Origin of the sequence: Piscinibacter gummiphilus (assembly GCF_002116905.1) — a bacterium.
Classification (GTDB): domain Bacteria; phylum Pseudomonadota; class Gammaproteobacteria; order Burkholderiales; family Burkholderiaceae_C; genus Rhizobacter; species Rhizobacter gummiphilus.
In genome coordinates, this window is record NZ_CP015118.1 from 2,534,166 (window position 1) to 2,649,508 (window position 115,343).

The 115,343-nt window shown below is 69.4% G+C and carries 91 protein-coding genes and 5 tRNA genes (2 of these 96 cut by a window edge); 66 read left to right on the forward strand and 30 right to left on the reverse strand.

Going from position 1 to position 115,343, the window contains the following annotated elements:
• Positions 1-2,593 carry the 3' portion of a YncE family protein gene (locus A4W93_RS11310; protein WP_218919193.1) on the forward strand. Its footprint begins 530 nt before the window's first position, so the window shows 2,593 of its 3,123 coding nt (coding positions 531-3,123); its start codon lies off the left edge, out of view; its stop codon occupies positions 2,591-2,593.
• A gap of 61 nt (positions 2,594-2,654) precedes the next feature.
• Here the strand turns inward: A4W93_RS11310 and A4W93_RS11315 are convergent, their stop codons facing one another.
• Positions 2,655-4,199, reverse strand: a complete 1,545-nt coding sequence (locus A4W93_RS11315; RefSeq protein WP_085750701.1) for a helicase HerA-like domain-containing protein — start codon at positions 4,197-4,199, stop codon at positions 2,655-2,657.
• A gap of 134 nt (positions 4,200-4,333) precedes the next feature.
• Here A4W93_RS11315 and A4W93_RS11320 point away from each other — a divergent pair, with 134 nt between their 5' ends.
• From A4W93_RS11320 to A4W93_RS11360, 9 genes are read left to right on the forward strand one after another with little or no spacing between them, the layout of a single operon-like run.
• Positions 4,334-5,056 carry a YebC/PmpR family DNA-binding transcriptional regulator gene (locus A4W93_RS11320; protein WP_085750702.1) on the forward strand — a complete coding sequence of 241 codons (723 nt, stop codon included), beginning with the start codon at positions 4,334-4,336 and terminating at the stop codon, positions 5,054-5,056.
• 29 nt (positions 5,057-5,085) lie between these two features.
• Complete coding sequence (purD, locus tag A4W93_RS11325) at positions 5,086-6,375, forward strand: phosphoribosylamine--glycine ligase (RefSeq protein ID WP_085750703.1); 1,290 nt, start codon at positions 5,086-5,088, stop codon at positions 6,373-6,375.
• Positions 6,376-6,383: 8 nt separating this feature from the next.
• Positions 6,384-7,307: an oxygen-dependent coproporphyrinogen oxidase gene (hemF, locus tag A4W93_RS11330; protein WP_085750704.1), complete on the forward strand. Its 924-nt coding sequence runs from the start codon at positions 6,384-6,386 to the stop codon at positions 7,305-7,307.
• Positions 7,304-7,897, forward strand: a complete 594-nt coding sequence (gene nadD, locus A4W93_RS11335) for a nicotinate-nucleotide adenylyltransferase (protein ID WP_085750705.1) — start codon at positions 7,304-7,306, stop codon at positions 7,895-7,897. Before hemF ends, nadD begins: the two co-directional genes overlap by 4 nt.
• Positions 7,898-8,641, forward strand: coding sequence for a ribosome silencing factor (rsfS, locus tag A4W93_RS11340; RefSeq protein WP_085750706.1), 744 nt, complete (start codon positions 7,898-7,900; stop codon positions 8,639-8,641).
• The gene (rlmH, locus tag A4W93_RS11345; protein WP_085750707.1) at positions 8,638-9,105 is read left to right on the forward strand and encodes a 23S rRNA (pseudouridine(1915)-N(3))-methyltransferase RlmH; all 468 of its coding nucleotides are present in this window, start codon (positions 8,638-8,640) and stop codon (positions 9,103-9,105) included. The genes rsfS and rlmH overlap by 4 nt, the downstream gene beginning before the upstream one ends.
• A gap of 22 nt (positions 9,106-9,127) precedes the next feature.
• The gene (locus A4W93_RS11350; protein ID WP_085750708.1) at positions 9,128-9,733 is read left to right on the forward strand and encodes a Maf family protein; all 606 of its coding nucleotides are present in this window, start codon (positions 9,128-9,130) and stop codon (positions 9,731-9,733) included.
• Positions 9,734-9,773: 40 nt separating this feature from the next.
• Entirely contained in the window at positions 9,774-11,270 is a 1,497-nt protein-coding gene (gene rng, locus A4W93_RS11355) for a ribonuclease G (protein WP_085750709.1), read from the forward strand.
• A gap of 7 nt (positions 11,271-11,277) precedes the next feature.
• Positions 11,278-12,276: a glycosyltransferase family 8 protein gene (locus A4W93_RS11360; RefSeq protein ID WP_085750710.1), complete on the forward strand. Its 999-nt coding sequence runs from the start codon at positions 11,278-11,280 to the stop codon at positions 12,274-12,276.
• A 12-nt stretch (positions 12,277-12,288) separates the two neighbouring features.
• Here the strand turns inward: A4W93_RS11360 and A4W93_RS11365 are convergent, their stop codons facing one another.
• The 7 genes from A4W93_RS11365 to A4W93_RS11395 form a co-directional block, all read right to left on the reverse strand.
• Positions 12,289-13,197, reverse strand: coding sequence for a hypothetical protein (locus A4W93_RS11365; protein WP_085750711.1), 909 nt, complete (start codon positions 13,195-13,197; stop codon positions 12,289-12,291).
• A gap of 1 nt (position 13,198) precedes the next feature.
• Entirely contained in the window at positions 13,199-14,404 is a 1,206-nt protein-coding gene (locus tag A4W93_RS11370) for an aminotransferase class I/II-fold pyridoxal phosphate-dependent enzyme (protein WP_085750712.1), read from the reverse strand.
• Positions 14,401-15,039 (reverse strand): acetyltransferase, encoded by a 639-nt coding sequence (locus A4W93_RS11375; protein ID WP_085750713.1) that lies wholly within the window; start codon positions 15,037-15,039, stop codon positions 14,401-14,403. The genes A4W93_RS11370 and A4W93_RS11375 overlap by 4 nt, the downstream gene beginning before the upstream one ends.
• Positions 15,040-15,041: 2 nt before the next feature.
• Positions 15,042-15,926, reverse strand: coding sequence for a rhamnan synthesis F family protein (locus tag A4W93_RS11380; protein ID WP_085750714.1), 885 nt, complete (start codon positions 15,924-15,926; stop codon positions 15,042-15,044).
• A gap of 3 nt (positions 15,927-15,929) precedes the next feature.
• Positions 15,930-16,739: a glycosyltransferase family 2 protein gene (locus tag A4W93_RS11385; protein WP_085750715.1), complete on the reverse strand. Its 810-nt coding sequence runs from the start codon at positions 16,737-16,739 to the stop codon at positions 15,930-15,932.
• 7 nt (positions 16,740-16,746) lie between these two features.
• Positions 16,747-17,622 (reverse strand): glycosyltransferase family protein, encoded by an 876-nt coding sequence (locus A4W93_RS11390; protein WP_085750716.1) that lies wholly within the window; start codon positions 17,620-17,622, stop codon positions 16,747-16,749.
• A gap of 223 nt (positions 17,623-17,845) precedes the next feature.
• Entirely contained in the window at positions 17,846-18,622 is a 777-nt protein-coding gene (locus A4W93_RS11395; RefSeq protein ID WP_085750717.1) for a glycosyltransferase family 2 protein, read from the reverse strand.
• 78 nt (positions 18,623-18,700) lie between these two features.
• Between A4W93_RS11395 and tolB the strand changes: the two genes are divergently transcribed.
• The 9 genes from tolB to A4W93_RS11440 all read left to right on the forward strand — a co-directional run bounded on the left by tolB (position 18,701) and on the right by A4W93_RS11440 (position 27,236).
• Complete coding sequence (gene tolB / locus A4W93_RS11400; protein WP_085750718.1) at positions 18,701-19,990, forward strand: Tol-Pal system beta propeller repeat protein TolB; 1,290 nt, start codon at positions 18,701-18,703, stop codon at positions 19,988-19,990.
• Positions 19,991-20,031: 41 nt separating this feature from the next.
• Positions 20,032-20,562, forward strand: coding sequence for a peptidoglycan-associated lipoprotein Pal (gene pal, locus A4W93_RS11405; RefSeq protein WP_085750719.1), 531 nt, complete (start codon positions 20,032-20,034; stop codon positions 20,560-20,562).
• Positions 20,563-20,590: 28 nt separating this feature from the next.
• On the forward strand, positions 20,591-21,367 hold the full coding sequence (gene ybgF / locus A4W93_RS11410) for a tol-pal system protein YbgF (RefSeq protein ID WP_085754133.1): 777 nt from the start codon (positions 20,591-20,593) through the stop codon (positions 21,365-21,367).
• The gene (locus A4W93_RS11415) at positions 21,364-22,140 is read left to right on the forward strand and encodes a tRNA threonylcarbamoyladenosine dehydratase (protein ID WP_085750720.1); all 777 of its coding nucleotides are present in this window, start codon (positions 21,364-21,366) and stop codon (positions 22,138-22,140) included. Before ybgF ends, A4W93_RS11415 begins: the two co-directional genes overlap by 4 nt.
• A gap of 37 nt (positions 22,141-22,177) precedes the next feature.
• Positions 22,178-22,253, forward strand: a tRNA-Lys gene (locus tag A4W93_RS11420).
• 43 nt (positions 22,254-22,296) lie between these two features.
• A tRNA-Lys gene (locus A4W93_RS11425) sits at positions 22,297-22,372 on the forward strand.
• A gap of 126 nt (positions 22,373-22,498) precedes the next feature.
• Positions 22,499-23,911, forward strand: coding sequence for an MFS transporter (locus A4W93_RS11430; RefSeq protein WP_085750721.1), 1,413 nt, complete (start codon positions 22,499-22,501; stop codon positions 23,909-23,911).
• 60 nt (positions 23,912-23,971) lie between these two features.
• Positions 23,972-25,684, forward strand: a complete 1,713-nt coding sequence (aspT, locus tag A4W93_RS11435; RefSeq protein WP_174694886.1) for an aspartate-alanine antiporter — start codon at positions 23,972-23,974, stop codon at positions 25,682-25,684.
• A gap of 13 nt (positions 25,685-25,697) precedes the next feature.
• Positions 25,698-27,236: an aspartate-alanine antiporter-like transporter gene (locus A4W93_RS11440; RefSeq protein WP_085750722.1), complete on the forward strand. Its 1,539-nt coding sequence runs from the start codon at positions 25,698-25,700 to the stop codon at positions 27,234-27,236.
• 10 nt (positions 27,237-27,246) lie between these two features.
• Here the strand turns inward: A4W93_RS11440 and A4W93_RS11445 are convergent, their stop codons facing one another.
• From A4W93_RS11445 to A4W93_RS11480, 8 genes are all read right to left on the reverse strand, one after another.
• Entirely contained in the window at positions 27,247-27,510 is a 264-nt protein-coding gene (locus A4W93_RS11445) for a DUF2164 domain-containing protein (RefSeq protein ID WP_085750723.1), read from the reverse strand.
• 38 nt (positions 27,511-27,548) lie between these two features.
• Positions 27,549-28,370, reverse strand: a complete 822-nt coding sequence (locus tag A4W93_RS11450) for a type 2 periplasmic-binding domain-containing protein (protein WP_085750724.1) — start codon at positions 28,368-28,370, stop codon at positions 27,549-27,551.
• Positions 28,363-29,151, reverse strand: a complete 789-nt coding sequence (locus A4W93_RS11455) for an ABC transporter permease (protein WP_085750725.1) — start codon at positions 29,149-29,151, stop codon at positions 28,363-28,365. Before A4W93_RS11455 ends, A4W93_RS11450 begins: the two co-directional genes overlap by 8 nt.
• Positions 29,148-30,023 (reverse strand): ABC transporter ATP-binding protein, encoded by an 876-nt coding sequence (locus A4W93_RS11460; protein ID WP_085750726.1) that lies wholly within the window; start codon positions 30,021-30,023, stop codon positions 29,148-29,150. Before A4W93_RS11460 ends, A4W93_RS11455 begins: the two co-directional genes overlap by 4 nt.
• Positions 30,024-30,028: 5 nt before the next feature.
• On the reverse strand, positions 30,029-31,051 hold the full coding sequence (locus A4W93_RS11465; protein WP_085750727.1) for an ABC transporter substrate-binding protein: 1,023 nt from the start codon (positions 31,049-31,051) through the stop codon (positions 30,029-30,031).
• Between the two features lie 105 nt (positions 31,052-31,156).
• Complete coding sequence (locus A4W93_RS11470; RefSeq protein WP_085750728.1) at positions 31,157-31,951, reverse strand: putative signal transducing protein; 795 nt, start codon at positions 31,949-31,951, stop codon at positions 31,157-31,159.
• Between the two features lie 31 nt (positions 31,952-31,982).
• On the reverse strand, positions 31,983-32,360 hold the full coding sequence (locus A4W93_RS11475; protein ID WP_218919194.1) for a DUF4406 domain-containing protein: 378 nt from the start codon (positions 32,358-32,360) through the stop codon (positions 31,983-31,985).
• Positions 32,357-32,950 carry an NUDIX domain-containing protein gene (locus A4W93_RS11480; protein WP_085750729.1) on the reverse strand — a complete coding sequence of 198 codons (594 nt, stop codon included), beginning with the start codon at positions 32,948-32,950 and terminating at the stop codon, positions 32,357-32,359. The genes A4W93_RS11475 and A4W93_RS11480 overlap by 4 nt, the downstream gene beginning before the upstream one ends.
• An 81-nt stretch (positions 32,951-33,031) precedes the next feature.
• Between A4W93_RS11480 and A4W93_RS11485 the strand changes: the two genes are divergently transcribed.
• The 3 genes from A4W93_RS11485 (at position 33,032) to A4W93_RS11495 (ending at position 37,248) form a co-directional block, all read left to right on the forward strand.
• Positions 33,032-33,793 (forward strand): DeoR/GlpR family DNA-binding transcription regulator, encoded by a 762-nt coding sequence (locus A4W93_RS11485; protein WP_085750730.1) that lies wholly within the window; start codon positions 33,032-33,034, stop codon positions 33,791-33,793.
• Positions 33,790-35,709: a TIGR03790 family protein gene (locus A4W93_RS11490; protein WP_157782146.1), complete on the forward strand. Its 1,920-nt coding sequence runs from the start codon at positions 33,790-33,792 to the stop codon at positions 35,707-35,709. Before A4W93_RS11485 ends, A4W93_RS11490 begins: the two co-directional genes overlap by 4 nt.
• Before the next feature lie 120 nt (positions 35,710-35,829).
• Positions 35,830-37,248 (forward strand): serine/threonine protein kinase, encoded by a 1,419-nt coding sequence (locus tag A4W93_RS11495; protein ID WP_085750732.1) that lies wholly within the window; start codon positions 35,830-35,832, stop codon positions 37,246-37,248.
• Positions 37,249-37,261: 13 nt separating this feature from the next.
• Here A4W93_RS11495 and A4W93_RS11500 read toward each other — a convergent pair whose 3' ends face one another.
• Complete coding sequence (locus A4W93_RS11500) at positions 37,262-37,495, reverse strand: hypothetical protein (RefSeq protein ID WP_085750733.1); 234 nt, start codon at positions 37,493-37,495, stop codon at positions 37,262-37,264.
• A 559-nt stretch (positions 37,496-38,054) separates the two neighbouring features.
• Positions 38,055-38,765 (reverse strand): PEP-CTERM sorting domain-containing protein, encoded by a 711-nt coding sequence (locus tag A4W93_RS11505; protein ID WP_085750734.1) that lies wholly within the window; start codon positions 38,763-38,765, stop codon positions 38,055-38,057.
• Positions 38,766-39,026: 261 nt separating this feature from the next.
• Here A4W93_RS11505 and A4W93_RS11510 point away from each other — a divergent pair, with 261 nt between their 5' ends.
• Both A4W93_RS11510 and A4W93_RS11515 read left to right on the forward strand, forming a co-directional pair.
• On the forward strand, positions 39,027-42,023 hold the full coding sequence (locus tag A4W93_RS11510) for an ExeM/NucH family extracellular endonuclease (RefSeq protein WP_085750735.1): 2,997 nt from the start codon (positions 39,027-39,029) through the stop codon (positions 42,021-42,023).
• Between the two features lie 12 nt (positions 42,024-42,035).
• Positions 42,036-42,764 carry a PEP-CTERM sorting domain-containing protein gene (locus A4W93_RS11515; RefSeq protein ID WP_157131636.1) on the forward strand — a complete coding sequence of 243 codons (729 nt, stop codon included), beginning with the start codon at positions 42,036-42,038 and terminating at the stop codon, positions 42,762-42,764.
• Between the two features lie 811 nt (positions 42,765-43,575).
• Here the strand turns inward: A4W93_RS11515 and A4W93_RS11520 are convergent.
• Positions 43,576-44,238, reverse strand: coding sequence for a PEP-CTERM sorting domain-containing protein (locus A4W93_RS11520; RefSeq protein WP_085750737.1), 663 nt, complete (start codon positions 44,236-44,238; stop codon positions 43,576-43,578).
• A gap of 56 nt (positions 44,239-44,294) precedes the next feature.
• Positions 44,295-46,484, reverse strand: a complete 2,190-nt coding sequence (locus A4W93_RS11525) for a PhoX family protein (RefSeq protein ID WP_085750738.1) — start codon at positions 46,482-46,484, stop codon at positions 44,295-44,297.
• Positions 46,485-46,735: 251 nt separating this feature from the next.
• On the opposite strand from A4W93_RS11525, the gene A4W93_RS30690 reads away from it, so the two are divergent.
• The 4 genes from A4W93_RS30690 to A4W93_RS11545 are packed head-to-tail and all read left to right on the forward strand — an operon-like array spanning position 46,736 to position 50,308.
• Complete coding sequence (locus tag A4W93_RS30690; protein WP_085750739.1) at positions 46,736-48,349, forward strand: methyl-accepting chemotaxis protein; 1,614 nt, start codon at positions 46,736-46,738, stop codon at positions 48,347-48,349.
• 33 nt (positions 48,350-48,382) lie between these two features.
• Entirely contained in the window at positions 48,383-48,745 is a 363-nt protein-coding gene (locus tag A4W93_RS11535) for an ArsC family reductase (protein WP_085750740.1), read from the forward strand.
• A 4-nt stretch (positions 48,746-48,749) separates the two neighbouring features.
• Positions 48,750-49,601, forward strand: a complete 852-nt coding sequence (locus tag A4W93_RS11540) for an alpha/beta hydrolase (protein WP_085750741.1) — start codon at positions 48,750-48,752, stop codon at positions 49,599-49,601.
• Positions 49,602-49,627: 26 nt separating this feature from the next.
• The gene (locus tag A4W93_RS11545; RefSeq protein ID WP_085750742.1) at positions 49,628-50,308 is read left to right on the forward strand and encodes a DUF502 domain-containing protein; all 681 of its coding nucleotides are present in this window, start codon (positions 49,628-49,630) and stop codon (positions 50,306-50,308) included.
• Between the two features lie 53 nt (positions 50,309-50,361).
• On the opposite strand, the gene acnA is transcribed toward A4W93_RS11545, so the two are convergent.
• On the reverse strand, positions 50,362-53,082 hold the full coding sequence (gene acnA / locus A4W93_RS11550; RefSeq protein WP_085750743.1) for an aconitate hydratase AcnA: 2,721 nt from the start codon (positions 53,080-53,082) through the stop codon (positions 50,362-50,364).
• Between the two features lie 287 nt (positions 53,083-53,369).
• Here acnA and A4W93_RS11555 point away from each other — a divergent pair, with 287 nt between their 5' ends.
• The 8 genes from A4W93_RS11555 (at position 53,370) to A4W93_RS11590 (ending at position 67,140) form a co-directional block, all read left to right on the forward strand.
• Complete coding sequence (locus A4W93_RS11555; protein WP_085750744.1) at positions 53,370-55,232, forward strand: O-linked N-acetylglucosamine transferase, SPINDLY family protein; 1,863 nt, start codon at positions 53,370-53,372, stop codon at positions 55,230-55,232.
• 24 nt (positions 55,233-55,256) lie between these two features.
• On the forward strand, positions 55,257-57,533 hold the full coding sequence (locus tag A4W93_RS11560) for a type I secretion system permease/ATPase (RefSeq protein ID WP_085750745.1): 2,277 nt from the start codon (positions 55,257-55,259) through the stop codon (positions 57,531-57,533).
• Entirely contained in the window at positions 57,533-58,768 is a 1,236-nt protein-coding gene (locus A4W93_RS11565; protein WP_085750746.1) for an HlyD family type I secretion periplasmic adaptor subunit, read from the forward strand. The genes A4W93_RS11560 and A4W93_RS11565 overlap by 1 nt, the downstream gene beginning before the upstream one ends.
• Positions 58,769-58,889: 121 nt before the next feature.
• Positions 58,890-60,236, forward strand: coding sequence for a TolC family protein (locus tag A4W93_RS11570; RefSeq protein WP_085750747.1), 1,347 nt, complete (start codon positions 58,890-58,892; stop codon positions 60,234-60,236).
• Between the two features lie 14 nt (positions 60,237-60,250).
• Positions 60,251-61,078 carry a glycosyltransferase family 92 protein gene (locus A4W93_RS11575; RefSeq protein ID WP_085750748.1) on the forward strand — a complete coding sequence of 276 codons (828 nt, stop codon included), beginning with the start codon at positions 60,251-60,253 and terminating at the stop codon, positions 61,076-61,078.
• 2 nt (positions 61,079-61,080) lie between these two features.
• On the forward strand, positions 61,081-61,902 hold the full coding sequence (locus A4W93_RS11580) for a hypothetical protein (RefSeq protein WP_085750749.1): 822 nt from the start codon (positions 61,081-61,083) through the stop codon (positions 61,900-61,902).
• 46 nt (positions 61,903-61,948) lie between these two features.
• Entirely contained in the window at positions 61,949-63,067 is a 1,119-nt protein-coding gene (locus tag A4W93_RS11585) for a glycosyltransferase family protein (protein WP_085750750.1), read from the forward strand.
• A gap of 152 nt (positions 63,068-63,219) precedes the next feature.
• Positions 63,220-67,140, forward strand: a complete 3,921-nt coding sequence (locus tag A4W93_RS11590) for an nSTAND1 domain-containing NTPase (RefSeq protein WP_169726531.1) — start codon at positions 63,220-63,222, stop codon at positions 67,138-67,140.
• Positions 67,141-67,215: 75 nt separating this feature from the next.
• Here the strand turns inward: A4W93_RS11590 and A4W93_RS11595 are convergent, their stop codons facing one another.
• Positions 67,216-77,985: an SPM autocatalytic domain-containing protein gene (locus A4W93_RS11595; protein WP_085750752.1), complete on the reverse strand. Its 10,770-nt coding sequence runs from the start codon at positions 77,983-77,985 to the stop codon at positions 67,216-67,218.
• Positions 77,986-78,271: 286 nt separating this feature from the next.
• Here A4W93_RS11595 and A4W93_RS11600 point away from each other — a divergent pair, with 286 nt between their 5' ends.
• Together A4W93_RS11600 and sbcB are read left to right on the forward strand one after the other, a co-directional pair.
• Positions 78,272-78,940 (forward strand): alpha/beta hydrolase, encoded by a 669-nt coding sequence (locus A4W93_RS11600; protein WP_085750753.1) that lies wholly within the window; start codon positions 78,272-78,274, stop codon positions 78,938-78,940.
• 10 nt (positions 78,941-78,950) lie between these two features.
• Positions 78,951-80,384 (forward strand): exodeoxyribonuclease I, encoded by a 1,434-nt coding sequence (gene sbcB, locus A4W93_RS11605; protein ID WP_085750754.1) that lies wholly within the window; start codon positions 78,951-78,953, stop codon positions 80,382-80,384.
• Here sbcB and A4W93_RS11610 read toward each other — a convergent pair.
• The 8 genes from A4W93_RS11610 to A4W93_RS11645 form a co-directional block, all read right to left on the reverse strand.
• Entirely contained in the window at positions 80,354-81,199 is an 846-nt protein-coding gene (locus A4W93_RS11610) for a helix-turn-helix transcriptional regulator (RefSeq protein WP_085750755.1), read from the reverse strand. The two genes, sbcB and A4W93_RS11610, sit on opposite strands and share 31 nt — an antisense overlap.
• 151 nt (positions 81,200-81,350) lie before the next feature.
• The gene (locus A4W93_RS11615) at positions 81,351-82,226 is read right to left on the reverse strand and encodes a hypothetical protein (protein ID WP_085750756.1); all 876 of its coding nucleotides are present in this window, start codon (positions 82,224-82,226) and stop codon (positions 81,351-81,353) included.
• 229 nt (positions 82,227-82,455) lie between these two features.
• On the reverse strand, positions 82,456-85,047 hold the full coding sequence (acnB, locus tag A4W93_RS11620; RefSeq protein WP_085750757.1) for a bifunctional aconitate hydratase 2/2-methylisocitrate dehydratase: 2,592 nt from the start codon (positions 85,045-85,047) through the stop codon (positions 82,456-82,458).
• 47 nt (positions 85,048-85,094) lie between these two features.
• On the reverse strand, positions 85,095-85,502 hold the full coding sequence (locus A4W93_RS11625; RefSeq protein ID WP_085750758.1) for a type II toxin-antitoxin system VapC family toxin: 408 nt from the start codon (positions 85,500-85,502) through the stop codon (positions 85,095-85,097).
• Positions 85,499-85,747, reverse strand: a complete 249-nt coding sequence (locus A4W93_RS11630; protein ID WP_085750759.1) for an AbrB/MazE/SpoVT family DNA-binding domain-containing protein — start codon at positions 85,745-85,747, stop codon at positions 85,499-85,501. Before A4W93_RS11630 ends, A4W93_RS11625 begins: the two co-directional genes overlap by 4 nt.
• A 113-nt stretch (positions 85,748-85,860) precedes the next feature.
• A complete protein-coding gene (locus A4W93_RS11635) occupies positions 85,861-86,355 on the reverse strand; it encodes a hypothetical protein (protein WP_157131637.1) in 495 nt (164 codons plus the stop codon).
• Positions 86,356-86,668: 313 nt separating this feature from the next.
• Positions 86,669-87,676 (reverse strand): HpcH/HpaI aldolase/citrate lyase family protein, encoded by a 1,008-nt coding sequence (locus A4W93_RS11640; RefSeq protein ID WP_085750761.1) that lies wholly within the window; start codon positions 87,674-87,676, stop codon positions 86,669-86,671.
• A gap of 72 nt (positions 87,677-87,748) precedes the next feature.
• Positions 87,749-88,735, reverse strand: a complete 987-nt coding sequence (locus A4W93_RS11645; protein WP_085750762.1) for a malate dehydrogenase — start codon at positions 88,733-88,735, stop codon at positions 87,749-87,751.
• Between the two features lie 218 nt (positions 88,736-88,953).
• On the opposite strand from A4W93_RS11645, the gene A4W93_RS11650 reads away from it, so the two are divergent.
• The 28 genes from A4W93_RS11650 to A4W93_RS11785 form a co-directional block, all read left to right on the forward strand.
• Positions 88,954-89,715: a GntR family transcriptional regulator gene (locus A4W93_RS11650; RefSeq protein ID WP_085750763.1), complete on the forward strand. Its 762-nt coding sequence runs from the start codon at positions 88,954-88,956 to the stop codon at positions 89,713-89,715.
• A 159-nt stretch (positions 89,716-89,874) separates the two neighbouring features.
• Positions 89,875-90,291, forward strand: coding sequence for a succinate dehydrogenase, cytochrome b556 subunit (gene sdhC, locus A4W93_RS11655; protein ID WP_085750764.1), 417 nt, complete (start codon positions 89,875-89,877; stop codon positions 90,289-90,291).
• Positions 90,292-90,307: 16 nt separating this feature from the next.
• Positions 90,308-90,673 (forward strand): succinate dehydrogenase, hydrophobic membrane anchor protein, encoded by a 366-nt coding sequence (gene sdhD, locus A4W93_RS11660; protein WP_085750765.1) that lies wholly within the window; start codon positions 90,308-90,310, stop codon positions 90,671-90,673.
• Positions 90,674-90,744: 71 nt separating this feature from the next.
• On the forward strand, positions 90,745-92,469 hold the full coding sequence (gene sdhA, locus A4W93_RS11665) for a succinate dehydrogenase flavoprotein subunit (protein WP_407081714.1): 1,725 nt from the start codon (positions 90,745-90,747) through the stop codon (positions 92,467-92,469).
• 37 nt (positions 92,470-92,506) lie between these two features.
• Positions 92,507-93,211, forward strand: coding sequence for a succinate dehydrogenase iron-sulfur subunit (locus A4W93_RS11670; protein ID WP_085750767.1), 705 nt, complete (start codon positions 92,507-92,509; stop codon positions 93,209-93,211).
• Positions 93,212-93,215: 4 nt separating this feature from the next.
• Positions 93,216-93,494 (forward strand): FAD assembly factor SdhE, encoded by a 279-nt coding sequence (locus A4W93_RS11675; protein WP_085750768.1) that lies wholly within the window; start codon positions 93,216-93,218, stop codon positions 93,492-93,494.
• A gap of 63 nt (positions 93,495-93,557) precedes the next feature.
• Positions 93,558-94,868 (forward strand): citrate synthase, encoded by a 1,311-nt coding sequence (locus A4W93_RS11680; RefSeq protein WP_085750769.1) that lies wholly within the window; start codon positions 93,558-93,560, stop codon positions 94,866-94,868.
• A gap of 136 nt (positions 94,869-95,004) precedes the next feature.
• The gene (leuC, locus tag A4W93_RS11685; protein WP_085750770.1) at positions 95,005-96,414 is read left to right on the forward strand and encodes a 3-isopropylmalate dehydratase large subunit; all 1,410 of its coding nucleotides are present in this window, start codon (positions 95,005-95,007) and stop codon (positions 96,412-96,414) included.
• A gap of 40 nt (positions 96,415-96,454) precedes the next feature.
• Positions 96,455-96,589, forward strand: a complete 135-nt coding sequence (locus A4W93_RS11690; RefSeq protein ID WP_085750771.1) for an entericidin A/B family lipoprotein — start codon at positions 96,455-96,457, stop codon at positions 96,587-96,589.
• A gap of 17 nt (positions 96,590-96,606) precedes the next feature.
• Positions 96,607-97,251 carry a 3-isopropylmalate dehydratase small subunit gene (leuD, locus tag A4W93_RS11695; RefSeq protein ID WP_085750772.1) on the forward strand — a complete coding sequence of 215 codons (645 nt, stop codon included), beginning with the start codon at positions 96,607-96,609 and terminating at the stop codon, positions 97,249-97,251.
• Between the two features lie 61 nt (positions 97,252-97,312).
• Positions 97,313-98,392, forward strand: a complete 1,080-nt coding sequence (gene leuB, locus A4W93_RS11700; RefSeq protein ID WP_085750773.1) for a 3-isopropylmalate dehydrogenase — start codon at positions 97,313-97,315, stop codon at positions 98,390-98,392.
• 65 nt (positions 98,393-98,457) lie between these two features.
• Positions 98,458-99,591: an aspartate-semialdehyde dehydrogenase gene (gene asd / locus A4W93_RS11705; RefSeq protein WP_085750774.1), complete on the forward strand. Its 1,134-nt coding sequence runs from the start codon at positions 98,458-98,460 to the stop codon at positions 99,589-99,591.
• A gap of 257 nt (positions 99,592-99,848) precedes the next feature.
• Positions 99,849-102,536 carry a motility hub landmark protein FimV gene (locus tag A4W93_RS11710; RefSeq protein ID WP_237357763.1) on the forward strand — a complete coding sequence of 896 codons (2,688 nt, stop codon included), beginning with the start codon at positions 99,849-99,851 and terminating at the stop codon, positions 102,534-102,536.
• An 89-nt stretch (positions 102,537-102,625) separates the two neighbouring features.
• Positions 102,626-103,432, forward strand: a complete 807-nt coding sequence (gene truA, locus A4W93_RS11715) for a tRNA pseudouridine(38-40) synthase TruA (RefSeq protein WP_237357764.1) — start codon at positions 102,626-102,628, stop codon at positions 103,430-103,432.
• A gap of 62 nt (positions 103,433-103,494) precedes the next feature.
• A complete protein-coding gene (locus A4W93_RS11720) occupies positions 103,495-104,142 on the forward strand; it encodes a phosphoribosylanthranilate isomerase (RefSeq protein WP_085750775.1) in 648 nt (215 codons plus the stop codon).
• A gap of 17 nt (positions 104,143-104,159) precedes the next feature.
• Positions 104,160-105,428, forward strand: coding sequence for a tryptophan synthase subunit beta (gene trpB, locus A4W93_RS11725; protein ID WP_085750776.1), 1,269 nt, complete (start codon positions 104,160-104,162; stop codon positions 105,426-105,428).
• On the forward strand, positions 105,425-106,252 hold the full coding sequence (gene trpA, locus A4W93_RS11730; protein ID WP_085750777.1) for a tryptophan synthase subunit alpha: 828 nt from the start codon (positions 105,425-105,427) through the stop codon (positions 106,250-106,252). Before trpB ends, trpA begins: the two co-directional genes overlap by 4 nt.
• The gene (gene accD, locus A4W93_RS11735) at positions 106,249-107,121 is read left to right on the forward strand and encodes an acetyl-CoA carboxylase, carboxyltransferase subunit beta (RefSeq protein WP_085750778.1); all 873 of its coding nucleotides are present in this window, start codon (positions 106,249-106,251) and stop codon (positions 107,119-107,121) included. The genes trpA and accD overlap by 4 nt, the downstream gene beginning before the upstream one ends.
• Before the next feature lie 65 nt (positions 107,122-107,186).
• Positions 107,187-108,488, forward strand: coding sequence for a bifunctional tetrahydrofolate synthase/dihydrofolate synthase (gene folC / locus A4W93_RS11740; RefSeq protein WP_085750779.1), 1,302 nt, complete (start codon positions 107,187-107,189; stop codon positions 108,486-108,488).
• Positions 108,489-108,597: 109 nt separating this feature from the next.
• A complete protein-coding gene (locus A4W93_RS11745; protein WP_237357765.1) occupies positions 108,598-109,434 on the forward strand; it encodes an SPOR domain-containing protein in 837 nt (278 codons plus the stop codon).
• A 9-nt stretch (positions 109,435-109,443) separates the two neighbouring features.
• Entirely contained in the window at positions 109,444-109,932 is a 489-nt protein-coding gene (locus tag A4W93_RS11750; protein ID WP_085750781.1) for a CvpA family protein, read from the forward strand.
• 36 nt (positions 109,933-109,968) lie between these two features.
• Positions 109,969-111,495 carry an amidophosphoribosyltransferase gene (gene purF / locus A4W93_RS11755; protein ID WP_085750782.1) on the forward strand — a complete coding sequence of 509 codons (1,527 nt, stop codon included), beginning with the start codon at positions 109,969-109,971 and terminating at the stop codon, positions 111,493-111,495.
• A 2-nt stretch (positions 111,496-111,497) separates the two neighbouring features.
• Positions 111,498-112,733: an O-succinylhomoserine sulfhydrylase gene (locus A4W93_RS11760; protein WP_085750783.1), complete on the forward strand. Its 1,236-nt coding sequence runs from the start codon at positions 111,498-111,500 to the stop codon at positions 112,731-112,733.
• Entirely contained in the window at positions 112,730-114,142 is a 1,413-nt protein-coding gene (gene gltX, locus A4W93_RS11765) for a glutamate--tRNA ligase (RefSeq protein ID WP_085750784.1), read from the forward strand. The genes A4W93_RS11760 and gltX overlap by 4 nt, the downstream gene beginning before the upstream one ends.
• A 77-nt stretch (positions 114,143-114,219) precedes the next feature.
• A tRNA-Ala gene (locus A4W93_RS11770) sits at positions 114,220-114,295 on the forward strand.
• A 45-nt stretch (positions 114,296-114,340) separates the two neighbouring features.
• Positions 114,341-114,416: transfer RNA gene (locus A4W93_RS11775), tRNA-Glu, on the forward strand.
• 39 nt (positions 114,417-114,455) lie between these two features.
• A tRNA-Asp gene (locus A4W93_RS11780) sits at positions 114,456-114,532 on the forward strand.
• 199 nt (positions 114,533-114,731) lie between these two features.
• Positions 114,732-115,343: the 5' portion of a PEP-CTERM sorting domain-containing protein gene (locus A4W93_RS11785; RefSeq protein ID WP_099959894.1), read on the forward strand. The gene runs 33 nt beyond the window's last position; 612 of the gene's 645 nt are visible here — the first part of the coding sequence; the start codon lies at positions 114,732-114,734; its stop codon lies beyond the right edge, outside the window.

Consider the following 115,343-nt stretch of genomic DNA (forward strand, 5'->3'; position numbering starts at 1 on the left):
GGGCACCCCCGGCACGCCGCCCGCGATCGGCGAGTTCGTCACCTTCGAGAGCGGGCACGTGCGGCCCATGGCGCTCTCCAGCAACGGGCTGCGCCTGTTCGTCGTCAACACGCCGGACAACCGCGTCGAGGTCTACAACACCGCGTCGGGCACGCCGGTGCTGACCGAGTCCATCCCGGTGGGCCTGGAGCCGGTGGCCGTCGCGCTCGCGAACGACAACCAGCTGTGGGTCGTCAACCACCTGTCCGACAGCGTCAGCGTCGTCGACGTCTCCACCACCCCGGCGCGTGTGGTCAACACGCTGCTGGTCGGCGACGAGCCGCGCGACATCGTGTTCGCAGGCACGGGCAACAAGTGGGCGTTCATCACGGCCGCGCACCGTGGCCAGAACGTCAAGTTCGACCCGCAGCTGACCACCGCGGGCGTGGGCCGTGCCGACGTGTGGGTGTACAACACCGCGTCGCAGGGCACCGCACTCGGCGGCACGCCGGTCACCGTGCTGAACATGTTCGGCGACACGCTGCGGGCGCTGGCGAAGAACGCCGCGGGCACGCGCGTCTATGCCGCCGTGTTCAACTCGGGCAACAAGACCACGGGCCTCACCGACGACATCGGCGAGGGCGGCATCACGAAACCGCCGCCGACGACCGCCGCCGACGGCACCACGCAGCCCCAGACCGGCCTCATCGTCCAGAAGAACGCCGCGGGCAACTGGATGGACAGCGGCGATCCCCGGACCAACACCGCGCCGCGGAACTGGAACAGCCGGGTCAAGCTGAACCTGCCCGACTACGACGTGTTCACGATCGACACGAGCGGCAGCACCCCCACCGTCACGTCCACACGCGTGACGGGGGTGGGCACCACGCTGTTCAACATCGCCGTGAACCCCTCGTCCGGCAAGCTGTACGTGAGCAACCAGGAAGCGCTGAACCTCACCCGGTTCGAAGGCCCCGGCACACGCTCCACCACCGTCCGTGGGCACTTCGTCGAAAGCCGCATCACGGTGATCGACGGCACCACCGCGTCGCCTCGCCACCTGAACAAGCACATCACGAGCTACGCGGCCGCGACCGGCACCTCCGCCGAGAAGGCTGCCTCGCTCGCCACGCCGCTCGAGATGGCCGTGTCGCCCGACGGTGCCACGCTGTACGTGGCCGCGATGGGCTCCAACAAGCTGGGCCGCTTCAGCACGTCGGCGCTCGAGGGCAACACCTTCACGCCTTCGGCCAGCAGTCACGTGACGCTCACCGGTGGCCTGCCCACCGGCGTGATCCTGGACCCGGCGCGCAACCTGGCGTTCGTGACCACCCGCGGCGACAACGGCGTGTCCGTCGTCAACACGTCGACGTTCACCGAGCAGGCCCACGTGAAGATGAACAACCCGGAACCGGCCTCCGTGGTCGCGGGCCGCAAGTTCCTCTTCGACGCGTCGCTCACCTCGAGCCGCGGCGACTCGTCGTGCTCGGGCTGCCACGTCTTCGGCGACCTCGACCAGCTGGCGTGGGACCTCGGCAACCCCGACGAACGCCGCGTGCAGAACCCGGGCGCCTACAACGTGAACATCCCGCGCCTTGGCCGCAACACCAACCTGCACCCGATGAAGGGCCCGATGACCACGCAGAGCCTGCGCGGCCTGAAGGGCAACGGCCCGATGCACTGGCGCGGCGACCGCACCGGGCAGAGCCGCAGTTCCGGCGAGACCCTCGAACAGCAGGCGTTCCAGGACTTCAACGTCGCCTTCACCGGCCTGCTGGGCAACGCCACGCAACTGTCGGACGCCGACATGGCCACGTTCACCAACTACGCGCTGCAGCTGACCTACCCGCCGAGCCCGATCCTGGCCCTCGACCTGTCGCTCACCACGGCGCAGGCCCAGGGGCAGAACATCTACAACACCATCACGTCCGACACGCTGACCACCTGCAACGGGTGCCACGTGGTCAACGCCGTGCAGAACCGCTTCGGCACCGACGGCACGCTCGCCATCGAAGGCGGCGGCGTGGACGAGGACATGAAGATCCCGCACCTGCGGAACATGTACCAGAAGGTGGGCATGTTCGCCGACAACACGCAGATCCCCGGCGCGCCGAACTTCGGCGACCAGATCCGCGGGTTCGGCTTCGACAATGCGGGGGCTTCCGGCACGGTGGCCGACTTCCTGAGCGCCCCGGTGTTCACGCTGAACGCCACCCAGCGCGGCCAGGTCGAGCAGTTCGTGCTGGCGATGAACTCCGAGATGAACCCGATCGTGGGCCAGCAGGTCACCGTGACGCCGGCGAACGCCTCCCAGGCCGACGTCAGCGCGCGGCTGAACCTGATCGTGTCCCGCGGCAAGGTCACGAGCCCGCGCGTCGAGTGCGAGGTGGTGGTCAAGGGGGTCATCGCCGGCGTGCCGAAGGGCTGGGTGCACAACCGCAGCACCGACCGCTTCGTGCCGAACAAGTCGTCGGAAGGCGTGTCCACGCTGTCGGAACTGCTGGCCGCCGCGGCCGGCGACAACGCCGCGCTGACCTTCACCTGCGCGCCGCCGGGCAACGGCACGCGCTTCGGCGTGGCCCGCTCGGGCACCTCCAAGCGGGACCGCGACTGACGTCGTGACGCGCTGAACGAAAACGCCCCGGCTTCCACCGGGGCGTTTTCCTTTGGAGGACTCAGCGCTTGCGCTTCGTCGTGCCTCCACCGAACAGGCTGCCCAGCACGCCGCGCACGATCTCGCGGCCCACGCTGGTGCCCATCGTGCGGATGGCCGACTTGGCCATGGTCTGCGCCAGGCCATCGTGTTTCGCGCCGCGCGGGCCGGTGTGGCCGAACAGCAGGTCGTTGAGGCCGCCCATCAGGCCGCCGCCGTCCGCCTCGGCCGGCGCCGGCTTGCTGCCGATGCTCCCCTGCTTGACGGCCTGGTCGGCCGCCTCACCGCCTTCGTCCGCGCGGCCCTTGAGCTTCTCGTAGGCCGACTCGCGGTCCACCGACTTCTCGTAGACCCCGGCCACCAGCGACCGTGCCAGCAGCGCCTTGCGCTGCTCGGGCGTGATGGGGCCGATCTGGCTGCCCGGCGGCAGCACGAACACCCGTTCGGTGATGCTCGGGCGGCCCTTCTCGTCGAGGAAGCTGACCAGGGCCTCGCCCACGGCCAGCTCGGTGATGGCCGCCTCGATGTCGAGGCCGGGTTTGGCGCGCATGGTGCTGGCGGCCGACTTCACGGCCTTCTGGTCGCGCGGGGTGAAGGCGCGCAGCGCGTGCTGCACTCGGTTGCCGAGCTGGGCCAGCACGGTGTCGGGGATGTCGAGCGGGTTCTGCGTCACGAAGTAGACGCCCACGCCCTTGCTGCGCACGAGGCGCACGACGAGTTCGATGCGTTCGACGAGCGCGGCCGGCGCGTCCTTGAACAGCAGGTGGGCCTCGTCGAAGAAGAACACGAGCTTCGGCTGGTCGAGGTCGCCCACCTCGGGCAGCTGCTCGAACAGCTCGGACAGCATCCAGAGCAGGAAGGTGGCGTACAGGCGTGGCGCGTTCATCAGCTTGTCGGCGGCGAGCACGTTGACCACGCCTTTGCCATCCACCGTCTGCATGAAGTCGGCGATGTTGAGCATGGGCTCGCCGAAGAACTTGTCGCCCCCCTGTTCCTCGATCTGGAGCAGGCCGCGCTGGATGGCGCCCACGCTCGCGGCGCTGACGTTGCCGTACTCGGTGGTGAAGGCGCTGGCGTTTTCGCCCACGTGCTGCAGCATCGCGCGCAGGTCCTTCAGGTCGAGCAGCAGCAGGCCGTTGTCGTCGGCGATCTTGAACACGAGGTTCAGCACGCCGGCCTGGGTCTCGTTCAGGGCCAGCATGCGGGCGAGCAGCAGCGGGCCCATGTCGCTGACGGTGGCGCGCACCGGGTGGCCCTGCTCGCCGAACACGTCCCACAGCGTGGTGGGGCAGGCGAGGGGCGCGGGGGCGTCGATGCCGCGTTCCTTCAGCACGGCGGCGAGCTTGTCGCTCACCTTGCCCGTCTGGCTGATGCCGGTCAGGTCGCCCTTGATGTCGGCCATGAAGACCGGCACGCCGATGCCGCTCAGCTGCTCGGCGAGTGTCTGCAGGGTGATGGTCTTGCCCGTGCCGGTGGCCCCGGTGATCAGCCCGTGGCGGTTGGCCAGCGGGGGCAGCAGGTGGCACTCGGTGGTGCCGTGTTTCGCGATCAGGAGGGGGTCGGCCATGGGGTGCTCCGGAGAAGTGGGGCGGCGGCAAGTAAAATCGCAGTCTATTCGCAAGACCCCCCTTTTTTTCCAGAACACCTGAGCGGCCGCCGGCGGGAGATCCCCGCCGCCCGGCCGCCGCACGAGGAGCCTTCATGGCCGGACATTCCAAATGGGCCAACATCCAGCACCGCAAGGGGCGGCAGGATGAAAAACGCGGCAAGCTGTGGACGCGCGTGATCCGCGAGATCATCGTGGCGGCCCGCCATGGCGGTGGCGACCCCAAGGAGAACCCGCGCCTGCGCCTGGCGATCGAAAAGGCCAAGGCGGTGAACCTGCCGCTCGAAACGGTCAAGAAGAACATCGACAAGGCCACCGGCAACCTGGAGGGCTCGTCCTACGAGGAAGTGCGCTACGAGGGCTACGGCATCGGCGGCGCGGCCATCATCATCGACTGCATGACGGACAATCGGGTCCGCACGGTCGCCGAGGTGCGCCACGTGTTCAGCAAGTACGGCGGCAACATGGGCACCGAAGGGTCGGTGGCGTTCCAGTTCAAGCACGTGGGCCAGCTGGTGTTCGCCCCGGGCACGGATGAAGACAAGGTCATGGAAGTGGCGCTGGAAGCCGGTGCCGACGACGTCGTCACCGACGACGACGGCGCCATCGAGGTGCTGACGCCGCCGGCCGGGTTCGAGGCGGTGAAGGCGGCACTCGAGGCCGCCGGCCTGGTGCCCGGCGTGGCCGAAGTGACCATGCGTGCCGAGAACACCATCACGCTCGAAGGCGACGACGCCGCCCGCATGCAGAAGCTGCTCGACATGATCGAGGACCTCGACGACACGCAGGACGTGTTCCACAACGCCGTGCTCCCCTGAGCCCGGCCGCTCCACCAACTGGTAACCCCATGAAAATTCTCGTGATCGGCTCGGGAGGCCGCGAACATGCGCTGGCCTGGAAGCTCGCGCAGTCCCCGCGCGTGCAGGCGGTCCACGTCGCCCCCGGCAACGGCGGCACGGCGCTCGACCCCAACCTCAAGAACATCGCCATCACCGACGTGAAGGCCCTGGCCGACTACGCCGAAGCCGAGAAGATCGGCCTGACGGTGGTGGGCCCCGAGGCGCCGCTGGCGGCCGGGGTGGTGGACGAGTTCCGCGCCCGCGGCCTGCGCATCTTCGGCCCGACACGTGCCGCCGCGCAGCTCGAGAGCTCGAAGGCGTTCGCGAAGGACTTCATGAAGCGCCACGCGATCCCCACCGCGGCCTACGACACGTTCACCGACGCCACGGCCGCGCACGCGTACGTGGACCGCATCGGCGCCCCCATCGTCATCAAGGCCGATGGCCTGGCGGCGGGCAAGGGCGTGGTGGTCGCGATGACGCTGGCCGAGGCCCACGAGGCGGTCGACTGGATGCTCTCGGGCGACGACAACAAGCTCGGCGTGCAGCACAACGCGGGCGGCGCCCGGGTCGTGATCGAGGAGTTCCTGCGCGGCGAGGAAGCGAGCTTCATCGTGCTGTGCGACGGCAAGAACGTGCTGCCGCTCGCCACCAGCCAGGACCACAAGCGCCTGCTCGACGGCGACGAAGGCCCGAACACCGGCGGCATGGGCGCGTACTCGCCCGCCCCGGTGGTCACGCCCAACGTGCACGCCCGCGCGATGCAGGACATCATCCTGCCCACCATCGCCGGCATGGCCCGCGACGGCATCCCGTTCACCGGTTTCCTGTACGCCGGCCTGATGATCGACGACGAGGGCGTGCCCAAGACGCTCGAGTTCAACACCCGCATGGGCGACCCCGAGACGCAGCCGATCATGATGCGCCTCAAGAGCGACCTGGTGGACGTGTTCATGCACGCCACCGAGGGCACGCTCGACCAGGTCGAACTGCAGTGGGACCGCCGCGTCGCTCTCGGCGTCGTGATGGCCGCCCACGGCTACCCGCTCACGCCCCGCAAGGGCGACGCCATCACCGGCCTGCCGCCCGAGGCGCCGGACGCGATGGTGTTCCACGCGGGCACCACGCCGTCGGGCAAGGACACCGTGTCCTCCGGCGGCCGCGTGCTGTGCGTGACGGCGCTGGGCGACTCGGTCAAGATGGCCCAGCAGCGCGCCTACGAGGTGCTCAACGGCATCCGCTTCGACGGCGCGCAGTACCGCCGCGACATCGGCCACCGCGCCATCAAGCCGCGCTGATCCAACGCATGGACTTCACCCCCGTCCGGCAGTACCTGCTCGGCCTCCAGGACCGCATCGTGTCGGCCCTCGAGGCCGAAGGTGGCGACACGTTCCTCACCGACGCCTGGTCCCGCGACCCGGGCGGCCCGCTGGAAGGCGACGGCCGTTCGCGGCTCGTGGAGGGCGGGGCGCTGCTGGAACGGGGCGGCTGCAATTTCTCGCACGTGCGCGGCCGCACGATGCCCCCGTCCGCCACGGCGCACCGCCCCGAGCTGTCGGGCGCGCCGTTCGAGGCGATGGGGGTCTCGCTGGTGTTCCACCCGCGCAACCCGTACGTGCCCACCGTGCACATGAACGTGCGCATGTTCGCGGCGCTGCCGGCCGGGCGCGACCCGGTCGTGTGGTTCGGCGGCGGCATGGACCTCACGCCGTACTACGGCTTCGAGGAGGACGCCGCGCACTTCCATCGCGTGAACCGCGATGCGCTCGCGCCGTTCGGCCCCGCGCTGTACCCGCGCTTCAAGGCCTGGTGCGACGAGTACTTCTTCCTGAAGCACCGCAACGAGCCGCGCGGCATCGGCGGCGTCTTCTACGACGACTTCACCGAAGGCGGCTTCGACCACGGCTTCGGCCTGACCCGCGCCGTGGGCGACGCCTTCCTGGGCGCCTACCTGCCCATCCTGCAGCGCCGCAAGGCCCTGCCGCACGGCGAGCGCGAGCGCGATTTCCAGACCTACCGTCGCGGGCGCTACGTCGAGTTCAACCTCGTGTTCGACCGCGGCACGCTGTTCGGCCTGCAGTCGGGCGGGCGCACCGAATCCATCCTCATGTCGATGCCGCCGGTCGTCACCTGGCGCTACGACTGGGCGCCCGAGGCGGGCACGCCCGAGGCGCGGCTCTACTCCGACTTCCTGCGCCCCCGCGACTGGGCAGGCGAAAGCGCGGCTTGAAGCGCATCGGCATCTTCGGCGGTTCGTTCGACCCGGTGCACCTCGCCCACGTGGCGCTGGCCCGCACCGCGCTCGAGCAGCTGCACCTCGACGAGGTGCGCTGGATCCCGGCCGGCCGGCAGTGGCAGAAGACCCGTCCGCTCACCGCGGCCGCGCACCGTGCCGCGATGGTCGAACTGGCGGTCGCGGACGAACCCCGGTTCGTCGTCGACCGCTGCGAACTCGACCGCAGCGGCGCCAGCTACACGTACGACACCGTCCGCGAACTGCAGGCGGCCGAGCCCGGGGCACAATGGACCCTGATCATCGGGCAGGACCAGTACACCGGCCTGCACACCTGGCTCGGCTGGCAGAAGCTGCTGGAGCGGGTGACCCTCGCCGTGGCCAACCGCCCGGGGGTCTCCCTGGAAGCCAGCCCCGAGGTCGCCCAGGTGGACCACGAGGCCGTGGCCCTGCCCATGATGGACATCTCGTCCACCGACATCCGCGCCCGCGTGGCGGCGCGCCTGCGCATCGATGCGCTGGTGCCTGCCGCCGTGGCGCGCTATATTGACCAACACCACCTCTATCGAGGAACCCACGGGAGCTGAATGGACATCCGAAAACTGCAGCGCGCCATCGTCGATGGCCTTGAAGACGTCAAGGCCCAGGACATCGCCGTCTTTGACACCGAACACCTCTCGCCGCTCTTCGAGCGTGTGATCGTCGCTTCGGGCACCTCGAACCGGCAGACCAAGGCGCTCGCCGCCAGCGTGCGTGATGCGGTCAAGGCCGAAGGCTTCCCGGTGCCCCGCACCGAAGGCGAGGTCAATGGCGAATGGATCATCGTCGACTGCGGCTCCGCCGTCGTCCACGTGATGCAGCCCACCATCCGCGAGTACTACCACCTCGAGGAAATCTGGGGCGACAAGCCGGTCAAGCTCAAGTCCGAACGCAGCACGAAGCTCGTGAAGGCGGAGGAGCCCGCGCCGGTCGCCAAGAAGGCCCCGGCCAAGAAGGCGGCCGCGAAGAAGACGGCGGCCAAGGCCGAGCCCGCGGCGAAGAAGGTGGCGGCCAAGAAGGCGCCGGCCGAGAAGGCCGCGCCCGCCAGGAAGGTCGCCGCCAAGAAGGTCGCTGCGAAGAAGACCGCGGCCGCCGCACCGGTGCGCACGCTGAAGGTCAACGAGCCGGTCAAGAAGACGGCTGCGAAGAAAGTGGCCGCCAAGAAGGCGCCGGCGAAGAAGGCCGCCGCGCCGAAGGCCGGTGTCACCCGCACGGTGGGCGTGAAGTCCGCCGCTGCGAAGAAGGCGCCCGCCAAGAAAGCGCCCGCCAAGAAGACCGCCGGCCGCGCGTGAAGCTGCTGCTCGCCGCGGTCGGGCAGCGTCAGCCGTCGTGGGCGGAGACCGCCTACGACGACTTCGCCAAGCGCTTCCCGCCCGAGATGCGCCTGGAGCTCAAGGCCGTCAAGGCCGAGACCCGGGGCTCGAAAACCGCCGAGCAGTTGATGGCCGCCGAGGCCACCCGGCTGGAGGCGGCACTCCCGAAGGGCGTTCGCCGGGTCATCCTCGACGAACGCGGCACGCGCCTCACCACCGTCCAGCTGGCCGCCCGCATGGAGGCCTGGCAGCACGACGGCCGCGACGTGGCGTTGCTGATCGGCGGCCCCGACGGCCTCGACCCCGCGCTCAAGGCCACCGCCGACGAAACCCTGAGGCTGTCCGACCTGACGCTGCCGCACGCGTTCGTGCGCGTGCTGCTCGCCGAGGCGCTGTACCGCGCCTGGACGGTGCTCGTGAACCATCCCTACCACCGAGAGTGACCGGCGCGAAGGGCGCCCTGCGATGACCGACTTCATCTACCTCGCGTCCCAGAGCCCCCGCCGCCGGCAGCTGCTCGAGCAGATCGGCGTGCGGCACGAGCTGCTGCTGGCCGGCCCCGAGGAGGACGCGGAGGCGCTGGAGGCCGAGCAGCCGGGCGAACTCCCCATCCACTACGTCGAGCGGGTCACGCGCGCGAAGCTCGCCGCCGCCCGCGCGCGCTGGCAGGCGAGGGGGCTGCCGCCCGCGCCCATCCTGTGTTCCGACACCACGGTGGCGCTCGGCCGGCGCATCCTCGGCAAACCGGCCGACGCGGCCGATGCCACGCGCACCCTGACGATGCTGGCGGGCCGCACGCACCGCGTGCTCACCGCGGTGGCGGTGGGGCACGGCGACTTCGAGGCCGTCGCGGTGAACGTGTCGAAGGTGCGCATGGAAGCGGTGGACGCCACGCGCATCGCGGCGTACGTCGACAGCGGCGAGCCGTTCGGCAAGGCCGGCGCCTACGCGATCCAGAGCGCCGCGGCCACCTGGATCTCGCGCATCGAGGGCAGCTACTCCGCTATCATGGGTTTGCCTTTGTACGAGACGGCCGAACTGCTTCGACAGGCAGGCTACCGCTTCCCCTGACGCGGTCCCAGAACCTCCGAAAGAGAGAGATCCGTCCTCCATGCAAGACATCCTGATCAACTGGTCCCCCCAGGAAACGCGGGTCGGCATCGTCGAGAACGGCGCCGTCCAGGAACTGCACGTCGAACGCACGCTGGAGCGCGGCCTCGTCGGCAACATCTACGCGGGCCGCGTGGCACGTGTGCTGCCCGGCATGCAGTCGGCCTTCATCGACATCGGCCTCGAACGCGCGGCCTTCCTCCACGTGGCCGACGTGCACGTGACGGGTTCGCCCCGCGCCGAACACGGCCCGGGCGCGGCCCCGCCGCCGCCCATCGAACGCCTCGTGTTCGAGGGCCAGACGCTCACGGTGCAGGTCATCAAGGACCCCATCGGCACGAAGGGCGCGCGGCTGTCCACGCAGATCAGCATCGCGGGCCGGCTGCTCGTGTTCCTGCCCCAGGACGACCACATCGGCATCTCGCAGAAGATCGGCTCGCACGAGTTGCGCGAGCAGTTGCGCACGCGCATGAACACCCTGGCGGGCAAGCCGCCCGAGGGCGACCCGGCGCCGTACAACGGCGGCGGCTTCATCCTGCGCACGAACGCCGAGGACGCCACCGACGAGGAACTCGCCGACGACATCGCCTACCTGCGAAAGACCTGGGGCCTGATCCGCGAGAAGAGCTTCAAGACGCCGCCGGGCGAACTGCTGCACCAGGACCTGAGCCTCGTGCAGCGTGTGCTGCGCGACCTGGCGAGCGACAACACGCAGAGCATCCGCATCGACTCGCGCATGCAGTACGACCAGCTCGTGGCCTTCGGCACGGCGTTCACGCCCACGTCGGTCAGCAAGCTGGCCCACTACAAGGGCGAGCGGCCCATCTTCGACCTCTACAACATCGACGACGAGGTCGCCCGCGCGCTCGCGCGGCGCGTGGACCTGAAGTCGGGCGGCTACCTGATCATCGACCAGACCGAGGCGCTGACGACGGTGGACGTCAACACGGGCGGCTACGTGGGCGCCCGCAACTTCGACGACACCATCTTCAAGACCAACCTCGAGGCCACGCAGGCCATCGCGAGGCAGCTGCGCCTGCGCAACCTGGGCGGCATCATCATCATCGACTTCATCGACATGGCCCGGGAGGAGCACCAGAACGCGGTGCTCTCCGAGCTGCGCAAGCAGCTGGCCCGCGATCGCACGAAGATCACGGTGAGCGGGTTCACGCAGCTGGGCCTGGTGGAGATGACCCGCAAGCGCACGCGCGAATCGCTGGCCCACATGCTGTGCGAGCCGTGCCCGGTGTGCGCCGGCAAGGGCCAGGTGAAGACCGCGCGCAGTGTCTGCTACGACATCCTCCGCGAGATCCTGCGCGAGGCGCGGCAGTTCAACCCGAAGGAGTTCCGGGTGATCGCATCGGCCACCGTCGTCGAGATGCTGCTCGACGAGGAGAGCCAGCACCTGGCGGGCCTGAGCGACTTCATCGGCAAGCCCATCTCGCTGCAGGCGGAGGCCACGGGTTCGCCCGAGGCCTACGACATCGTGCTGCTCTGATCCACCGATGGACCGTCGCACGATCCCCATCCTGACGTGCTTCGATGACAACTACGTCATCCCGGCCGCGGTGGCGTTTCGCACGCTCGCGGAACAGGCCGACCCGGCGTTGCACTACCTGATCTACGTCGCCCAGTCCGGCATCGGCGCGGACCACCAGGCCCGGCTGAAGGCCGAGGTGGCGAACCATCCGGCCCGGGTCGAACTGGTGTTCGTCGACATGGCGCATCAGCTGAGCGACCTTTTCGCGCGCACCGACTGCAAGGGGCACTACAGCAAGGAGATGTTCTACAAGCTCCTGGCCCCGTCGCTGTTCCCGCAGCACGACGCGATGCTCGTCACCGACGTCGACGTGCTGTTCCAGGGCGACGTGTCGCGCGACTTCCTCGCGTTCGATCCGGCGGGGGAGGACTACCTGGCGGCGTCGCCCAGCCTGGTGCGGCGCGGGTCGTGGGTGCACCGCGTGGCCGAGATGTACGAGAAGGACTTCACCGCCGAGGAACGCACCCACCTGCGGTACGGTGCCGGGTACTGCGTGGTCAACCTCGCGCGGATGCGGACCGATGGCCTGGAGGCGCGCATGCTGCGGTACGCCGAGGAACATGCCAGGCGCCTGCTGCAACCCGAGCAGGACGTGCTGAACCTCGTGTGCCACCCGCACATCCGCACCTTGCCCGCGGACAGCATGGTGTGCACGTATGCCTACGACTGCTACCGCTCCGAAGCCGACCTGGCCGAGGACGTGAACTACACGGCGGACGAGGTGCGGCACGCGCTGGCCCATCCCGTGCAGCTGCACTTCGCGGGCCGCGAAAAGCCCTGGAACAGCCCCGCCTGCACGCGCAGCGAGGTGTGGTTCGAGGCCCTGGCGCGCACGGGGTTCCTGCGCGATCACCTGCAGCAGTTGGGCCGTGCGCTCGATGCACAGCGGCAGCACAAGGTGATGGCGTCGGTGAAGCTGCCGTTCTCGCCGCGACGCTTCGTGCTCAGCAAGACGAAGTGCTGAGGGGCGGGGAGGTCAGGGGAAGTAACCCTGGCACTTCTCGGCGAACACCCGCACGCTGTCGTTGGCTTCGCGTTCCTGCGCCTTGAGGTGCGGCAGCAGCAGCGGGGCCGTGCGGCGCGCCCACTCGACGTCGTCGAAGCCCCAGGCCTGGCCGTAGCGGTCCCGTTCGTCGGGGTACCACTCCTCCTTCGTCCTGCCCTCCTCGGGCACCACGACCGACACGCAGCCGCACAGTGCGGCGAAGGCCGAGTACAGCGTGTAGGTGTCGTAGGAGATGCAGGTCTCCACGCGGTTGAACACCTCGGCCAGCTCGCGGTGGGACAGGTCGTCGACCAGCACCGAGTTCTCGAGCGGATGGACGATCGGCCGGTCCTTGCCCTTGCGCAGGATGTAGCAGGTGCCCGAGCGCGGACCGAAGTTGGTCTGCTTGTAGATGTCGTCGCGGATGAAGACGGTCTTGAGCAGGTTGTCCGGGTGCGGGTTGATCGCCGGGTCGTTGAAGGCGTTCTGGAAGAAGAAGAACTTGTCGTTCGGGCCGTACACCGCACGGCCCGTGTGGAAGCCCGGCTTGTGCAGCAGCCAGCGCACCACGCGCTCGGCCCGCAGCGGGTTGCCGTCGACGATCTCGGGGTACACGACGATGCCGCGGGCGATGTGTTCTTCCTTCGCGATGGGCGTGATGAAGCCCGGCGCGCGCCGCAGCCGGCGGTCCTTGCCCCGCAGCCAGTAGCTCAGGCGCTGCAGCGAGCTGCGCACCGGCCGGGCCGGGTCGTGCCGCGGCTTCTTCGGCGGCCAGACGTAGGCTTCGTGGCCGCCTTCGTTGAGCAGGTGGCACAGCCGGTGCAGCGCGATGACGCCGCCCATCTCGTCGTTGAAGTGGCCGACCTGGATGACGAACGGACGCCGCGCGGCCTCGGCCATGTCAGAGCGCTCCCAGGCGGGCCGACAGGGCCGGGCCCTGGGCGACGGCCAGCTCGAGCAGGTCGCACAGCGCGTGGATGGATGCAGTGTTCATTCCCGTGCCGGTGGGCAGGATCATCAGGCGGTCGGCGATGGCCTCCGTCTGCGGCAGGCGTTCGCCCACGGTCGGGAACAGCGTGCGGTAGGGTTCCATGCGGTGGCAGCCCGGCCAGAAGTATTTGCGCGCCATCACGTTCTCTGCCCACAGCAGGCGGATGAGGTCGTCACGGCTCGGTCCGCCCGGCTGTGGCATGTACTCCACCACCACGTACTGGAAGTTGTTGCGCTCGGTCGTGTCGTAGCGGCAGAGCTTCATGCCGGGGATGCGGGCGAGGCGCTCGGCATACGTGTCGGCGTTGGTGCGGTTGGTGGCGATGAAGCCGTCGAGCGCCTGCAGCGACGTGAGGCCCATCGCGGCACACACCTCGTTCATCTTGCCGTTCGTGCCGACGTGCACGACGTTGTCGTAGCCCGCGAACCCGAAGTTGGTCATCAGCCGGATCTTCGCGGCGAGGGCGTCGTCGTTGGTGGTGATGGCACCGCCTTCGAACGTGTTGAAGAACTTGGTGGCGTGGAAGCTGAACACTTCCGCGCGGCCGAAGTTGCCTACCATGCGGCCTTGGTGCGAGCACCCGAAGGCATGGGCCGCGTCGAACAGCAGGTGCAGCCGATGCTCGTCGGCGATGGCCTGCAGGGCGTCCACGTCGCAGGGGCGGCCCCACAGGTGCACGCCGAGGATGCCGGTGGTGCGCGGGGTGATGAGGCGGCGCACCTGCTCGGGATCGAGGTTGTGCGTGACGGGGTCGACGTCGCAGAAGACGGGGGTGATCTGCTGCCACTGCAGCGCGTGGGCGGTGGCGACGAAGGTGAGCGACGGCACGATCACCTCGCCCTCCATCGGCATGGCACGGATCGCGATCTCGAGGCCCACCGTGGCGTTGCACACGGCGATCACGTGCTTGACGCCCAGGTGCTCGCCCAGCCGGCGTTCCAGTTCCTGCACGGCCTCGCCGTTGTTCGTGAGCCAGCGGGAGTCGAAGATGCGGTTGACCCGGTCGAGGAAATGCGCGCGGTCGCCGATGTTGGGCTGGCCCACGTGCAGCTTGTGCCCGAAGGCTGGTTCGCCGCCGAACAGCGCGAACTCGTCGAGGGTGGACTTTGGGGTCATGGGGTTTCCTTGATGGCCGCGGGGCAGCCGTAGGCGCGCACGCCGTCCGGCAAGTCCCGCACGACGACGCTGCCGAGGCCCACGAGGCAGTCGCGTCCGATGTGGATCTCGTCGCGCACGACGGTGCCGGCGCCGACGAAGGTGCGGTCGCCGACCGTCACGTGGCCGGCCAGGCACACGCGGGGGGCGAGGTGGACGGCGTCGCCGACGAGGCCGTCGTGTTCGACCACGGTGCCGGTGTTGAGGATGGTGTGGCGGCCGATGCGGGCATCGGCGTTCAGCACGGCGCCCGGGCCCACATAGCAGCCGTCGCCGAGCGAAACCCCCTCGGCGACCAGCGCCGTGGGGTCCACGAGCACGGGGAAGGCGACGCCCCGGGCCGCGAGTTCGGCGCCCAGGCGGTACCGGGCACCGCAATGCCCGAAGGCGAGGTGCAGGGCCACCGGCTGGCGGGCGTGCAGCGCGTCGAAGGCGGCGCGGTCACCGAGCACGGTGGCGCCGCAGAAGGGTTCGCCTGCCCGGCCCGGGTTCACGTCGTCGATGAACCCGGCGACGCGGAAACGGCCGGCGCGGCGGATGGACGCGGCGACGACCTTCGCGTGCCCGCCGGCGCCCCAGATGACGATGTCCTCCATGCTCAGTCGGCGAGCAGGTGAGGGGGGACGAGGCGCGCGACGGCGGGATGCCGGCGGTGCTCCGCGAGGGCGCGTCCCTTCACGTAGGGGAAGCCGTCGGCGACGAGCTGTTCCCAGCCGGCGTACGGGTCGGCGGTGGGGAACACCGCTTCGCACGCGAAACCCGCATGGCGCAGGCGCTGCGTGAGGTGCGTCTCGTAGACGTCCACCACGGTGCCCTTGTCGGCGAAACACAGCACCTCGCGGAAGAACGGCACGAGGCCGCCGGCGAGGGCGCGTGCGTTGAAGGCGAGGAAGAAGCTCTGCAGGTGCGGGCGGGGCGTGGGGGCCTCGATCAGGCCGACCACGTCGGCCCGGCTGGAGCGCACGCGGGCCAGCAGCCGGTCGAAGGCCGCACCGTCGAGCGGGCCCACGATGCTGTCGTTGACGAGGTAGAGCCGCTGCGCGCGCAGGTGGGGCGACACCACGGCATGGGCGTGGGCCCAGCCGGCGAAGTCGTAGCCGAGGTTCTGGCGGACCAGCAGGCCGTCGAGGCGGTCGGCGAAGGCCGGGTCGATGCGCAGCGTGTCCGCGGGGAGGTCGGTGTTGAGCACCAGCACGACGCGCACGCCCCGGTCGAGCAGCGCGGTGACGTGGGCGACCACGTGCGGCTTCAGTGCGGGCGCCGCCTGGTGGCTCAGGAACAGGCACAGCTCGTCCGCGTCGCCGGGGCGGACGGGCCGCGCCACGGTCAGGGTGACGTCGGCGGCCCGGGGCACGCCCATGCCCAGCGCGTCGGTGAGGAGGGCGTAGCGCCGTTCGAGGCTGGCGTGGACCCGACGGCGCACGTAGGGCAGGCGGTCCTTCAGCGACCGGCGCCAGTCACGGAGCGTGTTGGAGCGTGTCATGGGTCAGACGAAGCGCCAGCCGCCGTTCTCGCGCAGCATGTGCAGGGTTATGCCGTGTGCGGCCGACTCGTCGCGCGACCAGTCCTCGGTCTGCTTGCGCTGCTGGGCCTTGAAGCGCTTTCGCGCCCACCAGCCCATGCCCATGCGCTGGTACGCATGGTGGCGGTCCCCGAGCGACTTGACGCCGCTTTCCTTCTTCATCGCCTTCTGCGTGATGGAGCCGAAGTGGTGCAGCACCGTGGCGCCCACGGTGCCCACGCGGACGCCGTGCCGCAGGCAGCGCACGAGGTACTCCTTGTCCTCGTGGCCGCCGAGCAGGCGGTCGGTGTCGGGGTAGCCGACGGTCTCGAACACGGAGCGCTTGATGGCGAAGCAGACGCCGTGGAACCAGCCGGTGCGCGTGACGCCTTTCATCTCGTTCACGTAGGTGGGCGCGTAAGTGGTGAAGTCGTAGTCGAGCGCGCCTTCGAGCAGGGCGGGGCTGACGACGTCGAAGCCCTCGCGTTCGGCGGCGGCCAGCAGGTCGGCCATCCCGTTCGGCGGCACGATCACGTCGTTGTTCAGCAGCACGACCCAGTCGGCCTGGCTGTGGAACGAACCCTGCGCCCAGGCGCCGCCGCAGCCGAGGTTGACCCGGTTGGTGATGGACGGGACGCCGGCCTCGTTCGCGAGCCAGGCCGGGGTGTCGTCGGTGCTGGCGTTGTCGATCACCAGCACGCTGGCGGCGGGGGTGCCTCCGGCCAGCAGGCTCTCCACGCACAGGCGCGTGAACTTCAGCTGGTTGAGGACGGGGATGACGACGGTGTAGGTCATGGCGGTCTCAGTCGGGGCGGACCAGTCGGTAGTGCTTGTGGCTCAGGTCGAGGCCGAGGGCGCGTTCGAGCTTCATCGACCACCGGTGCTTGCGCTCGCGGCGGGTGAGCACGTGCGCGGGGTCGGGTGCGAAGTGCTGTTCGGCCTCGCTGTCGAGCCAGGCCTGCATGAGGGCGGGGTGGGTGCCTTCGAACGGTTTCAGGGCCTGCGCGTCGATGTTGCCGTAGTGGACCTTCGGCGCGCCGGTCGTCCAGTACTTGCTGACCTGGTCGAGCTTGGCCTGCATGTACTCGGTGCGGCGGACGTGGCCGTAGTGGTAGATGTGGGCGCGGGCGAGCGCGGCCTTCGGGTGGCGGCCCTGGCGGTGGCGGTCCATCACCACCCAGAACTGCCCGTCGGGCGCGTAGCTGCGGATGGTGTTGCGGATCAGCCGGCACTCGCGCCGGTACCAGGCCGGACTCACGGCGAGCCAGTGTGGCGAGCCGTAGAAATGGAGGTAGTCGAACACGAGCGCCTCGACCTCGGGGTCCCCGTGATGGCGGTCGACCGAGGCACGGATGGCCGGCAGCTCGTTCTCGTGCAGCACCTCGTCCCCTTCGAGGTAGAACGCCCAGTCGCCCGTGCAGGCGTACTGCGCGATCATCTTCTGCTGTGCATAGACGAACCCGCGCTCGGCCATGCGTTCGTTCCAGATCGTGTCGATGATCCGGATCTTCGGATCCCCGATGGCCAGCAGCCGCTCGCGGGTCGCGTCCTCACCGGCGCCCACCGCGATGACGAATTCGTCGACGAGGGGCAGCAGGGAACGGACGGACGCCTCGAACGGGAACCCGAGTTTGACGCCGTTGCGGAGGAAGGTGAAGCCGCTGATGCTGGCGGTCATGGGGTTGTCTCGGTGAGGTGGGCAGGCCGCGTGGGCGCTTCGACCGTTGGCCTACCAGGCAGCTGGACGAATGCGCGCTGGCAGGTCCGGAGGTCGGAGTGCCGGTGCTTGAGCCGCGTTGCCAGGGAAAGGGCGGACGTGTGTGTCATGCGACGTTCATTGTTCGATGAGCATCCCGGGTCTCGGCGGACCTCCGAAGGGGCAGTCGCCCGGGGGATCAGGGCTACGGGATGGCCGGTCGTACCGGCGGTGAGCTGAGCATCATCAGCTTGAGGTACTTGTAGTAGGTGTATTCGGCGTTGTAGATCGCGAGCATCATGCCGCGCTGCCCGTCAAGGAAACCCAGGCGCAGGAAGTACGTGCGCGCGAAAGCGAATGCTGCATGGACAATCGCCTTTTTCAGGTTGGCCGTCTTGCCACGTGCGTGCATGTCCTTCGCGTGGCCCGTGGAGTAGCGGTCGAGCTTTTCCAGGACGTCGTGCAGATCTGGGTAGCTGAAGTGGATCAGCGGGGTCTTTAGGTCGCCGATCGCGCCCTCCACGGTCATGTGAGCATGGAGGAAGTGATCGGTGAACCCTGAGACCGACCGCACACCGAGCCGCAATGTGTAGTCGGGGCGCCAGCCGGAGTGATGGATGAACTGGCCGACGAACTCCGACAGGCGGGGGATGCGATAGCCCTGTCGAGCGCCCGATGTGATGGCTACGGTGATCTCACGCGCCAAGTCCGGCGTGATGCGCTCGTCCGCGTCCAGGGAGAGCACCCAGTCGCAGGTGGCCATCGAAAAGCCCCGAGCCACTTGCGGGCCATAGCCGGGCCAGTCCGTGGCAACGACGCGGGCCCCCGCTTGGCGGGCCAGTTCGGCGGTGGCGTCGGCGCTGCCGGAGTCGAGCACGATCACTTCGTTCGCGAATGACGCGCTGGCCACGCATTCCGAAATATTGCGGGCTTCGTTCTTCGCAACGATTACGACCGTCAAAGTCGGCGGGTTTTGCATCATGAAAGTTCGGCTCAATCTATCATTGGGGATTGTGCATGATTGCCTCGGGCTGATGCCGAGGCCCCAGTCCAGCCGTCTATGATCCTCCTACACCGACGCTCTCTGCTGCTGTCTGCCGTGGCGGCCTCAGCAGGAGCTGCTCTTCCTTCTGCCCACGCCCAATTCCGCGTCGAAATCTCCGGCGTCGGCGCCACCCAGATTCCCATCGCGATTCCCAAGTTCCGGGACGAGGGCAAGGTGCCTCATCCGGTGTCGGAGATCATCCGGGCCGATCTCGAGCGGATCGGGGTGTTCCGGGGGATCGACACGGTGGCGATCCTCGACGAGACCGCGCGGCCGGACATGGCCGAGTGGAAGTCGAAGACGGCCGACCTGCTGCTCGGGGGCTCGGTGATGCGGCTCGCCGACGGGCGGTTCGACGTGCGGGCGAAGCTCTGGGACGTCGTCCGGAACAAGGACCTCGGCGGGCAGTCGTTCGTCGTGGCCCCGGGGGACCTGCGCCAGGGCGCGCACCGGGTCGCCGACTTCGTCTACGAGACCATCACCGGGGAGAAGGGCATCTTCGCCACCCGGATCGCCTACGTGACCAAGTCGGGCAAGAGCCATTCTCTGCGGGTCGCCGACTCCGACGGCGAGAACGGCCAGGTCGTGATCACGAGCATGGACCCGATCATCTCGCCGGCGTGGTCCCCGAACGGGCAGGAGATCGCCTACGTGTCGTTCCACGAACGGCAGAAGGCGGTGGTCTGGGCGCAGACGATCGCGACCGGCGCCCGGCGCGAGATCGCGGCGTTCCGCGGGTCCAACAGCGCGCCGGCCTGGGCGCCGGACGGTCAGTCGCTCGCCGTGACCCTCACGCGTGACGGCGCGTCCCAGGTCTACATCGTGGGCCGCAACGGCGAGAATCCGCGCCGTGTCACCAACAGCGCGTCCATCGACACCGAGGCCGTGTTCACCCCCGACGGCAAGAGCCTGCTGTTCGTCAGCGACCGCGGAGGCGGCCCGCAGATCTACCGCACGTCCGTGTCGGGTGGCGGCGCCGAGCGGGTGAGCTTCACCGGTGGCTACAACATCAGTCCGGCCATCAGCCCCGATGGCCGCTACCTTGCCTACATCTCGAGGCAAGGCGGCGCGTTCCGCGTGTACCTCGCCGACCTCACCGGCGGCACACCGGCTCGCGCGCTCACCGATTCGAGCGACGACGAAAGTCCGAGCTTCGCACCGAACGGGCGGTTGATCATGTATGCGAGCCGCGCCCAAGGGCGCGACGTGCTGATGACCACCACCCTGGACGGCAAGGTCAAGTCCAAGCTGGTCTCCACCACCGCCGACGTGCGCGAGCCGGTGTGGGGCCCGTTCGGTCGCTGACCCTGCCTCCTTCTTTCCCTGTCCCTGGAGATACCTACATCATGATGAATTCGAAACTTGCCGCCCTCGTCGCCATTGCCTCCATCTTCGCCGCCGGCTGCGCGTCGGACGTCAAGCTCGATGACAAGGCCGCCACCGTCGAGACGCGCAGCCCCGTCACGGCCGGCAGCGGCAACGCCGGCAAGGGCGTGACCGACTCGCCCGTCGCCAGCGTCGACCTGACGAAGGATGGCGCCAACAACGCCGCCGGCCGCGTCGTGTACTTCGACTACGACAGCTACGTCGTGAAGGACGAGTACCGCGGCGTGCTCGAGTCGCAGGCCAAGGCCCTGACTGCCAACAAGGCGAAGAAGCTCGTGATCGAAGGCCACACCGACGAACGCGGCGGCAGCGAGTACAACCTCGCCCTCGGCCAGAAGCGCGCCCAGGCCGTGCTGAAGTCGCTGACGCTGCTCGGCGCCGCCGATGCCCAGCTCGAAGCCGTCAGCTTCGGCAAGGAGCGCCCGGCCGACACCGGCCACGACGAAGCCGCGTACGCGAAGAACCGCCGCGCCGAGCTGGTGAGCCGCTGATCCACGGAACCGGATGAAAGACTGGGCCATGTCCTCTCTGATCCAACGCGGGGCCGTGGCCGCGGCCCTTTCCTTCGGGGTGCTGCTCGCGGGTCCGGCCCGCGCGGCATTGTTCGACGACACCGAGGCCCGCAAGGCCATCATCGACCTGCGCACGCAGGTCACGCAGCTGAAGGATCAGTTGCAGGGTGAGATCAAGGCGTCGAACGAACGCATCGAGCAGCTGCAGCGCAGCCTGCTCGACCTCAACCGCCAGCTCGACGAGGCCCGCGCCGAGACCGCGCGCCTGCGCGGCCAGGAAGAACAGCTGGCGCGCGACGTCGCTGACCTGCAGCGTGCGCAGAAGGACATCCGCCAGGGTGTCGACGAGCGCATCCGCAAGCTCGAGCCCCAGACGGTGTCCCTCGACGGCCGGGAGTTCAAGGCCGACCCCGACGAGACCCGTCTCTTCGAGGACGCCATGGGCGTGCTGCGCAAGGGCGACTTCGCCGAGGCCGCGAACCAGCTGTCGGCTTTCCAGCGCCGCTACCCGGCGAGCGGTTACGCGCCGTCGGCGCTGTTCTGGCTGGGCAACGCCCAGTACGGCAAGCGCGACTACAAGGAAGCCATCGCCTCGTTCCGCTCGCTCGTCTCGAAGGCGCCGGACCATCCGCGCGCACCCGAGGCGCTGCTGTCGGTGGCGAGCTCGCAGGCCGACCTGAAGGACGTGAAGGGCGCGCGCGCGACCCTCAACGAACTGATGAAGACCTACCCGAAGTCCGAAGCCGCGGTCGCGGCCAAGGAACGCCTGGCGACGCTGCGTTGAACGACACCGCGCTCGATGCCGACCTCGAGCGCCGCTTCGGCGGCCTGCGGCGACTCTACGGTGACGCCGGCTACACGCGGCTTCGCCGGCTGCGTGTCGCCGTGGCGGGACTCGGCGGCGTGGGGTCGTGGGCGGCCGAGGCGCTCGCGCGCAGCGGCGTCGCCGAACTCACGCTGATCGACATGGACCACGTGGCGGAGTCCAACATCAACCGGCAGGTGCAGGCGACCGGCGCCACCGTGGGGCAGGCCAAGGGCCTCGCGCTGCAGGAGCGCTTCAAGGACATCCACCCCGGCTGCCACATCCACCTCGTCGACGACTTCGTTTCGCCGGACAACTGGCCCGCGCTGCTGACGCACGACATCGACGTGCTCATCGACGCCTGCGACCAGGTCCACGCGAAGGTGGCGATGGCCGGCTGGGCGCTGGCGACGCGCACGCCGTTCGTGACGGTGGGCGCGGCAGGCGGCAAGCGCAAGCCGCAGTCGGTCGAGGTGGAGGACCTGTCCGCCACCACGCACGACCCGCTGCTCGCCTCGATGCGCCAGCGCCTGCGCAAGCAGCATGGCGCGGCGCGCACGGGAAAGATCGGCGTGCGCTGCGTGTTCTCGCGCGAGCCGGTGACCCTGCCCGAGGCCTGCGTGATCGAAGGGCAGGACGTCGACGCGAACCTCAATTGCCATGGGTATGGTTCGGTCGTGACAGTTACCGCAACATTCGGCTTGGTTTCTGCCGCAGAAGCGCTACAATGCGGGCTTGCCGACAAGGCTTGATCAACGCGAAGATTCCAGCTTATAATCGTGGGCTTGCGGGTTGTTAGCTCAGTTGGTAGAGCAGCGGACTTTTAATCCGTAGGTCGTGGGTTCGAGCCCCGCACAACCCACCACCTTCACCGGTGGTGCCGGAGAGAAAGTCAGGCAAGAAATTTCGGGCTCTTAGCTCAGTTGGTAGAGCAGCGGACTCTTAATCCGTAGGTCGAGTGTTCGAGTCACTCAGGGCCCACCAAAATTAAGAAGCGAAGCCTCCGTCGGAAACGACGGAGGCTTTTTGCTTTGTGGCGAGGCCGAGTGTGCACACGAACGCGTGCGTTCTGGTACGGTGCCCGGTCCAACGATCCAAGATCCTTCGCCGATGGACACCGCCGCCACCAAGCGCTACCTGCCCTGGGTCGTCGCCACCGCGCTCTTCATGGAGCAGCTCGACTCGACGATCGTCAACACCGGCATCCCGGCCATGGCCGCGAGCCTGCAGGTCTCGCCGCTGAGCCTGAAGGCGGTCGTCACCAGCTACATCCTGAGCCTGGCCGTCTGCATCCCGGTCAGCGGCTGGCTCGCCGAACGCTACGGCACACGCCGCATCTTCATGTTCGCGGTGGGCCTGTTCACCGTGTCGTCGGTGCTGTGCGGCCTGGCCGTCGATTCGACGATGCTGATCGCCGCGCGCGTGCCGCAGGGCATCGCGGCCGCCATGATGATGCCGGTGGGCCGCATCGCCATCGTGCGCACGTTCCCGAAAGGCGAACTGCTGCGCGCGATGAACTTCGTGATCATCCCCGCGCTGCTCGGGCCGCTGCTCGGCCCCACGGTGGGCGGGCTGATCGTGCACTGGCTGTCGTGGCGCGACATCTTCTTCGTCAACGTGCCCGTGGGCATGGTGGCGATGTGGTTCGCGCACCGGCACATGCCCGACTACCGCAGCGCGGCCCCGCAGCCGCTCGACGTGCGCGGCTTCCTGCTGTTCGGCAGCGGCGCCGCGCTGCTGTCGTGGCTGCTCGAGGTGTTCGGTGAACACAGCCTGGGGCTGGGCGCGGGCGGCGCGTTGCTCGCGACGTCGCTGCTGCTGCTCGCGGGTTACGCCTGGCACGCGCGGCAGGTGCCGTTCCCGCTGCTGCGCCTGACGCTGCTGAAGGTGCGCACGTTCCGCGTGTCGGTGCTGGGCGGCTTCGTCACGCGACTGGGCATCGGCGGCATGCCGTTCCTGCTGCCGCTGCTGTACCAGCTGGGCCTGGGGCTGCCCGCGTGGCAGTCGGGCCTGCTGATGATGCCGGCGGCCGCCGCGGCGATGGGCATGAAGGTCATCTCGGCGCCGCTGCTGCGCCGCTACGGCTACCGCCGCGTGCTCGTGGTCAACACCGTGCTGATCGCGTGCACCATCGGCGGCTACGCGCTCGTGGGGCCGGGCACGCCCATCGCTGGCATCGTGGGCCTGGGCCTCGCGATGGGCCTGTTCAACTCGCTGCAGTTCTCGAGCATGAACTCGATGGCCTACGCCGACATCGAGGAGAAGGACACCGCGATGGCCAGCACCTTCGCCAGCACCCTGCAGCAGATGTCGATGAGCTTCGGCCTCGCCTGCGGCTCGCTGGTGGCCGCGTGGTACCTGGCGGGCCTGCCGCAGACCGACCCGGCGGCCGTGATGAACGCGCTGCACCATGCGTTCCTGACCCTCGCCGGCGTGACGCTCGTCTCCTCGCTGTCGTTCTGGGCGCTGCGTCCGGACGACGGCGACAGCGTCAGCCGGGGCACCTTGCCCGTTGGTGCATGACCCCTGGACGGTCGCCTGCCGGCGGCCGCAGAATCCGCCCATCCGACAGGAGGACCGTCGATGGGGAGTGTGCTGCACACGCTGCTCGGGAGCCACCCGGAGATTGCGCTGTTCCTCGCGCTCTGCATCGGCCATGCGATCGGGCAGGTGCGCTTCGGCCCGGTCCAGCTCGGTGGCATCTGCGGCACGCTGATCGCGGCGCTGGTGATCGGACAGGTGGGCGTCGAGGTCGACGCCGGCGTGAAGAACCTGTTCTTCATGCTCTTCATCTTCGCGCTCGGGTACGCCGGCGGGCCGCAGTTCTTCGCGAACCTCAACGCGAAGGGCCTGCGCATCGGCCTGCTGTGCGGCATCGAGGTGGTGACCGTGCTCGTGCTGGTGCTGCTCGCCACCCGGCTGATGCACCTCGACCAGGGCACGGCCGCCGGCATGATGGCCGGCGCGGCCACCGAGTCGGCGGTCGTGGGCACGGCCAGCGACGCCATCTCCAAGCTGGCGCTGCCGGCCGACGAAGTGAAGCGGCTGCAGGCCAACGTCGTGACCGCGTACTCCATCACCTACATCTTCGGCCTGATCGCGATCGTGGTGGCCACGAGCCAGGTGTTCCCGCTGCTGCTGCGCGTCGACCTGCGCGCGGAGGCCGCACGGCTGTGGAAGGAGATGGGCGGGCGCGAGGACGATGCCGGCGTGCAGGAGGCGGCCCCGGAGATGGTGGGCCGGGTCTTCGAGGTCACGGCCGGCGCCGGCCATTCGGTCGCGACGGTGCTGGCGCTGCTGGGTGGCGAGGCGAACGTGGAGGGCGTGCGGCGCGGGGGCGCCGACGTACCGGTGGTGCCGGCATTGGTGCTCGAGGCCGGGGACCAGCTGCTGGTGACCGGCCGCCGGGCCGCCGTCGTGCGGCTGGCGCAGGCGGGGGCGGAACTCGGCCGGGAGATCGCCGACACCCAGTCCTTCGGCGTCGTGATGGAAACGCTCGAGGTGGCCATCGCCACGCGCGCCTTCGACGGCCGAACGCTCGCCAGCCTGCGCGCCACCGGTGGCGACGGCCCGGTGCTTCCGCCCGGCGTGCAGGTCGCGGGCGTGGCCCGCGGTGGCCATCCGCTGCCTGTGTTGCCGGACCTGGCGCTGCGAAAGGGGGACACGGTCTCGCTGTACGGTCGCCCCGACCTGCTGGCGGTGGTGGGCGACCGGTTCGGCGAACCCGTGTTGAAGTCGGATCGAACCCACCTCGGCTACGCGAGCTTCGGGATCGTCCTCGGCGTCTGGGTCGGCCTCTACAGCGTGCGCGCGGCCGGCGTGCCGTTTTCGCTCGGCACCGGCGGCGGCGCACTGCTGAGCGGCCTCGTCTTCGGCTGGTACCAGGCCCGCCATCCGGGCCGGCTGAGCCTGCCGCCGGACGCCGCCGGCCTGCTGAAGGATGTCGGGCTCGCCACCTTCATCGCCTGCGTGGGCCTGGCCTCCGGCCCGCAGGCCCTCACGCTGATCCGGCAGTACGGCGTCGCGCTACCGCTGATGGGCGTCGCGATCGCGCTGATCCCCGCGCTGATCTCGCTGTTCGTCGGCCACAAGCTGCTGAAGTTCGAGGCCCCCGTGCTGCTCGGTGCCATCGCCGGGCAGCAGTGCAGCACCCCCGCGCTCAGCGCCGTGCAGAATGCCGCGGGCAACACCACGCCGCTGCTCGGCTACACCATCACCTACGCCATCTCGAACGTGGTGCTGCCGCTGATGGGGCCGCTGGTGGTTGCGCTCGCCGGCTGGGCCGCGCCCCGCTGACAGAGGAGCCCCCATGGACTGGCTGCACGCCATCTTCAAGCGGTCCCCCGAGATCGCGCTGTTCCTGTCGATCGCCCTCGGCTGGTTCGCCGGGCGCCTGCAGTGGGGCACGTTCCGCGTCGGCACCGCCACCGGCACCTTCCTCGCGGCACTGGTGGTGTCCCAGGCCGGCGTGCACGTCGATCCGGGTGTCCACACCGTGCTGCTCGCGTTGTTCCTCTACGCGGCCGGGTTCGAGGCCGGCCCGCAGTTCCTCCCGGTGATGCGGGGGGAGGGCGCACGGGCTGCCGGGGTGGGGGCGGCGTTCGCCGTGACCGCGTTCCTGCTGGCGTCGCCGGCACGCGCGGGGGGCGACGGGGCGCAGGCGCTCGTGACCGTGCTGGGTCTCCTCGCGGCCTTGCTGGTGTGCGGTCACGCGGTGCCCTGGCTGATTCGCCGTCCGCTGCTCGACGATGCGCTGCAGGCGGATGCGGCCCTGAGCCAGGGCGTGCCGGTGCTCGCCCCGGGTCTGCAGTCGGCGGCGCCCGAACTCGTCGGGCGCCTGTACCGCGTCGCGGCGGGGCCGTCGCGCACCGTGTCCGACGTGTCGGGCCAGGAGGCCCACGACCCCGACCTGCCACCGGTCAGCATCAGCCGCATCAAGCGGGGCCTCCGCTTCGTCGAGCCGGCGCCGCAGGTGCGCCTCCTTCCCGCCGACGTCGTGCTGGTGGTCGGCCGGCGCGAGGCCGTGGTGGCACGCGCCCGTGGCCTGGGCGAGGAGGTCCACGGCATCGACGGCATGGCGCTCGCGATGCAGCGCCGCGACGTGGTGCTGACCCGGGCCTCGTTCGACCAGCGGTCGATCGGCGAGATCCGGGCCACATCGTCCGGCAACCTGCGGCACGGCGTGGTCGTCGTGCAGCTCAGCCGCATGGGGCGCGTGCTGCCCCTGGCGGCGGACACGGTGGTCCGCCTGCACGACACCGTCTCCCTCCACGGCACGGAGGCGGACGTGGCCCGTTTCGCGGCGGTGATCGGCGACCCCGTGCTGCCCACCGCCCGCACCGACGTCATGTACCTCGCCGGCGGCCTCGTGGCCGGCCTGCTGCTGGGCCTGCCCTCGGTGCACGCCGGCTCGGCCGTGCTGACGCTCGGGGCCGGCGGTGCGCTGGTCTCCGGCGTGGCCTTCGGCTGGTTCCGCGCGAAGCGGCAGACCTTCGGGGCCGTGCCACCGGGCGCCCTGCGGGTGCTGAAGGACCTGGGCACGGCCGCGCTCGTGGCCGTGGTGGTGCTCGGAGCCGGGGAACCCGCCGTCGCGGCGGCGCGCGAACTCGGCGCGCCGCTGCTGGCCGCGGTGGCGGCGATGGCGTTCGTGCCGCTGGTGGTCGCCCTCTGCGCGGGCCGCTACCTGCTCGGCGGCCGCCACGGCGCGCTGCTGGCCGGGGCGCTGTCGGGCGCCGCGCTGAGCGCGCCCGCGCTGGGCGACACACTGGACCGCACCGACAGCGCCGTCCCCGTGGCCCCGTTCGCCGTCGCGGCGGCGGTGTCGGGCCTGCTGCACGCCTGGTTCTGACCCCGCCGCGTCAGCGGCGCTTCGCCTGCTTCTGCCAGTAGGTGAACTCGTCCTCGTGCACCTCGATGTCGATCTCGGAGACCCGCTGCTGCAGACGCTCCTGCACCTCGGCCACCGCGCGGTTGTAGATGGCCGGCCCGATCTCCTCGACGAAGAAGTTCAGCAGGGCGCCCGCGGCGATGTTGCCGATGCGCTCCTCCATGTGTTCGGCGAAGTAGCGTTCGATCGAGGCGATGGCCTCCTTGCGCGTTTCCTTCGGGAGCTCGATGGCCATGGGCAGTCCTTCCGTCGTGCGGGTGCAGGCTGCGCCCGTCAATGGCAGATGTTGCCATCCTCCAGCAGGGCCACCTCGAAATTGATGCCGCCGGTGCGGCGCAGGCGCGCCTGCGCTTCGCCCCCGGAGGCCCGCCACCAGCGGCGCGTGGCCTCGACGAAGCGCGACGACGGGGCATCGCCGGTCGCGAGCGGCAGGGGCACGGCGGATGCGGCCGGCAGCGTGCCCGCCAGGGGCGAATAGAAGCGCCACGCCTCCTGGCCGAGCAACCGTTCGATCACCTCACCGTCCTCGACGAGCGCGGCGCACTCGCCGGCCATGAACCCGTAGGCCGCGTGCACCGCCGACGGATAGGTGCGGGGCGACACACCGAACCGGCCCGACAGCACCTCCGCATACGGGCTGCCGTCGGCGACACAGGCGACACGGCCGCGAAGGTCCTCCCACCGCGACACCGGGCCGCCTCGCATCACCGCGGCACGGGCCGGAGCTTCGGTGGACGCGCCGGCCGCGAGCAGGTCCACCCGACCGTCACGCAGCGCGGTCTCCCGGACATCCGGCGCGAGGCCGACGAGTTCCACGCGCAGCCCCAGCCGTTCGCCCAGCATCGTGGCGAGGTCGGCATCGAAGGAATCGGGCTCGGGCGGGAGCGGATGTCCCGGCGGAGAAGGGCGGGGATAGGCCCGCACCCCCACCCGCAGCACCCCTCGTGTGCGCGCGGCGTCGAGCACCGGCCCCACGCCATCGCCGGCCACCGGCGGGACCGGCGAAAGCGAGGCCACCGCCATCGCCGCCGCGGCCAGTCCCGTGGCGACGCCGGCCACGGCGAAGGCGTTCCGACGCCGCAGCAGTTCACGCATCGTGCTGCAGCCCCTTGCGCCAGCCCGTGAGCCGCGCCTCGAGCCGCGCGAGCAGCGTGTTGAGCGCGAGCCCCAGCACGGCCAGCAGCAGGATGCCCGCGTACATGCTCGGGATCTGGAAGGTCTCCTGCGAGTTCAGCGTCAGGAACCCGAGCCCCGCGTGGGCGCCGATCATCTCCGCGGCCACGAGCGCCGTGATCGAGTAGGCCCCGGCCAGCCGCACGCCCGTGAAGATCGCCGGCAGTGCCGCGGGCAGCACCACCTTCGTGAAGATGAAGGTCTGCGATGCGCCCATCGAGCGCGCCGACAGGATCAGCAGCCGGTCCACCTGCTTCACGCCGCTGATCGTGTTGAGCAGCACCGGCCAGAACGAGGCCCAGAAGATGATCGCGATCTTCGATGCCTCGCCGATGCCGAGGAACAGCAGGAACACCGGGAACAGCGCGAACGCCGAGGTCTGGCGCATCAGCTGCAGCACCGGGTCGACGAAAGCCTCGAAGCGGGAGAACCAGCCCATCAGCAGTCCGGTGGTCACGCCCGCCGCCACCGCGATCAGCAGCCCGGTGAACGACCGCTGCAGGCTCGCGGCGAGGTGTTTCCACACCGTGCCGTCGGCGAACCACGACACGATGGTGGCGGCCACCGCCGACGGCGGACTGAGGAAGGCCGGGTTGACGATGCCCAGGCGCGGCAGGGCTTCCCACACGGCGAACAGCAGCACGATGCACGCACTGCGCTGCACGACGTGCCGGACGCGCCGGCGAAGCGTCGGCGTCGTCATACCGCGAAGCCCGAGAGGGCGGGGCGCGCGAGCGGGCTCGCCGCCTGCACCGCCGGCGCCACCGCCACATGGCCGTGCGACGAGGCGAACTGCACCTCCTCGCGCAACACCTCCCACGCCCGCTGGCGCAGCCGAACGAACGCGTCCGAGTGGCGCACCTCCGGCGCGCGCGGGCGTGGCAGCGGCACGTCGAGGATCTCCTTCACGCGCCCGGGCCGGTGCGTCATCACCGCGATGCGGTCGGAGAGGTAGATGGCTTCGTCGAGGCTGTGCGTGATGAACACGATGGTCTTCTTGTGCGTGTCCCAGATGCGGAGCAGCTCGCCCTGGAGGATCTCGCGCGTCTGCGCGTCGAGCGCCGCGAAGGGTTCGTCCATCAGTAGCAGGTCGGGGCTGTACGCGAGCGACCGCGCGATCGCGACGCGCTGGCGCATGCCCCCCGACAGCTCGTGCGGGTACCGCGAGGCGAACCCCTGCAGTCCCACGAGCTCGATGTACTCGGCCGCGACACGCCGGCGTTCGGCCTTCGGCACGCCGCGGATCTCGAGGCCCACCTCGATGTTCTGCGACACCGTGCGCCACGGGAACAGCGCATAGCCCTGGAACACCACGCCCTGGTGGCGGTTGATGCCCTCGGCCGGCGCGCCGTCGATCGACACCGACCCGCCGGTGCGGCGGGCCAGGCCCGCGAGGAGGTTCAGGAACGTCGACTTGCCGCAGCCCGAGGGCCCAAGGATCGAGAGGAACTCGCCCTCGCGGACGTCGAGATCGAAGTCCTTCAGCACCCCCACCGACTCGGCGCGCCCGTCCTCGTCGCGCGTGTCGAAGTCCATGCGCACGCCACGCGCCTCGATCTTCACCGGGAAACCCATCGCGCTCAGGCCTTCGCGTGCGGGTTGAACGCGTTCGTGTAGACCTGCGACACCGACACCTTGCCCTTGGTGATCTTCCCCTCGGCCTCGAGGATGTCGATGTAGTACTGGATGGGCGGCTCGGTGACGAGCTGGTCGTCGACGTAGGCGTAGCGCTCGACGTGCTCGAGCTTCATGCCGATGCGCTCGGCCGTGTAGCGCCGCGACTCCTCGGGGTTCGCGTTGACCCAGTGGGCCGCCTTCGCGAGGGCCGCCACCACGTCGCGCACCGCCTGCGGGTTTTCGCGGGCGAACTTGCCGTTCACGCTGTACGGCGCCATGCCGCCGAGCCCCTGGTCGAGGTCGTAGTCGCTCCACAGCCGCAGCAGGTCACCGTTGGCCTCCGCGCCGCCGGAGTGGGGCGGGTGGATGATCGCGAGGTCGACGTTTTTCGTGGCCACCGCCTGCTCGTTCTGGTTGTCGGGCACCACGAGGAAGTTGATCTTCGCGACGTCGACCCCCTGCTGGCGCAGGTACTTCTTCGTGACGAACTCGGCGCATGCGCCGAAGCTGTTGATGCCGATGGTCCTGCCCTCGAGGTCCTTCGGCGTGCGGATGCCGGAGTCCTTGCGCACGAAGTACTTCATGTGCGGTGCTTCCTGCAGCGTCTTGCCGCCGGAGGCGATGACCTGGATGTCCGCACCGCTCGCGATGGCCGAGATCACGAGGGGCACCATGCGTGCACCGAAGTGGATCTCGCCGGTGCCCACGAGCGGGATGATCTGCGGCGCCGCGACCTTGCCGATGTACTTCGGCCGGGTGGACGTGCCCTCGAAGTAGCCGAGCTTCTCGGCAAGGTAGATCAGGTCGAACGACGGGTTGTCGGGGTAGAGGAACTCGACGATGCCGCCGGCCTTGGCCGTGGTGCCGGCACCGGCGGCGGGGGGCACGGGATCGGCCGGCTTCGAGCAGGCGGACACGCCGAGGCCCAGGGCGGCGAACGAGGCGATCTGCTTCAGCGCCGTGCGGCGCGGGGTGCGGGAGGTCATGGCCGGAAGTCTTCGAGTGAAGGAATCCGGCGATGTTGGCGGGTCCCGCCGCGGCGGGGAAGAAAGCAATCCGTCGTTGCTTAGTCGATTCGCATCAATGCGCGGTCAAGGCGCTGGCAGCCGCCGCGTGGCACGCACGTCGCCCAGCGAACCGTACTCCTGCTCCTGGTCGAGCCGGCCGTCGCGGTCGGTGTCGACCTCGGCGCGCACGACCTTGCCGTTGCGGTAGTGCTCGATGCGCAACGGTTGCCCGGTGGTGGGGTCGAGGTATTCGCCGGACACCGCCACGCCCTGCGCCGACCGGATGCGCAGGTCGAAGTAGCCGTCGCCGTCGCTGTCCATCTCGGTGGTCTCGACGAAGCCGTTCCGGTAGAACGAGCGCCCCTCGAAGACCCCGTCGAAGTTGTCGTCGGACTCGGCGACGTCGGGCACGCCGTGGCCGTCGAAGTGGGTGACGTGGTCGGCCTTGCCGTCGCCGTTGCGGTCGAATTCGCTGCGCAGCGGCGCGCCGCTCGCGCTGTAGAACCAGCGGGTCTCCATCACGCCGTCGCGGTCGGCGTCGATGCCTTCGGCGGACACGGCCGAGCGGAAGAAGGTCCACATGACCGCCGCTCCCACCGCCACGCCGGCGAGGAACCCGAGCAGCACGCGCGGGCGCGACGCCGCGGGACGGGGCGCGATGTCCTTCGGCTGCGCGGCCTCCCATGCGTCGATCACGGCGCGGCCGCGCGGGTAGTCGGCCTCGTCGACCACGAGCCGCACGAGGCCGGCGGCCGGCAGTTCGCCCATGGCCCCCTGCAGGTGTTCCCCGTGGATGTGCGCGGCGATGCCTTCCTGGCGCAGCAGGTCGCGCACCATGTGGGCTTCGACGGCGCTGGCGGCTTCGAACAGGGTCTTCATGGGCGCCGAGTGTGGCACGGCGCCGGCGGGGTCAACAGCCCGCGATCCCGGGGACCTCCTCGAGTGCACCGTAGACGGGCAGCCGGAGTTCGCGCGCGCGGCGCACGTCCTCGTCCGCGCCCTTGGAAGCGCCGGGCAGGCGCAGCACCGCGTCGCAGCGTGCCAGCAGCCGGTGGGCCACCGGGTAGCTGATCTCCTCATAGGCCGCGTCGCCAGGACGCCGGGACCCGGCCTGCCGCAGCAGGGGCAGGGCGAGCCACTCGCCGATCACGGGCAGGTGACCCGCGCGGAACAGCGCGAGCGTCACCGATTCCAGCCGCGCGAGGTTGCGGGCCATCAGCTCGGGGTCGTCGCCGGTGCCCCCACGGTACGGGCCGGCCACCAGGATCATCAGCGGGGACGTGCTCATCGGGGTTCCTTGTCGAACAAGTGGAGCGCCGCGTGCTGCAGCAGCATGATGGTCTTGCCGTCGCGGATGCGGCCGTCGGCCACCTGCGCCAGGGCGTCGTCGATCGTCAGCTCGAGCACCTCGATGTCCTCGCCTTCGCCCGCCACGCCACCGCCGTCGCCCACGCGCATGTGCGCCTCGTACTCGCCGACGAAGAAGTGCAGCTTCTCGGTGACCGAGCCCGGGCTCATGAAGGCCTCGAACACGGGGCGCACGTCGTGCAGCCGGTACCCCGTCTCCTCCTCGACCTCGGCGCGCACCCGGTCCTCGGGCGACTGCGTGTCGAGCAGGCCGGCCGGGGCCTCGATCAGAAGGTCGTGGTGGCCGTTGACGTACGCGGGGTAGCGGAACTGCCGCGTGAGGATCACGGTGCGGCGCGCGCGGTGATACGGCAGCAGCACGGCGCCGTTGCCGCGGTCGTAGGTCTCGCGGTTCATCGTCTGCCAGGTGCCGTCGCGGCGCTGCCAGTCGAAGCGGGTCTTCTTCAGCACGTACCAGTCGTCGGAGAGGACGCGCACGTCGTGGATGCGGAGGCGTTGGTGGATGTCCATGGTCGGCAGTATGCGTGCAGGTTCGTGCAAAAACAAGATGAAACGTGCAATCGCTGCAGCCGGCCTGATAAGCTCGCGCCCATGCTGACCCGCCAACGCAAGGACCACCTGCTGACCGTGCTCGCCCGCGACGGCCGCATCGTCGCGAAGGACCAGAGCGACCTGCTGGGCCTGTCCGAGGACACCATCCGGCGCGACCTGCGCGAGCTCGCGGCCGACGGCCTGCTGCAGCGCGTGCACGGCGGCGCGCTGCCGGTGTCGGCCGCGCTCGCCGACTTCGCGGGGCGGCAGTCGGTGGCCACCGACGAGAAGGCCGCCATCGGGCGGGCCGCGGCGAAGCTCGTGCTGCCGGGGCAGGTCGTGCTGATCGACGGCGGCACCACCGCCGTGCAGATGGCGCGGGCGCTGTCGCCCACGCTGCGGGCCACGGTCGTCACGCACAGCCCGTCGGTGGCGGTGGAGCTGGTCGCGTTCCCGGGCATCGAGGTCGTGATGATCGGCGGCCGGCTGTTCCGCCATTCCGTCGTCAACGTGGGCGCCATCGCGATGGAAGGCATCGCGCGGGTGCATGCCGACACGTACTTTCTCGGGGTCACCGGCGTGCACGAGAAGGCGGGGTTGTCCACCGGCGATGCGGAGGAGGCCGCCATCAAGCGGGCGCTGATGGGCGCGGCCGCGGAGACGGTGGTGCTCGCGTCGTCCGAGAAGATCGGCGTGGCCTCGCCGCACGTCGTCGCGCCACTGGCCGAAGCCTCCACGGTGGTCGTCTCCACCGCGGCACCGAAGGCGGTGCTGGCGGGCTGGCGCCGCCGCGGCCTCGAGGTGGTGGTGGCCGAACCGTGAGACGCCTCGTCGCGGTCGTCATCGGGCTGGCCGCGGCGGGCCTGGCGTGGGGCGGTCCCGTGCTGCAGGTCCCGCGGTCGTCGATCCAGCCCGACGAACTGGGCATCGTCGTGCGCGAGGGCGACCCGGTCTCCGAGGCCATCGCCCGCCACTACCGCGAGGCCCGCGGCATTCCCGAGGCCAACGTCGTGCGACTGCCGGTGCCGAAGTCGGGCACCACGGTTCCCGCGGCCGACTTCGCCGCGCTGAAGGCCCGCCTCGACGCGGAGTTGCCCGCGCGCGTGCAGGCCACGCTGCTGACGTGGGTGCATCCGTCGCGCGTGGCCGGTGCGTGCGCGATGTCGATCACGAGCGCGTTCGCGTTCGGCTACGACGACCGGCGCTGCGCCGTGGGCGACCGCGCGGGGCCGCTGGTGTCCCCGTACTTCGACAGCGATTCCACACGCCCGTGGGACGACCTGCAGATCCGCCCGTCGATGATGCTCGGCGCGGAGACCCTGGCCGAGGCCCGCGTGCTGATCGACCGCGGGGTGCGCGCCGACGGCACGCGGCCCCCCGGCGACGGCTACCTGGTGCACACGTCCGACCGCGTGCGCAGCCTGCGCTGGCCCGACTTCCTGAAGGCGGCCGGCACCCCCGGCGTGCACTTCGAACTGGTGGACCACCGCAAGGGCGGTGGTGACGCGCTGACGAACCGCTCCGGCGTGCTCTTCTACTTCACGGGCCTGCCGCGCACGCCCGACCTCGCGACGAACACCTACCGTCCCGGCGCGGCGGGCGACAGCCTCACGTCGTCGGGCGGCGTGCTCGGCAGCGCCACGCAGCAGACCACCGCGCTCGAATGGCTGAGGGCCGGGCTCACCGGCAGCTACGGCACGGTCGAGGAACCCTTCGCCATCGCCGAGAAGTTCCCGAAGGTCTCGGTGCTGGCCGACCACTACGTGCGGGGCGCGACGCTGATCGAGGCGTACTGGAAATCGGTGCAGCACCCGGGGCAGGGCCTGTTCGTGGGCGAGCCGCTCGCGCGCCCGTTCGCCGACCGTCCGAAATGGACGACGGAGGGCGACACTGCCGTGCTGTCCACGCGGTCGTTGCGGCCGGGGCGGCGCTACCCCGTCCTGCACCGGGACTCGGCAGCCGCGCCGTGGACCCCGGCGTCCACGCTCACCGGCACCGCGGGCGAGGTGTCCTACCGCGTGCCGCTGGCCGCCCTCGGCGGCGGCGAGGTGCGGCTGTCGCCGGTGGCCTGCCCCGACGGCCCGCGCGTGGCGGCGCTGCTGCGCAGCGATCCCGCGCCTGTGGCTGCGGGCCGCGCACGGCGCCTGGTGGCCCAGGTCGAGCTGATGCTGCACGCGGCACCCACCGGGTGTGGCGAGGCCGGCCCCGCGCGCTACGACCTCGTGACGGGCCCGGCAGGTGATGCGGTGCGAACGCGGGGGGCCGAGGGACTGTTGCTCGTGCCGGGCGTGCCGGTGCTGGCCCGGGTGGAGGTGAACCTGTCCGCCGACGCCACCCACACGGTGACGGTGCCGCTCGAATGGACCCGCCCGGACACGAAGGAGCGAGGGGTGATGGGCGGCTGGCGCATCACGATGGCGCCCGCCACCACGGCGCAGCCGCTGCGCATCGTGGAACCCGGCCCGTCGTGGAACCTCGCGGAGGCCCGCCGCGGCCGGGGGCTGCGCCTGCCGGCGGTGGCCGACGTCGATCCGGACAGCCCGATCCAGCGCGTGCGGTTCCTGCTTCGTGGGGCCCTCGGTGGCCGTTCCGTGGAGGGGATCGCGGCAGCGCCCGGGTTCACCACCGAACTCGTGGCGCCGGCCGTGCCGCCCGGCCTCTACCGCCTGGTGGCCCAGGGCGAGGACCGGGCGGGCGCCGTGGTCGCGTCGTCGTCGGTGCTGGTGTCGGTGCCCTGACCCCCGGACGGTGCGCAGCAAGTCACGCCCACGCCTGACGGCAGTGGGGGTGTCGGCGGGAAGCGGGGCGTTCGGCCCGATACTGGCAGGCCCGCCCCCGGCGGGCCGCTTTGGTTTCCCATGTCCCGTTCCGACGCGCCCGGTGCGCCTTCCCCCTCCCCCGACAGCCTCGACGCGCTGAAACCCGGCGCGCGCGTCGGTGAGTTCATCGTCGAGCGGGTGCTGGGGGTCGGCGGGTTCGGCATCGTCTACCTCGCGGTGGACCAGGTGCTGCTGCGCCAGGTCGCGGTGAAGGAATACCTGCCCACCGTGCTCGCGGGCCGGGGGGCCGACGGCCGGATCACGCTGCGCTCGCCGTCGCACCGCGACACCTTCGAGGCCGGCCTGCGGTCCTTCGTCAACGAGGCCCAGTTGCTCGCGCGGTTCGACCATCCGTCGCTCGTGAAGGTGCACCGGTTCTGGGAAACGAACGGCACGGCCTACATGGCGATGCCGTACTACGACGGCCACGTGGCCAGCCACAAGCGTTTCGTGTCGCAGGGGCCGCTCGACACCGCCCGCCTGCGCGCGTTCCTCGACCCGCTGCTCGACGCGCTCGACCTGCTGCACCGGGCCGACGTGTACCACCGCGACATCTCGCCCGACAACATCCTCCTGCTTCCCGGCGGCCGCCCGGTGCTGCTCGACTTCGGCGCCGCGCGCCGCGTGATCGGCGACCGCACGCAGACCCTCACCGCGGTGCTCAAGCCGAGCTTCGCACCGGTCGAGCAGTACGGCGACGTGCCAGGCATGCGCCAGGGCCCGTGGACCGACCTCTACGCGCTGGGCGCCGTGGCGCACCACCTCGTGACCGGGCAGATGCCGCCGCCGGCCGCCGTGCGGGCGGTGCGCGACGCGATGCCGGTGCTGGCCCGGGCGCCCGCGGGCGACTGGCCGCTGCTGGACCGTGCGGTGCTGGCCGCCATCGACTGGATGCTGGCCGTGGTGCCCGACGAACGCCCGCAGAGCGTGAAGGAACTGCGCGACGCGCTCGACGGCATCGTCGTGCCGCCGCCCTCGACGCCGCGGGTGCTCGCGGTCGATCCCCCGTCCGCGCCGAGCCCCGGCGCCTGGCAGCCCACGGTGCAGGTGCCCACGCCCCAGCCGGTCCGCCGGTCGCGCGTGCGCCGTGCCGGCCCCTGGGCCGCGGCCGCGCTGGCGCTGGCCCTCATCGCCGGCGGCACCTGGCACACGGCACGGACACCTGCCGACACCGCCGCCGCGGCGGTGACTCCGGCGCTGCCCGAGGTGAAGCTCCTGCCCCCCGGCCCGCCGGTGGAAACGCCGCTCGGCCGGGAGCCGCGCCTGCAGGCCGCGGAAACCGCGCCGCCCGTGGCGCCGCACCGCGAACGTGTGGTGGAGGAGACACCGTCGTCGCTGTGCGCCGGCCGCCGCGTGGTGGGCAAGGCCCTGTGCGAGGCCCGGGTCTGCCTGCAGTCGCGCTTCCGCGACCACCCCGAGTGCAACCGGCCGCAGCCGGCCCGCTCCGACCCTTCTTAGGTCCGGCGCCGTCTCAGCGCCGGCGCAGGTGCCTGACGCACAGCAGGCCCAGCAGCCCCAGCAGCGCGAGCAGGTCCGGGAGTTCCGCCGCACCGCCACCGCTGCCGCCGGTGTCCACCGTCGTGGGCGTCGATGCGGGCGGATCGCTCGGCACCGGCTTGCCCATCGCCACCGCGCACTGCTCGATGGCCGTCGACCGCAGCGTCGGTGCGGTGCGTGCGGGCGCGGCGTAGCCCGCGGGGTTCACCGCCTGGCGCCGCCGCTTCGACGCGGGCGAGGCGCCCGACGCGACCCCGTACGGCTACCACTTCGCCGAAGACGATGGCGTGGCCGTCGAGTTCTCGCGCGCCACGCCCACCGCGACCGGCCCGGCCAAGCTGCTGGACGCCGGCGCACGCCGCGTGCTGGGCCTCGACCTGCAACACGCGTGGCGCAACCGCGAGGCGCTGACCTCCCACTTGTTTGAGCCCGTCAGGGCGAGTTGTGGGCGAAGCCCCAAGCCGCGAGCACCGCAGAGCAGTCCTGACCGGCGCAGCCGGGCAGGACCGCCGGATCGGGGGCGCTCTTTGCCCACTGTCTCGCGTGAGAAAGTGGGTCGGCTGCCGGGCCGAGACCCGGCGCGGCCTCTCCCGAAGAGAAAACTCCACGCCAGATCACTCGATGCCACGCACGCTCAACGCCCCCAGTGGGTCCCGGCCTTCGCCGGGATGACGAGTGTTTTGAGGTCGTCTCGCTTTTCCCCGGACAGCAATGGGCGCAGGCCGGGATGACGCCTTGTTTGGGAGAGCGCGGAGGCTCTCCGTTCTTCATCCGCGGCGGCGGCGCCCCACCAGCCCGGCCACGGCCGCGCCCGCCAGCATCAGCATCGGCGCTGCGGGTTCCGGCACCGGCGACACCGCGAAGTCGATCATCGCGAAGCCCGTGTCGATGTACGCGCGGCGCGGGCCCGTGGCCGACGACTCCGTGTACGACTCCAGCAGGTTGCCGAACGACACGTGGTAGCCGAGGCTGCCGTCGAGCGGCGTGCCGCCGAAGGCGAGGGCGGCCGTGGCGGTCCAGGCCTGGGCCACGCCGTTGGCGAGGCCGAACGGCGCGGTGGCCTGCAGCGCGGCGACCTGTTCCGACGACGGGTCGGCCACGCCGAACACCCGCAGCAGCCCCGAAGCCGAGACGAAGCTGTCGGCGCCGCGCAGCAGGTAGCTGCCGCGCTCGAGCACGCTCACGCCGTCGAGCGTCCAGTCCGCATGCGGCAGCACCCGGAAGTTCAGGCTGGCGCTGGCCTCGCCGAGTCCGGCGCCGTTGAGCGTCTGCGTCACGAACGCGGCCGGCGTGAAGAACAGGCTGGTGCCCGACAGCGTGGGCGTGCCGAACAGCCCGACGAGCGTGTCGTCGTAGACGAGGTCGAAATGTTCGCCGGCGAGGGTGACGGTGGCCGCCTGGGCGGCGGGCAGGGCGGCGACGGCGGCCGTGACGATGGCCGTGCGGGCCAGCCAGCGGGTGTGAAACGCGAGGGTCATGGGATCTGCTCCTGTGGTGGCATGGTTCGCTTGTCATTTGCCCGACGCAAACAAGGCGATCCATGACGGGAACGGACAAGACTAGGTGGCGCACGTGACGCGCCGTCATGGGAGGGCATCCGTTTCGTAGTCCGAACGAAGCCGACCCTCCCCTTCGGACGGGGGGATCCGGTCGGCTCATGGGGGTGCCATGTCGAGACATGGCCGGGTCACCGCCCGTCGGCATCCTGCTGCGGCCTTCCTCCATCCCCCGGAACCACAATGAAGCTCAAACCCCTTGCCGCGCTGGTCGCCGGCACCCTGTTCGGCCCGTGTGTGCTCGCCTCGACGCAAGGCGTGGTCCTCAGCCAGATCTATGGCGGCGGCGGCAACAGCGGCGCCACGCTGCGCTCCGACTTCATCGAACTCTTCAACGCCGGCACCGCGCCCGTCAGCCTCGCCGGCTGGTCGGTGCAGTACGCCAGTTCCGCCGGCACGTCGTGGATCGTCACGCCGCTGTCGGCCGTGACGCTCGCCCCGGGCCAGTACCACCTCGTGAAGCAGGCCGACGGCACCGGCGGCACCGTGTCGCTGCCCACGCCCGACACCACCGGCACCACCCTGATGAGCGGCACCGCCGCGAAGGTGGCGCTCGTGTCGTCCACCAACGCCCTGAGCGGCTCCAATCCCACGGGTTCCACCGTGGTCGATGTCGTGGGCTACGGCACCGCCAACTTCTTCGAGGGCGCCGCGGCCGCCCCGGGCACCACGAACAGCACCGCGGTGCTGCGCAAGGCGGCCGGTTGCACCGACACCGACCAGAACGGCAACGACTTCGCCTCCGGCACGCCGACCCCACGCAACGCGGCCACGGCGCTCAACACCTGCGGCGGCACGCCGCCGCTGAACGCCCCGATCGTGCCGGTGTGTTCGGCGGTCACGCTGAGCGCCGGCACCGCCGGCTCGGCGCAGGCCCGCGCCAGCGACACCGACAGCGTCGTCACGTCGGTCGTGGCCACCGCCTCGCTGCCGGCCGGCATCACGCTGACGGGGGTGGTGCCCGCCTCCGCCGACGGCGGCACCGCCACGGCCACCTTCAACGTGGCCGCGAGCGTCGCACCGGGCTCGTACCTCGTGCCGCTGCTGTGGAGCAACAACGAGGCCCAGACGGCCTCGTGCACGCTGTCGATCGACGTCGGCGGCATCACGTCGATCCCGGCGATCCAGGGCCCGGGCGCCACCAGCCCGCGCGTGGGCACGACCGTGACGACCCAGGGGGTCGTGACGAAGGTGCTCAACAACGGCTTCTTCCTGCAGGACCCGGTGGGTGACAACGACCCGCTGACCTCCGACGGCATCCTGGTCTTCACCAGCACCACGCCCACCGTCCAGGCCGGCCAGAGCGTGCGCCTCACCGGCACGGTGACCGAGTACAACACCGGCGCCGCCAGCAACGCCGACACCGCGTCGCACACGGTCACCGAACTGACCAACGTCTCCGGCCTCACCGTGTTGGGCACGGCCGCCATTCCCGCCCCGGTGCTGGTCACGCTGCCCGAGGTGCAGAACGACGACCTCGAGCGCCACGAAGGCATGCTGGTCACGATCCCCGGCCCGCTCACCGTCTCGCAGAACTACTTCCTCGGCCGCTACGGCCAGCTGACGCTGTCGGCCGGCGGCCGCCTGCCGACGCCCACGAACGTGGCCCGGCCCGGCGCCGCGGCCCAGGCGGTGGACGCCGACAACAAGCGCCGCCGCATCCTGCTCGACGACGGCAGCTCGCTGCAGAACCCGAACCCGATCCCCTACATCGGCGTGGACGGCACCGTGCGCGCGGGCGACACCGTGGGCGACATCACCGGCGTGATCGACTACGGCCTGGCGACCAACAACAACACGGGCTTCGGCGACTACAAGATCCACCCGACGGTGGCCCCGGAGATCACGCGCACGGCCCCGCGCCCGCTCGTGGCCCCGGTGGTGGGGGGCAACGTGAAGGTGGCCGGCGCGAACGTGCTGAACTATTTCACCACGCTGAACGACGGCAGCAACGTCTGCCCGCCGAGCAACTCGGCCGACGACTGCCGCGGCGCCAACAGCACCGCCGAGTTCACGCGCCAGCGCACGAAGATCGTCGAGAGCCTCGCCGCCATCGACGCCGACGTGGTTGGCCTGATGGAGATCCAGAACAACGGCGCCACCGCGGTGAACAACCTCGTGGCCGCGCTGAACGCGCGCCTCGGCTCGGTCCAGTACGCCGCCGTGCCGGACCCGTCCACGGGCACCGGCACCGATGCGATCAAGGTCGCGATGATCTACAAGCCCGCGCGCCTGTCGCGTCCGGTCGCGTCGATCAGCGACCCGTCGGCCATCCACAACCGTCCGCCGTTCGCGCAGGTGTTCGAGGCCGCCAACGGCGAGCGTTTCGCGGTGGTCGTGAACCACTTCAAGTCGAAGGGCTGCACGGGCGCCTCCGGCGCGGACGCCGACCAGGGCGACCTGCAGGGCTGCTTCAACGCCCGCCGCGTGTCTCAGGCGCAGGCGCTGCGCAGCTTCGCCGCCGGCCTGCCCACGCCGAACGTGCTGCTGGTCGGTGACTTCAACGCGTATGCGCAGGAAGACCCGATCCACGACCTCGTGACCCAGGGCGGCTACGTCGACGTGGTGGGCCGCTTCGACCCGCAGGCCTACTCGTACGTGTTCGACGGCGCCGCCGGCCGCCTCGACAACGCGCTGGCCACCCCGTCGCTGAACGCGAAGGTGGTGGGGGCGGCCGAGTGGCACGTCAACGCCGACGAGCCGTTCGTCATCGACTACAACCTCGAGTTCAAGCCGCAGGACCTGTACCAGCCGAACGCCTTCCGCTCGTCGGACCACGACCCGGTCGTGATCGGCCTCGACCTGGTCAAGGCGATCGAGGGCACGTCGGGCCGCGACACGATCACCGGCACCCCGGGTGACGACGTGATCGCCGGTGGCGAAGGCGCCGACACGCTGACCGGTGGCGCCGGCCGCGACGTGTTCGTGTACCGCTCGATGCGCGATGCGGGCGACACCATCACCGACTTCGTGCCGGGCACCGACCGCCTCGACCTGTCGGGCGTGCTCGCTTCGGTGGGTTACTCGGGCAGCGACGCGCTGGCCGACGGCGTGATCCGCCTCGTCGCCACGTCCGCCGGCACCGCCGTGCAGGTGGGCGCCAGCGGCACCGCGCCCCGCACCCTCGTCACGCTGCGCCAGGTGGCCCCGGCCCAGCTGCTCGGCGGCCGTGATTTCTAAGCAGGAACTTCCATGAAAACTCTGTTCTCCGTTCTTTCCGTGCTGGCCGCCGCGATGCCGGTGGCCGCGCAGGCCCAGGTCACCAACGGCGGCTTCGAGTCCGGCCTGTCGGGCTGGTCCGTGCTGGGCGACGCCTCCGTGCTCGCCGGCGGCACCCAGGGCCTGTCGCAGCTGTGGCTGACCACCGCGTCGGTCGACTTCGACGACGACTTCCCGCTCGCCGCGGGCGCGCTCAACCGGTCCGGCTCCGCCGCGGCGGAAGTGGGTGTGCCGGGCGGGGTCGAGGCCTTCGCGGGCCTCGCGCTCGGCGCGCTGGACCCGAACCCGGCCGAGGCCATCCAGGCCTTCGAGGGCTCGGCCGCCCGCCAGTCGTTCACCGCGAATGCCGGTGACGTGCTGACCTTCCAGTGGGACTTCGGCACGCGCGACAGCGGCGCCGACTTCGCGTTCGTCGCGATCGACGGCGTGCTGTTCAAGCTGGCCTCGTCGCCCGACGCGGGCCTGCCGGGCACGTACGGCAACGACTTCCGCACGGGCTGGGCGAACTTCACGCACACGTTCTCGGGCAGCGGCGTGCACGACGTGGTGTTCGGCGTCGTCGACGTCAACGACTACAGCGTGACCTCGACGCTCGCGGTCGATGCGGTGTCGGTGTCGGCCGTGCCGGAGCCGGGCGCGCTGGCGCTGCTGGTGCCGGGGCTGATGGTGTTGGGGTTGCGGGCTCGTCGCCGCCGGGGCTGAATCACCTCGCCCCAAGGACAAACGCCACCCGCGAAAGCGGGTGGCGTTTTGCCTTGTCCGTCACCCCGGCGAACGCCGGGGCCGCCTCGCCGCAGTGGATCCCGGCGTTCGCCCACTGCTGTCCGGGGAAAATCGAAGCGCCAGGGGACTGACCCGATCGGAAGCTGCATGCAGCGGACTTGCCGATCTGCCGACTCGATCGCGTTGCAAAGGCAAGTTGTCGTCCCGGCGCAGGCCGGGACCCTGGGCCTGGCCCGAAGCGAGGACGGCCATGCTCCATCAGCCGTGCCGGCTGCGCGCGCCACCGTCCCCCTCGTGAGTGAGACCGCGCCGGGAGTTCGCCCCGGCGGGCGAGTCACTTATTTGCTGGTGCAAATAAGTAACCAACAAAGCACCTGAACACCAGCTTCGGCTTATGCGGCTCTGCTGCTCCTGCTCCGCGGGACTCGCGCGTCGAACGCCGAGAACTCGATGACGCCAGGACTTCTCGCCAGGCTCTGACTGGCGGGGTCTGCCTTCGCGAGCGCTCGGTTCAATCGAGCCACTCGCGTCGTTCCGCGCAGGGCGGAACATCCTGCTGAGCGCAGGCGCTGGCGCCTGCGCGCGGTGGCATCGGGTTCTGCGATGACGCTGTGTTCGCGCGCCAGGTCCAGGGTCCCGGCCTGCGCCGGGACGACAGTTTTGTTCTTTGCGGCGCGATCGAGTCGGGAGACCGGCAGCTTCGTTGCAGTCCGCTTCAGAGCGGGTCAATCAGTCGATGCCTCGATTTTCCCCGGACAGCAATGGGCGTTCGCCGGGATGACGAACCTCTTCAGCCCTCGCGGCGGCCGGCGCGGCGCGCCGCCGCGCCGATGATGCCCAGCCCGGCGAACAGCAGCGCGATCGACTCCGGCTCAGGCACCGCGGCCACGGCATACGTCAGGTTGTCCAGCACGAACGTGCCGTCGGCGATGCCGAAGCCGTAGATGTCGGCCGTGGCGCGCGAGAAGCCGAGGAACTGGCCTTCGTTGTAGCCGAAGGCGTCGGTGTCGATCGAGTAGGTGAACGACTCGAGGTCGTTGCCCCACTGGTCGTACGCGATCAGGCGGATGGTGTTGCCGACCGCGGCCTGCTGCAGCTGGTTGAAGAACGCGCCGACGGCGGCCACCGGGTTCGCGAAGCTGAAGCCCAGCTCGCCGCGGGCCGTGACGAAGTCGCTCGCGACGAACTTCTCGCCCACGCCCCACAGGCCGTTGGTGCCCAGGTCGCGTTCGTAGGCGCCCAGTTCGGCGAACGGCGTGGACGTGAAGAGCACGGTGTCGCCCGTTTCGGCGCCCACGTTTTCCGGGCCGACGGTGATGAAGCCGTCGTAGCCGTCGAAGGTGATGACCTTCGACGGCGTCGCGATGCCGGTGGTGCTGGTGATGGAGGCCGCGTTCGCGGCACCGGCGGCCATCAGGGCCGCCGCGAGGGTCAGGTTCAGGAAGTGCTTCATGGAGGGCTTTCTGGAAGGGGCGGCCGCTGTCGCGGCCGCGGGAGTCGTGCCGGAGCTCAGGTGCCGATGATTCCGCCGTCGTCCTTGGTGATGACCACCACCGACGAGCGCGGACGGCCGAAGGGCAGGGGCGTCACACCGTCCGCGCGCAGCGGCCACTGGCTGGCGGGCCAGGACGAGGTCTGCTGCGGGTTGCTGGCGGGGGCGTCTTCGCCGGGGTGCTGGATGCCGACGAAGAGCGCGCGGCCGTCGGCCGACATCGCGATGCCGGTGACCTCGGCGTTCGGCGGGGCGGTGAGGAAGCGGCGGGCCTCGCCCGTGTTCGGGTCGGCGCAGACCATGCAGTTGGCACCGATGTTGACCCAGTCGCCCTGGGCGTTGCCGGCCTGGTCCGTCTGCACCCACAGGCGGCCGAACGGATCGAACCACAGGCCGTCCGGGGCGCCGAAGTCGGCGCTGCCGGCCGGCGTGTCGACGATGTTGCCTTCGTACTGGGACTTCGGCGTCTTCGTCGTGGCGCTGTCGCCGGCCTGCACGAAGATGTCCCACGTGAACGTGGTGGCCAGCACGCTGGCGCCGTTCTCGCGCCAGCGGATGACGTGGCCGTACAGGTTGTTCGCGCGCGGGTTCGCGGCGTCGACCGCCGGGCGGGCGCTGCCGGCGGTGGTGCTGCCGTCGGCCGCGTTCGCGGCGGGCGTGGTCGCGGTGACCGGCGTCGAGCCGCGGCGGTTGTTGTTGGTCAGCGTGCAGTACAGCTCGACCTGCTGGTAGCCGCCGATGCGCGGGCGGGCGCCCGTCCACTCGGGGCGGTCCATCATCGTGGCGCCCACGGCGTCGCCGGCCATGCGGGCCTTGATCAGGATCTTCGCGAGCACCTCGGCGTCGTCGGCGCCGGCGAAGTTGGGGTTGTGGCGCAGCGCGACGCCGTCGGTGCCGAGGGTCTCCGGCAGCAGCGGGATCCAGCGGCCGGTGAGGTCGGCGTCGAAGCGGGCCACGTACAGCACGCCGGTGTCGAGCAGGTCGCGGTTGGCGGCGCGGTTCAGCGGGTCGAAGGCGCCCGCGGCCACGAACTTGTAGATGTACTCGTTGCGCTCGTCGTCGCCCATGTAGACGCCCAGGCGGTTCGCGGCGTCCACCACGTACTGCGCGCTCTCGTGCTTGAAGCGGCCGAGGGCGGTGCGCTTGACGGGCTTGCTCTTCGGGTCGTACGGGTCGATCTCGACGATCCAGCCGAAGAGGTTGGTCTCGTTCGGGTTGGTGGACAGGTCGAAGCGCGGGTCGGTGGTGTGCCAGCGGTAGCCGTTGCCGGAGGCGGTCACGCCGTAGCGGTTGTAGAGCTTGCCCGTGTCGCCGGACGTGGCCGACGGCAGCGCGGCGGTGCTGCCGAAGTTGCCGTTCCAGTTTTCCTCGCAGGTGAGGAAGGTGCCCCACGGCGTGACGCCGTTGCCGCAGTTGTTGATGGTGCCCTGGGCCACGCGGCCGTCGGTGGTGAGGCCGGTGGCCGACGAGCCGGCGTCGGTGATGGCGTACTCGACCGTCTGCAGCAGGGCGTGGCCGGCGGCCGGGCCCGCGATGCGCATCGGCGTGTTCGCGGTGATGCGGCGGCCGTACGGGGAATTCTTGACGGCCGTCCAGCGGCCGTTCAGGCGGCGAGCCTCCACGACGGAAACGCCGTGGGCGGCCTGCGACTTGCGCGTCTTGGCGATGCCGTAGCCCGAGGCGCCGACCTGGCCGTCCGGGAACAGGATCTCCTCGTGCGTGTACTCGTTGTTCACGACCAGCACGCCGCGGTCGGGCGTGGCCTGGCCACCCGCGCCGGTGAACGGGAACAGGTACATGCCGTCGCAGTGCGCGCCGAACTGGCGGGCCTGTTCCGTGGCGGTGTTGCTCGCGTCCGGGGCGAAGGCCACGCCGCCGGCGACGATCGGGTCGCCCCAGGCGACGAACGCCTCCACGGTGTAGCCGGCCGGCACACGCACGGCGTCGGGCAGCGGGGCCAGTGCGGCCGGGATGCTTTCGAAACCGATGCCGGGAAAACCCTGGCCGGCGGGCACGGGGGCCGCCTGGACGGTCTGCACGAGGCCCGACAGGGTGAGGCCGCCGGCGGTGGCCAGGCTGGCCGAGGCCGTGACGCCTTGCACGAAACGGCGGCGGCCTGCGTCCACGGCGTCGATCACGTCGTGGATGCTCGGGTTGCCGGACGGGTTCAGCGTCCGGTCGTTGCGGGGATGGCGCAGGCCTTTCATGGGAGGGCACTCCTGTCGATGGATGGGGAATGCCAGTCTCGGGAACGCCGGCGTCATGGCGGTGAACGGATTCCGGCCCGCCTGAGCCGTTCGGCGAGAACTTTGGCCTATCGGATCGTGAACTTCTGGTTACTACCGACAAGGTTGCGCTCAAGGGTTTCTGCACGGCCGCCGAAAAAACCCACGTGGTCCTGCGTCCGCGCAGGAACGCCGCCGTACCAGTTCAACAAGAAACACCCGGAGCGACCCCCATGACCGTTCAGAACGACCACGCCACCGACGACAGCGAACTGCTCGTGCTGCTTGGCGACAAGAACAGCAACTTCGCCTACGCGAACCCGTCGTACCTCAAGGCCAGCGGCTACACCTGGGACGAACTGAAGGGCACGCCCGCCGCCCGCGTGATCCACAAGGACACGCCGATGGCCGTGCTCACGGACATGGTCGTGACGATCCGCGCGGGTCGCCAGCCGTGGACGGGCCTGATCAAGAACCAGCGCAAGAACGGCGAGGCCTACTGGCTGCGCCTGAACATCTCGCCGCTGTATGCGAACGGCCAGTTCGCCGGCAGCCTGATGGTGCACAGCAAGCCGTCGGCCGCCGAGATCGCCGAGATGGCGCCGGTCTACCAGCAGATGACCAGCGGCCAGGACAAGAAGCTGGTGCTGCGCCACGGCAAGCCGATGCGCCTGAACCCGTGGAACAAGGCCCGCATCAAGTGGCAGTCGTTCGGCCTCAAGGGCCACATCTGGGGCACGATGGCCGGCATGGCCGCCGCGGGTGTCGCCAGCTTCTTCTGGGCGCAGGGCAGCGCGCCGTCGTCGTGGTCCTACTGGGCGGCACTCGCGCTGCAGGTGGGCTCGTTCGTGGGCGGCGGCTACTACCTCGCCACGTCCATCGTCGACCCGCTGCGCCGCGCGATGCGCTTCGCCAACCTGATCGCCGCCGGCGACCTGGGCTCGCAGATGGCCAGCAGCCGCAGCGACGAGATCGGCGGCCTGATGCGCGCGCTGACGCAGATGAACGTGAACATGCGGGCCACGGTGCTCGACGTGCGCGACGGCCTGTCGCTGATGCAGCGCGCCACGTCCGAGATCGCCGCCGGCACGCTCGACCTGTCGTCCCGCACCGAAAGCCAGGCGAGCAACCTGCAGCAGACGGCGGCGTCGATGGAGGAGATCAACACCACCGTGCGCAGCAACTCCGAGACCGCGCGCCAGGCCACGCAGGTGGCCGCGTCGGCAAGCGTTGCGGCCGAGACCGGTGGCAAGGTCGTCGGCGAGGTGATCGCGACGATGGAAGGCATCACGAAGTCGAGCAAGCAGATCGCCGAGATCATCGGCGTGATCGACAGCATCGCGTTCCAGACCAACATCCTGGCCCTCAACGCCGCGGTGGAAGCCGCGCGGGCGGGCGAGCAGGGCCGCGGCTTCGCGGTGGTGGCGAGCGAGGTGCGCAGCCTCGCGCAGCGCAGCGCCCAGTCGGCCAAGGAGATCCGTTCGCTGATCGCCGACAGCGTGACGCGCGTGGAGGCCGGCGCCAAGCTGGTGGACTCCGCCGGTTCGTCGATCGAAAACATCGTGACCCAGGTGCGCCGCGTGACCGAACTCGTCGGCACGATCGCCAACGCCTCGCTCGAGCAGAGCTCGGGCATCGGCCAGATCAACACGGCCGTCACCCAGCTCGACCACATGACGCAGCAGAACTCGGCGCTGGTGGAGGAGAGCACGGCGTCGGCCGAGAGCCTCGCGTCCCAGGCGAACCGCGTGGCCGAGGCCGTGGGCGTGTTCAAGCTGTCGGCGCAGGACAACCTGAAGATGTTCAACTCGGCGGTGGGCGAGGCCCCGGCGCACATGCGCGGCTGAAGGGCTTTTCCCGACGTTGCGTAAACTCGGGCCATGAACCCGATCACGCTCTACGGCATCCCCAACTGCGACACCGTCAAGAAGGCCCGCACCTGGCTGGCCGGCCAGGGCGTCGAGGTCACGTTCCACGACTTCAAGAAGGCTGGCGTGCCGGTGGCGAAGCTGCCCGCCTGGATGAAGGCGGTCGGCTGGGAGCGCCTGGTGAACCGCCAGGGCACCACGTGGCGCAAGCTCGACGACGCGACGAAGGCCGCGGTGGTCGACGAGGCGTCGGCCGCCCGCCTGATGGCGGAGCAGGCCAGCGTCATCAAGCGGCCGGTGGTGGAATGGGCCGACGGCCGCGTCACCGTGGGTTTCGACGAGGCGGCGTTCGCGTCGCACGCGGCCAAGGCCTGACACCATGCGGGTGGGGCGTGCCGCACGCTGGGCCCTGGCCGGGCTGCTGGCCGTCTCCGGCCTCGTCTCCGGTTGTGCCGCCTTCGACGAGCAGCAGCGCCGCTGGGTGTTCCAGCCGGGGCAGCGCACGTGGGCCCGGGGGGCGTCCGAGGCCCAGGGCATGCAGGACGTGTGGATCGAGTTCACGTCGCGCGCCGAGGGCTCGCCCGTCCGCCTGCACGGCCTGTGGGCGCCGCAGGACGATCCCGCCGCGCCCCGCCTGCTGTACCTGCACGGCGCCCGCTGGGACGTGCGCAGCAGTTCGGGCCGCATCCGGCGCATGCACGAACTGGGCTTCGCGGTGCTGGCCATCGACTACCGCGGTTTTGGCGAAAGCACGGCTGAACTGCCCTCGGAGACCCGTTCCGTGGAGGATGCCCGTGCCGCCTGGGACTGGCTCGGCGCCCGCCAGCCCGAGGCGAAACGCTTCATCTTCGGCCATTCGCTGGGTGGAGCCATCGCCGTGCAACTGGCGGCCGACGCCGATGGGGTGGCCGGGCTGATGCTCGAGGGCACCTTCACGTCGGTGCCCGACGTCTTCCGCACGATGGAGTGGGGCTGGCTGCCCGTGGGGCCGTTCATCACCCAGCGCTTCGACTCGGCCGGGCGCATCGCCGAGGTCAAGGCGCCCGTGCTGGTGGTGCACGGCAGCGAGGACCGGCTGATCAAGCCCGAGCTGGGCCGGGCGCTGTACGAGCGTGCACCGGGCCCGAACAAGCGTTTCATCCTGGTCGAGGGTGGGTCGCACCACAGCACCAACGCCGTGGGCCAGGCGGCCTACCGGGAAGCGGTGGCGGAGCTCTTCGGTCTTCCCTGACACCCGGGTGTGGGAGACTCCGCACCATGAATTTCGCCGTCCGCCACCTGTCCCGCACCTTCTTCGCCGGCCTGCTCGCCGCGCTGCCGCTCGCGGCCACCGTGCTGATCTTCGTCTGGGTCGTGCAGCTGCTCGTGCAGTGGCTCGGCCCCGGGAGCCTCATCGGCCGCGTGCTGGTGGCCATCGGCATCGGGGCCGCCGGGTCCGTCATGGCGGGTTACCTGATCGGCATCGCCATCGTGATCGCCGCGGTGTACGGGCTCGGTGTCGTCGTCCGCAGCCGCGCGCGCAGCGTGCTGGCGCAGGCGGTCAACAACGTGCTGCAGCGCATCCCGGTCGTGCGCACCGTCTACGACCTCGTCAAGAAGTTCGTGGACCTGCTTGCGCAGAAGGAGGCCGATGGCGTCAAGTCGATGAGCGCGGTGTGGCTGCACTTCGGCGGCACCGGCGGTGCGGCCGTGCTGGGGCTGCTGTCGACGAAAACCCCGGTGATGGTCAACGGGCTGCCGTACCTGGCGGTGCTGGTGCCGACGGCACCGGTGCCGGTGGGGGGCGGGCTGCTGTACGTGCCGCAGGAGTGGGTGACGCCCGCCGACATCGGCGTCGAGGGCGTCACGAGCATCTACGTGTCGATGGGCATCACGTCCGACAAGTACCTGCCCACCCCTGAAACCACGGTCACCCCGGCGGACGCCGGGGCCCACTGACCGCAGGCGAGCCTTGGGGCGGTGGGTCCCGGCTTTCGCCGGGACGACACGGCTTACGCGGCCAGCAGCTGCCGCAGCACGAACGGCAGGATCCCCCCGTGCTTGTAGTAGTCCACCTCGATCGGCGTGTCGATCCGCAGCGTGAGGCTCACGTCGCGGCAGGTGCCGTCCGGATGGGTGATCACCAGCGTGGCTTCCTGCTGCGGCGTGAGTTCCGTGCCGAGGCGGATGTCGAAGGTCTCGTTGCCCTGGATGCCGAGCGATTCCCACGAGTCCGTGCCCTTGAACTGCAGCGGCAGCACACCCATGCCCACCAGGTTGGAGCGGTGGATGCGCTCGTAGCTGCGCGCCACGACCGCCTTGATGCCGAGCAGCTGGGTGCCCTTGGCGGCCCAGTCGCGTGACGAACCGGTGCCGTACTCCTCGCCCGCGAAGACGATGGTGGGCACGTTGGCCGCCATGTACTTCATCGCCGCGTCGTAGATGAACATCTTCTCGCCGGTAGGCTGGAACAGCGTGACGCCGCCTTCCTCGCGGCTGCCGTCGGCCGCCGGCGGGATCATCAGGTTCTTGATGCGCACGTTGGCGAAGGTGCCGCGCACCATCACGTCGTGGTTGCCGCGGCGCGAGCCGTAGCTGTTGAAGTCGGCCTTCAGCACGCCGTGGTCCTTGAGCCACTGCCCCGCGGGCGACTGCTCCTTGATGGAGCCGGCCGGCGAGATGTGGTCGGTGGTGATGGAGTCGCCGAACAGCGCCATCGCGCGGGCGCCTTCCACGCCGAGCTTCGAGTGGCCCGGGGCCATGTGGAAGCCGTCGAAGAACGGGGGCTTGGCGATGTAGGTGCTCTTGGGCCAGGAGTACACCTCACCCTTCACGCCGTCGATCTTCTCCCACAGCTTGCCCGGCTTCTCGGCCACCTGGGCGTAGTTGGCGCGGTAGACCTTCGCGTTCATCGCGAACTTCATCAGCTTCTGGATCTCTTCCGTCGAGGGCCAGATGTCCCCCAGCCAGACGTCCTTGCCGTCCTTGTTCTTGCCGACCGGCTCGGTCATCAGGTCGATGTTGGCGTTGCCGGCGATGGCGTAGGCGACGACCAGCGGCGGCGAGGCCAGGAAGTTGGCCTTGATCAGCGGGTGGATGCGCGCCTCGAAGTTGCGGTTGCCCGACAGCACGGCCGCGCAGATCAGGTCGTTGTCGACGATGGCCTGGCTCAGCGGCGCGGCCAGGTCACCCGCGTTGCCGATGCAGGTGGTGCAGCCGTAGCCGGCGAGCGTGAAGCCCAGCTTGTCGAGGTACGGGCTCAGGCCCGTCTTGTCGAGGTACTCGGTGACGATGCGCGAGCCCGGGGCGATGGACGTCTTGATGTGAGGCTTGACCGTCAGGCCGTGTTCGACGGCCTTCTTCGCGAGCAGGCCCGCGGCCAGCAGCACGGCCGGGTTCGACGTGTTCGTGCACGACGTGATGGCGGCGATGAGGATGTCGCCGTTGCGGATGTCGATGCCGTCGCTGGTCTCGTAGGCCTGGTGCAGCTTCTCGGCCGGCTGGTTGAACCCGTTGGCCGACGTGGGCTTCGAGAAGAGCTCCGTGAACTCCTTGCGCATCTTGCCGAGCTCGATGCGGTCCTGCGGGCGCTTCGGGCCGGCGAGGGACGGGGTCACGGTGGACAGGTCCAGCGAGACTTCCTTGGAGTAGTGGATGTCGCCCGAACGCGGCACGCCGAACATCTTCTGGGCGCGGAAGTAGGCCTCGAAGGCCTCGATCTCCTTCTTCGTGCGGCCGGTGCCCTCGAAGTACTCGATGGTCTTCTCGTCGACCGGGAAGAAGCCCATCGTGGCGCCGTACTCGGGGGCCATGTTGCCGATGGTGGCGCGGTCGGGGAGGGAGAGGGTGGCCGTGCCTTCGCCGAAGAACTCGACGAACTTGCCCACCACCTTCTCCTTGCGCAGCAGCTCGGTGACGGTGAGCACGAGGTCGGTGGCGGTGACGCCCGGGCGCAGCTGGCCCGTGAGCTCGAAGCCCACCACGTCGGGCGTCAGGAAGTACACCGGCTGGCCCAGCATGCCGGCCTCGGCCTCGATGCCGCCCACGCCCCAGCCGACCACGCCGATGCCGTTGATCATGGTGGTGTGGCTGTCGGTGCCCACCAGGGAGTCGGGGTAATAGGTGCCGTCCTGCTCGTGCACGCCGCGGGCCAGGTACTCGAGGTTCACCTGGTGGACGATGCCGAAGCCCGGGGGCACGACGCCGAAGGTGTCGAAGGCCTGCATGCCCCACTTCATGAACTCGTAGCGCTCGTTGTTGCGCTGGAATTCGAGCTTCATGTTCAGGTCGATGGCGTCCTTGGTGCCGTAGTGGTCCACCATCACCGAGTGGTCGACCACCAGGTCGACGGGCACCAGCGGCTCGATGCGCTTCGGGTTCTTGCCCTGCTCGATGGCCACGTTGCGCATCGAGGCCAGGTCGGCGAGCAGCGGCACGCCGGTGAAGTCCTGGAGCACCACGCGGGCGACGACGAACGGGATCTCGTCGACCCGGTCGCCGGTGGGGTTCCAGTTGGCCAGCTGCTCGACGTGTTCGGGGGTGATCTTGCGGCCGTCGCAGTTGCGCAACACCGACTCCAGCACGATCCGGATCGAGATCGGCAGCTTGTCGACGTTGGGGTAGACCTTGGCCAGCTCGGGCAGGGAGAAGAACTTGCCGGTCTTGCCGGACGCGGTCTTGAAGCTCTTGCGGGTGGCGTCGAACGCGTGGGAACCGGATTTCTTCGTGGCCATCAATGCTCTCCTGGGGGAATTCGACCTGGGGTTGTTCGGGGATTGTGCCGCTGCACCCGGCGCGGGGTGTGACAAGGGTCACGCGGCGCGACGCGACATCCTGCCACGCCCGGGGCGAACCTGCACGCCCTCGGGGAAGGGGCGGCGGGTCGGCCGCCAGAGGGAGGCGGGGCGGTTGACGCCCGGTCCGGGCCCGCGGAATAGTGCGCGAATCGCCCCCTTATTGATCCGACCGGAAGGCCGACGGCCTGACCACAATCGGGGGGCCTCATTCTTTTGCGTGGCCCATGACCGACTCCACCGCCCCCCGTCCGCCCACCGCGGGCAGCGCTGCCGCGACGTCCCCGACCGACCTCGAGCGAGAAATCGCCCTGGCCAAGTCCGGGGGCATGGGCCTGGGCGACCTGCTGGAACGGGCCGAACAGCTGAACCGCCGGGGCCTCGTCGAGGGGTCCGCCCAGCTGTACGCCGAGTGGATCGCGTCCACCGACTCGCCGCACCGCCACATCGCCTGCTTCAACTGGGGCACCGTGCTCGGCGCGCTGCGCCGCCCGCTGGAGGCCGAAGCGGCCTACCGCCAGGCGCTCGACTTCAAGCCCGAATTCCTGCAGGCCCGGGTCAACCTCGGCCACCAGCTGGAGCAGCAGGGCCGGGTGGAAGAGGCCCTGACCGAATGGCGGATGGCCATCGACGAGACCCGCGAGACCCTGCCGGGCGCCTTCGAGCTGCGCCTGCACGCCATCAACAACTCCGCGCGGCTGCTCGAGACGCAGCGGCGCTACGACGAGGCCGAGGCATTCCTGGTGCGCAGCCTGCGCCTGAAGCCGAACCAGTCCGACGTCATCCAGCACTACGTGCACGTGCGCCAGAAGCAGTGCAAGTGGCCCCAGTACGAGCCCGTGGGCGATGTGACGATCAACCAGCTCGTGGTGGGCACGTCGCCGCTCGCGATGCTGAGCGCGACCGACGACCCGGCCCTGCAGCTGATGGCCGCCCAGCGCTTCGTGCACGAGCGTGTGCCCAAGCCGGCCGAGACGCCGTACCACGTGGGCAAGCCCGCCCGCACCGGCCGCGTCCGCATCGGCTACCTGTCGGGTGACCTGTGCATGCACGCGGTGGGCCTGCTCACCGCCGAGCTGTTCGAACTGCACGACCGCAGCCGCTTCGAGGTGTTCGCGTTCTGCTGGAGCCGTGAGGACGGCACGCCGCTGCGTGCCCGCCTGCGCGCGGCCATGGACCACTACATCCCGCTCGCCGGCCTGGACGACGACACCGCCGCCCGCCGCATCGCCGACTGCGGCATCGACATCCTGATCGACCTGCAGGGCCTGACCAACGGCGCCCGCCCGGCCATCCTGGGCAAGCGCCCGGCGCCGGTGCAGGCGAGCTACCTGGGCTTCCCGGGCACCACCGGCCTGCCGGGGGTGGACTGGATCATCGCCGACCCGTTCGTGATGCCGCCCGAGCTGCAGCCGTACTGCACCGAAAAACCCCTCTACGTGCCGCACTGCTACCAGGTGAGCGACCGCAAGCGCGAGATCGGGCCCACCCCGACCCGCGCCGACTACGGCCTGCCCGAGGACAAGTTCGTCTTCTGCTCGTTCAACAACAACTTCAAGTTCACCGACACGCTGTTCCGCACGTGGATGCGCGTGCTGGCCGAGGTGGAGAACAGCGTGCTGTGGCTGCTCGCCGACAACGAGTGGTGCCGCGAGAACCTGCTGGCCGAGGCCGACGCCCATGGCGTCGCGCGCGACCGCCTGATCTTCGCGCCCCGTGTCGCCCCGCCCGAGTACCTGGCCCGCTTCCCGCTGGCCGACCTGTTCCTCGACACCTTCCCGTACAACGGCGGCACCACCGCGAGCGATGCGCTGTGGATGGGCCTGCCCATCCTGACGCTGTCGGGCCGCACGTACATCTCGCGCATGGCCGGCAGCCTGCTGACCAACGTGGGCCTGCCCGACCTGGTCACGTTCGACGTGGCGAGCTACGAGCGCCTCGCGGTGCAGCTGGGCAAGAACCCGATGCGGGTGGCCTCGCACAAGCGCTACCTCGCCGAACACGGCCGCCAGTCGCGCCTCTTCGACGTGCCGGCGCTGGTGCGTGACCTCGAGGCGGCCTTCGAGCCGCTCGCGCTCGCCCACCGCTGAGCCGAAGGCCCCTGACCCCCGACCATGTCCGCCCGCCAGGAACCCTTTCTGAACGACGAGCAGGCGCTCGCCGCGGCTTCGGCCGCCGGTGACGCCGGGGGCGGCGACGACCCCCTGCTGCAGTCGCTCGTCTGGCTGACGCGGCACCACGGGCGCGAGCGGTCGGCCGCGTCGCTGATGTCCGGCCTGCCCGTGACGGGTGCGCTCGGGCCCGACCAGGCCATCCGCGTGATGCGCGAGGCCGGCTTCAACGCCGGCATGATCCAGCGCAAGCTGCCCGACATCCACGCGCTGCTGCTGCCCGCCGTGCTGCTGCTGCGCAATGGCGACGCCTGCATCGTCGTGCGCCGCCATCCGCCGGGAGAGGGCGGGGCGCGCTACGACGTGGTGATGCCGGGTGCCGAGTTCCACGCCTGCGAGGCCGCCGAGGCGGAGCTGCAGACCGAATACACCGGCGTCGCCTTCGTGGTGTCGCCGCAGCCCGTCGCACGTCCCCAGCGCGAGGACATCCTGCGCGACCCCGGCAGCCACTGGCTGTGGGGCACGATGCGCCGCTTCCTGCCGTACTACCGCTCGGCGCTGCTCGCCGCGCTGCTGAGCAACCTGCTGATGATGGTCACGGGCCTCGTCACCTCGGTCGTGTTCGACAAGGTGATCCCGCACCAGGCCTTCGTCACGCTGTGGGCGCTGGCCACCGCCGCCACGCTGGCGCTGGTGTTCGACATGCTGTCGCGCCAGCTGCGCAGCCACCTGATCGACACCGCGGGCAAGAAGAGCGACAACATCATCGGTTCGCTGCTGTTCCGCCAGAGCCTGGACGTGCGCATGGAACACCGCCCGGCCTCGGCCGGCGCCTATGCCCACCAGCTCGCCCAGATCGAGGTGGTGCGCGAGTTCTTCGCCGGCGCCACGCTGTCGGCCCTGAGCGACCTGCCGTTCATCGTGCTGTTCGTCGGCATGGCCTTCGTGATCGGCGGCCCGCTCGGCTGGGTGCTGGTGCTGGCCATCCCGCTGATCCTCGGCATGGCCGTGATGATCCAGGCGTCGCTGCGCCGCTCGATGCGGGCCAACATGGCCCACCAGGCGGACCTGCAGGGCGTGCTCGTCGAGGCCGTCGAGGGCCTGGAGGACCTGAAGGCCATGGGCGCCCAGGGCCGGTTCCTGGAGCGGTATGAAGAAGCCAACGCCGCCGCGGCGGCGTCGGCGCTGAAGTCGCGGTCGATGGCCGCGTGGACGAACAACCTGTCGAGCGCTGCGCAGCAGGCCGTCACCATCGTGATGCTGGTGTGGGGCGTGTACCTGATCCAGGCGGGCGAGATCACCGGCGGTGCGCTGATCGGCGCGGTGATGCTGGCCGGGCGCGCCATCGGGCCGCTCAGCAGCGTCGTCAACCTCGCCACCCGCTACCAGGGCGCCCGTGCGGCCATGGTGTCGCTGGACCACCTGATGTCGCTGCCGGTCGAACGGGAAGTGGGCCGCGCCTACGTGGCGAACCACGAGATCAACGGCCGCCTCGGCCTGCAGGAAGTGGGCTTCGCCTACCCGCCGGTGGGCGAGGAACCGGCGCCGAAGGTGCTCAAGGGCGTGACGCTGAAGTTCGAGCCGGGTGAACGTGTCGCGATCCTCGGCCGCATCGGCAGCGGCAAGTCCACCATCCTGCGCCTGCTGGGCGGGCTGTACCAGCCCACCGAGGGCATGGTCGAGGCCAACGGCATCGACCTGCGCCAGATCGATCCGGCCGACTTCCGCGGGAAGGTCGGCTTCGTCTCGCAGGAGCCGCGCCTCTTCAACGGCACGCTGCGCGAGAACGTCACGATGGGCCGCGGGTCCATCGACGCCGCGCGCCTGACCGAGGTCGCCAAGGTCACCGGGCTCGACCGCATGATCGCGTCGCACCCGCAGGGCTGGGAGCTGCCCGTGGGCGAGATGGGCGGGCTGCTGTCGGGCGGCCAGCGGCAGCTCGTCGCGCTGGCCCGCTGCCTCGTCACGCAGCCGCAGATCCTGCTGATGGACGAACCCACCAGCTCCATGGACGCGCAGTCCGAGATCCTGTTCCTGCGCCAGCTGAAGGAAGCCGCCGGCAACCGCACGCTGATCATGGTCACGCACCGCCCGGCCGTGCTCGACCTCGTCAACCGCATCGTGGTCGTCGACAGCGGCAAGCTGGTGATGGACGGCGCCAAGGGCGCGGTGCTCGCCGCGCTGTCGGGGCAGAAGCCCGCGGCCGCCGCGGCTGACGCGCCGCAGAACGTGCACATGCACCCGTCGACCCAGCCGGTCCAGCGCGAGGCGTCCGTCTGATGTTCGACTTCCTGAAAAAACGCACGGCCGACCCGGCGCTCAAGAACGGCGACACGCGTTACCTGACGCAGCTGCGCGCCGCGCAGATCGTCGAGGACACGCCCCGCATCACGTGGGCGCTGTACCTGATGCTCACGATCGTGGTCACGGCCATCGTGTGGGCGTCGATCGCCCGGGTGGACGAGGTGACCCGGGCCGACGGCCGCGTGGTGCCGGACGGCCGCGAGCAGGTCATCGCCAGCCTCGAAGGCGGCCTGCTGCGCGAGCTGTACGTGCGCGAGGGCATGCAGGTGCAGGAAGGCCAGGAGCTGGTGCAGCTCGACCCCACGCGGTTCGAGTCGCAGCAGAACGAAGGCCAGGCCAAGCGGCTGGCGCTGAAGGGCACCGTGTCGCGGCTGTCGGCCGAGGCCATGGGCCGCCCGCTGAAGTTCCCGCCGGACGTGACCGAGTCGGCCAGCATCGTCGCGGCCGAGACCGAGGCGTACGGCGCGCGCAAGTACGCGCTGGATGCGGCGGTGTCCGCGAACCAGCGCAGCGTCGCGCTGCTGATGAAGGAACTCGGGGTGTCCGAGGCCATGGCGGCCAAGGGCCTGATGTCCGACGTCGAGGTGATGCGCCTGCGCCGCCAGGTCAACGACCTGCAGCTGCAGAGCCAGGAGCGGGTCAACAAGTTCCGCCAGGACGCCAGCACGGAACTCGTGCGCGTGCAGACCGAACTGGCCCAGCTCGACGAGCAGATCGCCGGCCGCGCCGACGTGCTGCGCCGCACCGTGCTCACGTCGCCCGTGCGCGGGCTCGTGAAGAACATCCGCACCAACACCATCGGCGGGGTCGTGAGCCCCGGCGCGCCCATCATGGAGATCGTGCCGCTCAGCTCGCGCGTGCTGGTGGAGGCGCGCATCAAGCCGAAGGACATCGGCTTCGTGCGCGTCGGCCAGGCGGCCGAGGTCAAGCTCGCCGCGTACGACTACACCACCTTCGGCGGCGTGAAGGGCAAGATCGAGTACATCAGCCCCGACGCCCTGGGCGAGGCGGACAAGGGTGTCGTCTCCGACCAGACCTACTACCGCGTGCTCGTGCGCGGCGAGCGCATCACGCTGAAGCAGGGCGGCAAGCCGCTGTCGGTGCTGCCCGGCATGACGGCCGTGGTGGAGGTGCGCACGGGTGAACGTTCGGTGCTCGATTTCATCCTCCGTCCGATGATGAAATCGCGGGAAGCGTTCCGAGAGCGTTGACCCGCGCGGGCCGCGGAACTGGCCCGGTTTTCCCCCTGCTTTCCCGGCATCACGCCCCCCTCCGTTGCGATGTACTTGAGGGCAGCCGCACGTGCGGCCACCAGATCGCCGGAGTGACCTCATGAACCGTTCCCTGCCCCGTCTGACACGCCTGTGCGGTGTGCTGGCGGCCGCCTGCATCGCCTGGCCCGCCGCGGCCCGCTGCCTCGACGACGAGATCATCGTCGAGGCCCGCATCGGCAGCGGCAAGGAGGCCGTGCCCACCACGGCCCAGGGGCCCCGCATGGACATCCATGGCCTCGTGAAGGAAGCCATCCGCCGCAGCCACGCCATCGGCGCGGCCAAGCTGCTGGCCGAGGCCGCCGCCGACGACGCCGAGGAACAGCGTGTCGCCCGCTACCCGCGGGTCGACGTGGGTGGCACCCTCGGCCGGTCGGGCTCGATGGTCGAGGGCTACCCCGACCAGGTGGGCAACCAGGCCCGCGGCGGGCTCACCGTGACGATGCCCCTCTACGACGGCGGACGCATCAGCCGCCTCACCGAATGGCGCAGCCAGCTGGCCGAGGCGGCCCGCCTGGGCGAACTGACCGCCGAGGAACAGATCGGCCTGCAGACCGTGTCGCTGGTGCTGGAACGCGGCCGCTACCGCGTGCAGGGCCAGGTCTACCAGCAGTACGCCCGCAAGATGAGCTGCCTCGTGCAGGCGCTCGAGACCATCGTGTCGGCCGACAAGGGCCGCGCCAGCGAACTGGTGCAGGCCCGCAAGACCGAACAGCAGGCCGAACTCGCCCGCGTGCAGACCGACTCCGCGATCAAGCAGATCGAGGTGCGCCTGCGCCGCTTCGTGGGCGACGCGCTGCCCGCCGACGACGCCATCCCGAACGGCCTGCTCGCGCTGCCCGACCTCCGGCAATTGCTCGAGGAGGCCGAACGCTCCAGCGAGATCGCGGCGATGACGGCCCAGGCCGAGGCGAGCGACCGCTACGCGCGCGCCGTGGTGGCCGGCCAGCGGCCGCAGGTGAGCGCGTCCGTGACCGGCTCCAAGGTCAAGGGCATCGACAACCAGAGCTCGTACTTCGCGGGCCTGAGCATCAACATCCCCCTCTACAACGCCGGCAACGACTACAGCGCGAGCGCCGCCCGCAAGCGCGCCGACGCCGCCCGCCTGCAGCGCGCCGACGCGCTCGAGGCCCGCAAGTTCCGCATGGCCGAGGTGCACGAGCAGGCCTCGGCCGCGTTCGACCGCGCCCGCCGCACCGTGGGCATCGTGCGCGACAGCGACAAGGTGCGCAACTACACGCTGCAGCAGTGGCAGCAGCTCGGCAAGCGTTCGCTGTTCGACGTGATGTCGTCCGAGAGCGAGCACTACAACATGCGCATCGCCTACGTCAATTCGCTGTACGACGGCCAGCAGGCCACCGCGATGATGTGGTCGCTGGGCCTCGGCGTGCTGTCGCGCCTGCAATGAACGGAACGTCTTCCATGCAGCAGATCGCCATCACCTCCATCCAGCGCAACCGCGGCCCCTGGGTCGTCGAATGGGTGGCCTTCCACCTGCTGATGGGCTTCACGCGCTTCCACCTGTACTGCCACAAGACGGACGACGGCATGACCGAGACGCTGCTGAAGCTGTCGAAGTCGTACCCCATCACCGTGCACCGCGTGGACGCCGACGACCGGCCCCAGATCGCGGCCTACCAGCATTCGTGGGCCACGCATGGCAACGATGTCGACTGGATGGCGTTCATCGACGGCGACGAGTTCCTGTACCCCACGAAACACCGCACCATCGGCGAGGCGCTGGCCACGTTCGACGGCCAGGAGCTCTCGGCCATCGGCGCCTACTGGCGCTGCTACGGCAGCAGCGGGCACGTGGACGAACCCACCGAGGGCCTCGTGGTGCAGAACTACCCGCGCCACAGCAGCACCGACTTCCTGCCGAACCGTCACGTGAAGTCCATCGTGCGCGGCCGCCAGGAGGGCGTGAACATCCAGACGTCCCACGTGTTCGGTACGCCGAAGGGCACCTTCGACGAGCGCCTGCGCCCCATCAACCACGGGTGGATGAAGGGCCTCGAGCCGTCGTACGACCTGCTGCGCATCAACCACTACACGGTGCAGAGCCACGAGTTCTTCCGCAAGACGAAGCAGAACATCGGCGCACCCGACGCGAACCCGAACCTGATCCGTCCCGATTCCTGGTACGCCGAGTACGACCGCAACGAATGCGACGACGGCGTGTCCTACAACTTCCTCGTGCCGCTCAAGCTCAAGGTGCGCGAACTCCAGGCCGCGATCGCGGCCGCCTGACCATGACCCAACCCACGCCGGTCCACCTGTACCAGATCGCCTACTCGGACGCCACGCTCGCGGCCATCGAGCCGGGCTACCGCGTGCTCGACAACCTCGCGAACGAACGGCCGGACTGGTACGAGTACTGGCCCATCCGCCAGTTCCTGGCCCGCGAGACGCTCGACGAGGGTGCCTTCTACGGCTTCTTCTCGCCGAAGTTCGGCCGCAAGACCGAACTGACCCATGCCCAGGTCACGGCGTACGTTCAGGCCGCGGACGACCACGACGTGGTGCTGTTCTCGCCGCAGCCCGACATGGGTGCGTTTTTCCTGAACGTGTTCGAGCAGGGCGAGACCTTCGATCCCGGTTTCATGGAGGCCGTCGAAGGCTTCCTCGACTCCATCGGCCGGCCGGAGCCCGTGCGCACGATGGTGATGGACTCCAACCTCGTCGTCTTCTCGAACTACTTCGTCGCCCGCCCCGCCTTCTGGCGCGCGTGGGCCGCGATCACCGACGCCTTCTTCCAGCTGTGCGAAGGACCCGACTCGGTGCTGAAGGCCCGCTGCGTGGCCGCCACCAGCTACCCCGGGGCCGCGCAGCGCAAGGTGTTCATCCAGGAGCGCCTGGCCTCGCTGCTGCTGGCCACCGAGCCGCACTGGCGCGTGAAGGCCGCGAACCCGTTCGGCTTCGGCTGGTCCATGACCCGCTTCCGGCAGCACCCGCACGAGGCCATCGTCAGCGACGCGCTGAAGACGGCCTACCTCAAGCAGGGCTTCCCGGAGTACCTCCGCGCCTTCGGCGAGATCCGCAGCCGCTTCGCCGCGGCCGGCAAGGCGGCCTGAGGAGCCGTCCCGGCCGTCGTACGATAGCGCGCTCCAGGGAGCGCGCATGGCGACGGTATACCGGGTCGGACCCGACAACGACATTGCACTGAAACTCGACCGGGTGTCGTTCGACCCCCGGTCGCACCGGCTCGTCATCGAGGCCGACGGGCGCGCCTATCGCCTGGCCGTCACCGGCATGGGGGAGGGCGGCTGGATCCGCCTCGACGACGCCGCGTTCGCCGTGGAGCGGGTGCTCGTCGCGCACCGCGACGCCCAACTGGTGCTGGCCATCACCGATGCGGCCCACGCGAGCCGGCTCGCGACCGAGCCGCTCGCCTTCCACCAGTCCTTCTTCGCACCCCTCGTCGACTTCAACGCGGTCCCGCTGCCCGGCTTCAGCGTGGCGCCGTACGTGCCGCCGGCACAGCTGGCCGTGTGCACGCACGTCTACGACGATCCCACGATGCTGCGCGTGTGGGAGCGGCACTACGCGCGCTTCGTGCCGAACGAGCACCTCTACGTGATCGACCACGGCTCCACCACGCCCGCCCGCGAGGTGCTGCAGCCCGCGACCCAGCTCGTGCGCCTGCCGCGGGGCGCCGCCGACCAGGCCAACATCGCGCAGTTCTGCAACGGCTTCCAGCGCTTCCTGCTGACGCAGTACCGGTGGGTGATCCACGTGGACGTGGACGAGCTGCTGGTGCCGCAGGACGGCTTCGACGCCTTCGTCGCCCGCCTGGCCGCCGATCCCGGACCGCCGCGCATCGTGGAACCGGCCCATGCGACCGACCTCGTGCAGCACCCGGACCTGGAGGCGCCGGTGGACCTGTCCGCGCCACTCACGTCCCAGCGCCGCTTCCTCGTGCCCAACGCCGAGTACCTCAAGCCCGCGCTGGTCTCCCGCCCCGCCACGTGGGGCCCGGGCTTCCACTACGCGGTGGAGTCGTTCGCGGTCGTGTCCGATCCGCTGCTGTGGATGGTGCACCTCGCGAAGGCCGACGTGGGGCTGTGCGTCGAACGGAACCGCAAGTGGCTCGGGACGCCGCGGTCGGCGACGGACCAGGTGCGGGTGGACCACACGCACCGGCGGGGGGACGAGGGGCAGACGCGGGAGGCGTTCCTGGCGTTGCTCGCGGGGCGGTCGGTGCTGCAGGTGCCGGGGTGGATGCGCGGGATGTTCTGAGGCACGGCCCGCGGCATCATCAACCGAGATGATGCCGGTCTCCGAACTGCGCTGGATTGGCGTCAGACTTCCCCATGCCGAGGCGCGGCCACAGAGTCGCCCGTCAAGGAGCCTCGGCGAATCCAGGGGGGATCGTCATGGAAGCAGGGCGCTTGGGGCAGTGGCTGTCGACGGTGGAAGGCGCGGGCAAGGCCCTGCTCGCCGTGATCGGGATTCCGGCGGCGGTCTTCGCGGCGGTGAACGAATCGTTGAAGGGGATGCTGCCCGACGTGCTGCTTCCCTGGACGCCGCGGGTCGTCGCAGGCGTGCTGGTCGTGTGGCTCTTCGTGGTCGCTTGGCGAAGTTTCCGCCGTTACGACATCGCCAGCCGCCTGGAACAGCCCGACCTGTTCACGCTCAAGCCGAAGGATGCGGCCTCGCTCATCGGCCGAGCCAAGGACCTGCAGGAACTGCTTTCGACGATTCGCCGGAACCGGCTCGTGCTGCTGGACGGTGAATCCGGCTGCGGCAAGTCCGCGCTGGTCGGTGTGGGCGTGGTGTCCGAGTTCGAAGGCGGTGCAGAGTTCCTGCCTTTGCTGGTGCGCGACTGGGGCGAGCGCTGGATCGACGGCCCGCTCGCGGCCACGCTGGAGGTGCTGTGGCTACGCCTGTCCGTGCCGGACCGGGAGCGCCTCGATTGGCGCACGTCCCCTGACCTGTCGGCGCCGCCGGAGGCGCTGGCGAATCTGCTCTCGCATCAGTTGAAGGCGGTTCACGAGGTCCTGCACAAGCGACCGCTGTTGATCGCCGACCAGTTCGACGATCACCAGGCGCAGCACCGCGCCCGCTTCCTCGATCCAGAGGGCAACTGGCTGACGCCGACGGCGCTTGCGGAAGGCAACGTGTTCTGGCGCATCGTGCGCGACGCGATCGAGGCGGGGCGCCTGCACCTGCTGGTGGTGACCCGCTCCGACACGGCGGCCGGCTTGGCTTCCGTCAGGTTCCTGCCGGAAGACCGGCTCGCGACCCGGAGCCTGCCGAGGATCGACAACGAGTACCTCCGTCCCTTGCTGCTGAACGTGGCACCGGACGACGCGAAGCCGCAGGTCGTCAGCAATCCGGCCGAGGGGTGGCACGAACTGCGCGAGAGGCTAGAGCGCGATCTGAAGGCGGAGGGCGCGATCCTGATGCAGCAGGTGCGCACCGTGCTGCTGGGCCTGCGCCAGCTGGGGCTCCTGACACCACGGCGGTACCTCGCGGTGGGGGGCCTGCGTGGAGTCGAGACCCTGATGGTCTCGCATGCGCTGAGACAGGCCGCGCGCGCGGAGGGTGGGGGCGAGACCGCCCTGCGCCGCGCGCGGGCGGTGCTGGCGAGGCTGGTGCTGCCAGGGAACGCAAACCGGGCGCCGAAGGCCCAGCGTGCGACGCTGTCGGACCTGAGCGCGGCCGCGGGCGATCGCCAGCGCGCCGAGGCCATCCTGGGCACGTTGCAGGATGCCGAGGTGGCGCGGCCGGCGGAGTCGGCCGATCGGGGGCACGCCTGGCAGCTGGACCACGACTACCTGGCCCGGGCCGTGATCGGCGAGGCCCGGCAAGCGGATCGCTGGGCCAGTGCACTGCGTGACGGACATGCGCGCTTCTCCGCAGCCACGGGCTGGCGTGAGCGGTGGCTGGTGCTGCTGGCGCCACTCGTGCTCGCGCGCATCGGATGGGAGCGGGGGCGGCGGCGCCTGTCGTTCGGTGAGTCGGGGCGATACGTCGGGTTGAGCGTGCTCAAGCAGGCGGTGATCGCCGCCTGCCTGGTGGCAGCGGTCCTGCTGGCCGTCGGCTGGAATCAGTCGCGGTTGCTGACTGAGCGGGCCCGGGAACTTGTGGACCGGATCGGTTCGAGTGGCAGCAGCCAGGCGGTGCTGGAGGTGTGGCTCGCGGACGAGCGGCTTCGCACCCGGCTGCATGAACTGGTCCAGGGGCGCCCGTTGCTTCTGGAGCGGGTGACTGCCAGCGGATGGCCGCTCGCGCATGCAGGCTTCGAGGCGGCTACGACGCGGGAGTCGGCCCGGATGCTGAGGGATCGGATCCTCAAGGAGTCGGACAACGCGTTGGCGGCGGCCATGGTCCGGGTGTACGTGAACGTGGCCTCGAGGCTGTCGGATCCGGCTGTCGTCCAGTCGGAGGTGGATGCGTGGCGGGCTCCGTTGTTCAGCGAGGAGCTGATCGAACGCCAGGATCTGCTGAAAGGCATCTATCAGGAGGTGACAGGTCGACTGGAGGAGCCTCGGGCGGTGAGCGCGGAGATGGTCCTGGTTCGCGAAAGATTCCTGAGCAAACCGAAAGCGCTCGGCCTCACGACCTTCGGGGATCTGTACAAGGCGTTGGTCATGCGCGTGCGTGACCCTGAGGTGCTGAAGAAAGAGGCCACCGTGTTGCGGAGCACACTCAGCGACGAGGAAGATGCCGAGACGCGGGCCGAGCGGATGTCTGCCTATGCGACGGTGGTCACGCAGTTGAAGGACGACGCGATCATCACGTCCTCGGAGGCGGTACTGCGGACCTGGATACAGAAGGGAGATCCCAAAATTCTCAAGGGCGCATTCGGCGTCTATGAAGATGTGATCGCGCTGCTGCGGGATCCCGTCGCGGTGCGGTCGGCAACGGACGCGCTGCGGGATCAATGGCAGACCGAGAAGGGAGGCGCGAGAGCCGGCATGCTGGTCTCGGCCTACGGGGCGGCCGCATTGCGGCTGGATCGAACGGAAGCCGATGCCCTCAGGTCGGCAGCGACGGCGCTGCGCGAGGTGTTGGTCGAAGAACGGTGGATGCAGCTCTCCGAGCGTCTGGGCCGAACCTATGTCGCGGTGCTGGGCCGCCTGGCCGACCGGTCGTTCACCGTGTCGGAGGCCGGTGAGTTGCTGGGCGCACTTTCGAGGCCAAGGGACATCGACCTCGACGGACGGACCACGTCGCGGTGCATCGATGTCTATGTCGCGTTGGCCGAGCGTACGCCAGAGTTGCGAGGGGCGAAGTCCGCCCTTTCCTCGATTCGTGGCCGCCTGTTCGAAGCCGAACGGCCGGGCGACGGAGCCACACCCAGTGCACGCGCCCAGATCATTCGCCGCAGGATGATCAACCTGACCAAGTCCTACGTCAGGGTTTCGACGCTGCTCAAGGATCCTGCGGAAATCAAGGCGGAACTGGTCGCGCTGCGGGAAGTGCAGGCGCAGGACCTCGCAGTCGGCTTCGCCGAGACCTGGGGATCGCTCTATGCCGCCACGGCTCGTCGGTTGCAGGACCCGTTGGAGGTGAAGACACAAGCGGGCGAGTTGCGGGAATCGCTGCTGCAAGAGACCCGGCCCGACTGGGCGGGCGGCCTGGCGGTGGCGTATGGCGCGGTGGTGCGGCAACTGAAGGACGTCGATGCCTTGAAGGCGGAGATGTTGGCGTGGCAGCACGCACTGGTCCAGTTGAAGGAACGCAACGTCGTCGACCAGTTCGCCAGCCCCTACGCTGCGGCGGCTGGCAATGTGCGTGACCCGCAACTGCTGAGGGCGGCTGCGGTGGCGCTGCGGGCGCAATGGACGGAATCCCGCAGCGAGGCTCGTTCTGCGCGGTTCTTCGAGGCCTACACGGAAGTCGCCCGGCGCCTGCAAGGCGTCGATCCGCGCGGCTCGGAGGTGACGGTGCTGCGTGGCCTGATGCTCGAGGAGAAGACCGCCGCCGGCCTCGGCGAGTTGGCCGAGGCCTACGCTTCCGTCTCGTCCGAACTCGACGACGTCGAGGCCCTGAAGCTGGCCGGGACCACGCTGCGCGACCGGCTCATGGGCGAACGGGACGACTTCACGGCGGGCCGCCTGGCAGCGGCCTATGCGGTCGTGGCCGTCCCGTGGTTCCAGCGGGCCGCCGACGCGGACCGGCGTAGCATCGTGCGGGACATCCTCCTCCTGTGTGGGCACCCGAACGTCGTCGACCCTGGGCAGTTGCTGGTCGCACTGGACCAAGTCTCGGGCGAAAAGTTCAACGGCAACATGGTCAAGGCCGTGGCGTGGGCCGGCAAGGAACATGGGCTGCGGCCGAGGGAACTCCGCCCGGCGCAATGAAAAAAAATCGGCCCGCCTCACCAACCCCCCGAAGGAAGCTGGCCAGGCGGGCCGAGGACCCAACCGGTCAGGTGATCAGATCAGCGGCAGCGGCTTGTTGTCGTCGTCGAGCAGCGAGCGCGACACCGTGCCGATGCTGGCGTGGCTCACAGCCGTCGAGGCCTGCGTCACCGCGGAGCTCGTCAGGCCAGCCGTGAGGTCGGCGGTCGGAGCGGCCAGCACGTCGGTGATGGTCACGTTGGCCGCGGCCGGGGTAGTGTCCTTCGCGAACCAGACGTCGGCCATCGCGTGGTCCGCGCCGTCCTTCGTCGTGTAGTTCGACACCAGGCCCAGCAGGTTGCCGTTGTCGACTTCGGTGCCCACCTGATGGTTCAGGTTGAGTGAGACGATGCCCAGCTCTTCCAGCGTCTTCAGTTCACCTTCGTCCGTCTTGCCGTCCTGGTTGGCGTCGATCCAGACACGCAGGTCCTTGAAGTGCTCGTCGCTGGCGTCGAGCTTCATGTCCTTGTTGGTGTCCTCGAACGACATGGCCACGTAACCGTTGCCGGCCCGCTTGCCGTCGGCGCCGATCGTCGCCACACCGAAGAGTTCGGTGCCGTCGTTGATCTTGCCGTCGTGGTTGCGGTCCATCACCAGGATGCCGTCGGTGGCCGAGGCCCAGCCCACCTTGGCGGCGTTGCCGGTGCCGTTCAGGTCGAACATCACGCCGTGGGCGGCTGCCGTCGTCGACACGCCGTTGCCGTCGAGGTCGAGCACGATCGGCGAGGCGGCGATGTAGGCGTCGAGTTGGCCGCCCTGCATCTGCTGGACGTCCACCGTCTCGAACGCGGCCACTTGCGTCATCGACAGGGCAGCGATGTCCTGCGATTCGAGGCCGGCGATCTGGTCGGTCGTGAACGCTGCGATCTGCTCGGTCGTCAGCCCCTTCATCTGGGCCTGCGTGAGCGCCGAGATGTCATGGCTGTCGAGCGAGACCCACTGGCTGGTGGTCAGCGCACCGATCTGTGCCGACGTGAACGCGGCGAACTGGGTCGAGGTGAAGGCGTCCAGGTCGGCCGTCGTGAGACCGGCCATCTGGAGCGTGGTCAGGCTCGACAGCTGCGCGTTTGTCAGCGAGGTCAACTGATCCGTCGTCATCGCGTCGATCTGATCGGTCGACAGCGCGCGCAGTGCTGCACTGCTGAATGCGCGGAGGTCGGCGGTCTCGATGTGCGACATGTCGATCGTCTGGATCGCCGCCGCTTGCGTGGCCGTCAGCGCCGCGAACTGCGCGGTGCCCATGGCTTCGAAGTGGGCCGTGGTCAGCGCCGCGATTTCATCCGTCGTGAAGGCGCGGATGGCGGCGGTGCTGAGTGCGGCCACGTCGGCGGTTTCGAGGGTGCTGATCTGAGCCGTGGTGAACGCGACCGCCTGGGTGGCGGTGATGGCGCTGAACTGGCTCGAGGTGAGCGCGTTCAGGTCATCCGAGCCGAGGCCCGCGATCTGCAGGGTCGACAGCGTCGACACTTGCAGGTTGCTGAGCGAGCTGATCTGGTCAGAGCTCAGTGCGGCGAGTTGAGACGTATCGAGCGCACGCAGCGAGAAGACGTTCAGGGCGCGGAGGTCCGCGGTTTCGAGGTGCGCGATCTGGTCCGTCGTCAGGGCCGCTGCCTGCGCCGCGGTCAACGCGGCGAACTGGGCCGTGTCCATCGCATTCAGGTCGGCCGTCGACAGACCCTTGATCTGGTCCGTCGTCAGCGAGGCGACCTGGCCGGTCGTCAGCGACGCGATCTGGTCGGAGGTCAGCGCACCCAGCTGGGCGTCGGTCAGCGCGCGGAGCGCGCCGGTCGACAGGGCACGGAGGTCCGCCGATTCGATCTTGCCGATCTGGTCGGTCGTGAGACCCGCCACGTGGGCCGAGGTCAGCGCGGCGAACTGGGCGGTGCCCAGGGCCACGATGTGGTCGGTGCTCAGCGCGGCGATGTCGGCCGAGTCGAGGCCGCGGACCGCGGCGGCGCTCAGGGCGGCCACGTCGGCCGTCTCGAGCTTGGCGATCTGGCCGGCCGTCAGAGCTGCAGCTTGCGCCGAGGTCAGCGAGGCGAACTGGGTGGCGGTCAGCGCGTTGAGGTCGTCGGTCGACAGGCCGGCGATCTGCGAGGTGGTCAGCGACGACACCTGCAGCGTGGTCAGCGAGCCGAGCTGGTCGGACGTCAGGGCACCGAGCTGCGCGTCGGTCAGGGCGCGCAGCGTGGCCGGGGTCAGGGCACGCAGGTCGGCCGATTCGATCTTGGCGATCTGGTCGGTCGTGAGGCCCGCGGCCTGGGCCGCCGTCAGCGAGGCGAACTGGGCGGTGCCCAGGGCCACGATGTGGTCGGTGGTCAGCACGGCGATGTCGGCCGAGTCGAGCGCCTTGATGTCCATCGCGGCGATGTCGGCGGTCTCCAGCTTGCCGAGCTGGCCGGCCGTCAGCGCGTTCACCTGGGCCGTGGTCAGCGCAGCGAACTGGGCCGAGGTCAGGGCGTTCAGGTCATCGGTGGACAGGCCCGCGACCTGGGCGGTCGTGAGTGCCGCCACCTGGGCGTTCGTCAGCGAACCGATCTGGTCGGAGGTCAGTGCACCCAGTTGTGCGTCGGTGAGGGCGCGCAGCGCGGCGGTGGTCAGCGAACGCAGGTCGGCGGATTCGAGCTTGCTGATCTGGTCGGTGGTGAAGCCGGCGACCTGGGCGGCGCTCAGCGCGGCGAACTGCACCGTGCCGAGGGCGTTGAGGTCGAGCGTCGTCAGGCTGGCGATCTGGCTGCTGCCCAGCGCGCTCACTTGCGCGGTCGTCAGGGCGGCCATCTGGTCGGAGGTCAGTGCGCCGAGCTGGTCGTCGGTGAAGGCACGCAGCGAGGCCGGGGCCAGGGCGCGGAGGTCACCCGACTCGATCTTGCCGATCTGGTCGGTGGTGAGGCCGGCGACCTGCGCGGTCGACAGCGCGGCGAACTGCGCCGAGCCGAGGGCCACGATGTGGTCGGTCGTCAGCGCGGCGATGTCGGCCGAGTCGAGGCCGCGGACGGCGGCCACGCTCAGGGCGGCCACGTCGGCGGTTTCGAGCTTGCCGATCTGGCCGGCCGTCAGGGCCGCGGCTTGCGCCGAGGTCAGCGAGGCGAACTGCGTGGCGGTCAGCGCGTTGAGGTCGTCGGTCGACAGGCCGGCGATCTGCGCGGTCGTCAGCGACGACACCTGCAGCGTGCTCAGCGCGCCGAGCTGGTCGGACGTCAGGGCACCCAGCTGGGCGTCGGTCAGGGCGCGGATCGCGCCGGTCGACAGGGCACGCAGGTCGGCCGATTCGATCTTGGCGATCTGGTCGGTGGTCAGGCCCGCGACCTGGGCGGCCGTCAGCGAGGCGAACTGGGCGGAACCCAGGGCCACGATGTGGTCGGTGGTCAGCACGGCGATGTCGGCCGAGTCGAGCGCCTTCACGTCCATCGCGGCGATGTCGGCGGTCTCGAGCTTGCCGAGCTGGCCGGCGGTCAGCGCGGCGACTTGGGCCGTGGTCAGGGCGGCGAACTGGGCCGAGGTCAGCGCGTTCAGGTCATCGGTGGACAGGCCGGCGATCTGGGCCGTGCTCAGGCCGGACACCTGGGCGTTGGTCAGCGAGCCGATCTGGTCGGAGGTCAGGGCACCCAGTTGCGCGTCGGTCAGCGAACGCAGCGAGGCCGGGCTCAGGGCACGCAGGTCCGAGGACTCGAGGTGCGCGATCTGGTCGGTCGTGAGGCCGGCCAGCTGGGCGGAGGACAGCGCGGCGAACTGGCCGGTGCCGAGGGCGTTGAGGTCGGCGGTGGACAGGCCGGCGATCTGGCTGCTGGACAGCGCGCTCACTTGCGCGGTGGTCAGCACACCGATCTGGTCGGACGTCAGCGCACCGAGTTGCGCGTCGGTGAAGGCGCGCAGCGCGGCGGTCGACAGGGCGCGCAGGTCACCCGACTCGATCTTGCCGATCTGGTCGGTGGTCAGGCCGGCGACCTGGGCGCTCGACAGCACGGCGACCTGCGCCGAGGTCAGGGCGACGATCTGGTCGGTGGTCAGCAGGGCCACGTCTTCCGAGCCCAGGGCGCGGATGGCGCTCGGGTTCAGCGCGGCCAGGTCGGCCGTCTCCAGCTTGGCGATCTGCGTGCCGAGCAGGGCGGAGGTCTGGACCGAGGTCAGCGCGGCGAACTGCGAGGAGGTCAGCGCGTTGAGGTCGTCGGTCGAGAGGCCCGCGATTTGCGAGGTCGTCAGCGAAGACACCTGCAACGTGGTCAGCGAGCCGATCTGGTCGGAGGTCAGGGCGCCGAGTTGGGCGTCCGTGAGGGCGCGCAGCGCGGCCGGGGTCATCGCACGCAGGTCGGCCGATTCGATCTTGGCGATCTGGTCGGTCGTCAGGCCGGAGACCTGGGCCGCCGTCAGCGAGGCGAACTGGGCGGTGCCCAGGGCCACGATGTGGTCGGTGGTCAGCACGGCGATGTCGGCCGAGTCGAGCGCCTTGACGTCCATCGCGGCGATGTCCGCGGTTTCGAGCTTGCCGAGCTGGCCGGCGGTCAGCGCGGCGACCTGGGCGGAGCCGAGGGCGGCGAACTGGGCCGAGGACAGGGCGTTCAGGTCATCGGTCGAGAGGCCGGCGATCTGCGCGGTCGTGAGCGAGGTGACTTGTGCGTTCGTCAGCGAACCGATCTGGTCGGACGTCAGCGCACCCAGTTGCGCGTCGGTGAGGGCGCGCAGCGCGGCCGGCGTGAGGGCACGCAGGTCGGCCGATTCCAGGTGCGAGATCTGGTCGGTGGTGAGGCCCGCGACCTGCGCGGCGCTCAGGGCGGCGAACTGGTTCGTGCCGAGGGCGTTCAGGTCGGCCGTCGAGAGGCCGGCGATCTGGCTGCTGCTCAGCGCGCTCACTTGCGCGGTGGTCAGCACACCGATCTGGTCGGACGTCAGGGCACCGAGTTGCGCGTCGGTGAAGGCGCGCAGCGCGGCGGTCGACAGGGCACGCAGGTCGGCCGATTCGATCTTGCCGATCTGGTCGGTGGTGAGGCCGGCGACCTGGGCGCTCGACAGCACGGCGACTTGCGCCGAGGTCAGGGCGACGATCTGGTCGGTGGTCAGCAGGGCGACTTCGGCGGAACCCAGCGCACGGATGGCGGCGGCGTTCAGCGCGGCGAGGTCGGCCGTCTCCAGCTTGGCGATCTGGCCGGCGGTCAGCGCACCGGCCTGGTCGGCGGTCAGCGCGGCGAACTGGGCCGACGACAGCGCGTTCAGGTCATCGGTGGACAGGCCGGCGATCTGCGACGTGGTCAGCGACGCCACTTGCGCGGTCGTCAGCGAACCCATCTGGTCGGAGGTCAGGGCGCCGAGTTGGGCGTCCGTGAGGGCGCGCAGCGCGGCCGGGGTCATCGCACGCAGGTCGGACGATTCGATCTTGGCGATCTGGTCGGTCGTCAGGCCGGCGACTTGTGCGGCCGTCAGCGAGGCGAACTGGGCGGTGCCCAGGGCCACGATGTGGTCGGTGGTCAGCACGGCGATGTCGGCCGAGTCGAGCGCCTTGACGTCCATCGCGGCGATGTCGGCGGTCTCGAGCTTGCCGAGCTGGCCGGCGGTCAGCGAACCCACTTGCGCCGAGGTCAGCGCGGCGAACTGGGCCGAGGTCAGGGCGTTCAGGTCATCGGTCGAGAGGCCGGCCACTTGCGACGTGGTCAGCGAGGCGACTTGCGCGTTCGTCAGCGAGCCGACCTGGTCGGAGGTGAGGGCACCCAGCTGGGCGTCCGTCAGGGCGCGCAGCGCGGCCGGCGTGAGGGCACGCAGGTCGGCCGATTCGAGCTTGCTGATCTGGTCGGTGGTGAGGCCCGCCACCTGTGCCGAGGTCAGCGCGGCGAAGTGCGCGGTGGAGAGGGCGTTCAGGTCACCGGTGGTCAGGCCGGCGATCTGGCCGCTGCTCAGCGCGTTCACCTGCGCCGTGGTCAGCACCGACATCTGGTCGGAGGTCAGCGCGCCGAGCTGGGCGTCCGTGAGGGCGCGCACGGCGGCGGTGGACAGGGCACGCAGGTCGGCCGATTCGATCTTGCCGATCTGGTCGGTCGTCAGGCCGGCGACTTGGGCGGCCGACAGCGCGGCGACCTGGGCGGTGCCGAGGGCGACGATCTGGTCGGTGGTCAGCGCGGCGATGTCGTCCGAGCTCAGGCCGCGGACGGCGGCGGCGGTCAGCGCGGCGACGTCGGCGGTCTCGAGCTTGCCGATCTGGGCGGTGGTCATCGCGTCGACCTGGGCCGAGCTCAGGGCGGCGAACTGCACCGAGGTGAGGGCGTTCAGGTCGTTGGTGGCGAGGCCGGCGATCTGCGAGGTCGTCAGGCCGGCGACCTGGGCGTTGGTCAGCGCGGCGAACTGGTCGGAGGTCAGGGCGCCGAGCTGGGCGTCGGTCAGGCCGCGCAGGGCGTTGACGGACAGGGCGCGGATGTCACCCGTCTCGATCGCGGCGATCTGGTCGGACGTCAGCGAGGCCAGCTGGGCGCTGTTGAGCGCGGCGATCTGGGCCGAGGTCAGCGCGACGATGTCGGCGGTGGACAGGCCGGAGAGCTGGTTCGGGTTCGTGGCCAGCGAGGCGATCTGGGCCGAGGTCAGCGAGGCCAGCTGGTCGCTGGTCATCGCGGCGACCTGGTCGGAGGTCAGCGTGCGCAGCGTCGCAGTGGACAGGGCGCGCAGGTCACCCGATTCGATCTTGGCGATCTGGTCGCTGGTGAGGCCGGCGACCTGGGCGCTCGTGAGGGCGGCGAACTGGGCCGAGGTCAGCGCGACGATCTGGTCGGTGGTCAGCACGGCCACGTCTTCCGAACCCAGGGCACGCAGCGCGTTCGGGTTCAGGGCGGCGAGGTCGGCCGTTTCGAGCTTGGCGATCTGCGTGCCGAGCAGGGCGGCGGTCTGCACCGAGGTCAGCGCGGCGAACTGCGTGGCGGTCAGCGCGTTGAGGTCATCGGTCGACAGGCCGGCGATCTGCGACGTGGTCAGCGACGCCACTTGCGCGGTCGTCAGCGAACCGATCTGGTCGGAGGTCAGGGCACCGAGCTGGGCGTCGGTCAGGGCGCGCAGCGCGGCCGGGGTCATCGCACGCAGGTCGGCCGATTCGATCTTCGTGATCTGGTCGGTCGTCAGGCCGGCGACTTGCGCGGCGGTCAGCGAGGCGAACTGGGCGGTGCCCAGGGCCACGATGTGGTCGGTGGTCAGCACGGCGATGTCGGCCGAGTCGAGCGCCTTGACGTCCATCGCGGCGATGTCGGCGGTTTCGAGCTTGCCGAGCTGGCCGGCGGTCAGCGAAGCGACCTGGGCGGAGCCGAGGGCGGCGAACTGGGCCGAGGACAGGGCGTTCAGGTCATCGGTCGAGAGGCCGGCGATCTGCGAGGTCGTCAGCGACGAGACTTGCGCGTTCGTCAGCGCGCCCATCTGGTCGGAGGTCAGGGCACCCAGCTGGGCGTCCGTCAGGGCGCGCAGCGCGGCCGGCGTGAGGGCACGCAGGTCGGCGGATTCGAGGTGGGCGATCTGGTCGGTGGTGAGGCCCGCGACCTGCGCCGCGCTCAGCGAGGCGAACTGGCCGGTGCCGAGGGCGTTGAGGTCGGCGGTCGACAGGCCGGCGATCTGGCTGCTGCTCAGGGCGCTCACTTGCGCGGTGGTCAGCACGCCGATCTGGTCGGAGGTCAGGGCACCCAGCTGCGCGTCGGTCAGGGCGCGGATCGCGCCGGTCGACAGGGCACGCAGGTCGGCGGATTCGATCTTGCCGATCTGGTCGGTGGTCAGGCCGGCGACCTGGGCGCTCGACAGCACGGCGACTTGAGCGGCCGTCAGGGCGACGATCTGGTCGGTGGTCAGCAGCGCGATGTCTTCCGAACCCAGGGCGCGCACGGCGGCCGGGCTCAGGGCGGCGATGTCGGCGGTCTCGAGCTTGGCGATCTGGCCCGCCGTCAGCGCGCCGGCCTGGTCGGCGGTCAGCGCGGCGAACTGGGCGGTGCCGAGGGCGTTCAGGTCATCGGTCGAGAGGCCGGCGATCTGCGAGGTGGACAGGCCGGCCACCTGGGCGGTGGTCAGCGAACCGATCTGGTCGGAGGTCAGGGCGCCGAGCTGCGCGTCGGTCAGCGCGCGCAGCGCGGCCGGGGTCATGGCGCGCAGGTCGGACGACTCGATCTTGGCGATCTGGTCGGTCGTGAGGCCGGCGACTTGCGCGGCGGTCAGCGAGGCGAACTGGGCGGTGCCCAGGGCCGTGATGTGGTCGGTCGTCAGCACGGCGATGTCGGCCGAGTCGAGGGCCTTCACGTCCATCGCGGCGATGTCGGCGGTCTCGAGCTTGCCGAGCTGGCCGGCGGTGAGCGAGCCCACTTGCGCGGACGTCAGCGCGGCGAACTGGGCCGTGCCGAGGGCGTTCAGGTCATCGGTCGAGAGGCCGGCGATCTGCGAGGTCGTGAGCGACGAGACCTGGGCGTTCGTCAGCGAACCGACCTGGTCGGAGGTCAGGGCACCCAGCTGGGCGTCCGTCAGGGCGCGCAGCGCGGCCGGCGTGAGGGCACGCAGGTCGGCCGATTCGAGCTTGCTGATCTGGTCGGTGGTGAGGCCGGCCACCTGCGCGGCGCTCAGCGCGGCGAACTGGCCGGTGCCGAGGGCGTTGAGGTCGGCGGTCGACAGGCCGGCGATCTGGCTGCTGCTCAGCGAGGCGACCTGGCCGGTCGTCAGGGCGCCGAACTGGTCGGAGGTCAGGGCACCGAGCTGGTCGTCGGTCAGCGCACGCAGCGCGGCGGTGGAGAGGGCACGCAGGTCACCCGATTCGATCTTGCCGATCTGGTCGGTGGTGAGGCCGGCGACTTGTGCGCTCGACAGCACGGCGACTTGCGCCGAGGTCAGGGCGACGATCTGGTCGGTGGTCAGCAGGGCGACGTCTTCCGAACCCAGCGAGCGGATCGCGTTCGGGCTCAGCGCGGCGAGGTCGGCCGTTTCGAGCTTGGCGATCTGGCCGCCGGTCAGCGCGGCGACCTGGGCCGAGGTCAGCGAGGCGAACTGGGCGGCGGTCAGCGCGTTGAGGTCGTCGGTCGACAGGCCGGCGATCTGCGAGGTGGACAGGCCGGACACCTGGGCGGTGGTCAGCGAGCCGATCTGGTCGGACGTCAGGGCACCGAGTTGCGCGTCGGTCAGGGCGCGCAGCGCGGCCGGGGTCATGGCACGCAGGTCGGCGGACTCGATCTTGGCGATCTGGTCGGTGGTCAGGCCGGCCACCTGGGCGGCGGTCAGCGAGGCGAACTGGGCGGTGCCGAGGGCCACGATGTGGTCGGTCGTCAGCACGGCGATGTCGGCCGAGTCGAGGGCCTTCACGTCCATCGCGGCGAGGTCGGCGGTCTCGAGCTTGCCGAGCTGGCCGGCGGTGAGCGAACCCACCTGGGCCGAGGTCAGCGCGGCGAACTGGGCCGAGGTCAGCGCGTTCAGGTCATCGGTGGACAGGCCGGAGACCTGGGCGGTGCTCAGCGCGGCGACTTGCGCGTTCGTCAGCGAGCCGACCTGGTCGGAGGTCAGGGCGCCGAGTTGGGCGTCGGTCAGGGCACGCAGCGCGGCCGGCGTGAGGGCGCGCAGGTCGGCGGATTCGAGGTGCGAGATCTGGTCGGTGGTCAGTCCGGCCACTTGCGCCGAGGTCAGCGCGGCGAACTGGCCGGTGCCGAGGGCGTTGAGGTCGGCGGTGGACAGGCCGGCGATCTGGCTGCTGCTCAGCGAGGCGACCTGGCCGGTCGTCAGCACGCCGATCTGGTCGGAGGTCAGGGCACCCAGCTGGGCGTCGGTCAGCGCGCGCAGGGCGGCGGTGGACAGGGCGCGGAGGTCGGCGGTCTCGATCTTGCCGATCTGGTCGGTGGTGAGGCCGGCGACTTGCGCGCTCGACAGCACGGCAACTTGCGCCGAGGTGAGGGCGGCGATCTGGTCGGTGCTCAGCAGCGCGATGTCGTCGGAGCCCAGCGTGCGGATGGCGGCCGGGGTCAGCGTGGCGAGGTCGGCCGTCTCGAGCTTGGCGATCTGGCCGGCGGTCAGCGCCGAGGCCTGGTCGGAGGTGAGGGCGGCGAACTGGGCGGAGCTCAGCGCGTTCAGGTCATCGGTGGAGAGACCGGCGATCTGCGCGGTGGTCAGCGAGGCGACCTGCGCGTTGCTCAGCGAGGCGATCTGTTCGGAGTTCAGGGCACCCAGCTGCGCGTCGGTCAGCGCACGCAGCGCGCCGGAGGACAGGGCGCGCAGGTCGGCGGAGTCGAGCTTGGCGATCTGGTCGGTCGTGAGGCCTGCGACCTGCGAGGCGGTCAGCGCGTTGATCTGGGCGGTGCCCAGCGCGTTGATGTGGTCGGTGGTCAGCAGGGCGATGTCGGCGGAGTCGAAGGCCTTGATGGCGGCGACGTTCAGCGCGGCGAGGTCGGCCGTCTCGAGCTTGGCGATCTGGCCGGCGGTCAGCGCCGCGGCCTGCGCCGAGGTCAGCGCGGCGAACTGCGTCGGGGTGAACGCGTTCAGGTCGTCGGTAGACAGGCTCGCGATCTGCGCGGTGGTCAGCGCGGCGACTTGCGCCGTGGTGAGCGAGCCGAGCTGGTCGCTCGTCATCACGGAGAGCTGGTCGGTCGTCAGGGCCTTGACCGTCGCGGCGCCGAGCATGCGCAGGTCACGCGTCTCGATGGCGGCGATGACCGACGTGTTGATCGCGAAGATCGAGGCGGCCGGGATCGCGGCGAACTGCGCGGTGGTCAGCGCGGCGATCTGGTCGGAGCTGAACGCGGCCCAGTCTTCGGTCCCGAATCCTGCGATCGAGCGAGTCGACAACCCGGCGATCTGGGTCGTGTTCAGCGAGGTGATGATGGAAGCCATGTGGGTCCTTGTTCCGACGGTGCGACGGTCGCGTGTTTCGGGCTGAGCGTTGTTCGATCAGGGCGCAGGTCGGCATCGACCGCTCCCATTCCGTCGGAATATCGGTGCAGACCCTCTTGGCCTTAAGGTGGAAATGAGGTGTCGATCCGGACATATTTCGTGAATTCAGTCGCGTGGATCTGGCGGGTGCGGACGGAAGTCACGCTTTTCGGGGAACCTTTGCGAAAAGGGCGGCCCGGGGGTTTCGGGTAAATTGCGTCGGTTCACGTTTCCAGACGCTTCCACCATGTCTTCCCTCGAAATCCTCGAATACGAAACCGGCCCGAACCCGGTCGCCGCGATCATCGTGATGCACGGCCTCGGCGCCGACGGCCGCGATTTCGAATCCTTCGTCGACGAGCTCAAGCTCGATGCCGTCGGGCCCGTGCGCTTCCTGTTCCCCAACGCACCGCAGATCCCGGTCACGGTGAACGGCGGCTACGTGATGCGGGCCTGGTACGACATCCTCGGCACCGACCTCGCCCGGCGCGAGGACGAGGGCGGCCTGCGCCAGTCGCGCGTGCTGATCGACGCGCTGATCCGCCGCGAGCGCGAACGCGGCATCCCCGCCAACCGCATCGTGCTGTCGGGCTTCTCGCAGGGCTGCGCCATGACGCTGATGGTGGGCCTGCGCCACCCCGAGCGCCTCGCGGGCCTGGCCGGCCTGTCCGGCTACCTGCCGCTGGCCGACAAGACCGAGGCCGAGCTGAGCCCGGCCAACCGCGACGTGCCCATCTTCCTCGTGCACGGCCGGCAGGACCCGGTGATCCCGCTCGCCCGCGCGGTCGCCTCGCGCGACGCGCTGCTCGCGCTCGGCTACGACATCGAGTGGCACGACTACCCGATGCCGCACTCGGTGTGCCTGGAAGAGGTGGCCCACCTCAACCGCTGGCTGCTCGACGTGCTGGCCCGGTGAACGCGCGGCCATGAGCGACACCCACACCTTCTACTGGCACGACTACGAAACCTTCGGCCGCGTGCCGCGGCGCGACCGCCCGGCGCAGTTCGCCGGCGTGCGCACCGACGCCGACCTGAACGAGATCGGCGAACCCACGATGGTCTATTGCCAGCCGGCACCGGACTACCTGCCCGATCCCGAGTCGTGCCTGCTGACCGGCATCCTGCCGCAGACCTGCCTCGCCGAGGGCGTGCCCGAGCACCGCTTCGCCAGCATCATCGAAGCCGAACTCGCGCTGCCGGGCACGGTGGGCGTGGGCTACAACTCGATCCGCTTCGACGACGAGGTCACCCGCCACCTGTTCTGGCGCAACCTGATCGACCCCTACGCGCGCGAGTGGCAGAACCAGTGCGGCCGCTGGGACATCCTCGACGTCGTGCGCGCCACCTACGCGCTGCGGCCCGACGGCATCGAGTGGCCCAAGCACGATGACGGCCGCCCGTCGTTCAAGCTCGAGCACCTCACCAAGGCCAACGGCCTCGTGCACGAGGCGGCGCACGACGCGCTCTCCGACGTGCGCGCCACCATCGCGCTCGCGCGCCTGATCAAGGCGAAGCAGCCGCGCCTGTGGGACTTCTGCGTGAAGCTGCGCCGCAAGGACGAGGTCATCCGCGAGATGGGCGTGGGCAAGCCCTTCCTGCACATCTCGGGCATGTACGGCACGGACCGCGGCGGCATGGCCCTCGTGTGGCCGCTGGCCCCGCACCCCACGAACAAGAACGAAGTCATCGTGTGGGACCTCGCGTCCGACCCCACGGAGCTGCTCGACCTCGACGTCGAGACGCTGCGCCTGCGCATGTTCAGCAAGGCCGACGCGCTGCCCGAGGGCGTGACGCGCCTGCCCATCAAGACCCTCCACATCAACAAGTCACCCATCGTCGTGGGCAACCTGAAGACGGTGAGCGATGAGACGGCCGCGCGCTGGAACCTGCAGCGCGACGTCGCGATGCGCCACGCCGAGATCGCCGCGCGCGAAGGCCACCGCCTCGCGGGCATGTGGCCGCTGGTGTTCGAGCGGCCGGCGCCGTCGTCGCCGGTGGACGTCGACGAGGACCTGTACGGCGGTTTCGTGGGCAACGACGACCGGCGCAACCTCACGCGGCTGCGCGGCCTGTCGCCGTCGCAGCTGGCGGACAAGCGTCCCGCGTTCGCCGACCCGCGGCTCGAGGAACTGCTGTTCCGCTACCGCGCGCGCAACTTCCCCGACACGCTGAGCGACGAGGAACAGCAGCAGTGGCAGCAGCACTGCGCGGCGCGCCTGCACGACGGTGCGGGCGGCGCGTTCACGCTCGAAGCGTTTTTCGAGCGCGTGGAGGCGCTGGAGCCCGAGGCCGACGACCGTGGCCAGGACATCCTGGGCGCGCTGGTCGACTACGCCACCGAGATCGCCCCGGACCGCTGATCCGACCACTGGTCGCGGCGGTTCGGGTGTTCGCCCAGCAGCCGCTGCAGGCGCACGTGGTCGCTCGCATAGAAGTACGACGGCGTGCCGCCGTACGCGCGCAGCCACACGCGCGAGAAGTGCGACGAGTCGGAGAACCCGGCGGCGTGGGCGATGTCGGTCATGTTGAGGCCGGTGCCCACCAGCCGGGCCGCCGTGTGGATCTTCAGCGAGAGCGTGTAGCTGCGCAGCGGCAGCCCCATCGACTCCGAGAACAGGTGCGACATGCGGTCGTACGACAGGCCGGTCTCGTCGGCCAGGTCCTCCAGCGGGAGCTGCGGGTCCTGGTCGAGGCGTTCGATGGCGTGGGCCACGCGCGGGTCGAGCGGGCGAGGGGTGGGCAACTGGGCCACGGCCTCGCGCACCAGCTGGTCGGAGAGGTCACGGGCGGCCAGCGGTGACAGGTCGCCCGCGTGCAGCGCCGCGAGGGGCCCGGCCCAGCGGGCGAACGGCGCGGGGTCGAGGCCCAGGTAGCCCGGTGCGGTGAGCACGCCGAACGGGCGGAAGTCCACGTGGTTGGGGCTCAGGCCGATGCTGACGAAGCGGTGGCCGTCGGCGTGCAGCCGCCGCGTGAGCAGCGGGCGCACCGCGGCGGCCGAGAGCCGGTGGGTGCTGTCGCCGGCGCCGAGGTCGAAACTGCCGCCGTCGAGCGAGAGCAGCAGGGCCGCGTTGAAGCGGGCCGTTTCGGAATGGACGTCGCGGCAGGTGAACACGAACCCGTCGTCGAACAGGTACATCTGGTTCGGCGTGCCGCGTGTGTCGTGGCGGAAGGACATGGTCGACGATAGTCCCGTGGCGTGGCCGCGGACCTCGGGGCGAACCTGAGGTCCGTTGCGTCAGGCAAAACGGGGCACCCGGTCAGACGCGCACCGGGGGCCCCAAACACCCCAGACAAGGGTTCTTTTCAGCGATCGTCCGGCGTGGCCGTCACGGCGTGGCGAAGCCCGCCAGCCAGGTCAGGTTGGCCTTGAGTTGCCACGGGTCGCTGCCGTTGCGCCAGCCGTTGTCCAGCACGTCCTGCAGGCCCAGGCAGTCGCCGCTGGCGCGCTGGTAGCAGTGGTCGGCCGAGAGGTCGCCGACCTGCGAGCCGCGCACCATGATCCAGCCGCTGCCGTTGCTGTTCTGGCAGTTGTAGGCGCTGCTGCCGCAGTTCTTGCCCGTGACGTTCTGCGAGGACGCGCGCACGGTGGCGGGTGTGCCGCCGGGGAAGGTGTCGGTCTCGCCGTTGACGATGCGCAGGTTCGTGGTGGGCAGCGTGTACTTGCCTGCGGCCATGCACGACGACAGGCTGTAGACCGAGTAGGTGGTGTGCGTGCCCATGCCGTAGGCGGCGCGCACGCGGCTGTCGTAGTTCTTCGCGGTGGTGGCGATCACCGAACCCTGGCTGAAACCGGCGACGACCACGCCCTTGCTGCAGTCGGCGGTGGCGCGTGCGCACAGCTTGCTCACCGCGCTGGCCGAGCTGCTCGGCTTGAAGATGCAGGCGGCCTTCTGGCCGATCTGCGAGCAGGTGCCGAACGAGCCGCTGTTGTACTCGACGGCGGCGGCCACGAAGCCCTTCGCGGCCATCTCGTTGACGGCGGCCATCGCCTGGCCGTTGTCGTAGGTCTCGGTGGTGCCCACCATGTAGAGGAACACGGGGTGCTTGCCGCTCGACGGTTCGTTGCCGCGCAGCTTGTAGCTCGTCAGGCAGCTGGAGGTGCCGCCCGAGCCGGAGTAGGTGTCGGTGAAGGTGCCGGACCAGGCGGCCAGGGGCACGCAGAGGGCGGCCGCGAAGGCCAGTCGCTTGAGGGATGCGTTCAAGGTTGTCTCCGTCAGGGTTCTTGTGTGTTCATCCGCGGCGTCGTGGCCTGGGACGGAACGGATTCTGCGGAGGGCGGAACGGCAGCGACTTGAACGCAGTCGCTGTTGCCCGGGTTGTCCCGGGGCGGAGTTTCCCGGGGCCGACGGAACTTTCGTGAAGGAGTGTGAAGCAGTGCAAAGAAAAGGGCCCGCTTGCGCGGGCCCTTCGGGTCTCACATGGAGGTGAGGATCAAGCAGAGACCTTGTCGGCCGCTTCGGTGAACTCGTCGATGCGGTCGAAGTTGAGGTACTGGTAGACCTTGTCGCTGGCGGCGGTCAGCACGCCCATGTCGGCCAGGTACTCTTCCTTCGTGGGGATGCGGCCGAGCTTCGAGCAGATGGCGGCCAGCTCGGCGGAACCGAGGTAGACGTTGCTGTTCTTGCCGAGGCGGTTCGGGAAGTTGCGGGTGCTGGTGGAGAACACCGTCGCGCCTTCCTTCACCTGGGCCTGGTTGCCCATGCACAGGCTGCAACCCGGCATTTCCATGCGGGCGCCGGCCGTGCCGAGCACGCCGTAGTGGCCTTCGTCGGACAGCTTCTTCGCGTCCATCTTGGTCGGCGGGGCCACCCACAGCTTCACCGGGATGTCGCGCTTGTTCTCGAGCAGCTTCGATGCGGCACGGAAGTGACCGATGTTGGTCATGCACGAGCCGATGAACACTTCGTCGATCTTGGCGCCGGCGACATCGGCGAGCGTCTTCACGTCGTCCGGGTCGTTCGGGCACGCCACGATGGGCTCGTGGATGTCGGCCAGGTCGATCTCGATGACGGCGGCGTACTCGGCGTCGGCGTCGCCCTTGAGCAGCTGCGGGTCCTTCAGCCAGGCTTCCTGGGCGGCGATGCGGCGCTGCAGGGTGCGTGCGTCGGCGTAGCCCTCGGCGATCATCCACTTCATCAGCGTGATGTTGCTGTTGACGTACTCGATGATCGGTTCCTTGTTCAGGTGCACCGTGCAGCCGGCGGCCGAACGTTCGGCCGAGGCGTCGCTCAGTTCGAACGCTTGCTCGACCTTCAGGTCGGGCAGGCCTTCGATCTCGAGGATGCGGCCCGAGAAGATGTTCTTCTTGCCCTTCTTCTCGACCGTCAGCAGGCCCTGGCGGATGGCATACAGCGGGATCGCGTTCACGAGGTCACGCAGGGTGACGCCCGCCTGCATCTTGCCCTTGAAGCGCACGAGCACGCTTTCCGGCATGTCGAGCGGCATCACGCCCGTGGCGGCGGCGAACGCCACCAGGCCGGAACCGGCGGGGAAGCTGATGCCGATCGGGAAGCGGGTGTGGCTGTCGCCGCCGGTGCCGACGGTGTCGGGCAGCAGGAAGCGGTTGAGCCAGCTGTGGATCACGCCGTCGCCCGGGCGCAGCGCGATGCCGCCGCGGGTGCTGATGAACTCGGGCAGGTCGTGGTGCATCTTCACGTCCACGGGCTTCGGATACGCGGCCGTGTGGCAGAAGCTCTGCATCACCAGGTCGGCGGAGAAGCCGAGGCAGGCGAGGTCCTTCAGTTCGTCACGGGTCATCGGGCCCGTGGTGTCCTGCGAACCCACCGAGGTCATGCGCGGCTCGCAGTACGTGCCCGGGCGCACGCCCTGGCCTTCCGGCATGCCGCAGGCGCGGCCGACCATCTTCTGCGCGAGCGAGAAGCCCTTCTTGGTGTCCACCGGGGCCTGGGGCAGGCGGAACAGCGTGCTGGGCGTCAGGCCCAGGGCTTCACGCGCCTTGGCGGTCAGGCCGCGGCCGACGATCAGGGGGATGCGGCCACCGGCGCGCACTTCGTCGAAGAGCACGTCGCTCTTGACCTTGAACTCGGCGATGACCTGGCCGTTCTTGAGGGCCTTGCCGTCGTACGGGCGCAGTTCCACCACGTCGCCCATGTTCATCTGCGACACGTCGAGTTCGATCGGCAGCGCGCCGGCGTCTTCCATCGTGTTGTAGAAGATCGGGGCGATCTTGTTGCCGAGGCACACGCCGCCGAAGCGCTTGTTCGGGATGAAGGGGATGTCCTCGCCCGTGAACCACAGCACCGAGTTGGTGGCGGACTTGCGGCTGGAGCCGGTGCCGACCACGTCGCCGACGTAGGCGACCATGTTGCCCTTGGCCGCCAGGTCCTGGATGAACTTGATCGGGCCGCGCTTGCCGTCTTCCTCCGGCGTGAACGGAGCGCCGTCGCGCTTGTTCTTCAGCATCGCCAGGGCGTGCAGCGGGATGTCCGGGCGGCTCCAGGCGTCGGGGGCGGGCGACAGGTCGTCGGTGTTGGTTTCGCCGGGCACCTTGAAGATGCTGACGGTGATGCTGGCCGGCACTTCCGGGCGGCTCGTGAACCACTCGGCGTCGGCCCAGCTCTGCAGCACGGCCTTGGCGTTGGCGTTGCCCTTGTCGGCCTTTTCCTTGACGTCGTGGAACTGGTCGAACATCAGCAGCGTCTTCTTGAGGCCTTCCGCGGCCACGGCGCCGACGGCGGCGTCGTCGAGCAGGTCGACCAGCGGACTGATGTTGTAGCCGCCGAGCATGGTGCCGAGCAGCTGGGTGGCCTGTTCACGCGAGATCAGCGAGCAGGCTTCGGTGCCGTGGGCCACGGCAGCCAGGTAGGAGGCCTTGACCTTGGCGGCGTCGTCCACGCCGGCAGGCACGCGATGGGTGAGCAGCTGCACCAGCTCGGCGCCTTCGCCCGCGGGCGGTGCCTTCAGCAGCTCGATGAGCTCGGCGGTCTGCTGGGCCGACAGCGGCAGCGGCGGGATGCCGAGCGCGGCGCGTTCGGCGACATGTTGGCGGTAGGCTTGGAGCATGGTGGGTTCTCTCTCTCTGAAAAAGCGGGAATGGGAGCCGCCGGCCCTCATGGGGCCGTGGGCTGGATGACCTTGAGACCTTTGAAGAAGTCCCGGAAGAAGGCGGCGTCCCGGGTGATCAGGGCGTCACACTGAAGCAAGGCATGGGCCCCGACCAGGAAGTCGGCCACGACCCGTTCGCGCTTGCCGCCACGGGCGCGGAAGCGCTTGTTCATGTGGCCGGCGCGCATGGCGGCGGCTTCACCGACGGGGTCGTAGCGGATGCCCAGCTGGCCGAGCGTGTCCATGAGGTTGACCGAGGTGTCGAGCATGGACTGCACCTCGGCCACCACGGCCTCGCAGACGACCACGTCGTCGCGGGCGAGGGCGTCGCCGATGCAGGTTTCCGAGGCGGCGGCGAACTGCGGATCGCCGATCAGCACGTCGAACAGCACGGAGGAGTCGACCGCGATCATTGGTCGAGGGGGTCGTTGGGGGCGCGGCCGCGGATGGCGCGCATGGCGTCGTCGGTGCTGGTGTAGCCGTCGACGAGCTTGAACTTGCCGCGCGCTTCGCGCAGGGCCTTGCTGACATCCTTGCGGAGGATGATGCGGCCGCCGTCCAGTTCGACCTTGAGCGTGGTGCCCTTGGTCAAGCCCAGTGCATCACGCACCGCCTTGGGCAGTGTGATCTGGCCGCGTTCCGCGACGGTGGCTTCCATGGGCAAACTCCGAATGGATCAGTACGTACGAATTGTACATACCAATCGATTCGGAGTGTTGGCGTCCGAGCGGTCTGCTCGGACAAGGCGTCACCGAAGTGACACCGCAGGGATCAGTTGATCGGCTGCGAGGCCTGTTGCTGCTTCACGGCCATGGCGGTTTCGCGCTGCTTCTCGTGCACGCAGTCGTCCACCAGGCGCTGGCCCACCTTCACGTCCATCAGCATGGACTTGTTGGCGATCTGGATCAGCAGGGTGCGGCCGGTCACGTCTTCCAGGCGCAGGGCGCCGGTGGAGGACAGCACGGGCTTCATCGTGTAGATGGCCTTCTTGAACGCCACGTCGACGTAGCCCGGCGACTTCGGGTTCATGGCGATCTGGATCGTCTGCTTGAAATCGCACTCGTATTCGCCGAAGTAGGTGCGTTCGGCGGCCATCAGCTGTTCCTGGCTGGCGGGAGCCAGGGTCTTGGCGGCCGGGGCGGCGGCCTTCTTCGCGGGGGCCTTCTTGGTGGCGGCCGGCTTCTTCTCGGCCGGGGCGGCCTGCTGGGCCAGGGCGGACACGCTCGTGAGGGCGAGAGCGGCTGCAAGAGCGGCAATGCGGATCATCGGAAAACTCCAAGGGGATGTTGGTGAAGGTGGGCGCGATTGTGGAGTGGCTGCTCCGTGGCAGGCAGCCGGGAACGCACCCGATTGAAACAATTTGCGCCCGGCCGCGGAGGGGCTCACGGACCGCTCGGCACCCCGGCGGTGGGGTTCCTTCTGGCAGCAGTGTGCGCTGATCGCGGCGGCCGTGCGCGAATTCACGCTGCGATCAGGGTCGGGCCGCGCACGGCCGTCGCGGGCCGTGCTAGCGCAGCGCCGCGAACGCCGCGGGGGCCGGAAACAATTGTTTGGCGGCTGTGACGGGATTGCGACACTTTCAGGTGAGGTCGTCTTCGAAAAACACCTCTCGCACCTCGGCCGGCAGTGGCTGTCCGGTGCGGTGGGCGCGTTCGAGGACGTGCCAGAAGTAGCGGTAGCTGGCCCGGTCGTGCAGGGTGTCGCGGTGGCTGATGGGGGCCCAGCGGGCCGCGCGCGCGGCCATCAGGATCTCGGTGGCCATGTCCGTCTCCGCGGCCGTGGGGGCGAAGGCCTCGACGATCGGGCGGATCTGGTCGGGGTGGATGCTCCACATGCGCAGGTAGCCCAGCTGCCGGCAGGCCTTCGTGGCGGCTTCCTGCAGCAGGCTGGCCCGGCGGAACTCGGTGACCACGCAGTGCGACGGGGTCTTGCCCGCGGCGTGGCACGCGGCGGCGATCTCGAGCTTGGCGCGCAGCACGAGCGGGTGCTCGAACTGCCCGAGCGCGCTCATGCCGGCCTGGGGGATGGCGCCGCGGTGGGCGGACACGAAGTCCATCAGGCCGAACGACAGCGACTCGATGCGCGGCAACGCGGCGATGTCGAACACCTCGCGCAGGCCGCCGTGGGTCTCGATCAGCGCGTGCACCGGGACCTGGCGCGCGAGGCCGTGGCGGCGCGCGGCCGCGTCGATGGCCTCGACGGCGCGGGTGGTCTGCGCGAGGCCGGAGACCTTCGGCACCATCAGGTACGCGAGGCGCTCGCCCGCGGTCTTCACGAGGGTGTCGACGTCCTGCTCGAACGACGGGTGGTCGGCCGGGTGCACGCGGGCGCCCACGCGGTCGAAGCGGTTGGCCGGGGACACGAGCAACTCGGCCACGTGGGCGGCGTGTTCGGCTTCGCCGCCGACGGGTGCGCCGTCCTCGCAGTCGAGGGTGACGTCGAACACCGGGCCCAGTTCGCCCTGCATCTGGAGGCTCTTGGCCATGCGGGCCGGCACGCCGGCGTAGTGGTCGCAGACGGGCAGGGCGGGGGCGCGTTCGTTCGATTCGAACAGCGCATCGCGGGGGTGCAGGGACTCGGTCTTCATTCAATCAGCCTAGCGGGCGGGAACGAAAAAGGCCAGCGAGATGCTGGCCTTTCGGGGTGATCGCGAGAGCGATCAGAGGAGGTGCTTGACGCCGTCCTGCTCTTCGGTGAGTTCCTTGAGCGTCAGGTCGATGCGTTCCTGGCTGAAGGCGTCGATGGGCAGGCCTTCGACGATCTTGTACTTGCCGTTCTCGGTGGTGACCGGGAAGCCGAAGATCACGTCCTTCGGGATGCCGTATTCGCCGTTCGACGGGATGCCCATCGTGACCCACTTGCCGTTGGTGCCCAGGGCCCAGTCGCGCATGTGGTCGATGGCGGCGTTGGCGGCCGAGGCGGCCGAGCTCAGGCCGCGGGCGGCGATGATGGCGGCGCCGCGCTTGCCCACGGTGGGCAGGAACGTGTCACGGTTCCACACGTCGTCGTTGATCGCTTCCTTGACGTTCTTGCCGTCGATGGTGGCGAAGCGGTAGTCGGCGTACATCGTGGGCGAGTGGTTGCCCCAGACGGTCAGCTTCTCGATGCCGCCGACGGTGCCGCCGGTCTTGGCCGCGATCTGCGAGGCAGCGCGGTTGTGGTCGAGGCGCAGCATGGCGGTGAAGTTCTCGCGCGGCAGGTCCGGCGCGCTCTTCATCGCGATGTAGGCGTTGGTGTTGGCGGGGTTGCCGACCACGAGCACCTTCACGTTGCGCGAGGCGACCTTGTTCAGGGCCTTGCCCTGCACCGTGAAGATCTGGGCGTTGGCGCTCAGCAGGTCCTTGCGCTCCATGCCCGGGCCGCGGGGGCGGGCGCCCACGAGGATGGCGTAGTCGGTGTTCTTGAAGGCGGACTCGGCGTCGCTGTGGGCTTCGATGCCGGCCAGCAGCGGGAACGCGCAGTCTTCGAGTTCCATGATCACGCCCTTGAGCGCGTTCTGGGCCTTCTCGTCGGGGATTTCCAGCAGCTGCAGGATCACCGGCTGGTCCTTGCCCAGCATTTCGCCGGAGGCGATACGGAACAGCAGGGCGTAACCGATCTGACCGGCGGCACCGGTGACAGCAACGCGAACGGGTTTCTTGCTCATGGGGGGACTCCGCTTGGAAGTGGTGAGGATTCGACGGTGGCAGGCGTTGGCGCGGGCGGCGAGGGTGTCACCGGAGGCGGCAGCGCGTCGGGGGCCAGACCGGAAGTGTAGGCGAGTCTAGGGGCCAACCCGAAGTCCGTCAATGCTCTTATGTCTTATATAAGACAGGCGGTCGGGATTCATGGACGCGAGGAGGGGCTTGTGCTGCAATCCGCCCCATGGTTTCGTCCCCCGCCTCGTCCACCACCGACCCTGTGTCGGACGGACCGGCATTCAGCCCGCTGTACCAGCAGATCAAGACGCTGATCACGCGCAGCCTGCAGGCCGGCGAGTGGCGGCCGGGCGAACTGATCCCGAGCGAGGTCGAACTCGCCGCGCGCTACAAGGTGAGCCAGGGCACGGTGCGCAAGGCCATCGACGCGCTCGCCGACGAGAACCTCGTCGTGCGCCGCCAGGGCAAGGGCACCTTCGTCGCCACCCATTCCGAACAGAAGATCCAGTTCCGTTTCCTCCGGCTGATGTCCGACGACGGTGAAACGGGCAACGTGACCCGGCGCGTGATCGATTGCCGCAGGTTGCGCGCGCCGGCCGACGTGAGCCGCGCCCTCGAGCTGAAGGCGGGCGACCCCGTCGTCGAGGTGCGCCGCGTGATGCACTTCCGGGGCGTGCCCGTGGTGCTCGACGACATCTGGTTGCCGGGCAACCTCTTCAAGGGCCTCACGGGCGAGCGGCTCGCCGAGTACCGCGGGCCCATGTACGGCATGTTCGAGACCGAGTTCGGCGTGCGCATGATCCGCGCCGAGGAACAATTGAGGGCCGTGGCTGCCGACGCGACGGCCTCGGAACTTCTGCAGGTGGCGCAGGGTGCGCCGCTGCTGAGCGTGGAGCGCCTGTCGCGCACCTACGACGACAAGCCGGTCGAGCTGCGGCGCGGCCTTTACAACACCGAGGCGCACTACTACCGCAACGAACTGAGTTGAACAGCGTGTGGTGTTTGTGCGCGGATCGAGCCGCGGACTGACATTGCGCGAGCGCAACGTGCTGCGTTGCAATAAAATCCACAAGTTTCCTGTGGCTATGGTCGCGGGTCGAAGGGGCCATCCGGGTCCCGTCCTTCTTTGTCAGAGCAACGAGGTTTTATGTCAGACACCATCAAACAGCGACCGGGCACGATGCGTCTCGTCGACGCGACCCAGTACCGCCTGCCTCCGGCCGGCTGGGTCTCGATCCTGCACCGCGTGAGCGGGATCATCATGTTCGTGCTGTTGCCGTTCATCATCTGGCTGCTCGACAACAGCCTCAACTCCGACGTCACGTACCAGTACATCGCCGACGTGTTCGTGGGCGGCCTCGGCTTCGTGCCGGGCTGGTTCTTCAAGCTGGTGGTGCTCGCGCTGATCTGGGCCTACCTGCACCACTTCACCGCCGGCGTGCGCCACCTCTACATGGACGCCACCCACTCGGTGAGCAAGGAATTCGGCCGCAGCTCGGCCGTCGCCACGCTGGCCATCAGCCTGCTGCTGACGGCTGCCCTGGGCTTCAAGCTCTTCTTCTGATCCGGAACCTCCGAACATGACAACTCCGAACTACGGTTCCAAGCGCGTCGTCGTCGGCGCGCACTACGGCCTGCGCGACTGGCTTGCGCAGCGCGTCACCGCCGTGCTGATGGCGCTGTTCACCGTCGCGCTCATCGTGCAGATCCTCTTCGGCGCCGAGATGGGCTACGCCAAGTGGAGCGCCATCTTCTCGTCGCAGTGGATGAAGCTGCTGACGTTCGTCACCATCGTGGCCCTGCTGTACCACGTGTGGGTGGGCATGCGCGACGTGCTGATGGACTACGTCAAGGCCGTGGGCGTGAAGCTCGCGCTTCAGGTGGCCGTGATCGTTTGGCTGGTGGGTTGTGGCGGCTGGGCCGTCCAAGTGCTGTGGAGACTGTAAACGTGAGCGCAACTACTTCTGTGACCAAGCGCAAGTTCGACGTCGTGATCGTCGGGGCCGGCGGCTCCGGCATGCGGGCTTCGCTGCAGCTGGCCCAGGCCGGCCTGAACGTGGCCGTGCTGTCGAAGGTCTTCCCGACCCGCTCGCACACCGTCGCCGCCCAGGGTGGCATCGGCGCCTCGCTCGGCAACATGTCCGAGGACAACTGGCACTACCACTTCTTCGACACGGTGAAGGGTTCCGACTGGCTCGGCGACCAGGACGCCATCGAGTTCATGTGCCGTGAAGCCCCGAAGGTCGTGTACGAGCTCGAGCACTTCGGCATGCCGTTCGACCGCAACCCCGACGGCACCATCTACCAGCGCCCGTTCGGCGGCCACACCGCCAACTACGGCGAGAAGCCCGTGCAACGCGCCTGCGCCGCGGCCGACCGCACCGGTCACGCGATGCTGCACACGCTGTACCAGCAGAACGTCAAGGCCCGCACGAACTTCTTCGTCGAGTGGATGGCGCTCGACCTGATCCGTGACGACAGCGGCGACGTCGTCGGTGTCACCGCCCTCGAGATGGAAACGGGCGACGTGCACATCCTCGAAGCCAAGACCGTGCTGCTCGCCACCGGCGGGGCAGGGCGCATCTTCGCGGCCTCCACGAACGCGTTCATCAACACCGGCGACGGCCTCGGCATGGCCGCCCGCGCCGGCATCCCGCTGCAGGACATGGAGTTCTGGCAGTTCCACCCCACCGGCGTGGCCGGCGCGGGCGTGCTGCTGACCGAAGGCTGCCGCGGCGAAGGCGCCATCCTGCGCAACAGCAACGGCGAACGCTTCATGGAGCGCTACGCGCCCACGCTGAAGGACCTGGCCCCGCGCGACTTCGTGTCCCGCTGCATGGACCAGGAAATCAAGGAAGGCCGTGGCTGCGGTCCCAACAAGGACTACGTGGTCCTCGACATGACCCACCTGGGCGCCGAGACCATCATGAAGCGCCTGCCGTCCGTGTTCGAGATCGGCCACAACTTCGCGAACGTCGACATCACGAAGGAGCCGATCCCCGTGGTGCCCACCATCCACTACCAGATGGGCGGCATCCCGACGAACATCCACGGCCAGGTCGTGGTGCCGAAGGACGGCAAGAACGAGATCATCAACGGACTCTATGCCGTGGGCGAATGCGCCTGCGTGAGCGTGCACGGCGCGAACCGCCTGGGCACGAACTCGCTGCTCGACCTGCTGGTGTTCGGCCGTGCGGCCGGCAACCACATCGTCGACGCGAACCTGAAGGCCAAGGGCCACAAGGACCTGCCGGCCACCGCTGCCGACTTCACGCTGTCGCGCCTCGCGAAATACGAGTCGAGCACGTCGGGCGAATATGCCCAGGACGTGGCCAACGACATCCGCTCCACCATGCAGGCCCACGCCGCGGTGTTCCGCACCCAGGCCGTGATGGACGAGGGTGTGAAGCAGATCAAGGAAGTCGCCAAGCGCGTGAAGAACATCCACCTGGCCGACAAGTCCAAGGTGTTCAACACGGCCCGCATCGAGGCGCTGGAAGTCGAGAACCTCATCGAGGTGGCCCTGGCCACGATGATCTCGGCCGCCGCCCGCCACGAGAGCCGCGGTGCACACACCGTCGACGACTACGGCGACACGCCGGAGTTCCCGAACGGCCGCAACGACAAGGAATGGATGAAGCACACGCTGTGGTACTCGTCCGACCTGCGCCTCGAGTACAAGCCGGTGAACCTCACGCCGCTGACCACCGCGTCGATCCCGCCGAAGGTGCGTTCGTTCTGAACGGCCGGACCTCCCTTAGCGCACCAGGAAAGAAGTCATGACCAAGCGTGTATTCCAGATCTACCGCTACGACCCCGACACCGACACGAAGCCGCGCATGCAGACCATCGAGGTCGAGCTCGACGGCAGCGAGCGCATGCTGCTCGACGCCCTCGTGAAGCTCAAGCAGGTGGACCCGACGCTGTCGTTCCGCCGCTCGTGCCGCGAAGGCGTCTGCGGTTCGGACGCGATGAACATCAACGGCAAGAACGGCCTCGCGTGCCTCACGAACATGCGCACGCTCAAGGACCCGATCGTGCTGAAGCCGCTGCCGGGGCTGCCGGTCATCCGCGACCTGATCGTGGACATGACCCAGTTCTTCACGCAGTACAACTCGATCAAGCCGTACCTCGTGAACGACGTGCCGCCGCCCGAGAAGGAGCGTCTGCAGTCGCCCGAGGAGCGTGAAGAGCTCAACGGCCTGTACGAGTGCATCCTGTGCGCGAGCTGCTCCACGAGCTGCCCCAGCTTCTGGTGGAACCCCGACAAGTTCGTCGGCCCCGCCGGCCTGCTGCAGGCCTACCGTTTCATCGCCGACAGCCGAGACCAGGGCACGGCGGAACGCCTCGACAACCTCGAGGACCCGTACCGCCTGTTCCGGTGCCACACGATCATGAATTGCGTGGACGTCTGCCCGAAGGGCCTCAACCCCACCAAGGCCATTGGGAAGATCAAAGAGCTGATGGTGCGCCGCGCGGTTTAATCCCATGACCGAGCAACTGATCGATGCCCGGGCTCTCAGCAAGCTGAAGTGGCGCTGCCGCCGCGGCTTGCTGGAGAATGATCTGTTCGTCGAGCGCTTCTTCGTTCGCCACGAAGCCACCTTGACGGAGAATCAGGCCCAAGCCTTGCTCGCGTTGATGGACCTGTCCGACAACGACCTGCTCGATCTGTTGCTCGCCCGGAAGGAACCCGAGGGCGAATTGGCGACCGAAGAGGTGCTGACCGTTCTGCACCAGCTTCGGGCGCCCGCGCTGCCCCGCTGACGTCTGCCCAAGCAGCCGATGAAGAGTGTCTTTCCCGCAATTTTTCGTTTTTAAGGAATGCCCATGACCCCGTCTGACGTGAAAGCCACCCTGTCGTTCTCGGACGGCAGCCCCGCGATGGACCTGCCGGTTTACAAAGGCAGCGTCGGCCCCGATGTCATCGACATCCGCAAGCTGTACGCGCAGACCGGCAAGTTCACCTATGACCCCGGCTTCCTGTCCACGGCTTCGTGCCAGTCGGCCATCACGTACATCGATGGCGACAAGGGCGAACTGCTGTACCGCGGCTACCCCATCGAGCAGCTGGCCACCAACTGCGACTACCTCGAGACCTGCTACCTGCTGCTGAACGGCGAGCTGCCGAACGCGACGCAGAAGACCGAGTTCACCGGCCTCGTGACCAAGCACACGATGGTCAACGAGCAGATGCAGTTCTTCCTGCGCGGCTTCCGCCGCGACGCGCACCCGATGGCCGTCATGACGGGCCTGGTGGGCGGCCTGTCGGCCTTCTATCACGACAGCACGGACATCACGAACCCGGAGCACCGCGAGATCTCGGCCATCCGCCTGATCGCGAAGATGCCCACGCTGGTCGCCATGGCCTACAAGTACGGCATCGGCCAGCCGTACATCTACCCGAAGAACGACCTGTCGTACGCGGCGAACTTCACGCGCATGATGTTCGCCACGCCGTGCGAGGACTACACGCCGAACGACGTCGTCGTGCGCGCCCTCGACCGCATCTTCATCCTGCACGCCGACCACGAGCAGAACGCCTCGACCTCCACGGTCCGCCTGTGCGGCTCGTCGGGCACGAACCCGTTCGCGGCCATCGCCGCCGGCGTCGCCTGCCTGTGGGGCCCTGCCCACGGCGGTGCGAACGAAGCCGCGCTCAACATGCTGGAAGACATCCAGCGTTCGGGCGGCATCGAGAAGATCGGCGAGTTCATCAAGCAGGTGAAGGACAAGAACTCCGGCATCAAGCTGATGGGCTTCGGTCACCGTGTCTACAAGAACTACGACCCGCGCGCCAAGCTGATGCGCGAGACCTGCCACGAGGTGCTCAACGCCCTGGGCCTGCAGAACGACCCGCTGTTCAAGCTGGCCATGGCGCTCGAGAAGATCGCCCTGGAAGACGACTACTTCGTGTCGCGCAAGCTCTACCCGAACGTCGACTTCTACTCGGGCATCGTGCAGCGCGCCATCGGCATCCCGGTGAGCCTGTTCACGGCCATCTTCGCGCTCGCGCGCACGGTGGGCTGGATCGCCCAGCTCAACGAGATGATCGGCGACCCGGAGTACAAGATCGGCCGTCCCCGTCAGCTATTCAATGGCTCGGTCGCCCGCGACGTCAAACCGATCGCGCAACGCTGAACGCCGTTTCGGAGGCCGGTCCGAAAGGGCCGACCCCTCGAAATCGCAAAGAAACCCCGGCCTCGAGCCGGGGTTTTTGTTGCGAAACGCCTAAAATCAGCCTCTTCCCCTGCCAGAGCCACGGAAAACGCAAGCCATGGGCCGCACGCTGTACGACAAGATCTGGGACGAACACGTCGTCCACACCGAAGAGGACGGCACCGCCGTGCTCTACATCGACCGCCACCTGGTGCACGAAGTCACCAGCCCGCAGGCCTTCGAAGGCCTGGAGCAGGCGCACCGCAAGGTGTGGCGCCTGTCCGCCAACCTGGCGGTCAGCGACCACAACGTGCCCACCACCGACCGCTCGCACGGCATCGCCGACCCGGTCTCGCGCCTGCAGGTCGACACGCTCGACGCCAACTGCGACCGCCTGGGCATCACGCAGTTCAAGATGAACGACAAGCGCCAGGGCATCGTGCACGTCATCGGCCCGGAGCAAGGCGCCACGCTGCCCGGCATGACCGTGGTCTGCGGTGACTCGCACACGTCCACGCACGGCGCGTTCGGCGCGCTGGCGCACGGCATCGGCACCAGCGAGGTCGAGCACGTGCTCGCCACGCAGACGCTGCTCGCCCGCAAGGCGAAGAACATGCTCGTGAAGGTCGAGGGCCAGCTGCCCTTCGGCTGCGGCGCGAAGGACATCGTGCTCGCCATCATCGGCCGCATCGGCACCGCCGGCGGCACGGGCTACACCATCGAGTTCGCCGGCTCGGCCATCCGTGCGCTGAGCATGGAAGGCCGCATGACGGTCTGCAACATGGCCATCGAGGGCGGCGCCCGCGCGGGCCTGGTGGCCGTCGACGACACCACCATCCAGTACGTGCAGAACCGCCCGTTCTCGCCCACCGGTCCCGAACTGCAGCAGGCCATCACCTACTGGCGCACGCTGCATTCCGATGCCGACGCGAAGTTCGATGCGGTGGTCGAACTCGACGCCACGCAGATCCGCCCGCAGGTCACCTGGGGCACCTCGCCCGAGATGGTGCTTTCCATCGAGGACCGCGTGCCGGACCCCGATCGCGAGAAGGACGCGAACAAGCGCGGCGCCATGGAACGCGCGCTGACGTACATGAACCTCGAGCCGAACAAGCCCATCGCGGACATCCTGATCGACAAGGTGTTCATCGGCTCGTGCACCAACTCCCGCATCGAGGACATGCGCGAGGCCGCGGCCGTCGTTCGCCGCCTGGGCCGCAAGCTCGCGAAGAACGTGAAGCTGGCGCTCGTGGTGCCGGGGTCCGGGCTCGTGAAGGAGCAGGCCGAGCGCGAAGGCCTCGACAAGATCTTCACCGACGCGGGCTTCGAATGGCGCGAGCCGGGCTGTTCCATGTGCCTGGCCATGAACGCCGACCGGCTGGAGCCGGGTGAGCGCTGCGCGTCCACGTCCAACCGCAACTTCGAGGGGCGGCAGGGCGCGGGTGGCCGCACGCACCTGGTGAGCCCGGCCATGGCGGCCGCGGCCGCCATCGAAGGCCATTTCGTCGACGTGCGTCGGCTCGCCTGACACACTGAGGGCTCCACCACCTCCCCGAAAGGACGATCCCATGAAAAAGATCACTGCCATCCTGTTCGCCAGCGCCTGCCTCGTGCTCGTCGGTTGCAACACCGTCAGCGGCTTTGGCAGGGACGTTCAGAAGGCCGGGGAGAAGGTGGAGGAATCCGCCGACAAGAAGAAGTAAGCGTCACTTAGGACACCATGCAAGCTTTTCGCATCCACAAGGGCTTGGTCGCGCCGCTCGACCGTGAAAACGTCGACACCGACGCGATCATTCCCAAGCAGTTCCTGAAGTCCATCAAGCGCACGGGCTTCGGCCCGAACCTGTTCGACGAATGGCGCTACCTCGACCATGGCGAACCCGGCCAGGACCCCGCCACGCGCAAGGTGAACCCTGATTTCGTGCTGAACCAGCCGCGCTACAAAGGCGCGTCGGTGCTGCTCACGCGCCAGAACTTCGGCTGCGGCTCGTCGCGCGAGCACGCCCCGTGGGCGCTCGACCAGTACGGCTTCCGGGCCATCATCGCCCCGAGCTACGCCGACATCTTCTTCAACAACAGCTTCAAGAACGGCCTGCTGCCCATCGTGCTGCCCGAGCACGAGGTGGCGCGCCTGTTCGACGAGGTCAACGCGTTCGTGGGCTACGAGCTCACCGTCGACCTGGAGCGCCAGGTGGTCGTGAAGCCCGACGGCGGCGAGCTGCCGTTCCAGATCGAGGCGTTCCGCAAGTACTGCCTCGTCAACGGCTTCGACGACATCGGCCTCACGCTGCGCCATGCCGACAAGATCAAGGCGTTCGAGGCCGAGCGCCTGCTGACCAAACCGTGGCTCGCCCACACGCTGTGACCCCGGGCCCGGCCTTGAGCCTGCGCCGACCGTGTTGACTGTGAACTGAAGGAACAGATTCGTGAAGATTGCGATCCTGCCGGGCGACGGCATCGGAACCGAGATCATGGCCGAGGCCGTGAAGGTGCTGGGCTGCCTCGACCTGCGTTTCGAGATGGAAGAGGCCAAGGTGGGCGGTGCCGCCTACGAGGCCCACGGCCACCCGCTGCCGCCCGCCACGCTCGCGCTCGCGAAGGCGGCCGACGCCGTGCTGTTCGGCGCCGTGGGCGACTGGAAGTACGACAAGCTCGATCGCCCGCTGCGCCCCGAGCAGGCCATCCTCGGCCTGCGCAAGAACCTCGAGCTCTTCGCGAACTTCCGTCCGGCCATCTGCTACGAGGAACTCACGCATGCCTCGACGCTCAAGCCCGAGATCGTGGCCGGCCTCGACCTGCTGATCATCCGCGAGCTGACCGGTGACATCTACTTCGGCCAGCCGCGCGGCCGCCGCGCCTCGCCGGACGGCGCCTTCGCCGGCGCCGACGAAGCCTTCGACACCATGCGCTACTCGCGCCCGGAGATCGAGCGCATCGCCCACGTGGCCTTCCAGGCCGCCCGCAAGCGCAACAAGAAGGTGCTGAGCGTCGACAAGGCGAACGTGCTCGAGACCTTCCAGTTCTGGCGCGACGTGGTCACCGAGGTGCACGCCCAGTACCCCGACGTGGCGCTGGAGCACATGTACGTCGACAACGCGGCCATGCAGCTCGTGAAGGACCCGAAGCGTCTCGACGTGATCGTCACGGGCAACATGTTCGGTGACATCCTGAGCGACGAGGCCGCCATGCTGACGGGCTCCATCGGCATGCTGCCGTCGGCGTCGCTGAACGCGAAGAACCAGGGCCTGTACGAGCCGAGCCACGGCTCCGCGCCCGACATCGCCGGCAAGGGCGTGGCCAATCCGCTGGCCACCATCCTGTCGGCCGCGATGATGTTGCGCTTCAGCCTGAACCAGGAGGCCGCGGCCCAGCGCATCGAGGCCGCGGTGAAGGCGGTGCTGGCCCAGGGCCTGCGCACCGGCGACATCTACAGCGAAGGCACGCGCAAGGTGGGCACGCGCGAGATGGGCGATGCCGTGGTGGCGGCGCTCAAGGCCCAGGGTTAAATTCGGCCCTGCAGCCGCCGAAACAACGAAGGCTGCAACTTTTTTTCGACGACGGGACTTTCGACATGGCTACGAAATTGGTCGGCCTGGTGGGCTGGCGGGGTATGGTGGGTTCGGTCCTGATGGACCGCATGGCCCAGGAAAACGACTTCGCGCTGATCGAACCGGTGTTCTTCAGCACGAGCAACGTCGGTGGCAAGGCCCCGGCGTTCGCGAAGAATGAGACCACGCTGAAGGACGGCTACGACATCGAGGCGCTCAAGCGCTGCGAGATCATCATCACGGCGCAGGGCGGCGACTACACCACCGAGGTGTTCCCGAAGCTGCGCGCCGCGGGTTGGAACGGCCACTGGATCGACGCGGCCTCGACGCTGCGCATGAAGGACGACGCCGTCATCATCCTCGACCCGGTCAACATGCCGGTCATCAAGAAGTCGCTCGCCAACGGCGGCCGCAACTGGATCGGCGGCAACTGCACGGTCAGCTGCATGCTGATGGGCGTGGGCGCGCTCTACAAGGCCGGCCTCGTCGAGTGGATGGCCACGCAGACGTACCAGGCCGCGTCCGGCGGCGGTGCCCAGCACATGCGCGAGCTGCTCACGCAGTTCGGCACGCTGAACGGCACCGTCAAGTCCCTGCTCGACGACCCGAAGAGCGCCATCCTGGAAATCGACCGCCAGGTGATCGGCAAGCAGCGCAGCCTCTCCGAGGCCGAGACCGCCAACTTCGGCGTGCCGCTGGGCGGCAGCCTCATCCCCTGGATCGACAAGGATCTGGGCAACGGCATGAGCAAGGAAGAGTGGAAGGGCGGCGCCGAGACGAACAAGATCCTGGGGCAGGGCGAAGGCTTCGGCACCCCGGCCACCCCGGTGGACGGCTTTTGCGTGCGCGTGGGCGCGATGCGCTGCCACAGCCAGGCGCTGATGTTCAAGCTCAAGAAGGACGTGCCGCTGGCCGACATCGAGTCGTTGATCGCGAACGACAACGAGTGGGTCAAGTTCGTGCCCAACACCCGCGAAGCCACGATCCGCGACCTGACCCCGGTGGCGGTGACCGGCACCATGACGATCCCGGTGGGGCGTGTGCGCAAGCTGGCGATGGGCCCGGAATACCTGGGCGCGTTCACCATCGGCGACCAGCTGCTGTGGGGTGCGGCCGAGCCGCTGCGCCGCATGCTGCGCATCCTGCTGGACGCCTGAAACGGGCGGTGAAGGGGTGACCTCGTTGTGGGGTCACAACAAGCTCATGCAGAAGAACCCGCACTAATCCCAGGTTGGCGCGGGTTAGGCTGAACGTCAGCCATTGCATGAGCTTGTGTTCCTATGTGGTTGATGTTATTGTATTTTCCAGTGTATAGCCCTGGGAATCGCATGGCTGACCCCCTGGAAGCGAAGACAACAATTCCGAAAGCAGTGGGGCTCGCTCGGTTCCACCCCCCGTCCAATTGGGAGACGCCTTGAAAATCAACTCGCTGTTTGCAGGGCGCTTCGCTCTGACCGGGGTGGCCCTGGCCACCATGCTGCTGGCCTCCGTCGACGCCATGGCCCTCGGCCTCGGCCGTCTCAACGTCCAGTCCGGCCTGGGTGAAACCCTGCGCGCCGAGATCGACGTCACGAGCCTCACGGCCGACGAGGCGTCGAACCTGCAGGTCAAGGTGGCCTCGCCCGAGGCGTACCGCGCCGCGGGGGTCGACTACAACGGCGTCCTCACCGGCACGCGCGTCACGCTGGAGCGCCGCGCCGACGGCCGCCCGTACCTGCGCGTCAACAGCGACCGCTCGGTGCAGGAACCCTTCGTCGACGTGATCCTCGAGATCTCCTGGTCCACGGGCCGCCTGGTGCGCGAGTACACCATGCTGTTCGACCCGCCGACGTCGCGTGCCGCTGCCACGCCGGCCCCGGCGCCTTCCACGTCGCCGGCGATCACGCCCGCCCGTCCCGACACCGCCGCCGCCCCGCGCGCCGAGCGCCGTCCGGCCACGCCGCGTGCGCCGGCCGCCGAAGCGTCCGAGCCGCGCCGCGCGGCCCCGTCGCCCACGTCGTCCCCGGCTCCCGCGCCGCGCGCCCCGTCGGTCGACTCGGCTTCGGGTGACGAGTACACCGTGCGCCCGGGCGACACGCTGTCGCGCATCGCCAACCGCACGCAGCGCCAGGGCGTTTCGCTCGACCAGATGCTGGTGTCGCTGTTCCAGGCGAATCCCGATGCCTTCGCTGGCAACAACATGAACCGGCTGAAGTCCGGCGCCGTGCTGGCCGTGCCGTCCGCCGATGCCGTCCGCGCCGTCACGCCGGCCGAAGCCCGTTCGCTGATCCAGGCGCAGAGCGCCGACTTCGGTGCCTACCGCCAGCGCCTGGCCGGTGGTGTGCGCGAAACCAAGGTCGACGGTTCGTCCCGCCAGGCCAGCGGCCAGGTCAAGGCCGAGGTCGACGACCGCAAGCAGGCCGCAGCCCCCGCACCCGACAAGCTCGTCCTGAGCAAGGGCGCCAGCGCCAAGGCGTCCGCGCCGGAATCGCGCCTCTCGAAGGAACGCGAGCAGAAGGAAGCCGCCGCCCGCGTGGCCGAACTCGCCAAGAACGTCGAGGACCTGAAGAAGCTGTCCGGCGCCCAGCAGGGTGGCAAGGCCGGTGCGCCGGCCGCTGCCGCCAGCAAGCCGGGTGTCGCCGTGCAGACGCCCACCGCCACGCCCACGGTGCCCACCCCCGCGCCGAAGCCGGCTGCGGCCCCCGCACCGGCGCCCACGCCCGCTCCGGCCCCCGTGCCGGCTCCGGCTCCCGCACCGGTCCCCGCGCCAGCCCCCGAACCGGCTCCCGCGCCGGCCTCGGCTGCCGTCGTGGCGCCCGAGCCCGCTTCCGTGCCGGTCGCTGCCGCGGCTTCGGAGCCGGAAGCCGTGGCCAGCGCACCGGTGGCCGCGCCCCCGGCCTCGGCCGCTGCCCCGCGCCGTCCGGTGCCTGCACCGGCCCCGGTCGAAGAGCCGTCCATCTTCGAAGACAACCCGCTGGTGCTCGCCCTTGGCGCGCTGCTGGTGATCCTGCTGGCCGGCTACGGCATCTACACCGTCCGCAACCGCAAGAAGAAGGACAGCGGCGAAACGTCGTTCCTCGAGAGCCGCCTGCAGCCCGACTCGTTCTTCGGCGCCAGCGGCGGCCAGCGCATCGACACCCGTGACGCCAGCGGCGCCTCGTCGTCGATGAGCTACTCGCTCAGCCAGCTCGACGCCATCGGCGACGTGGATCCGGTCGCCGAGGCCGACGTGTACCTCGCCTACGGCCGCGACCTGCAGGCCGAGGAAATCCTCAAGGAAGCCATGCGCGCCAGCCCGGAGCGCCTGGCCATCCGCACCAAGCTGCTCGAGGTCTACGCCAAGCGCCGTGACACGAAGGGCTTCGAACTGCTGGCCACGCAGCTGTACGGCCTGACGGGCGGGCAGGGCGAGGACTGGGCCAAGGCCCAGGAGCTCGGCCTCCAGATCGAACCCGAGAACCCGCTGTACCAGCCGGGTGGCGTGCCCGCGCAGGTCGAGGGTGATGGCCGTCCGTCGGCCGAACTGCTCGGCGCGAGCACCATGCCGCAGTCGGTCCTGCCGTCGCCGTCCGAGTTTGGCGCCAGCACCGGTTCGTCGAGCGGTTTCGACAGCACCGGTTCGGGTGTCGACCTCGACCTCGACCTGGGCTTCGACGACTCCCCGCAAGCCGCCGAGCCGCCCCCGGCCCGCCTGACCGAGCAGACGCAGCCGTTCCCGGCCGCCTCGCAGGACGACCTGGGTGGCATGCGCTTCGACCTCGACGAGCCCACGCTGCCGGCCACGCCGGCGCAGCCGGTGGCCAAGCCGCCGGTGTCCAACTCGGGCTCGATGGAGTTCGACCTGTCGTCGATCTCCCTCGACCTGGGCTCGCCGAACGACGAACTCACCCAGCCGGCCACGCCGGTGAAGGGCGCGCCGCCGGCGGCCGACTTCGCCGACATCGACCTGGGCGAAGCCGCCGGCGAAGATGGCGACCCGATCGCCCGCAAGCTGGAGCTGGCCGAAGAGTTCCGCCAGATCGGCGACATGGAAGGCGCACGCGACCTGCTGCAGGAAGTGGTGGCCAAGGCCACCGGCTCCGTGAAGCTGCGTGCCCAGGCCATGCTGGACGAACTGGGCTGATTGCAGTCCGTCCCGATGCGGCCGGTTCGGGGTTCCCGGCCGGCCGTTCTCATTGAGGTCCCTGCGTGAATTCCGAGGCCGAAGCATCCGTGGCCGAGAGGGCGAAGGGCCCGAGGCTCGCGCTGGGCATCGCCTACCGCGGCCAGGCCTACAGCGGCTGGCAACGCCAGCCCGTCGAACCCACCGTGCAGGGCCGGCTCGAGTCGGCGCTGTCCGAGTTCGCTGCCCAGCCTGTCGACACGATGTGTGCCGGCCGCACCGACACCGGGGTGCACGGGCTCAACCAGGTCGTGCACATCGACCCGCCGGTGGTCCGTGAACTCAACTCCTGGGTGCGGGGCACCAACCGCTACCTGCCCCCCGACATCGCCGTGCTGTGGTGCCGCGAGGTGGGCCCCGAGTTCCACGCCCGCTACAGCGCCCTCGGGCGGCGCTACACCTACGTGCTGCTGGAGTCGCCGGTGCGACCGGCCATCGAGGTGGGGTCCGCCGGCTGGGTGTTCACGCCGCTCGACGGCGACCGCATGCGCGAGGCCACGTGCGTCCTCATCGGCGAACACGACTTCAGCGCCTTCCGCTCGTCCGAGTGCCAGGCCAATTCGCCGGTGCGCCGACTGAACGCCATCGAGATCCGCCGCTGCGGGGCGTACTGGCGCTTCGACTTCGACGGCAACGCCTTCCTGCACCACATGATCCGCAATATCATGGGCTGCCTGATCGCCGTGGGTGCCGGACGGCGACCGCCGTCCTGGATGGCGGAGGTGCTGGCCGCTCGCTTGCGTCTGCATGCCGCGCCCACGTTTTCCCCGGCGGGGCTGTACTTCGCCGGTCCGTACTACGATCCCGCCCTGGACCTGCCGACCCATACCGCGGCGATGGACTGGCTGCCCCGCTGATTTCCGAGCCGCCCACGCTCACGATCGATGGTTTTCTCCTGCGCCTGCCGGCGCCCCGTGCCATGACCCGACGCACCCGAATCAAGATCTGCGGCCTCACCCGCGAAGTCGACGTCGACGCCGCCGTCGAGGCAGGTGCCGATGCCATCGGCCTCAACTTCTACGAGCGAAGCCCGCGTCATGTGAGCGTGGAGAAGGCTGCCCGGCTCGCGAGCCGGCTGCCGCCCTTCGTCACGCCGGTCGCGCTGTTCGTCAACGCCGGCGCCGCCCTCATCGAGGCGGTCACTGCCGCCATCCCGAACGCGGTGCTGCAGTTCCACGGCGACGAGCGCCCGGAGCAGTGCTGGCAGGCGGGCCGTCCCTACCTGCGGGCCGCCCGCATGTCCCCCGGCTTCGATTTGTTAAACTTCGCCCTCCAGTATCCCGACGCTCAGGCCCTGCTGCTCGACACCCACGTCGAGAGCTACGGCGGCAGCGGAAAGGCATTTGATTGGTCTCTCATTCCTCACGGCGTGTCCCGTCCGGTCGTTTTGTCTGGTGGGTTGCATGCCGAAAATGTGATCGAAGGCATCTTCAGGGTCCGGCCATGGGCCGTTGATGTGAGTTCCGGCGTCGAATCGGCAAAGGGCATCAAGGATGCCCACGCCATCCGCCGGTTCTGCGATGCGGTGCGCGAAGCCGATGCCCGGCTGGCCGCCGCGCCCAACTGAAGATTCCAAGGATTTCCATGACTTACCAGCAACCCGACGCCCGGGGGCATTTCGGCCCCTATGGCGGCACCTTCGTGGCGGAAACGCTGATCCACGCGCTTGACGAACTGAAGTCCGCGTGGGACGCGGCCCAGAAGGATCCCGACTTCCTCGCCGAGTACCGCAGCGAACTGGCCCACTTCGTGGGCCGCCCGAGCCCGATCTACCACGCCGCGCGCACCAGCCGGGAACTGGGCGGCGCCCAGATCTACCTGAAGCGCGAGGATCTGAACCACACGGGCGCGCACAAGGTCAACAACACCATCGGCCAGGCGCTGCTCGCGCGCCGCATGGGCAAGAAGCGGGTGATCGCCGAGACCGGCGCCGGCCAGCACGGCGTGGCCACGGCCACCATCTGCGCCCGCTACGGCATGGAGTGCGTGGTCTACATGGGCAGCGAGGACGTCAAGCGCCAGTCGCCCAACGTGTACCGCATGAACCTGCTGGGCGCCACCGTGGTGCCCGTGGAAAGCGGCTCCAAGACCCTGAAGGACGCGCTGAACGAAGCCATGCGCGACTGGGTCACCAACATCGAGAGCACGTTCTACATCATCGGCACGGTCGCGGGCCCGCACCCGTACCCGGCGATGGTGCGCGACTTCCAGCGGGTGATCGGCGACGAGTGCCTCGTGCAGATGCCGGCCATGCTGGGCGGCGGCAAGCAGCCCGACGCGGTCATCGCGTGCGTGGGCGGCGGCAGCAACGCCATGGGCATCTTCTACCCGTACATCGACGTCGCCGGCACGCGCCTGATCGGCGTCGAGGCGGCGGGCGAGGGCCTCGACAGCGGCAAGCACTCCGCCACGCTGATCGCCGGCTCGCCCGGCGTGCTGCACGGCAACCGCACCTACCTGCTGCAGGACGACAACGGCCAGATCACTGAGACCCACTCGATCTCGGCCGGCCTCGACTACCCCGGCGTGGGCCCCGAGCACGCGTACCTGAAGGACATCGGCCGCGCCGAGTACGTCGGCATCACCGATGCCGAGGCGCTCGCCGCGTTCCACCACCTGTGCCGCACCGAGGGCATCATCCCCGCGCTCGAGTCGTCGCACGCCTTCGCGCACGCCCTGAAGCTCGCCCACACCATGCGCCCCGACCAGAGCCTGCTCGTGAACCTGTCCGGCCGCGGCGACAAGGACATCGGCACCGTCGCCGACCTGTCCGGCGCGTCGTTCTACAACCGGCCCTCGGAAGCCGGCCGCACCGTGAAGGGCGCCGAAGCGCTCGCGAAAGGCCGCGCATGAGCCGCATCAAAGCGTGTTTCGACGCCCTCAAGGCAAAAGGCCGCAAGGCACTGATCCCCTACATCGCCGCCGGTGACCCGTTCCCCGATGCCACCGTCGAGCTGATGCTCGCGATGGCCGAGGCCGGTGCCGACGTGATCGAGCTGGGCGTGCCGTTCTCCGATCCCATGGCCGACGGTCCCGTCATCCAGCGGGCCGCCGAACGTGCGCTGTCGCACGGCATCGGCACCCCGCAGGTGCTCGCCTACGTGCGTGCCTTCCGCGAGAAGAACCAGACCACCCCGATCGTGCTGATGGGCTATGCGAACCCCATCGAACGCTACGACCAGCGCCTGGGCGCCGATGCCTTCGTGCGCGACGCGGCCGAGGCCGGCGTGGACGGCGTGCTGGTGGTCGACTATCCGCCCGAGGAATGCGAGGCCTTCGCAGCCCGTCTGGCCGCGCACCAGCTCGACCCCATCTTCCTGCTGGCCCCCACGTCCACCGAGCAGCGCATGAAGGACGTGGGCCGCATCGCCCGCGGCTATGTGTACTATGTCTCGCTGAAGGGTGTGACCGGGGCCGGGAACCTGGACACCGGCGCGGTGGCCACCATGGTGCCGCGCATCAAGGCCCACGTGGGCGTGCCGGTCGGGGTCGGTTTCGGCATCCGTGACGCCGAAACGGCCAAGGCCGTCGGCGAAGTGTCCGATGCGGTCGTGATCGGGTCGAAACTCATCCAGATTCTGGAAGTCCAAACACGCGACAATGTCGTTTCCGAGGCGGCGAAGTTCATCGCTGAAATCCGCACCGCGCTCGACACCCTGAAAGGAGTCCACCGATGAGTTGGCTTGAAAAACTGCTGCCTCCCAAGATGCAGCAGACCGACCCGAGCGAACGCCGCACGGTCCCCGAAGGTCTCTGGATCAAGTGCCCGTCCTGCGAGACGGTGCTCTACAAGAACGACCTCGAGCAGAACGTCAACGTCTGCCCGAAGTGCGGCCACCACCACCGCATCGGCGCCCGCGCGCGCCTGAACGCCTTCCTCGACGGCGAAGGCCGCTACGAGCTGGGCCAGGAAGTGGTGCCGGTCGACGCGCTGAAGTTCAAGGACAGCAAGAAGTACCCCGAGCGCCTCAAGGCCGCGATGGAAGCCACCGGCGAGACCGATGCGCTCGTCGTGATGGGCGGTGCCATCCACACCATCCCCGTGGTGGCGGCCTGCTTCGAGTTCGACTTCATGGGCGGCTCGATGGGCTCCGTGGTGGGCGAACGCTTCGTGCGAGGCGTCGAGACCGCCGTCGAGCAGAAGGTGCCCTTCATCAGCTTCACCGCCACCGGCGGCGCGCGCATGCAGGAAGGCCTGCTGAGCCTGATGCAGATGGCCAAGACCAACGCCGCGCTCACGCGCCTGGCGAAGGCGAAGCTGCCGTACGTCAGCGTGCTGACCGACCCGACGATGGGTGGCGTGTCGGCGAGCTTCGCGTTCATGGGCGACATGGTCATCGCCGAACCGAAGGCCCTGATCGGCTTCGCCGGTCCGCGCGTGATCCAGGACACCGTGCGCGAGAAGCTGCCCGAAGGCTTCCAGCGCGCCGAGTTCCTCGTGCAGAAGGGTGCCGTCGACATGATCGTCGACCGCCGGGAGCTGCGCGGCACCATCGCGCGTGCGCTCGCGATGCTGCAGCGTCAGAGCGCCGACGCGGTCGCCTGATCCTTCTCTCTCTGTTCCACCCAAGGGCGGCTTCGGCCGCCCTTGTGCTTCCCGAGTCACCCGCCATGCCGTTGCCCACCAACCTCGACGAATGGCTCGCCCACTGCGAGCGCCTGCACCCCAGCACCATCGACATGACGCTGTCGCGCATGACCGAGCTGAAGGCGCGCCTGGGGCTCGCGTTCAAGGTGCCCGTCGTCACCGTGGCCGGCACCAACGGCAAGGGCTCCACGTGCGCGATGCTGGAGGCCGTGGGCCTGCAGGCGGGCTACCGTGTGGGGCTCTACATCAAGCCGCACTTCGTGCACTTCGAGGAGCGCTGCCGCGTCAACGGCGCGATGGTGTCCGCGGCCGACCTCGTGCCGCACTTCGAGGCGGTGGAGCAGGCGAGGGGTGACATCACCCTCACGTACTTCGAGTTCACCACGCTCGCCATCATGCGTCTGCTGTCGCAGGCGGACGTCGACTTCGTCATCCTGGAAGTGGGCCTGGGCGGCCGACTGGACGCGGTCAACGTGATCGACACCGACTGCGCTGTCATCACCAGCATCGACCTCGACCACATGGATTACCTGGGGCCGGACCGCGAATCCATCGGCCGCGAGAAGGCCCAGATCATGCGCCCGGGCAAGCCGGCCATCGTGAGCGACCCGGTGCCGCCCGCGAGCCTGGCGGCTCATGCCGAGGCCATCGGGGCCGACCTGTGGCAGATCGGCCGCGATTTCAACTACGCCGGCGACAAGCAGCAGTGGGGCTGGGCGGGCCGCAGCAAGCGCTTCAACGCGCTGGCGTACCCGGCGCTGCGCGGTGCGAACCAGCTGCTGAACGCCTCCGGCATGATCGCCGTGTTCGAGGCCCTGCGCGACCGGCTCCCCGTCACGGCACAGGCGATCCGCAACGGCCTGGCCATCGTCGAACTGCCGGGCCGGTTCCAGATCATGCCGGGGCAGCCCACCGTGGTGCTCGACGTGGCGCACAACCCGCACGCGGTGGCCACGCTCGTGAACAACCTCGACAACATGCCCTTCCACCCGCGCACCCGCGTGGTGTTCGGTGCGATGAAGGACAAGGACATCGCCGCCATCCTCACGCGCATGGCGCCGGTGGTCGACGAGTGGCACTTCTGCGACCTGCCGGTGCCGCGGGCGGCCACGGCGGAAGAACTCGAGGCGCAACACGCCGGCCTCGCCCTGAAGGGGCCCGGCCCGGTTTCGGTGTTCCGTCATCCCGACCCCCGTTCCGCGCTCGTCGCGGCGCTGTCGGCATCGGACCCCGCTGATAGAATCGTGGTCTTCGGATCGTTCTACACGGTGGGTGGCGTGCTGAAGGACGGGCTGCCCCGCCTCAACGCCAAACATCTGGCCTGAACGGCGGCCGGCAACCGTGCCGGCGCCCTGATGTCTTCTCGCCTTCAGCTGCCATTCACCCACACGGGATCAACCGCGGAACCAACAGCGCATGGGATTGTTGTCATTCTTGAAGCGCCCCTCCGGTGACGCACCGAAGGCGGCTCCGTCGAAGGCGGCCCCCTCGAAGGACCCCGTCGACGCGGTCCAGCAGGCCCGCACCCGCGCCCGCCAGCGCCTGATCGGCGCGGCCGTGCTCGTGGTCGCCGGCGTGATCGGTTTCCCGATGATCTTCGCGACGCAGCCGCGCCCGCTGCCCGTCGACACCCCCATCGACATCGCCCGCCGCGATGCGTCGGTGTCCGTGGCCTCGTCCGACCGCGCGCCGGCCGCCACGGGCGGGCAGGGCGCCGTGGTCAACGAATCGGCCGCCGATGCCGGACGCGAGGTCACGCCCCCCGAGCCCGCGCCCGCGCCGGCCGAGGAAGCTCCCGCCCCGAAGCCCGAGCCGGCGCCGAAGCCGGAGCCCGAGCGCCGCCCCGAGCCGCCGAAGCCCGCACCGAAGCCGGTCGAGAAACCCGCTGAAAAGCCGGCGGAGAAACCCGCCGAGCGCAAGCCTGCAGACAAGCCCGCCGACAAGCCCAAGCCCGCGGCCGACGCCAACCGCGCCCAGGCCCTGCTCAACGGACAGGACGCGCCGAAGCGCACCGAGAGCAGCAAGCCCGCCGAGGAATCGGCTGGCCGCTTCATCGTGCAGGTGGGCGCCTTCTCGGAGATGAACGCGGCGCGTGAAGCCCGCCAGAAGGTCGAGAAGCTCGGCCTGAAGACCTACACGCAGGTGGTCGAGACCTCGTCCGGCAACCGCATCCGCGTTCGCGTGGGCCCGTTCGCGAACCGGGCCGAGGCCGACAAGGCCGCCGGCAAGATCAAGTCCGCCGGGCTCGGGTCCGCCGTCTACACGCTGTGATGGCATTGCATGGCCTGGGTCGACATGGCGTTGCTCGCGGTGCTCCTCGTGTCCATCGCGATCGGCGTGGCGCGCGGGCTCGTGTTCGAGTTGATGTCGCTCGTGGGCTGGGTGGTGGCGTACTTCGTGGCGCACTGGTTCGCGCCGGAAGTGGCGCCGCACCTGCCCGTCGGCGAGCCGGGCTCGCGGGCGAACATCGTCGCGGCCTTCGCGCTGACCTTCGTCGTGGCGCTGTTCGTGTGGGCCGTGGGCTCGCGCATCGTGCGCCTGATCATCCACGCGACCCCGCTCAGCCTCGTCGACCGCGGCCTGGGAGCGGTGTTCGGCGGGGTGCGGGGCGTGGTGGTGCTGCTGGTGCTCGTCACGCTGGTCTCGATGACGCCCGTGGCGAGTTCGCCCGAGTGGCGCGAGTCCGCCGGGGTGCCCTGGCTGCAGGCGGCCGTCACCGGCTTGAAGCCGATGCTGCCGGCCCCCATCTCGAAGTTTCTGCCGGCGTGAATCCGGCGCGTTGATTCACAAGCAAGGAATCGGTTTATGTGCGGCATCTTCGGCGTCATCTCCAAAGCGCCGGTCAATCAGTTGATCTACGACGCGCTGCTGCTGCTGCAGCACCGCGGACAGGATGCCGCCGGCATCGTCACCATGCAGGACAGCAAGTGCTACATGCACAAGGCGCGCGGCATGGTGCGCGACGTCTTCCGCACCCGCAACATGCGGGCGCTGCCCGGCAACGTGGGCCTCGGCCAGGTCCGCTACCCCACGGCCGGCAACGCCTACAGCGAGGAGGAGGCGCAGCCGTTCTACGTGAACGCGCCGTTCGGCATCGTGCTCGTGCACAACGGCAACCTGACGAACGCCCATTCGCTGAAGCAGGAGCTGGTCGACATCGACCGCCGCCACATCAACACCACCAGCGACACCGAGGTGCTGATCAACGTCGTCGCCCATGAACTGGGCGCCGCCGCGCGCGACAAGCAGCTCACGCCCGAGATCGTGTTCGACGCCGTGAGCGCCGTGCACCGTCGCCTGAAGGGCTCGTACGCCGTGGTGGCGCTGATCGCCGGCCACGGCCTGCTGGCCTTCCGCGATCCGTTCGGCATCCGCCCGCTGTGCTTCGGCGAGTCGGTGTCGGCCGATGGTGAGCGCGAGGTGGTGGTCGCCAGCGAGTCGGTGGCCATCGAGGGCACGAGCCACAACGTCACGCGCGACGTGGCGCCCGGCGAGGCCATCTTCATCGACATGGAGGGCGTGGTGCACGCCCGCCAGTGCGCCGACAGCCCGAAGCTCAACCCCTGCATGTTCGAGTACGTGTACCTCGCGCGCCCGGATTCGGTGATGGACGGCATCTCGGTGTACCAGGCCCGCCTGAACATGGGCGAGACGCTCGCCAAGCGCGTGATCTCCACCGTGCCGCCGAAGGACATCGACGTGGTGATCCCGATCCCCGAGTCGAGCCGCCCGTCGGCCATGCAGCTGGCGCAGAAGCTCGGCAAGCCGTACCGCGAGGGCTTCGTCAAGAACCGCTACGTGGGTCGCACGTTCATCATGCCGGGGCAGGGCGTCCGCAAGAAGTCCGTGCGCCAGAAGCTCAACGCCATCGGCGTCGAGTTCAAGGGCCGCAACGTGCTGCTGGTGGACGACTCCATCGTGCGCGGCACCACGTCGAAGGAAATCGTGCAGATGGCGCGTGACGCCGGCGCCCGCAAGGTCTACATGGCCTCGGCCGCGCCGCCGGTGCGTTATCCCAACGTGTACGGCATCGACATGCCCACGAGCGAGGAACTCATCGCGCACAACCGCAGCAACGAAGAGATCCGCGAGTTCATCGGCGCCGACGCGCTGATCTACCAGGACGTCGACGCGATGAAGAACGTGGTCGCCGCGCTGCGCCCGGGCCTCGACGGCTTCGAGGCCTCGTGCTTCGACGGCCACTACGTCACCGGCGACGTCTCGGTGGAAGACTTCACCAAGATGGCCGAGCAGCGCAAGGCGCAGGGCGACGAGGAAGAGTCGAACGACCGCACGCGCCTCGCGCTACAGGGCGGCACGGAGCGCGGCTGACGATGAAACGCATCCCGCGCGTCGACCTGCCCGAGGGGCTTCACCCCGACACGCTCGCGGTGCGCGAGGGCCTGCCGCGCACGCCCTGGGGCGAGAACTCGGAGGCGCTGTTCCTGACCAGCAGCTTCGTGCAGCCCGACGCGGCCACGGCCGCGGCGCGGTTCGCCAACGAGGAAGAGGCGTTCACGTACTCGCGCTTCACGAACCCCACGGTGATGATGTTCGAGCGGCGGCTGGCCGCGCTCGAAGGCACCGAGGCCGCCATCGCCACGGCCAGCGGCATGAGCGCCATCCTGCTGCTGGGCCTCGCGCTGCTGAAGGCCGGTGACCACGTCGTCTGCTCGCAGAGCGTGTTCGGCTCCACGCTCGTGCTGTTCGGCCGCGAGTTCGCGAAGTTCGGCGTCGAGGTGACCTTCGTGCCGCAGACCGATGCCGCCGCGTGGCGTGCGGCGGTCAAGCCGAACACGAAGCTGCTGTTCGCCGAGTCGCCCACGAACCCGCTCACCGAGATCTGCGACATCCGCGCACTGGCCGACATCGCCCATGCCGCCGGTGCGCTGCTCGCCGTCGACAACTGCTTCTGCTCGCCCGCGCTGCAGCGCCCGAAGGAGTTCGGCGCCGACCTGATCGTGCACTCGGGCACCAAGTACCTGGACGGGCAGGGCCGTGTGCTCGCCGGCGCGGTGTGCGGCAGCGAGTCGCTCATCAACGAGAAGTTCGTGCCGGTGATGCGCAGCGCCGGCATCTCGCTCTCGCCGTTCAACGCGTGGGTGGTGTTGAAGGGCCTCGAGACGCTGTCGATCCGCATGGAGGCGCAGGCCCGCCGCGCGCTCGAACTCGCCGCGTGGCTCGAATCGCAGCCGCAGGTCGAACGGGTGTACTACCCGGGCCTCGTCTCGCACCCGCAGCACGAACTCGCGATGGCGCAGCAGAACGGCAGCGGCGGCGCCGTCGTGTCGTTCGTCGTGCGCGGCGCGGCCGACGGCGGTGCGCCCGCCGCGCGCAAGAACGCGTTCCACGTGATCGACAGCACCCGCGTGTGCTCCATCACCGCGAACCTCGGCGACACCAAGACCACCATCACCCACCCGGCCAGCACGTCGCACGGCCGCCTGACCGAGGACCAGCGCCAGGCCGCGGGCATCGTGCAGGGCCTGATCCGCGTCGCGGTCGGCCTGGAAGACGTGCGCGACCTGAAGGCCGACCTGCAACGCGGTCTCGACACCCTGACACCATGACCCGAAAGATCCGCACCCGCATCGCCCCGTCGCCCACGGGCTTCCTGCACCTCGGCACGGCGCGCACTGCGCTGTTCTCGTGGGCGTTCGCCCGCCACTTCGGCGGCGACTTCATCCTGCGCATCGAAGACACCGACGAGGCCCGCTCCACGCAGGAGGCCGTCGACCAGATCATCGCGGCGATGAAGTGGCTCGACCTCGGCTACGACGAAGGTCCCTTCTATCAGATGCAGCGCCTCGACCGGTACCGCGAGGTGATCGCGTCGATGCTCGAGGCCGGCACCGCGTACCACTGCTACTGCACGCCCGCCGAACTCGACGAGATGCGCGAGGCGCAGCGTGCCCGCGGCGACAAGCCGCGCTACGACGGCCGCTGGCGTCCCGAGCCGGGCAAGGTGCTGCCGCCCGTGCCGGAAGGTGTGCCGCCGGTGATCCGCTTCCGCAACCCCATCGACGGCGACGTCACGTGGGACGACCTGGTCAAGGGCCCCATCACCATCAGCAACCGCGAACTCGACGACCTCGTGATCGCGCGTCCGTCGAGCGTGCCTGGCCAGGTGGGCACGCCCACGTACAACTTCTGCGTGGTGGTCGACGACCTCGACATGCAGATCACCCACGTGATCCGCGGCGACGACCACGTCAACAACACCCCGCGCCAGATCAACATCCTGCGCGCGCTCGGCGCCGAACTGCCCGTGTACGGCCACACGCCGATGATCCTCGGCCCCGATGGCGAGAAGCTGTCGAAGCGCCACGGTGCGGTGAGCGTGCTGCAGTACGAGGAGGGCGGTTACCTGCCCGCCGCGATGATCAACTACCTCTCGCGCCTGGGCTGGAGCCACGGCGACGACGAGGTGTACTCGCGCGAGCAGCTCGTGTCCTGGTTCGATGGCACGCACCTCGCGAAGAGCGCGGCGCAGTGGGACGCGGCCAAGCTCAACTGGGTCAACGGCCAGTACATCAAGGCCACGCCCGATGCGGACCTCGCGCCGCTCGTGGCCGCGCAGTTCGCGCGCCGCGGCATCGCCGCGAAGGCCGACGACCACCTTGCGCGCGTGTGCGGTCTGTTCAAGGACCGCTGCGCCACGACGGTCGAACTCGCGGACTGGGCACAGATGTACTTCGCCGACGTGAGCCCATCGGCCGAGGACCTGGCCACGCACGTGACCGATGCCGTGAAGCCGGCCCTCGCGACGCTCGCGGACAAGCTCGCCACCGTGGAGTGGAGCAAGGCCGCCATCGCTGCAGCCATCAAGGAAACGCTCGCGGCTCACTCGCTGAAGATGCCGGTGCTGGCCCACGCCGCCCGTGTTCTGGTGTGCGGCCGCGCGCAGACGCCGTCGCTCGATGCAGTGCTTGAACTGTTCGACAAAGAAAGTGCGATGAAACGCTTGCGTGCTTTCTGAAAGTCGTTCTATAATCGTATTCTCGCTTGAACAGCAAAACGAAGCAGACAGATCGAAAGATCAGAAGCAGAGTTTACGGGGGTATAGCTCAGCTGGGAGAGCGCTTGCATGGCATGCAAGAGGTCAGCGGTTCGATCCCGCTTACCTCCACCAAAAACCTTCGGGTCGCGGTGGCGCTGTTCAAGAGAAGAAGGATTTGTCCCCTTCGTCTAGAGGCCTAGGACACCACCCTTTCACGGTGGCTACAGGGGTTCGAATCCCCTAGGGGACGCCAAGTTTGATGGCGCTTGCAGAGAAATCTGGAAGCCATCATGGAGTGGTAGTTCAGTTGGTTAGAATACCGGCCTGTCACGCCGGGGGTCGCGGGTTCGAGCCCCGTCCACTCCGCCAACACGAAAGCCCTGCAAGCGAAAGCTTGCAGGGCTTTTTCGTTTTTGCCGCCCCGTTGCGGGTGGGCAAACTGAATATCCGAATCGATCGCACGAGTATCGGCAGATCCGCGGCTTACATCCCGATACCCGCAGATGCGGGATAGGTCACACTCGGCGACTGCGGCAACATCGACGCCATTCGGATATCTCCAAGAACCATGAAATCATCCACACGTGTTGCCGGCCTGGTGGCCGGATGTGCCCTGGCCCTGTCGTCGGTGGGCGCTTCGGCGGCACCGCTCGCGCTGACCTTCTCCGGTACGTTCAACACCGTGGAGAACCCGGTCTTCGGCACCGGGCTGAACTACGAGTTCTCCACCTCGTTCTTCATCGAGTCCACCGCCAACCCGGTGGACACGCTGGTCTCCGGCGGCACCACGTTCTACGGCTACGCCGCCGATGCCATCTCCGGCTTCGCGGCCACGTTCGGCAACCACACCTTCACCGAACTGCTCATCTCGACCATTGCCGACGGCCACGCGGCGGCGATCTACTTCGACTCGCCACTGTCGAGCGGCAACGTGTCCAACTTCTTCGTGCGCGCCGCCGACGGCGCCGGTTCGATCTCGCTCGGCAGCCTCGACTGCAGCGAAGGCCCGTGCGAATACACGGCCTACGGCTACGTGGTGCAGGCCACGGGGGGGGTCTCGGCCGCCTACGACACGGCACTCTCCGGAACGCCCGGTTCGCCGCCCGTGTCGGCGCCGGTGCCCGAGCCGGAAACCCTGGCGCTGATGCTCGCGGGCCTCGGCCTGGTGGGTGTGTTCGCC

What these genes read in the sequence shown, in the direction of transcription:
- aspT (WP_174694886.1), top strand. Translation starts at nt 23,972, where the DNA reads ATGGGGAGTGTGCTGCACACGCTGCTCGGGAGCCACCCGGAGATTGCG.
- A4W93_RS30690 (WP_085750739.1), top strand. Translation starts at nt 46,736, where the DNA reads ATGACCGTTCAGAACGACCACGCCACCGACGACAGCGAACTGCTCGTG.
- A4W93_RS11540 (WP_085750741.1), top strand. Translation starts at nt 48,750, where the DNA reads ATGCGGGTGGGGCGTGCCGCACGCTGGGCCCTGGCCGGGCTGCTGGCC.
- A4W93_RS11635 (WP_157131637.1), bottom strand. Translation starts at nt 86,355, where the DNA reads ATGATCCGCATTGCCGCTCTTGCAGCCGCTCTCGCCCTCACGAGCGTG.
- folC (WP_085750779.1), top strand. Translation starts at nt 107,187, where the DNA reads ATGCCGTTGCCCACCAACCTCGACGAATGGCTCGCCCACTGCGAGCGC.
- acnB (WP_085750757.1), bottom strand. Translation starts at nt 85,047, where the DNA reads ATGCTCCAAGCCTACCGCCAACATGTCGCCGAACGCGCCGCGCTCGGC.
- A4W93_RS11390 (WP_085750716.1), bottom strand. Translation starts at nt 17,622, where the DNA reads ATGACCGCCAGCATCAGCGGCTTCACCTTCCTCCGCAACGGCGTCAAA.
- A4W93_RS11650 (WP_085750763.1), top strand. Translation starts at nt 88,954, where the DNA reads ATGGTTTCGTCCCCCGCCTCGTCCACCACCGACCCTGTGTCGGACGGA.
- A4W93_RS11675 (WP_085750768.1), top strand. Translation starts at nt 93,216, where the DNA reads ATGACCGAGCAACTGATCGATGCCCGGGCTCTCAGCAAGCTGAAGTGG.
- A4W93_RS11395 (WP_085750717.1), bottom strand. Translation starts at nt 18,622, where the DNA reads ATGATGCAAAACCCGCCGACTTTGACGGTCGTAATCGTTGCGAAGAAC.
- A4W93_RS11480 (WP_085750729.1), bottom strand. Translation starts at nt 32,950, where the DNA reads ATGGACATCCACCAACGCCTCCGCATCCACGACGTGCGCGTCCTCTCC.
- sdhA (WP_407081714.1), top strand. Translation starts at nt 90,745, where the DNA reads ATGCGGGCTTCGCTGCAGCTGGCCCAGGCCGGCCTGAACGTGGCCGTG.
- A4W93_RS11610 (WP_085750755.1), bottom strand. Translation starts at nt 81,199, where the DNA reads ATGTCCTTCCGCCACGACACACGCGGCACGCCGAACCAGATGTACCTG.
- A4W93_RS11460 (WP_085750726.1), bottom strand. Translation starts at nt 30,023, where the DNA reads ATGGGTTTCCCGGTGAAGATCGAGGCGCGTGGCGTGCGCATGGACTTC.
- A4W93_RS11475 (WP_218919194.1), bottom strand. Translation starts at nt 32,360, where the DNA reads ATGAGCACGTCCCCGCTGATGATCCTGGTGGCCGGCCCGTACCGTGGG.
- accD (WP_085750778.1), top strand. Translation starts at nt 106,249, where the DNA reads ATGAGTTGGCTTGAAAAACTGCTGCCTCCCAAGATGCAGCAGACCGAC.
- A4W93_RS11525 (WP_085750738.1), bottom strand. Translation starts at nt 46,484, where the DNA reads ATGAAAGGCCTGCGCCATCCCCGCAACGACCGGACGCTGAACCCGTCC.
- A4W93_RS11545 (WP_085750742.1), top strand. Translation starts at nt 49,628, where the DNA reads ATGAATTTCGCCGTCCGCCACCTGTCCCGCACCTTCTTCGCCGGCCTG.
- ybgF (WP_085754133.1), top strand. Translation starts at nt 20,591, where the DNA reads ATGTCCTCTCTGATCCAACGCGGGGCCGTGGCCGCGGCCCTTTCCTTC.
- A4W93_RS11495 (WP_085750732.1), top strand. Translation starts at nt 35,830, where the DNA reads ATGTCCCGTTCCGACGCGCCCGGTGCGCCTTCCCCCTCCCCCGACAGC.
- A4W93_RS11440 (WP_085750722.1), top strand. Translation starts at nt 25,698, where the DNA reads ATGGACTGGCTGCACGCCATCTTCAAGCGGTCCCCCGAGATCGCGCTG.
- purF (WP_085750782.1), top strand. Translation starts at nt 109,969, where the DNA reads ATGTGCGGCATCTTCGGCGTCATCTCCAAAGCGCCGGTCAATCAGTTG.
- A4W93_RS11360 (WP_085750710.1), top strand. Translation starts at nt 11,278, where the DNA reads ATGGACCGTCGCACGATCCCCATCCTGACGTGCTTCGATGACAACTAC.
- A4W93_RS11375 (WP_085750713.1), bottom strand. Translation starts at nt 15,039, where the DNA reads ATGGAGGACATCGTCATCTGGGGCGCCGGCGGGCACGCGAAGGTCGTC.
- A4W93_RS11470 (WP_085750728.1), bottom strand. Translation starts at nt 31,951, where the DNA reads ATGAAGACCCTGTTCGAAGCCGCCAGCGCCGTCGAAGCCCACATGGTG.
- A4W93_RS11720 (WP_085750775.1), top strand. Translation starts at nt 103,495, where the DNA reads ATGACCCGACGCACCCGAATCAAGATCTGCGGCCTCACCCGCGAAGTC.
- A4W93_RS11625 (WP_085750758.1), bottom strand. Translation starts at nt 85,502, where the DNA reads ATGATCGCGGTCGACTCCTCCGTGCTGTTCGACGTGCTGATCGGCGAT.
- A4W93_RS11670 (WP_085750767.1), top strand. Translation starts at nt 92,507, where the DNA reads ATGACCAAGCGTGTATTCCAGATCTACCGCTACGACCCCGACACCGAC.
- A4W93_RS11385 (WP_085750715.1), bottom strand. Translation starts at nt 16,739, where the DNA reads ATGACCTACACCGTCGTCATCCCCGTCCTCAACCAGCTGAAGTTCACG.
- rsfS (WP_085750706.1), top strand. Translation starts at nt 7,898, where the DNA reads ATGGACATCCGAAAACTGCAGCGCGCCATCGTCGATGGCCTTGAAGAC.
- A4W93_RS11535 (WP_085750740.1), top strand. Translation starts at nt 48,383, where the DNA reads ATGAACCCGATCACGCTCTACGGCATCCCCAACTGCGACACCGTCAAG.
- sdhC (WP_085750764.1), top strand. Translation starts at nt 89,875, where the DNA reads ATGTCAGACACCATCAAACAGCGACCGGGCACGATGCGTCTCGTCGAC.
- A4W93_RS11315 (WP_085750701.1), bottom strand. Translation starts at nt 4,199, where the DNA reads ATGGCCGACCCCCTCCTGATCGCGAAACACGGCACCACCGAGTGCCAC.
- A4W93_RS11565 (WP_085750746.1), top strand. Translation starts at nt 57,533, where the DNA reads ATGTTCGACTTCCTGAAAAAACGCACGGCCGACCCGGCGCTCAAGAAC.
- trpA (WP_085750777.1), top strand. Translation starts at nt 105,425, where the DNA reads ATGAGCCGCATCAAAGCGTGTTTCGACGCCCTCAAGGCAAAAGGCCGC.
- gltX (WP_085750784.1), top strand. Translation starts at nt 112,730, where the DNA reads ATGACCCGAAAGATCCGCACCCGCATCGCCCCGTCGCCCACGGGCTTC.
- A4W93_RS11445 (WP_085750723.1), bottom strand. Translation starts at nt 27,510, where the DNA reads ATGGCCATCGAGCTCCCGAAGGAAACGCGCAAGGAGGCCATCGCCTCG.
- A4W93_RS11515 (WP_157131636.1), top strand. Translation starts at nt 42,036, where the DNA reads ATGAAAACTCTGTTCTCCGTTCTTTCCGTGCTGGCCGCCGCGATGCCG.
- A4W93_RS11580 (WP_085750749.1), top strand. Translation starts at nt 61,081, where the DNA reads ATGACCCAACCCACGCCGGTCCACCTGTACCAGATCGCCTACTCGGAC.
- A4W93_RS11450 (WP_085750724.1), bottom strand. Translation starts at nt 28,370, where the DNA reads ATGCGTGAACTGCTGCGGCGTCGGAACGCCTTCGCCGTGGCCGGCGTC.
- rng (WP_085750709.1), top strand. Translation starts at nt 9,774, where the DNA reads ATGCAAGACATCCTGATCAACTGGTCCCCCCAGGAAACGCGGGTCGGC.
- A4W93_RS11520 (WP_085750737.1), bottom strand. Translation starts at nt 44,238, where the DNA reads ATGAAGCACTTCCTGAACCTGACCCTCGCGGCGGCCCTGATGGCCGCC.
- A4W93_RS11485 (WP_085750730.1), top strand. Translation starts at nt 33,032, where the DNA reads ATGCTGACCCGCCAACGCAAGGACCACCTGCTGACCGTGCTCGCCCGC.
- hemF (WP_085750704.1), top strand. Translation starts at nt 6,384, where the DNA reads ATGGACTTCACCCCCGTCCGGCAGTACCTGCTCGGCCTCCAGGACCGC.
- A4W93_RS11760 (WP_085750783.1), top strand. Translation starts at nt 111,498, where the DNA reads ATGAAACGCATCCCGCGCGTCGACCTGCCCGAGGGGCTTCACCCCGAC.
- A4W93_RS11570 (WP_085750747.1), top strand. Translation starts at nt 58,890, where the DNA reads ATGAACCGTTCCCTGCCCCGTCTGACACGCCTGTGCGGTGTGCTGGCG.
- A4W93_RS11365 (WP_085750711.1), bottom strand. Translation starts at nt 13,197, where the DNA reads ATGGCCGAGGCCGCGCGGCGTCCGTTCGTCATCCAGGTCGGCCACTTC.
- A4W93_RS11555 (WP_085750744.1), top strand. Translation starts at nt 53,370, where the DNA reads ATGACCGACTCCACCGCCCCCCGTCCGCCCACCGCGGGCAGCGCTGCC.
- A4W93_RS11370 (WP_085750712.1), bottom strand. Translation starts at nt 14,404, where the DNA reads ATGACCCCAAAGTCCACCCTCGACGAGTTCGCGCTGTTCGGCGGCGAA.
- pal (WP_085750719.1), top strand. Translation starts at nt 20,032, where the DNA reads ATGATGAATTCGAAACTTGCCGCCCTCGTCGCCATTGCCTCCATCTTC.
- A4W93_RS11640 (WP_085750761.1), bottom strand. Translation starts at nt 87,676, where the DNA reads ATGAAGACCGAGTCCCTGCACCCCCGCGATGCGCTGTTCGAATCGAAC.
- leuD (WP_085750772.1), top strand. Translation starts at nt 96,607, where the DNA reads ATGCAAGCTTTTCGCATCCACAAGGGCTTGGTCGCGCCGCTCGACCGT.
- A4W93_RS11505 (WP_085750734.1), bottom strand. Translation starts at nt 38,765, where the DNA reads ATGACCCTCGCGTTTCACACCCGCTGGCTGGCCCGCACGGCCATCGTC.
- A4W93_RS11630 (WP_085750759.1), bottom strand. Translation starts at nt 85,747, where the DNA reads ATGGAAGCCACCGTCGCGGAACGCGGCCAGATCACACTGCCCAAGGCG.
- tolB (WP_085750718.1), top strand. Translation starts at nt 18,701, where the DNA reads ATGATCCTCCTACACCGACGCTCTCTGCTGCTGTCTGCCGTGGCGGCC.
- trpB (WP_085750776.1), top strand. Translation starts at nt 104,160, where the DNA reads ATGACTTACCAGCAACCCGACGCCCGGGGGCATTTCGGCCCCTATGGC.
- A4W93_RS11575 (WP_085750748.1), top strand. Translation starts at nt 60,251, where the DNA reads ATGCAGCAGATCGCCATCACCTCCATCCAGCGCAACCGCGGCCCCTGG.
- A4W93_RS11320 (WP_085750702.1), top strand. Translation starts at nt 4,334, where the DNA reads ATGGCCGGACATTCCAAATGGGCCAACATCCAGCACCGCAAGGGGCGG.
- A4W93_RS11585 (WP_085750750.1), top strand. Translation starts at nt 61,949, where the DNA reads ATGGCGACGGTATACCGGGTCGGACCCGACAACGACATTGCACTGAAA.
- A4W93_RS11430 (WP_085750721.1), top strand. Translation starts at nt 22,499, where the DNA reads ATGGACACCGCCGCCACCAAGCGCTACCTGCCCTGGGTCGTCGCCACC.
- A4W93_RS11690 (WP_085750771.1), top strand. Translation starts at nt 96,455, where the DNA reads ATGAAAAAGATCACTGCCATCCTGTTCGCCAGCGCCTGCCTCGTGCTC.
- A4W93_RS11645 (WP_085750762.1), bottom strand. Translation starts at nt 88,735, where the DNA reads ATGAGCAAGAAACCCGTTCGCGTTGCTGTCACCGGTGCCGCCGGTCAG.
- purD (WP_085750703.1), top strand. Translation starts at nt 5,086, where the DNA reads ATGAAAATTCTCGTGATCGGCTCGGGAGGCCGCGAACATGCGCTGGCC.
- sdhD (WP_085750765.1), top strand. Translation starts at nt 90,308, where the DNA reads ATGACAACTCCGAACTACGGTTCCAAGCGCGTCGTCGTCGGCGCGCAC.
- A4W93_RS11380 (WP_085750714.1), bottom strand. Translation starts at nt 15,926, where the DNA reads ATGACACGCTCCAACACGCTCCGTGACTGGCGCCGGTCGCTGAAGGAC.
- asd (WP_085750774.1), top strand. Translation starts at nt 98,458, where the DNA reads ATGGCTACGAAATTGGTCGGCCTGGTGGGCTGGCGGGGTATGGTGGGT.
- A4W93_RS11750 (WP_085750781.1), top strand. Translation starts at nt 109,444, where the DNA reads ATGGCCTGGGTCGACATGGCGTTGCTCGCGGTGCTCCTCGTGTCCATC.
- A4W93_RS11680 (WP_085750769.1), top strand. Translation starts at nt 93,558, where the DNA reads ATGACCCCGTCTGACGTGAAAGCCACCCTGTCGTTCTCGGACGGCAGC.
- A4W93_RS11510 (WP_085750735.1), top strand. Translation starts at nt 39,027, where the DNA reads ATGAAGCTCAAACCCCTTGCCGCGCTGGTCGCCGGCACCCTGTTCGGC.
- leuC (WP_085750770.1), top strand. Translation starts at nt 95,005, where the DNA reads ATGGGCCGCACGCTGTACGACAAGATCTGGGACGAACACGTCGTCCAC.
- A4W93_RS11600 (WP_085750753.1), top strand. Translation starts at nt 78,272, where the DNA reads ATGTCTTCCCTCGAAATCCTCGAATACGAAACCGGCCCGAACCCGGTC.
- A4W93_RS11465 (WP_085750727.1), bottom strand. Translation starts at nt 31,051, where the DNA reads ATGACCTCCCGCACCCCGCGCCGCACGGCGCTGAAGCAGATCGCCTCG.
- A4W93_RS11560 (WP_085750745.1), top strand. Translation starts at nt 55,257, where the DNA reads ATGTCCGCCCGCCAGGAACCCTTTCTGAACGACGAGCAGGCGCTCGCC.
- sbcB (WP_085750754.1), top strand. Translation starts at nt 78,951, where the DNA reads ATGAGCGACACCCACACCTTCTACTGGCACGACTACGAAACCTTCGGC.
- A4W93_RS11595 (WP_085750752.1), bottom strand. Translation starts at nt 77,985, where the DNA reads ATGGCTTCCATCATCACCTCGCTGAACACGACCCAGATCGCCGGGTTG.
- acnA (WP_085750743.1), bottom strand. Translation starts at nt 53,082, where the DNA reads ATGGCCACGAAGAAATCCGGTTCCCACGCGTTCGACGCCACCCGCAAG.
- A4W93_RS11350 (WP_085750708.1), top strand. Translation starts at nt 9,128, where the DNA reads ATGACCGACTTCATCTACCTCGCGTCCCAGAGCCCCCGCCGCCGGCAG.
- A4W93_RS11455 (WP_085750725.1), bottom strand. Translation starts at nt 29,151, where the DNA reads ATGACGACGCCGACGCTTCGCCGGCGCGTCCGGCACGTCGTGCAGCGC.